The sequence below is a fragment of the Paenibacillus sepulcri genome (assembly GCF_042647105.1).
GTDB lineage: Bacteria > Bacillota > Bacilli > Paenibacillales > Paenibacillaceae > Paenibacillus_Z > Paenibacillus_Z sepulcri.
Map to the genome: position 1 here is coordinate 576713 of NZ_JBHRUP010000001.1, position 115343 is coordinate 692055.

The 115343-nt window shown below is 52.6% G+C and carries 103 protein-coding genes and 1 pseudogene (1 of these 104 cut by a window edge); 21 read left to right on the plus strand and 83 right to left on the minus strand.

Annotated features, from left to right (window positions below):
- A protein-coding gene (locus ACFOLF_RS02525) for an acetoin utilization protein AcuC (protein WP_210039969.1) crosses the window boundary here: on the plus strand, window positions 1-941 show its 3' portion. Its footprint begins 238 nt before the window's first position; 941 of the gene's 1179 nt are visible here — the last part of the coding sequence; its start codon lies beyond the left edge, outside the window; it ends in the stop codon at window positions 939-941.
- A gap of 183 nt (window positions 942-1124) precedes the next feature.
- Here the strand turns inward: ACFOLF_RS02525 and ACFOLF_RS02530 are convergent, their stop codons facing one another.
- From ACFOLF_RS02530 to ACFOLF_RS02550, 5 genes are all read right to left on the minus strand, one after another.
- Window positions 1125-1829 carry a 5'-methylthioadenosine/adenosylhomocysteine nucleosidase gene (locus ACFOLF_RS02530; RefSeq protein ID WP_210039968.1) on the minus strand — a complete coding sequence of 235 codons (705 nt, stop codon included), beginning with the start codon at window positions 1827-1829 and terminating at the stop codon, window positions 1125-1127.
- Window positions 1826-2833 (minus strand): catabolite control protein A, encoded by a 1008-nt coding sequence (ccpA, locus tag ACFOLF_RS02535; protein ID WP_210039967.1) that lies wholly within the window; start codon window positions 2831-2833, stop codon window positions 1826-1828. Before ccpA ends, ACFOLF_RS02530 begins: the two co-directional genes overlap by 4 nt.
- Window positions 2834-3042: 209 nt before the next feature.
- On the minus strand, window positions 3043-3441 hold the full coding sequence (gene ytxJ, locus ACFOLF_RS02540; RefSeq protein ID WP_379219610.1) for a bacillithiol system redox-active protein YtxJ: 399 nt from the start codon (window positions 3439-3441) through the stop codon (window positions 3043-3045).
- Window positions 3442-3458: 17 nt separating this feature from the next.
- Window positions 3459-3872, minus strand: a complete 414-nt coding sequence (locus ACFOLF_RS02545) for a hypothetical protein (protein WP_210039966.1) — start codon at window positions 3870-3872, stop codon at window positions 3459-3461.
- A 208-nt stretch (window positions 3873-4080) separates the two neighbouring features.
- Complete coding sequence (locus tag ACFOLF_RS02550; protein ID WP_379113344.1) at window positions 4081-4509, minus strand: VanZ family protein; 429 nt, start codon at window positions 4507-4509, stop codon at window positions 4081-4083.
- An 85-nt stretch (window positions 4510-4594) separates the two neighbouring features.
- On the opposite strand from ACFOLF_RS02550, the gene ACFOLF_RS02555 reads away from it, so the two are divergent.
- Window positions 4595-5116, plus strand: a complete 522-nt coding sequence (locus ACFOLF_RS02555) for a type 1 glutamine amidotransferase domain-containing protein (protein WP_210039964.1) — start codon at window positions 4595-4597, stop codon at window positions 5114-5116.
- Window positions 5117-5154: 38 nt separating this feature from the next.
- Here ACFOLF_RS02555 and ptsP read toward each other — a convergent pair whose 3' ends face one another.
- The 6 genes from ptsP to ACFOLF_RS02585 all read right to left on the minus strand — a co-directional run bounded on the left by ptsP (window position 5155) and on the right by ACFOLF_RS02585 (window position 12236).
- The gene (gene ptsP, locus ACFOLF_RS02560; protein WP_210039963.1) at window positions 5155-6912 is read right to left on the minus strand and encodes a phosphoenolpyruvate--protein phosphotransferase; all 1758 of its coding nucleotides are present in this window, start codon (window positions 6910-6912) and stop codon (window positions 5155-5157) included.
- On the minus strand, window positions 6909-8792 hold the full coding sequence (locus ACFOLF_RS02565; protein ID WP_210039962.1) for a glucose PTS transporter subunit IIA: 1884 nt from the start codon (window positions 8790-8792) through the stop codon (window positions 6909-6911). Before ACFOLF_RS02565 ends, ptsP begins: the two co-directional genes overlap by 4 nt.
- Before the next feature lie 135 nt (window positions 8793-8927).
- Entirely contained in the window at window positions 8928-9734 is an 807-nt protein-coding gene (locus ACFOLF_RS02570; protein WP_210039961.1) for a hypothetical protein, read from the minus strand.
- A gap of 163 nt (window positions 9735-9897) precedes the next feature.
- Window positions 9898-10332 (minus strand): CoA-binding protein, encoded by a 435-nt coding sequence (locus ACFOLF_RS02575; protein ID WP_210039960.1) that lies wholly within the window; start codon window positions 10330-10332, stop codon window positions 9898-9900.
- Window positions 10333-10382: 50 nt separating this feature from the next.
- On the minus strand, window positions 10383-11675 hold the full coding sequence (gene aroA, locus ACFOLF_RS02580; RefSeq protein ID WP_210039959.1) for a 3-phosphoshikimate 1-carboxyvinyltransferase: 1293 nt from the start codon (window positions 11673-11675) through the stop codon (window positions 10383-10385).
- Between the two features lie 42 nt (window positions 11676-11717).
- Window positions 11718-12236: a shikimate kinase gene (locus ACFOLF_RS02585; protein ID WP_210039958.1), complete on the minus strand. Its 519-nt coding sequence runs from the start codon at window positions 12234-12236 to the stop codon at window positions 11718-11720.
- A gap of 152 nt (window positions 12237-12388) precedes the next feature.
- Here ACFOLF_RS02585 and ACFOLF_RS02590 point away from each other — a divergent pair, with 152 nt between their 5' ends.
- Window positions 12389-12691, plus strand: coding sequence for a hypothetical protein (locus ACFOLF_RS02590; RefSeq protein ID WP_210039957.1), 303 nt, complete (start codon window positions 12389-12391; stop codon window positions 12689-12691).
- On the opposite strand, the gene gndA is transcribed toward ACFOLF_RS02590, so the two are convergent.
- The 10 genes from gndA to ACFOLF_RS02640 form a co-directional block, all read right to left on the minus strand.
- Window positions 12688-14106 (minus strand): NADP-dependent phosphogluconate dehydrogenase, encoded by a 1419-nt coding sequence (gndA, locus tag ACFOLF_RS02595; protein WP_210039956.1) that lies wholly within the window; start codon window positions 14104-14106, stop codon window positions 12688-12690. The two genes, ACFOLF_RS02590 and gndA, sit on opposite strands and share 4 nt — an antisense overlap.
- A gap of 296 nt (window positions 14107-14402) precedes the next feature.
- Window positions 14403-15995 (minus strand): gluconokinase, encoded by a 1593-nt coding sequence (locus ACFOLF_RS02600; protein WP_210039955.1) that lies wholly within the window; start codon window positions 15993-15995, stop codon window positions 14403-14405.
- A 166-nt stretch (window positions 15996-16161) separates the two neighbouring features.
- Entirely contained in the window at window positions 16162-16758 is a 597-nt protein-coding gene (locus tag ACFOLF_RS02605; RefSeq protein ID WP_210039954.1) for a hypothetical protein, read from the minus strand.
- Between the two features lie 237 nt (window positions 16759-16995).
- Window positions 16996-17757 carry a DeoR/GlpR family DNA-binding transcription regulator gene (locus ACFOLF_RS02610; protein ID WP_210040020.1) on the minus strand — a complete coding sequence of 254 codons (762 nt, stop codon included), beginning with the start codon at window positions 17755-17757 and terminating at the stop codon, window positions 16996-16998.
- 47 nt (window positions 17758-17804) lie between these two features.
- Window positions 17805-19280 carry a rhamnulokinase gene (locus ACFOLF_RS02615; RefSeq protein WP_210039953.1) on the minus strand — a complete coding sequence of 492 codons (1476 nt, stop codon included), beginning with the start codon at window positions 19278-19280 and terminating at the stop codon, window positions 17805-17807.
- Complete coding sequence (gene rhaI / locus ACFOLF_RS02620; protein ID WP_210039952.1) at window positions 19277-20497, minus strand: L-rhamnose isomerase; 1221 nt, start codon at window positions 20495-20497, stop codon at window positions 19277-19279. Before rhaI ends, ACFOLF_RS02615 begins: the two co-directional genes overlap by 4 nt.
- 27 nt (window positions 20498-20524) lie before the next feature.
- Window positions 20525-20905 carry a sensory rhodopsin transducer gene (locus ACFOLF_RS02625; RefSeq protein ID WP_379113342.1) on the minus strand — a complete coding sequence of 127 codons (381 nt, stop codon included), beginning with the start codon at window positions 20903-20905 and terminating at the stop codon, window positions 20525-20527.
- A gap of 37 nt (window positions 20906-20942) precedes the next feature.
- Window positions 20943-23012 (minus strand): bifunctional aldolase/short-chain dehydrogenase, encoded by a 2070-nt coding sequence (locus tag ACFOLF_RS02630; RefSeq protein WP_210039950.1) that lies wholly within the window; start codon window positions 23010-23012, stop codon window positions 20943-20945.
- Between the two features lie 150 nt (window positions 23013-23162).
- Window positions 23163-23363 (minus strand): hypothetical protein, encoded by a 201-nt coding sequence (locus ACFOLF_RS02635; protein ID WP_210039949.1) that lies wholly within the window; start codon window positions 23361-23363, stop codon window positions 23163-23165.
- Window positions 23364-23542: 179 nt separating this feature from the next.
- Window positions 23543-23968 carry an Hsp20/alpha crystallin family protein gene (locus ACFOLF_RS02640; protein WP_210039948.1) on the minus strand — a complete coding sequence of 142 codons (426 nt, stop codon included), beginning with the start codon at window positions 23966-23968 and terminating at the stop codon, window positions 23543-23545.
- A gap of 214 nt (window positions 23969-24182) precedes the next feature.
- On the opposite strand from ACFOLF_RS02640, the gene ACFOLF_RS02645 reads away from it, so the two are divergent.
- The 6 genes from ACFOLF_RS02645 (at window position 24183) to ACFOLF_RS02670 (ending at window position 26446) form a co-directional block, all read left to right on the plus strand.
- A complete protein-coding gene (locus ACFOLF_RS02645; RefSeq protein ID WP_210039947.1) occupies window positions 24183-24404 on the plus strand; it encodes a spore germination protein in 222 nt (73 codons plus the stop codon).
- 9 nt (window positions 24405-24413) lie between these two features.
- A complete protein-coding gene (locus ACFOLF_RS02650) occupies window positions 24414-24617 on the plus strand; it encodes a spore germination protein GerPB (RefSeq protein WP_210039946.1) in 204 nt (67 codons plus the stop codon).
- Window positions 24618-24645: 28 nt separating this feature from the next.
- Entirely contained in the window at window positions 24646-25437 is a 792-nt protein-coding gene (gerPC, locus tag ACFOLF_RS02655) for a spore germination protein GerPC (protein ID WP_210039945.1), read from the plus strand.
- 13 nt (window positions 25438-25450) lie between these two features.
- Window positions 25451-25693 (plus strand): spore gernimation protein GerPD, encoded by a 243-nt coding sequence (locus tag ACFOLF_RS02660; RefSeq protein ID WP_210039944.1) that lies wholly within the window; start codon window positions 25451-25453, stop codon window positions 25691-25693.
- Window positions 25690-26160 (plus strand): spore germination protein GerPE, encoded by a 471-nt coding sequence (locus ACFOLF_RS02665; RefSeq protein WP_210039943.1) that lies wholly within the window; start codon window positions 25690-25692, stop codon window positions 26158-26160. Before ACFOLF_RS02660 ends, ACFOLF_RS02665 begins: the two co-directional genes overlap by 4 nt.
- Window positions 26161-26317: 157 nt before the next feature.
- Window positions 26318-26446 carry a sporulation protein YjcZ gene (locus ACFOLF_RS02670; RefSeq protein WP_210039942.1) on the plus strand — a complete coding sequence of 43 codons (129 nt, stop codon included), beginning with the start codon at window positions 26318-26320 and terminating at the stop codon, window positions 26444-26446.
- A gap of 201 nt (window positions 26447-26647) precedes the next feature.
- On the opposite strand, the gene ACFOLF_RS02675 is transcribed toward ACFOLF_RS02670, so the two are convergent.
- The 6 genes from ACFOLF_RS02675 to ACFOLF_RS02700 all read right to left on the minus strand — a co-directional run bounded on the left by ACFOLF_RS02675 (window position 26648) and on the right by ACFOLF_RS02700 (window position 35927).
- Window positions 26648-28615: a glycoside hydrolase family 15 protein gene (locus ACFOLF_RS02675; RefSeq protein WP_210039941.1), complete on the minus strand. Its 1968-nt coding sequence runs from the start codon at window positions 28613-28615 to the stop codon at window positions 26648-26650.
- Window positions 28616-28617: 2 nt separating this feature from the next.
- Window positions 28618-30060, minus strand: a complete 1443-nt coding sequence (gene glgA / locus ACFOLF_RS02680; protein ID WP_210039940.1) for a glycogen synthase GlgA — start codon at window positions 30058-30060, stop codon at window positions 28618-28620.
- Window positions 30061-30115: 55 nt separating this feature from the next.
- Window positions 30116-31228 (minus strand): glucose-1-phosphate adenylyltransferase subunit GlgD, encoded by a 1113-nt coding sequence (glgD, locus tag ACFOLF_RS02685; RefSeq protein WP_210039939.1) that lies wholly within the window; start codon window positions 31226-31228, stop codon window positions 30116-30118.
- Window positions 31225-32391 carry a glucose-1-phosphate adenylyltransferase gene (locus ACFOLF_RS02690; RefSeq protein WP_210039938.1) on the minus strand — a complete coding sequence of 389 codons (1167 nt, stop codon included), beginning with the start codon at window positions 32389-32391 and terminating at the stop codon, window positions 31225-31227. The genes glgD and ACFOLF_RS02690 overlap by 4 nt, the downstream gene beginning before the upstream one ends.
- A 63-nt stretch (window positions 32392-32454) precedes the next feature.
- Window positions 32455-34389, minus strand: a complete 1935-nt coding sequence (glgB, locus tag ACFOLF_RS02695) for a 1,4-alpha-glucan branching protein GlgB (protein ID WP_210039937.1) — start codon at window positions 34387-34389, stop codon at window positions 32455-32457.
- Between the two features lie 644 nt (window positions 34390-35033).
- Window positions 35034-35927: a helix-turn-helix transcriptional regulator gene (locus ACFOLF_RS02700; RefSeq protein ID WP_210039936.1), complete on the minus strand. Its 894-nt coding sequence runs from the start codon at window positions 35925-35927 to the stop codon at window positions 35034-35036.
- A gap of 40 nt (window positions 35928-35967) precedes the next feature.
- Here ACFOLF_RS02700 and ACFOLF_RS02705 point away from each other — a divergent pair, with 40 nt between their 5' ends.
- Window positions 35968-36198, plus strand: a complete 231-nt coding sequence (locus ACFOLF_RS02705; RefSeq protein WP_210039935.1) for a hypothetical protein — start codon at window positions 35968-35970, stop codon at window positions 36196-36198.
- Window positions 36199-36260: 62 nt separating this feature from the next.
- Here the strand turns inward: ACFOLF_RS02705 and ACFOLF_RS02710 are convergent, their stop codons facing one another.
- The 15 genes from ACFOLF_RS02710 to ACFOLF_RS02780 form a co-directional block, all read right to left on the minus strand.
- Window positions 36261-37229: an ArsR/SmtB family transcription factor gene (locus ACFOLF_RS02710; RefSeq protein ID WP_210039934.1), complete on the minus strand. Its 969-nt coding sequence runs from the start codon at window positions 37227-37229 to the stop codon at window positions 36261-36263.
- Window positions 37230-37298: 69 nt separating this feature from the next.
- A complete protein-coding gene (locus ACFOLF_RS02715; RefSeq protein ID WP_379113337.1) occupies window positions 37299-38675 on the minus strand; it encodes a cytochrome P450 in 1377 nt (458 codons plus the stop codon).
- A 125-nt stretch (window positions 38676-38800) separates the two neighbouring features.
- Window positions 38801-39916: a sensor histidine kinase gene (locus ACFOLF_RS02720; RefSeq protein ID WP_210039933.1), complete on the minus strand. Its 1116-nt coding sequence runs from the start codon at window positions 39914-39916 to the stop codon at window positions 38801-38803.
- Window positions 39917-39953: 37 nt separating this feature from the next.
- Window positions 39954-40649: a response regulator transcription factor gene (locus tag ACFOLF_RS02725; protein WP_210039932.1), complete on the minus strand. Its 696-nt coding sequence runs from the start codon at window positions 40647-40649 to the stop codon at window positions 39954-39956.
- A 238-nt stretch (window positions 40650-40887) separates the two neighbouring features.
- Window positions 40888-41754: a hypothetical protein gene (locus ACFOLF_RS02730; protein ID WP_210039931.1), complete on the minus strand. Its 867-nt coding sequence runs from the start codon at window positions 41752-41754 to the stop codon at window positions 40888-40890.
- Between the two features lie 16 nt (window positions 41755-41770).
- The gene (locus ACFOLF_RS02735) at window positions 41771-44197 is read right to left on the minus strand and encodes a heavy metal translocating P-type ATPase (protein ID WP_210039930.1); all 2427 of its coding nucleotides are present in this window, start codon (window positions 44195-44197) and stop codon (window positions 41771-41773) included.
- An 89-nt stretch (window positions 44198-44286) separates the two neighbouring features.
- A complete protein-coding gene (locus tag ACFOLF_RS02740) occupies window positions 44287-44487 on the minus strand; it encodes a copper ion binding protein (protein WP_210039929.1) in 201 nt (66 codons plus the stop codon).
- 92 nt (window positions 44488-44579) lie between these two features.
- The gene (locus tag ACFOLF_RS02745) at window positions 44580-44909 is read right to left on the minus strand and encodes a metal-sensitive transcriptional regulator (RefSeq protein WP_210039928.1); all 330 of its coding nucleotides are present in this window, start codon (window positions 44907-44909) and stop codon (window positions 44580-44582) included.
- Between the two features lie 116 nt (window positions 44910-45025).
- Window positions 45026-45577 carry an MOSC domain-containing protein gene (locus ACFOLF_RS02750; protein WP_210039927.1) on the minus strand — a complete coding sequence of 184 codons (552 nt, stop codon included), beginning with the start codon at window positions 45575-45577 and terminating at the stop codon, window positions 45026-45028.
- A 231-nt stretch (window positions 45578-45808) separates the two neighbouring features.
- The gene (locus ACFOLF_RS02755) at window positions 45809-46546 is read right to left on the minus strand and encodes a DUF4247 domain-containing protein (protein WP_210039926.1); all 738 of its coding nucleotides are present in this window, start codon (window positions 46544-46546) and stop codon (window positions 45809-45811) included.
- Between the two features lie 12 nt (window positions 46547-46558).
- On the minus strand, window positions 46559-47065 hold the full coding sequence (locus tag ACFOLF_RS02760; protein WP_210039925.1) for a DUF4178 domain-containing protein: 507 nt from the start codon (window positions 47063-47065) through the stop codon (window positions 46559-46561).
- A gap of 36 nt (window positions 47066-47101) precedes the next feature.
- Complete coding sequence (locus ACFOLF_RS02765; protein ID WP_210039924.1) at window positions 47102-47506, minus strand: DUF350 domain-containing protein; 405 nt, start codon at window positions 47504-47506, stop codon at window positions 47102-47104.
- A gap of 124 nt (window positions 47507-47630) precedes the next feature.
- A complete protein-coding gene (locus ACFOLF_RS02770) occupies window positions 47631-48302 on the minus strand; it encodes a PspA/IM30 family protein (protein ID WP_210039923.1) in 672 nt (223 codons plus the stop codon).
- Window positions 48303-48444: 142 nt separating this feature from the next.
- Window positions 48445-49350, minus strand: coding sequence for a copper amine oxidase N-terminal domain-containing protein (locus ACFOLF_RS02775; protein ID WP_210039922.1), 906 nt, complete (start codon window positions 49348-49350; stop codon window positions 48445-48447).
- 149 nt (window positions 49351-49499) lie between these two features.
- Complete coding sequence (locus ACFOLF_RS02780; protein ID WP_210039921.1) at window positions 49500-50342, minus strand: phytanoyl-CoA dioxygenase family protein; 843 nt, start codon at window positions 50340-50342, stop codon at window positions 49500-49502.
- A gap of 182 nt (window positions 50343-50524) precedes the next feature.
- On the opposite strand from ACFOLF_RS02780, the gene ACFOLF_RS02785 reads away from it, so the two are divergent.
- Window positions 50525-51409, plus strand: a complete 885-nt coding sequence (locus ACFOLF_RS02785) for a helix-turn-helix domain-containing protein (protein ID WP_210039920.1) — start codon at window positions 50525-50527, stop codon at window positions 51407-51409.
- A 65-nt stretch (window positions 51410-51474) separates the two neighbouring features.
- Here ACFOLF_RS02785 and ACFOLF_RS02790 read toward each other — a convergent pair whose 3' ends face one another.
- Window positions 51475-52071, minus strand: coding sequence for a TetR/AcrR family transcriptional regulator (locus tag ACFOLF_RS02790; protein ID WP_210039919.1), 597 nt, complete (start codon window positions 52069-52071; stop codon window positions 51475-51477).
- A 250-nt stretch (window positions 52072-52321) separates the two neighbouring features.
- Between ACFOLF_RS02790 and ACFOLF_RS02795 the strand changes: the two genes are divergently transcribed.
- Window positions 52322-52948, plus strand: a complete 627-nt coding sequence (locus ACFOLF_RS02795; RefSeq protein ID WP_210039918.1) for an FMN-dependent NADH-azoreductase — start codon at window positions 52322-52324, stop codon at window positions 52946-52948.
- A gap of 70 nt (window positions 52949-53018) precedes the next feature.
- Here ACFOLF_RS02795 and ACFOLF_RS02800 read toward each other — a convergent pair whose 3' ends face one another.
- Window positions 53019-53375 carry a winged helix-turn-helix transcriptional regulator gene (locus ACFOLF_RS02800; RefSeq protein WP_210039917.1) on the minus strand — a complete coding sequence of 119 codons (357 nt, stop codon included), beginning with the start codon at window positions 53373-53375 and terminating at the stop codon, window positions 53019-53021.
- Window positions 53376-53643: 268 nt separating this feature from the next.
- A complete protein-coding gene (locus ACFOLF_RS02805) occupies window positions 53644-54519 on the minus strand; it encodes a helix-turn-helix domain-containing protein (RefSeq protein WP_210039916.1) in 876 nt (291 codons plus the stop codon).
- 211 nt (window positions 54520-54730) lie between these two features.
- Here ACFOLF_RS02805 and ACFOLF_RS02810 point away from each other — a divergent pair, with 211 nt between their 5' ends.
- Window positions 54731-55684 carry an NAD(P)-dependent alcohol dehydrogenase gene (locus ACFOLF_RS02810; RefSeq protein WP_379113335.1) on the plus strand — a complete coding sequence of 318 codons (954 nt, stop codon included), beginning with the start codon at window positions 54731-54733 and terminating at the stop codon, window positions 55682-55684.
- 285 nt (window positions 55685-55969) lie between these two features.
- Here the strand turns inward: ACFOLF_RS02810 and ACFOLF_RS02815 are convergent, their stop codons facing one another.
- From ACFOLF_RS02815 to ACFOLF_RS02840, 6 genes are all read right to left on the minus strand, one after another.
- Window positions 55970-56797, minus strand: a complete 828-nt coding sequence (locus ACFOLF_RS02815) for a sugar phosphate isomerase/epimerase family protein (RefSeq protein ID WP_210039915.1) — start codon at window positions 56795-56797, stop codon at window positions 55970-55972.
- Between the two features lie 186 nt (window positions 56798-56983).
- Complete coding sequence (locus ACFOLF_RS02820; protein WP_210039914.1) at window positions 56984-57583, minus strand: nitroreductase family protein; 600 nt, start codon at window positions 57581-57583, stop codon at window positions 56984-56986.
- A 108-nt stretch (window positions 57584-57691) separates the two neighbouring features.
- Complete coding sequence (locus ACFOLF_RS02825; RefSeq protein WP_210039913.1) at window positions 57692-60073, minus strand: EAL domain-containing protein; 2382 nt, start codon at window positions 60071-60073, stop codon at window positions 57692-57694.
- A 51-nt stretch (window positions 60074-60124) separates the two neighbouring features.
- A complete protein-coding gene (locus ACFOLF_RS02830; protein ID WP_210039912.1) occupies window positions 60125-61318 on the minus strand; it encodes a beta-ketoacyl-[acyl-carrier-protein] synthase family protein in 1194 nt (397 codons plus the stop codon).
- A gap of 267 nt (window positions 61319-61585) precedes the next feature.
- Window positions 61586-61750 carry a hypothetical protein gene (locus ACFOLF_RS02835; protein ID WP_210039911.1) on the minus strand — a complete coding sequence of 55 codons (165 nt, stop codon included), beginning with the start codon at window positions 61748-61750 and terminating at the stop codon, window positions 61586-61588.
- A gap of 60 nt (window positions 61751-61810) precedes the next feature.
- Window positions 61811-61969, minus strand: coding sequence for a hypothetical protein (locus ACFOLF_RS02840; RefSeq protein WP_210039910.1), 159 nt, complete (start codon window positions 61967-61969; stop codon window positions 61811-61813).
- A gap of 228 nt (window positions 61970-62197) precedes the next feature.
- On the opposite strand from ACFOLF_RS02840, the gene ACFOLF_RS02845 reads away from it, so the two are divergent.
- Entirely contained in the window at window positions 62198-63430 is a 1233-nt protein-coding gene (locus ACFOLF_RS02845) for an FAD-dependent monooxygenase (RefSeq protein WP_210039909.1), read from the plus strand.
- A gap of 202 nt (window positions 63431-63632) precedes the next feature.
- Here ACFOLF_RS02845 and ACFOLF_RS02850 read toward each other — a convergent pair whose 3' ends face one another.
- From ACFOLF_RS02850 to ACFOLF_RS02860, 3 genes and pseudogenes are all read right to left on the minus strand, one after another.
- Window positions 63633-64280 (minus strand): TetR/AcrR family transcriptional regulator, encoded by a 648-nt coding sequence (locus ACFOLF_RS02850; RefSeq protein WP_379113333.1) that lies wholly within the window; start codon window positions 64278-64280, stop codon window positions 63633-63635.
- A gap of 386 nt (window positions 64281-64666) precedes the next feature.
- A pseudogene (locus ACFOLF_RS02855) lies at window positions 64667-64750 on the minus strand (S-layer homology domain-containing protein); the annotation flags it as partial.
- A 51-nt stretch (window positions 64751-64801) separates the two neighbouring features.
- The gene (locus ACFOLF_RS02860; protein WP_379113331.1) at window positions 64802-66556 is read right to left on the minus strand and encodes a Rieske (2Fe-2S) protein; all 1755 of its coding nucleotides are present in this window, start codon (window positions 66554-66556) and stop codon (window positions 64802-64804) included.
- Window positions 66557-66806: 250 nt separating this feature from the next.
- On the opposite strand from ACFOLF_RS02860, the gene ACFOLF_RS02865 reads away from it, so the two are divergent.
- The 4 genes from ACFOLF_RS02865 (at window position 66807) to ACFOLF_RS02880 (ending at window position 67842) form a co-directional block, all read left to right on the plus strand.
- Entirely contained in the window at window positions 66807-66938 is a 132-nt protein-coding gene (locus ACFOLF_RS02865; protein WP_210039908.1) for a sporulation protein YjcZ, read from the plus strand.
- A gap of 195 nt (window positions 66939-67133) precedes the next feature.
- Window positions 67134-67289, plus strand: coding sequence for a hypothetical protein (locus tag ACFOLF_RS02870; protein ID WP_210040029.1), 156 nt, complete (start codon window positions 67134-67136; stop codon window positions 67287-67289).
- 1 nt (window position 67290) lies between these two features.
- Window positions 67291-67458, plus strand: a complete 168-nt coding sequence (locus tag ACFOLF_RS02875) for a hypothetical protein (RefSeq protein ID WP_210039907.1) — start codon at window positions 67291-67293, stop codon at window positions 67456-67458.
- A 162-nt stretch (window positions 67459-67620) separates the two neighbouring features.
- A complete protein-coding gene (locus tag ACFOLF_RS02880) occupies window positions 67621-67842 on the plus strand; it encodes a DUF2905 domain-containing protein (RefSeq protein WP_210039906.1) in 222 nt (73 codons plus the stop codon).
- Window positions 67843-68091: 249 nt separating this feature from the next.
- Here ACFOLF_RS02880 and ACFOLF_RS02885 read toward each other — a convergent pair whose 3' ends face one another.
- From ACFOLF_RS02885 to ACFOLF_RS02975, 19 genes are all read right to left on the minus strand, one after another.
- Complete coding sequence (locus tag ACFOLF_RS02885; RefSeq protein WP_210039905.1) at window positions 68092-68268, minus strand: hypothetical protein; 177 nt, start codon at window positions 68266-68268, stop codon at window positions 68092-68094.
- A 145-nt stretch (window positions 68269-68413) separates the two neighbouring features.
- Window positions 68414-69298, minus strand: a complete 885-nt coding sequence (locus ACFOLF_RS02890; RefSeq protein WP_210039904.1) for a carbohydrate ABC transporter permease — start codon at window positions 69296-69298, stop codon at window positions 68414-68416.
- A gap of 26 nt (window positions 69299-69324) precedes the next feature.
- Entirely contained in the window at window positions 69325-70290 is a 966-nt protein-coding gene (locus tag ACFOLF_RS02895; RefSeq protein ID WP_210040015.1) for an ABC transporter permease subunit, read from the minus strand.
- 330 nt (window positions 70291-70620) lie between these two features.
- On the minus strand, window positions 70621-71463 hold the full coding sequence (locus ACFOLF_RS02900; protein WP_379113327.1) for an NAD-dependent epimerase/dehydratase family protein: 843 nt from the start codon (window positions 71461-71463) through the stop codon (window positions 70621-70623).
- 24 nt (window positions 71464-71487) lie between these two features.
- A complete protein-coding gene (locus tag ACFOLF_RS02905; RefSeq protein WP_210039903.1) occupies window positions 71488-72711 on the minus strand; it encodes an enolase C-terminal domain-like protein in 1224 nt (407 codons plus the stop codon).
- A gap of 180 nt (window positions 72712-72891) precedes the next feature.
- Window positions 72892-78975: a glycosyl hydrolase family 28-related protein gene (locus ACFOLF_RS02910; protein ID WP_210039902.1), complete on the minus strand. Its 6084-nt coding sequence runs from the start codon at window positions 78973-78975 to the stop codon at window positions 72892-72894.
- A 1145-nt stretch (window positions 78976-80120) separates the two neighbouring features.
- A complete protein-coding gene (locus tag ACFOLF_RS02915; RefSeq protein ID WP_210039901.1) occupies window positions 80121-81644 on the minus strand; it encodes a HEAT repeat domain-containing protein in 1524 nt (507 codons plus the stop codon).
- 451 nt (window positions 81645-82095) lie between these two features.
- Window positions 82096-84894, minus strand: coding sequence for an alpha-mannosidase (locus ACFOLF_RS02920; RefSeq protein ID WP_379113325.1), 2799 nt, complete (start codon window positions 84892-84894; stop codon window positions 82096-82098).
- 130 nt (window positions 84895-85024) lie between these two features.
- A complete protein-coding gene (locus tag ACFOLF_RS02925; RefSeq protein ID WP_210039899.1) occupies window positions 85025-86053 on the minus strand; it encodes a family 20 glycosylhydrolase in 1029 nt (342 codons plus the stop codon).
- A 27-nt stretch (window positions 86054-86080) separates the two neighbouring features.
- Window positions 86081-87034: a carbohydrate ABC transporter permease gene (locus ACFOLF_RS02930; RefSeq protein ID WP_210039898.1), complete on the minus strand. Its 954-nt coding sequence runs from the start codon at window positions 87032-87034 to the stop codon at window positions 86081-86083.
- Window positions 87035-87306: 272 nt separating this feature from the next.
- Window positions 87307-88200, minus strand: coding sequence for a carbohydrate ABC transporter permease (locus tag ACFOLF_RS02935; RefSeq protein WP_210039897.1), 894 nt, complete (start codon window positions 88198-88200; stop codon window positions 87307-87309).
- A complete protein-coding gene (locus ACFOLF_RS02940; RefSeq protein WP_210039896.1) occupies window positions 88193-90901 on the minus strand; it encodes a DUF5696 domain-containing protein in 2709 nt (902 codons plus the stop codon). The genes ACFOLF_RS02935 and ACFOLF_RS02940 overlap by 8 nt, the downstream gene beginning before the upstream one ends.
- A 24-nt stretch (window positions 90902-90925) precedes the next feature.
- Complete coding sequence (locus ACFOLF_RS02945; RefSeq protein ID WP_210039895.1) at window positions 90926-92986, minus strand: YIP1 family protein; 2061 nt, start codon at window positions 92984-92986, stop codon at window positions 90926-90928.
- 17 nt (window positions 92987-93003) lie between these two features.
- Window positions 93004-93876 carry a carbohydrate ABC transporter permease gene (locus ACFOLF_RS02950; RefSeq protein ID WP_210039894.1) on the minus strand — a complete coding sequence of 291 codons (873 nt, stop codon included), beginning with the start codon at window positions 93874-93876 and terminating at the stop codon, window positions 93004-93006.
- 6 nt (window positions 93877-93882) lie between these two features.
- Window positions 93883-94785, minus strand: coding sequence for a carbohydrate ABC transporter permease (locus ACFOLF_RS02955; RefSeq protein WP_379113361.1), 903 nt, complete (start codon window positions 94783-94785; stop codon window positions 93883-93885).
- A gap of 140 nt (window positions 94786-94925) precedes the next feature.
- The gene (locus tag ACFOLF_RS02960; protein ID WP_379113323.1) at window positions 94926-97877 is read right to left on the minus strand and encodes an extracellular solute-binding protein; all 2952 of its coding nucleotides are present in this window, start codon (window positions 97875-97877) and stop codon (window positions 94926-94928) included.
- A gap of 95 nt (window positions 97878-97972) precedes the next feature.
- On the minus strand, window positions 97973-99412 hold the full coding sequence (locus tag ACFOLF_RS02965; protein WP_210039893.1) for an ABC transporter substrate-binding protein: 1440 nt from the start codon (window positions 99410-99412) through the stop codon (window positions 97973-97975).
- A 372-nt stretch (window positions 99413-99784) separates the two neighbouring features.
- Window positions 99785-100924, minus strand: coding sequence for a GntR family transcriptional regulator (locus ACFOLF_RS02970; protein ID WP_210040011.1), 1140 nt, complete (start codon window positions 100922-100924; stop codon window positions 99785-99787).
- A gap of 210 nt (window positions 100925-101134) precedes the next feature.
- The gene (locus ACFOLF_RS02975) at window positions 101135-101512 is read right to left on the minus strand and encodes an ArsR/SmtB family transcription factor (RefSeq protein ID WP_210039892.1); all 378 of its coding nucleotides are present in this window, start codon (window positions 101510-101512) and stop codon (window positions 101135-101137) included.
- Between the two features lie 276 nt (window positions 101513-101788).
- Between ACFOLF_RS02975 and ACFOLF_RS02980 the strand changes: the two genes are divergently transcribed.
- Window positions 101789-103951 carry a heavy metal translocating P-type ATPase gene (locus ACFOLF_RS02980; protein ID WP_210039891.1) on the plus strand — a complete coding sequence of 721 codons (2163 nt, stop codon included), beginning with the start codon at window positions 101789-101791 and terminating at the stop codon, window positions 103949-103951.
- Window positions 103952-104069: 118 nt separating this feature from the next.
- Here ACFOLF_RS02980 and ACFOLF_RS02985 read toward each other — a convergent pair whose 3' ends face one another.
- From ACFOLF_RS02985 to ACFOLF_RS03005, 5 genes are read right to left on the minus strand one after another with little or no spacing between them, the layout of a single operon-like run.
- A complete protein-coding gene (locus tag ACFOLF_RS02985; RefSeq protein ID WP_210039890.1) occupies window positions 104070-105047 on the minus strand; it encodes a Gfo/Idh/MocA family protein in 978 nt (325 codons plus the stop codon).
- Between the two features lie 60 nt (window positions 105048-105107).
- Window positions 105108-105986, minus strand: coding sequence for an L-serine ammonia-lyase, iron-sulfur-dependent, subunit alpha (sdaAA, locus tag ACFOLF_RS02990; protein ID WP_210039889.1), 879 nt, complete (start codon window positions 105984-105986; stop codon window positions 105108-105110).
- Window positions 105983-106669, minus strand: a complete 687-nt coding sequence (gene sdaAB, locus ACFOLF_RS02995; RefSeq protein WP_210039888.1) for an L-serine ammonia-lyase, iron-sulfur-dependent subunit beta — start codon at window positions 106667-106669, stop codon at window positions 105983-105985. Before sdaAB ends, sdaAA begins: the two co-directional genes overlap by 4 nt.
- Window positions 106670-106704: 35 nt before the next feature.
- Entirely contained in the window at window positions 106705-107781 is a 1077-nt protein-coding gene (locus ACFOLF_RS03000; RefSeq protein WP_210039887.1) for a dihydrodipicolinate synthase family protein, read from the minus strand.
- Window positions 107781-108797 (minus strand): NAD-dependent epimerase/dehydratase family protein, encoded by a 1017-nt coding sequence (locus ACFOLF_RS03005; protein ID WP_210039886.1) that lies wholly within the window; start codon window positions 108795-108797, stop codon window positions 107781-107783. Before ACFOLF_RS03005 ends, ACFOLF_RS03000 begins: the two co-directional genes overlap by 1 nt.
- A gap of 283 nt (window positions 108798-109080) precedes the next feature.
- On the opposite strand from ACFOLF_RS03005, the gene chrA reads away from it, so the two are divergent.
- The gene (gene chrA / locus ACFOLF_RS03010; protein ID WP_210039885.1) at window positions 109081-110292 is read left to right on the plus strand and encodes a chromate efflux transporter; all 1212 of its coding nucleotides are present in this window, start codon (window positions 109081-109083) and stop codon (window positions 110290-110292) included.
- Window positions 110293-110331: 39 nt separating this feature from the next.
- Here chrA and ACFOLF_RS03015 read toward each other — a convergent pair whose 3' ends face one another.
- The 4 genes from ACFOLF_RS03015 to ACFOLF_RS03030 form a co-directional block, all read right to left on the minus strand.
- The gene (locus ACFOLF_RS03015) at window positions 110332-111084 is read right to left on the minus strand and encodes a hypothetical protein (RefSeq protein WP_210039884.1); all 753 of its coding nucleotides are present in this window, start codon (window positions 111082-111084) and stop codon (window positions 110332-110334) included.
- Window positions 111085-111314: 230 nt separating this feature from the next.
- Window positions 111315-112193 carry a radical SAM/SPASM domain-containing protein gene (locus ACFOLF_RS03020; protein WP_210039883.1) on the minus strand — a complete coding sequence of 293 codons (879 nt, stop codon included), beginning with the start codon at window positions 112191-112193 and terminating at the stop codon, window positions 111315-111317.
- A 72-nt stretch (window positions 112194-112265) separates the two neighbouring features.
- Window positions 112266-112772 (minus strand): metallophosphoesterase family protein, encoded by a 507-nt coding sequence (locus tag ACFOLF_RS03025; RefSeq protein ID WP_210039882.1) that lies wholly within the window; start codon window positions 112770-112772, stop codon window positions 112266-112268.
- A gap of 84 nt (window positions 112773-112856) precedes the next feature.
- On the minus strand, window positions 112857-113717 hold the full coding sequence (locus ACFOLF_RS03030) for a 23S rRNA (adenine(2030)-N(6))-methyltransferase RlmJ (protein WP_210039881.1): 861 nt from the start codon (window positions 113715-113717) through the stop codon (window positions 112857-112859).
- A gap of 164 nt (window positions 113718-113881) precedes the next feature.
- On the opposite strand from ACFOLF_RS03030, the gene ACFOLF_RS03035 reads away from it, so the two are divergent.
- On the plus strand, window positions 113882-114010 hold the full coding sequence (locus tag ACFOLF_RS03035; RefSeq protein WP_379113321.1) for a hypothetical protein: 129 nt from the start codon (window positions 113882-113884) through the stop codon (window positions 114008-114010).
- A 219-nt stretch (window positions 114011-114229) separates the two neighbouring features.
- Here the strand turns inward: ACFOLF_RS03035 and ACFOLF_RS03040 are convergent, their stop codons facing one another.
- Window positions 114230-115213: an aldo/keto reductase gene (locus tag ACFOLF_RS03040; RefSeq protein ID WP_210040010.1), complete on the minus strand. Its 984-nt coding sequence runs from the start codon at window positions 115211-115213 to the stop codon at window positions 114230-114232.
- Window positions 115214-115343: the final 130 nt, after the last annotated feature.

The following is a 115343-nucleotide window of genomic DNA, read 5'->3' on the forward strand; positions in this document are numbered from 1 at the left end:
AGCAGTGGGTGCGGCAAGCGCAGCTTTACGGTCTGCAGACCGAGGACACCCCTTTTTTCCCCGGCATGCATGAAGCAGCCTCGGCCATTGTCGGCGGCTCCGTACTCGCAGCCGACCTCGTGATGTCCGGACAAACATTACATGCGTATCACATGGCCGGCGGACTGCATCATGCGTTTCCCGACCATGGGTCCGGATTTTGTGTATATAATGATGCTTCTATCGCGATAGCCCATATCAGAAAGCAGTATGGCGTACGGGTGCTCTACATTGATACTGATGTCCATCATGGCGATGGTGTTCAGTGGACCTTTTATAATGAATCCGAAGTGTGCACGTATTCTATTCACGAGACCGGCAAATTTCTTTTTCCCGGAACGGGTTTTGTCCATGAACGGGGTGCGGAGCATGGCTATGGCGCCAACTTCAATGTCCCGGTAGATCCGTATACGGAAGACGATTCCTGGCTGGAGAGCTTCACAGCCTCGATCCGCAAGGTGGCGGCCGCCTTCAAGCCTGATATTATTGTCAGCCAGCACGGCTGCGACGCACATGCCTTTGATCCGCTGTCGCATACCCACTGCAGCATGCGCATTTATCAGGAGATGCCTGCCATTATTCATGCGCTTGCCCATCAATATGCGGAAGGACGCTGGGTAGCTGTCGGAGGGGGCGGATATGATATTTGGCGCGTTGTACCGCGTGCCTGGGCGCTTGTATGGCTGGAGATGATTAATCACCCCATCTCTGCCGCTCTCGCTGAGAAGCACAGCGACGTGCCTCTCCCGGCCTCTTGGCTGAACCGTTATTTCAAGGAGAGTCCGGAGCCGCTGCCGACGCATTGGATGGATGATACAAGGAGCTGGCCGCCGATGCCGCGCCGTACCGAAATCGAATCCTCCAACCGCCGGACCAGTGAAATTGTCGTGCAGGACTTATAGCTGCGTGGGAACAATCCACCACCATAAACCAATAAAAGGCAATCCGGCAAGCTCCGCTTCTATAGGCGGGCTGCCGAATTGCCTTTTTGGAACTTATCGAGAATATCTGTTCATGCCTGAAAATTATAATTTGTTCTGTGGAGAAACCATGCTTCAGCCCCCACAGGACAGCGGAACTGCTTCTTACATATGCCGGAGCATCTCATCTATGATCCGGTGGGAGTTAACAGAAGCTTCCACAGTGAAGTCCGCAAAATTAACATGGGCCGATCCGTCAGCCTTGTCCGACATGGAACGAATCACAACGAATGGCACGCCATTCATCCCGCAGACCTGCGCAAGCGATGCCCCTTCCATCTCCGTGCATGCACCGCCAAGCTCCTCATGCAGCTCGCGAACGGCTTCACGGGATGCAATAAACTGGTCGCCTGAAAGCACTTTGCCTTTCATGCTGCGTCCCGGAAAGAGACTTTCGCAGGCGCTGGCAGCCAGCTCGACAAGTGAATCATCCGCCACCCACTCCGAAGTTTCCTGAAACGGGATTTGTCCGCGGGCGAAGCCAAGTGGTCTGCAGTCCATATCATGCTGGACGCATGAGGTCGAGACGACGATATCCCCGATATTCAGACCGGGATCCAGTGCGCCGGCTACGCCGGTAAATAAAACACAATCCACACCTGCGTCAATGAGCAGCTGGGTACAAACAGCGGCGTTTACCTTGCCGACTCCCGATTTGCAAAAAACAACATCATGTCCGTGAAGCTTCCCTTCAACATAGGTGATGCCCGCTTTGTCGAAGGAGCCGGTTCTCTCGACATGCTTATGCAGCAGTTCGATTTCCTCCACCATAGCCCCGATAATACCGATCTTCAAAGCCTTCTTGGTCATTTCCGGCTACCCACCGATTGACGCGTAATCACTTCATGCGGAAGAACGACGCGGGCTTGCTCCACCGATTCCTTCTTCATCAGCTTGGTCAACAGACGCATCGACACCGCGCCGATATCATACATAGGCTGGGCGACAGCCGTCAGCTGCGGACGAACCATGGAAGCCATGCGGCTGTTGTCCACACTGATGACGGATATATCATCAGGAACTTTAAGCCCCGAATCCTGGATGCAGTGGATAGCGCCGATAGCCATCTCGTCAGTTGCAGAGAATACGGCTGTTGGCAGCTCGGAGAGCTCCAGGAAGTATTTCATTGCTTCAACGCCGGATTCGTAACGGTAATTTCCGGTACGCACCAGATTCTCGTCATAGGAAATTCCCGCTGCCTCCAGCGCCCGCTTGTATCCTTGAAACCTTGCATAGCCATTGGATGGATCCTGCAAAGTCCCGCTGATCATCGCGATCCGTGTGTGCCCCTGTTTGATCAAAGTATCCACGGCGTCATAGGCCGCAGACTCATGATCGATATCAACAGAAGGAATGGAGCCATTCTCATCCGTTGTGGCGCAGAGCACGACAGGCACATTGGAGGTTTTGAAAGCCTGCAGATGCTCGTCCGTCACCGCGCCGCCCATAAACAGAAGACCGTCAACCTGCTTCTCCAGCAGCGTGTTGATAACGCGGATCTCCTTGTCCTTCTTCTTATCGGCGTTGCACAAAATAATATTATAGTGGTACATATTCGCAATATCCTCTATACCCCGGGCGACCTCTGCAAAAATTGCGTTGGAAATGTCAGGAATGACAACGCCGACTGTCGTCGTTTTTTTGCTGGCCAAACCACGGGCTACTGCGTTTGGACGATAGCCCAGACGCTCGATCGCTTCGAATACCTTTTTGCGTGTTTGAGGCTTCACATTGGGATTGTTGTTCACGACCCGTGAAACCGTGGCCATGGATACGCCTGCTTCTCGTGCTACATCATAAATGGTTACCGTCAAGGTCCTTCTCTCCATTAGTTCAAATTTTTGTAACGATAGTTTTCCTTACATCTTCTCTATCGTTCTAGGGAAGAAACCTGCTTTTGCCCGCAAAGAGGCGTCTGCCGCAACTGAACCCTTATCCGGCTCAAGGTTCTTGACCTTGGCAAATGCGGTTTCTTCTTCAAATATCGCGCCGTCTTACTTTATCGTAATGATACGACAAAATATTACTTTTCGCAATGATTCCCAAGATGATCATCTAATGTCGAATAGGTTATGCCCCAATGGGAAGCATGCCAGGAAACCATTCCGTTCTCAATAAGAAGCGCTTGTGGGGATTCATGCTTGATCCCTGCCTGCTCGGCAATCGCTCTGGAAAGCTCCTGGTGATCCACAACCTCAACCAGAAAACAAGGCGGGGAAAGCTCTCCTGCATCCTCCAGCCATGCGGTTAATTCGTCATAGGCACCCGTACTTACGGAGCAGCGGCTGCTGTGTTTGAAAACAAGCAGCGGCTTAACCCTGGAAGCAGACAGCACTTCATTCCATTGCTGAACGGTATTGAGAGATGTGATTCGCTCCAGCAGGCAGCCCCCCTTATATCTGTCCTTAAGATCATTATGAATATAAATAATACCTATGTTTAGAATGTGGGGGTTTTCCGGCTTAACTGGGTGAGCCGTTTATGTATATCCGCGATCCAGACTTCATCTTCAGCCGCTTTGGCGACGGCATACAAATCAAGAAGAGTATTGATCCGGTTCTCCGTACGCTGCCTGATCGCCTCGGAATCGGACAGCTTGCGGTCATGATAGGCTTCTACTAATAAATCTGCCCATTCGTTCCACTCGTTAAACAAGTAGGTTTGTTTATCCGGTTCAGTTCCCAATTTCCCGATCAGCCCGGTCAGGTCCGGTTTGACCTCAGGAAATACTTCGCTACGGCTGCATGCAGGGCATGAGTATATCGGTACATTGTCAATTTCCACTTTACCAGAGTAAATAACAGTGCGCAGCTTGATAAGCATGACGTCGCCGCAAGGACACCGTTTCTGCAAAATCGTCCACTCCTTCTCACGGCATTTGCCGTCGTTTAAGAAGAAACAGCCTGCCTTTGGGCGGCGCACATTTCTTCCCGTCGAAAATACCGGAATATGCCAGAACAGCAGGCATATGATTTTCCGCCATTTCGATAAGAGTATTCGACTACTTTTGCTGAAAGTCCTGCTTAAACGGCAGATGTAATTTTTGCATAACCGCCCTGCTTCAGGATGTGATCTTCCGCCATCTCCTGCGAACAGCGGGTATGGCAGTAACCGCCATTGCAATGGCGCCGCCGATACAATCATTGCGGATGTCCTGCAGATCGGGGGTGCGCCCGCCGACAAGAGACTGATGATATTCATCGGTCAATCCATACAAGCCGCAAAGAGCCACGATCAGGATCTTCATGCTCCAGCTGTCCGCACGTGTTCCGAATCCATAATCAAATGCAAGCGCGAGTACGAAATATGCCATGAAATGCCCCCAATCAAAGCTGGACATCGCCGGAAAAAGCTTTTGAAACCACGGCAGAAAATGATTGATCTCGTCACCGGTCCGGGAGGAAAGAAGAAATATAGCCGCCATGACCGCAAGCGCCGGAATCGCATACAGGAGACTGCGCCGCTTATTGGCATGAAGGGTTTGCTTCACGGGATCACCTTCGATACAATATTGCTGATAGACTGCAAGAAGCAAGCCTGACAGTTTCATAATGTTGACGTTAAGGAGGATTACAATGACGCTGCAAGGTAAAACTATTATTTGTTTATTGGACGATGAATTCGAAGATTTGGAGCTCTGGTATCCCGTTTATCGCGTACGCGAAGAAGGGGCAGCCGTTCTGTTCGCCGGGCCGGAGAAGAACCGCACTCATATTGGCAAATACGGCGTGCCGGCAAAAGCCGATCTGTCATTCGACGAAGTAGACAGCTCGCAGGTTGACGGCCTGCTCGTTCCCGGCGGATGGGCACCGGACAAGCTGAGACGCTATCCGCAGGTGCTTCAGCTGGTCAAGGATATGGATGCCGCGGCCAAACCGATCGGTCAGATCTGCCATGCCGGCTGGGTGCTTATTTCCGCAAAAATACTCAGCGGGCGCAAGGTCACATCCACGCCTGGAATACGCGATGATATGGAAAATGCCGGCGCTGTCTGGATCGACGAGCCAGTGGTCGTCGACGGCAATCTGATTTCCTCGCGGAGACCGCCAGATTTGCCTCCGTATGCCAAGGCTTTCGTGGATGCATTCAAGGGATAAGGTCATCTCCTCCAGCTAAGCAGCAGCTGTGATAACTGCTACCGGGTGGTCATCGAACCCTGATTCCCGCCGCTTTGCTGCATGCTCTGGAAAGATGCCAGCATTTCATGGATGCTCCGACTGGTCCGGCAGGTTAATATTTCACTGAACAATGAACGGCTGTCCTGCTGCGTCAGGGAAAGCAGCCGTTCTTTAATGGGCAGTATGGCATGCGGCGACATGCTGAGCTCATCCACATCCAGGGCGAGCCAAATCGGAAGTGCCTTCAAATCCCCCGCCATTTCTCCGCACACACCGATATGAATACCGGCTTGCTTGGCTGCCTCCACAGTGAATTTCAACATCCTCAGAACAGCTGGATGATACGGCTCATACAGATGCGAGATTTGATCGTTCATCCGGTCGACGGCCAGCGTAAACTGAACAAGATCGTTGGTTCCTATACTGAAGAAATCCACCTCTTTCGCAAGCAAATCGGCTATCATCACGGCAGCCGGAAGCTCGATCATGATCCCCACTTCAATGTCCCCGTCATAAGCATGTCCTTCTTCCACAAGCTCGCGCTTCGCATCCGAGAGCAGCGAATTCGCCGTCTGAACCTCTTCGACCGATGAAATCAGCGGATACATAATTTTCACTTTACCAAAGGCGCTTGCGCGCAAAATGGCCCTCAGCTGAGTTTTGAAAAGCTCCGGTTTGTCCAGGCATATCCGGATCGCCCGATAACCCAGAAACGGATTCTCCTCCTCCGGAAGCTCAAAATAATCAAGCTGCTTATCCCCGCCGATATCCAATGTGCGAATAATCAAAGGCCGCCCGGCCAGCTTTTCCGCGACGCTCCGGTAAACTTCAAACTGTTCTTCCTCCATAGGCAGCCGGCTCCTGTCCATGTAGAGAAATTCCGTTCGGAACAGCCCAACGCCGCTCGTACCGCTGGCAAGCGCAATATCCAGCTCCTTGAGCGAGCTGATGTTGGCGCCAAGCTCTATCTCCTTGCCATCCTGGGTAACCGGCTGAAAGCTGACGATGCCTTTGAGCCGCTGGCTGGCTTCCTGCTGCTGCTTCTGCTGCTGGGCATAACGGTCGATCAGATGAGCCTCGGGGTCCAGATGAACAACTCCGGTGTCACCATCAATGATAAGCATATCTCCGGTTTGAATGGCATCTTCAATCTTCGTATCCAGTCCGACAACCAGCGGGATACCGAGCGCTCTGGCCATAATGGAGGAATGGGAGGTCGTGCTGCCAACAAGCGTAGCGATACCGAGCACATGGTTGGGATTCAAATGAGCCAGCTGTGAAGGCGAAAGCTCTTTGGCCACGAGTATGAAGGGCTGCGTATCGGACGGCAGTGTAATCTCCGGAGCGCCAAGCAGATGCTTGAGCAGCCGGTTGCCGACATCCTTGATATCCAAAGCCCGCTCCTTCATATATTCATCATCAAGCAGATCGAACATTGTGACAAAGTGGTCAATCGCCTCTTTTACCGCAACTTCGGCCGCCTTGTACTGCCGCTGGATGATGCCCTGAATCTCGTTCATAAAAACCGGATCCTCCAGAATGGCCAGATGGGCGTCGAAAATATAGCTTTCCTCCGTACCCACAACTTCGCGAAGCTCATCCTTCATTTGCTCGATTTCCACTTTCGAGGTACGGATGCCCTCGTATAGCCGCTCGAATTCACGAGCCAGATCCGCCACGTCGATTTTTTGCTCCGGCAAATCCCACTCCCAGTTCGGCAGAACAAATGATTTGCCGATTGCAATGCCTGATGATGCGCCAATTCCTTGAATCATGTCGTATCCCCCCCACTGCTTCTCTCTTTCAGAACGACTGACATTACAGATGCTTGCCCCCGTTTAACGCTCTTGAACGGAGCAAAACTCCATGAACGAACACGATCGGAATTCGTGATCACCATCGGTGTCGCCAGAGATTTGCCTTCCTTGCGGATTTGCTGCAGATCAAACGTGATAAGCAGCTGGCCCGGCTTCACCTGGTCGCCTTCCTTGACGATCGCATGGAATCCTTTGCCTTTGAGCTGTGAGGTGTCAATGCCGATATGCAGCAGCACATCCAGCCCCTCTGGCGTTCGAATACCGATGGCGTGCATGGATGGGTAAACATGGATGACCTTGCCCTTCACCGGAGAAACAAGCTCGCCTTTGTCCGGTATAAAAGCCACCCCGTCACCGACAAGCTTGCCCGCAAATATCGGATCGGGCACCTCGGTCAGGGGAATCATCCTCCCCTGCAGAGGCGAGCTGAACAGCACTCGTGTAATGTCCCGGCGGATTACCTTGTCCATCTCTTCCCGGATAAGCTCGGAATAGGTGCCGAAGACGATTTGTACATTGCCTCCGCCCAGCCGGATCACGCCGGCAGCGCCCAAATGCTTCAGCGCGTTGTTGTCCACCAGCCGGTCGCTGGCGACCTTAAGTCGAAGTCGGGTAATGCAGGCTTCCATTTGCAGTATATTTTCTTTGCCCCCGATCGCTTGCAGAATAAGCGGCGCCCGATAAGGGATATCGCCTGCCCACTCATCGAGCTGGGAGCCTTCCTCGCGGCCGGGAGTCGGAATACGGAAGCGCCGTATCGCCCAGCGGAACAGAAAATAATAAAGAAGTCCAAAGACGATGCCGATTGGAATAAGCAGCCAGCCTCTCGTCGCAAGATGCTCATTAATCAGAAAATCAATGGCCCCTGCCGAGAAGGAGAATCCATGTAAAATGCCCAACTCGTAAGTGAACCACATCATCAAGCCCGAAAGCAGCGCATGCACCACAAATAAATACGGCGCGACGAACAGAAAGGCAAACTCGATCGGCTCGGTTACCCCGGTCAGAAAAGACGAAAGCGCCGCAATCATAAAGGTTTTGCGGATCTTCGGCTTCAAATCCTCCCGCGCCTCGTGAATGATCGCGAAGGCAATGGCAGGCAGCGCAAACATCATCGTGGGATACAGCCCCGCCATAAAAGCTCCTGCGGTCGGGTCACCGGCAAAAAAGCGCGGCAGATCGCCGAAAAGGACGGAGCCGTCGCTCTGCTGGTAGCCGCCTACCTGGAACCAGAATACATGACTGACCAGGTGATGGAGGCCAAAAACAACCGTAATCCGCAGTACAAAACCGAAAAGAAAAACGCCGAAGCCCCCGCCAGAGGATACGATATCGCCAAGTACCATTAACCCTTCGTGCACACTTGGCGCAAGACGCACCATGACGATGGCCAGTATCGCTGAGAAGAAGCTTACAGCCAGCGGCACAAAACGAGGTCCGCCAAAAAACTGGATGTATTCCGGAAATTTGATCGATTTGAACCGTTCGTTGAAGATGCTCGTAACCACGCCAATAATGACTCCGGTAAATACAGTTGGCTCCAGCTCGTAATGACTGGCATTTATGATGCCCGTATAAATAAACATGCCTGCCAATGCCGCAAGGCCTGCAGCACCCGCATTGCTGGTCATGCCCATCGCCACACCGAACGCAAATAAATAGGGCAGAAAAGTGAATAACGCTTCACCCGCCATATGTAAATGGGACTGCATGCCTGGAAGTCCCAACGCGTCCCAAGGCAATGCACTGAGGCTGAGGAATACAGCCGCTCCCGGGAGCACGATGGTCGGCAGCATTAAAGATCGTCCAAGCTGCTGCAGGTGCCCCATTATGTTCATCCGTGAAACCCTCCCCTTTTTGTCGCCTATGCCGTATAGAATTTTTCTCTATTGATCGTAAGCGTTTGGCTCTGCTTTGTCAAAAAAAAACAGCGGACCCGCTGGTCCGCCGCTTCTTTGGTATTGGCCTGCCGTTTAACGCTGAAAGCCGCCAAAGGTATTTTGTGCGCCCTGGAAGGAGCTTGCCTGCGAGCCAGACGAATAACCAAGCCTGGAGAGAACCGGACCCGAATTCGAGACCGCGTTGGTGGCTTGGTATACTGGGTTTTGAGAAGTGTGCGCATTCGCCTGCGAGAAGTTGTTTTGGCTTTGCAGGTTGGAGCGGAAACCAAATTGGTTTTGCGGTTGATTGAATTGATTCTGGTTGAATTGGTTTTGGTTCATTTGATTCGTTGCGGCCGTGTAGCCGACATGCGAGATCACTGGTTGCTGCTGCATTTGGTTCGATTGATTGAACTGGTTTTGGTTCGATTGATTCGATCCTGCCGTGTAACCGGCATGCGAGATCACCGGCTGCTGCTGCATTTGGTTCGATTGATTGAACTGGTTGGTTGAATTGGAGCGGAAATTTTGATTGGCACTGTAGCCCCCAGTATGGGAAATCACCGGTTGGGATTGGTTGGCTTGGTGTGAAGATCCCATTGAGGAAAACTCAGTGTTAAATTGGTTTTGCGGTTGGTAATCCTGGTTAGCCGTGTAGCCTACATGAGAGATCACAGGCTGGTTTTGATTTTGATTACGGCTTTGATTGATTCCAAAGCTGTTGATTTGGGAAAAGCCTGCGCTTGAAGACATCCCCTGGTTTTGCTGCTTTGGCTGTCCTTGATATTGGGATTGAACATACCCAAGTGGCTGGAAGCTGTTCCGGCTGCCTTGGTTGCTAAACTGCTGCTGTCTGAACTGACTGTTTTGAAACCCGCCTTGCTGCGACATCGAGTTCATGTGTTGTCCTCCTTGGAATAAAAAAATGTCGACCTCCGGATGCCTTGTAGGCTGCACCTTCCAAAAGCCTTTCTTATTGTGGGAGAGACTGGCGTGAATTATGAATATGCAGCCCGTATAAATAATGGGCGGGTTTCAGGAAATTACCAGAAGCAAAATCTGCTTACGCCTTTGTTTTTCCATGCGGCAACAATAAGGAATCCTCCACTTTGATGCAGCGGTCCATAATGACCTTCAGGCCAGCGCGTTCCGCGATTTCGGCAGTCTCGTCATGGTAAACGCCAAGCTGGAGCCAGATGACTGCTGCCCCGATTGCTGCAGCCTCAGCCGCAATGGGCGGAGTATGCTCGCTGCGCCGGAATACATTGACCAGATCCACTTTCTCCGGGATATCCCGCAAGGAAGGGTAGGATTTCTCGCCCAGAATGGTATCGGCATTGGGGTTGACCGGAATGATCCGGTAGCCTTTGGCCTGCATCGCCTGCGACACCAAATAGGATGTGCGCTCGGGATTATCGGATAAGCCAACCACTGCGATCGTATTCGTTTGTTCCAGAATTTCCTTGATTTCCTCGCGTGAAGGGTTTTCAAATGCCATAAGAGACACACATCCTTTGGTTATAATGGTTTATAAGTTTTTCATATGGTCTATTCGATCCATTCGACATTGGCTCCCAGAATTTTCAAATGGTCAAAATATTGCGGATACGATTTGGCCACATGATGGGCATCGCGAATGCGCAAGGGCTGCTTGGCGCGGAGTCCGACAACAGTGAGCGCCATAATAACCCGATGGTCATAATGAGCGTTGATTTCAACTCCGCCCTCGACGCCCTCGGGACGGCCATGCACGATAATCTCGCTTTGACGCTCCTCGACATTCGCCCCGGCCTTGCGCAGCTCGTTCAAATAATCCGTAATTCTGTCGCATTCCTTATAACGCAGATTCTCCACATCGTAGAAACGCGAGGTTCCTTCCGCGAATACAGCGGCCGCCACCATGGCGAGCACCGCGTCGGTGGCTTTATCCCCGTCAAACTCAACTGCCTTGAGCTTGCCGTTGCCCTGAACGCGGACAACCCCTCCCTCATGTGTCAATGGAACCTCCATAGCGCGGAGCACATCGACGATGGCGCGTTCTCCCTGCTTGCTGTGCTCCTCCAGCCGGTGCAGCGTAACATCGGACTGGGTGACAGCAGCAGCTGCAAGAATAGCCGCAGAGCCGGGATAATCACCCTGGACGACGTACTTCTTGGCTTCATAGCTTTGTCCTCCGGGAATGCGGTAATGCATCAGATCATCGCTCGCTTCAATGACGATGCCCGCCTGCTCAAGCACTTCCAGCGTCTGTCCCACGACGACCTTGGATTTCAGATCATTCAGCACCTCGATTTCGCTGTCTTCCGCAAGAAGCGGCGTCAGAAACAGCAGCGCGCTTAAATATTGCGAGCTTACACTGCCGGAAACACGGATTTTTCCGCCCTTGGCCGCTCCTCCGCGAATCGTGATGGGAAGACGTCCCTGATCATGCCGGACCTCTACGCCCAACTGCCCCAGAGCATCAATCAGATCGTCATGCGGACGCTTGCCGAGCGAATCCGGGTAACGGTTAATGAAGGTAACATCCGGGCATAAGGCGGCAACTGCCATCAGGAAGCGTAGAACAGCGCCCGCATTTCCCACATCCAGCTCTTTGACATCCTTCGGGCTGCGGCCGAAGCCCGTGATGATCATCTTCTCGTCGTCTTCTTCGATGACCGCGCCCAGATCCCGGATACAGCGGCGCATGGCATCGCTGTCCTCGCTGTGGGCCGGATAGTAAACCGTGCTCGTTCCTTCCGCCAGCGCCGCAACGAGCAGGTAGCGGGTGGTGTAGTTTTTGGATGAGAGCGCCTGGATTTCTCCATGCAGTTTAGGGGTTGGGGTTACGAGAACGTCCATCTTTGAAATCATGCTCCTTTATTTAAGTTGGGTGGTCTATTGCTATTGCTGCAGGAAGGCTACGATCTTGTCCACCACTTCATGCGCATTGAGCTTGGATGTATCAATGGTCAGATGGGCAAAATCGTAAGCATGCTTGCGATCCTCCATAAGCTGGTTGACCCGCTGTCTCAGATCTCCCTGCAGGAGAGGACGCGAAGCGTCCTGGCTGACACGGGAAATGATCTGTTCCGCGTCCGCCGTAAGCGCCACCACCAAAGCGGAATCAAGCATCAATTCACAGTTGCTGGGAGCCAGCACCGCGCCTCCGCCAGTGGCGATGACCTTCCTCTCCTCATGGCTGAGCACATCGGCCAGCGCAGCCGTTTCCGCCTTCCGGAATGACGCCTCGCCGCGATGCGCGAAGATTTCCGGAATGCTTCTTCCTTCGCGGCGCTCAATCTCTGCGTCCACATCGATGGTCTCACAGTCCAGACGTCTGGCCAGCAGCTGGCTGACCGTTGACTTGCCTGTCCCCATAAATCCGACCAGTACAATATGGACTTGCTGCTTGTCCGCCATTCGTTAGCACACCTTCTTTATTTGCTGCAGATTGATTTTACACATGTTTGCTTATCATATCATTATTAGCGCAGATCGGGTATAAAAAAGTTCATCCTGCCGTAGAGATGATAATACCGCTACTGTTACCAATTATGCAAAGGAGGACGCCTATGGCATACAACCGGGAGCCGCATCTTTCGCTTGGACCTATGGGGCACTTGTTCAATCCCGATTATCCGCTTTGCCGTGAGGATGTGGTATGGATTTTGGAATTTATGAAAAAGAAAGTGGCTGACGAAGCGCCTGAATTACTCAGCCTTCCCCAGCCACAGCTATTAAAAATATTTCAATCCTTCTCCGAAGCCTCCATGATTCTGATCAAGCAGCGCAGCGGCTGCGGCCCGGAAGGGGACAGACTGCGGAGCTGCCTGATTGAAGGCGTTCTTGGCCTCTATCCTGCAGGCGCCAATTAATCGTGCAGGTGAAGCCAGTCAAAGTGGAAGGAGCCTTCCTTGTCCACACGCTTGAAGGTGTGAGCGCCAAAGTAGTCGCGCTGCGCCTGCAGCAGGTTAGCCGGAAGACGGGCGGTACGGTAGCTGTCGTAATAGGCCAGCGCGCTGGAGAACGCCGGAACCGGAACGCCATACTGAACCGCGGCGGCAACGACATCGCGCCACGCGCCCTGATACGATTCCACAATTTCCTGAAAGTAGGAATCCAGCAGCAGGTTGCGGAGCCCCGGCTCCCGATCGTATGCATCCTTGATGTTCTGCAGGAAACGGGCACGGATAATGCAGCCGCCACGGAAAATCATGGCGATGTCGCCGTAGCGCAGATCCCAGCCGAACTCTTCGGAGGCGGCGCGCATTTGAGCGAAGCCTTGTGCGTAGGAGCAGATTTTGCTGGCAAACAGCGCCTTTCGGATCGCTTCGATGAACGCGGTTTTGTCGCCTTGGAACGGAGCGCTTTGCGGGCCCTTCAGCCGTTTGCTGGCAGCCACGCGCTCTTCCTTGAGGGCAGACAGGAAACGCGAGAATACGGATTGGGTGATGATCGACAGCGGGACGCCAAGATCAAGCGAGCTTTGGCTAGTCCATTTGCCAGTACCCTTCTGGCCGGCTTCGTCCAGAATGACATCCACCATCGGCTGCTTCGTTTCCGGATCGTATTTGGAGAAAATATCCGCTGTGATTTCAATCAGGTAGCTGTCAAGCTCGCCTTTATTCCATTCGGTAAAGATGCTTTGCAGCTCCTCCGTCGAAACGCCCAAAACATTTTTGAGCAGATCGTAGGCTTCGCAAATCAGCTGCATATCGCCGTATTCAATTCCGTTGTGAACCATTTTGACATAGTGTCCTGCGCCATCAGGTCCAATGTATGTACAGCAAGGGTCGCCATTGACATGCGCGGAAATTGCAGTAAGGATGGGTTCAACCAGTTTATAGGCAGATTCCTGGCCGCCCGGCATGATGGACGGTCCTTTCAGCGCGCCTTCTTCGCCTCCGGAAACGCCTGTGCCGATAAAACGAATGCCTTGTCCTTCCAGATCCTTGCTGCGGCGCTGGGTATCAGGGAAAAAGGCATTGCCTCCGTCGATGATAATATCGCCTTCGTCCAGATGAGGGACAAGCGCGTCAATGGTAGCGTCCGTACCTTTGCCGGCTTGAACCATGATCAGAATTTTGCGGGGGGTTTCCAGTGATTCGACAAACTCCTCGATTGTAAATGTACCCACAAGATTTTTTCCGGCAGCTTCCTTGAGAAGATCGTCCGTTTTTTCGCGTGAGCGGTTGAAGACCGAGACAGTAAATCCTTTGCTTTCAATGTTGAGCGCAAGGTTTTTGCCCATTACGGCCAAACCAACTACACCAATTTGTTGTTTAGACATTGTGGTTTCCCATCCCTTATCTCATTTATAGTTGAGCTTCTATGCGTCTGTTGCAGCCTGTCCCCGAAAGGATTGGATTGTAACGCTTACGCACACAGTACTTTTATTTTACTCTTTTTGCAAGGGAATGAAAACCGGCGCCAAAAAAAATCAGCTTTTTGGACCAGGCGGGCTCTATCAGGGCCCGACTTTACTGGCCGCGACTGCATGATGCAGTCCGATAGCCGGCATAGCCGCGCGAAGACGCACGCCGGAAGCGGCGTACGTCAAGAGAACGGCGGTCCGGCCGCGCCGGATTATTCGCCGCGCTGGTAGGCGGCGATTTCCGCAAAAGCGGGAGCGAGCGCGCTGTACAGCGAGCGGTAGACCGGAAACAGGCGGTCATAGACGGCCGCCGCCTGAGGGTCCGGATCGCGGCGGTCAACGACCTCGACCGCCGCTGCAAGCCCGCGCAGGCCGTGCGGAGCCTGTCCGAGCGCGAACTGCGCCAGCATTGCGGCGCCGATGGCCGAAGCGTCCTCGGTGTCCGTGAGGGTAACCGGACAGCCGAATATATCGGCCATCATCTGCCGCAGCGCGCCCGAGCGGGCGAAGCCGCCCGAGGCGCGGATTTCCCGGAGCGGTCCGCCGCCGGAGCTTGCGGCGACCAGCTCGGCCACGGCGCGCAGGCCGAAGAGGATACCCTCCAGCGTGGCGCGGATCATATGCCGCCTGTCATGGTGAAGGGACAGGCCGATGTAGACCCCGCGCGCATTCTCGTCCCAATGCGGCGCCCGTTCTCCCGCCAGGTGCGGAAGGCTGAGCAGCCCTTCCGCTCCTGGCGGCGTTTCCATTGCGAGCGCAATCAGCTGCTCGTATGGATCAATTCCCTGCCCGGCCGCCGCAGCCGTTTCGGCCGGGAACAGCTTGTCGCGCAGCCAGCGCAGCACCACGCCGCCGCTGTTTACAGGCCCGCCGGCGATCCACAGGGAATCCGCCAGCGGATAGCAAAACAGCCGTCCTTCGCGATCTGCAGCCGGCGTATCCAGCGCGATGCGCACGGCGCCGCTCGTGCCGATTGTGACAGCGGCAATCCCGCTCTCGACCGCTCCCGCCCCCAGATTCGCGAGCACGCCATCCGCGGCGCCCACGATGACCGGCACGTCTGCCGACAGCAGCATGGCATCCGCGGCGGCCTGACGCAGTCCCTGCAGCACATGCTCCGACGGAACAAGCTGCGGCAGCTTGTCGAGCCCTACGCCGGCAAGCTGCAGAGCCTGCTCATCCCACTTGCGGTCTTCCAGGTGATAAAGGCCCGTTCCCCCGGCTACGGACTCGTCCATCAGATAAGGACCTTCGAACCAGCGGTGCAGCACAAATTCCTTGATTCCGATGAAGCAGCGGGCAGAAGCGAATATTTCCGGTTCGTTGTCGCGGAGCCACAGCAGCTTGCAAAGCGGGGTCATCGCATGAACGGGGACGCCCGTCCGCATCGTCAGTTTTCCGGCTTCCCCGCTGTCTCTGAGCTTCTTCGCATAACCGGCCGCTCTTAAGTCAGCCCATGTCACACAGGGCGTCAAAGCCTCTCCAGCCCCATCAACTGCGATTAATCCATGCATGGCCGAGCTGAATGTAAGGCAAGCCACCTCGTCAGCCTGAATACCGCCCTTGCGCATAACCTCACGGATTGACCGTTCCACCGCCTCGGCGATCAGGCCGGGGTCCTGTTCGAAATGTCCCGGATGGGGCTCGAGCAGAGGGTAGCCTTCTTCCGCCCTGGCACGGATCGAGACGCCCTCCTTCGATGCCTGCGCGCCTTTATAGCGGTCCGCGTTCAACGCCAGTACCTTGGTGCTCGTCGTCCCGATATCGACGGCTATAATAATCTTACCGGTTGCATTCCTCACCATCCGTCTCTCCTCCCGCAGCAAACCAAACAGCACTTTTTGCTATCGTTACATTGTAAAACATGCGGGCAAGCCGTGTAAACAATGGAACGGGCGGCATGCAAAAATAAGCCTTTTGGCGCGTAAGCTCCAAAAGGCTTATTTGAATGGGAAAGCTCCAATCCTCTTTCTATAATTCAAGCTGTATCATCTCAATCCTCAGCGACTGCAGCCGCTCTTTGGAAAGCGCCGCATCTTCATCGCGTTCCTCTTTGATCGCCTCATGCAGGACCGAAAGCTCATAATCCAGCTCATACCTCAGCACAACCGCCCGTTCTTCCGCACGTTTAGACTGAAAAGCCTGAATCATTTCTTCTACAGTGACCAATGGTTTCTTCTGGTAAATAATCCGATGCTCCATCCCGGACACCTCCACAAGTCGAATGATTTCGCCGAACATGATGCTTTCAATCACGATTTGGCGGTCCTTAAAGCGCTTAACAACCGCATGACCACGGGAATCGTTAATCAGCTTCTCAAGCAGCTCCGACAGTTTCTCATCCTTAATGATATAATCGCCGATGATTTTGTAACGGTTGCGCACTCTCTGAAACCGGAGCTTCACAAGCTTGCGCCCGCTGCGTACCGATATGAGAAAGTAAACGTCCGACTCGCTCCAATACAGCGAATAACCCTCCTGTATCAAATCCCGAATCAAATTCTGGATTTGCCGCCGGTCAAAACGCAGCTCCAGGTTGCAGTACTCCACTTCATGACTCTTGTTCATCGGCAACTCCTCCCCCCAGTGTTGATCCGTTGACGAAATGTTCTGAATATTCTTTCTTAATAACTATCTTATACTCCATCTTATGTTATGGCAACTTGGTTTATTGACTATTTTTAAACTTGTACCGCAAATTTGAATAATAAATTTCGATACCCTGCATGATTTCCCCAATTTTAAAGACAGGCGCCCGGCCCCATTCGCATGAGGTTGCGGCCGCCCTGTTCAACTTGCGTCTTGCTAATGGCTGATCGTCACTTTAATGCCCTGCCCGGTTAAAATACGCAGTACCTCCGGATCGGCCCGGTCATCTGTAATCAGATGATCGATTTGTTCACAGTCAGCGATGTGGGAGAACGCTCGAACGCCGAATTTGCTGTAATCGACAAGCAGGTATACTTCATCAGCCAAACCGATCATCTTCCGTTTCACCGCCGCCTGAAGCTCGCTGGATTCGCTTATTCCCCGCTCGGGATGAATGCCCTTGCCGGAAATAAAAGCCTTATTCACGTGGTACTGCTCCAAGTTGCTCTCTGCGAGAGGCCCTTGATAGGACAAGGAGCGGGGTGAAAGGATTCCCCCGGTGGAGAAGACCTGAATCTTCTCCTTCCCGGCGAGCTCCAGCGCTACCTTGATCGAATTGGTCAGAACGGTCAACGGGATATTCGGAAGCTCAGCCGCCATATAGTAAGCCGTGGTGCTTGCATCAAGCGCAATTTTGCTGTAGGGCTCGATTTGACCGACCGCTTCGGCAGCAATCCGTTTCTTCTCCGCTGCGTTCATAACCTCACGTTCAAAGTAAGGAATCTCGGCCTGCGCATCCTTCACGCTCATGGCGCCGCCGTGACTGCGCTCAAGCTTGCCTGTTTGCTCGAGCCGGTCCAGATCGCGCCGGATCGTCTCTTCGGTAACGCCGCACAGCTCGCTGAGCTCGCTCACCCGGATACTGCCCCGCTCATTGACGAGGCGGATGATTTTTGCATATCTTTCGGCTACCAACATAAACTTCAGTCCAATCCGAATAGTAAAAGCCACGGGCTTTATTTCCATTATTGCAGACCTGTGAGCTCCCGCCAAGTTCCGTATTGTTCTTCCCAGATACCAGAGTCATCCGGTGCATACACGTTCACAGCAAAGGATTCTCCGATCAGCTTGCGCACCCCGGCAATATCGGCAGCTTCACCGGAAGCGATAAACTGGACGGCAAGATTGCCCAGCGCGCTGCCTTCCGCAGGTCCTGCCCATACGGGCTTACCCAGCGCTCCCGCCGTAAAGCGGCAGAGCATTTCATTCTGAATGCCGCCGCCAACCATATGCAGTCCATCATAGACCGTCTCGCTCAGTTCTTGCGTTTTCTCCAGCACATAACGGTATTTCAAGGCAAGGCTCTCCAATACACAGCGGACAATCTCTCCATCCGATGCCGGAACCGGTTGACCGGTCTCCCGGCAATACGCGGCAATTTCCGAAGGCATATGCGCCGGATTCAGAAACCGCATGTCATCCGGATCAATCAGAGAGCGGAAAGGCTCGGATGCAGCTGCACGTCCAAGCAGGTCAGAGTATGCCAGCTTGCTGCCGCCTTCTCTTTCCCATGCCCGCTTGCTCTCTTCCAGCAGCCATAGACCCATGATGTTCTTAAGCAGCCGGTACGTCCCGTAGACGCCTCCTTCATTGGTGAAATTCAGCGCACGCGCATGCTCGCTCAGCACCGGCTCAAGAACTTCGGTACCCATCAGCGACCAGGTTCCACAGCTCAGATAAGCGAAGGACGGCTCGAGTGCCGGCACCCCTGCGACAGCTGATGCTGTGTCGTGCTCGCCAACGGCAATCAAAGGGATTGCGGCGGTGCCAAGCTCCTGCGCAATGGATTCGCTTAAAGCTCCGACAGCCGTGCCCGGCTGAACCGGAGGCAGCATAATCGCCGGATCGATGCCGATCGCCGTCAACAGCCGTTCATCCCAAAGCCCTGTTGCGGGATTGAGCGCCTGCGTAGTCGAGGCATTCGTGAACTCGCTGTGCATTTCACCGGATAGGAAGTAGCGCAGCAGATCAGGGATCATAAGCAGATGCTTTGCCTGCGCAAGCGACGGATTCCCGTCCCGCTTCATGGCATGGAGCTGGTACAGCGTATTAAAAGGGAGAAACTGAATCCCGCTGCGCGCGAATATCTCCGCTTCCGGCACGATTTCCAGCACCTCTTCGATGGCTGTCGTCGTATGGCCGTCCCGGTAATGATAGGGATTTGCCAGCAGCTCGCCATTGCTGCCGATCAAGCCAAAATCGACGGCCCAGGAATCAATGCCGATGCTGCCGATTTGCCCGTCCGCAGCACGCCAGGCACTGCGGATACCCTGTTTGATTTCGTGATACAGCCTTAAGATGTCCCAATAGAGACGCCCGCCAACCTGTACCGGCTCATTCGTGAACCGGTGCACCTCCCGGATGACGATCCGGCCCTCCTCGATCCATCCCAGCACTGCGCGTCCGCTGCCTGCGCCAAGATCGAATGCGAGCGCCTTCACCAGCTCGCTCCGCCTTTGCCGCGATGGGCAACGGACTCATAATAACCGCTTTCCCGAAAAGCCTTCATCGGATCAAGGGGCAGATTCTGCTCCTCGCGCACCGCATGCAGGAGCGGTGTTACATCGAACTCGAACGCGCTGCGCACTGCATCCTCGGCAGCCATGACATCCTGTGCTTCCTGTGCCGCATGCACCTCATCCAGATTGATCAGCAGAGCTTTGGCATACTGGGTCTGGACGTTTAATACGGAACGGATCATCGCCTGGATTTTCGGTTCAATGTTGTGACATTGATCGATCATATAGGCAATATCGTCGGCACCGCCGCGAATGCCGCTGTTCACGTCATTCGCCGCTTCAAGAATCTGATAGAAAATAAGGAATAATTCATAAGGATTAATCGCACCGACAATCAGATCATCGTCCGCATATTTGCGGCTGTTGAAGTGGAAGCCGCCCAGTCTTTGCTCATCCAGCAGGTAAGCGACAATATGCTCCACATTGGTACCAGGCGCATGGTGACCGGTATCGACGAGAACAGAAGCCTGTGCGCCGAGCTTGCCCGCCAGATTGTATGCCATGCCCCAATCGGCAAGATCCGTATGATAGAAAGCCGGTTCAAAAAATTTATATTCGATCAGCATCCGCATATCCGGCGTCAACGCCTTGTACATCTCGGCCAGCGCTTCATGCATCCACGCTTTGCGCCTGCGGATATCTGCCTGACCCGGATAGTTCGTGCCGTCCGCAAACCAGAGGCTGAGATCGCGGGAGCCTGTGGCTTTGGCGATATCTACACACTCCAGAAGATGGTCGGTCGCTTTGCGGCGGATAGCGGCATCAGAGTTGGTTACGCTGCCCAGCATATAATCCTCATCCTGAAACAAATTGGGATTAACGGCTCCGATTTGAAGACCGAGACCCTCCGCATGGCTGCGGAGCTTGTCGTAATCGTCCACTTTATCCCAAGGAATATGGATAGCTACCGACGGGCAGAGGCCTGTCAGCTTTTGCACTACGGCAGCATCATCGAATTTCTCGAACGGATTGCGGGGAACGCCGACCTTCTGGAACACTTTGAAGCGGGTTCCTGAATCGCCGTAGCCCCAAGAAGGTGTTTCAATACGAAGGGATTTCAGCTTTTCCTTGGCCTTGTTTATGTCGATGCCGCGACTCTTCTGCTGCTCTTCGAATAAAGCATAGGCGCGATCATTCATGGTACGTATCATCCTCTCATTCCCGGACTATTGGTTATCTCTTACCGGATAAGCCATCACCGACATTAAGGCATTGGCCGGCTGTGTCGCATCAAGTCTGCTGTATTGGACATAAACGGGAATATCGCTCATGACTTCCATCGCATAGGGAACACCCTTCGGGATGCTCTCAGAGCCGCTTCTGAGCAGCGCAGTACGCTGATGAAGCGTTCGTTTGGCCGGAACCAGCACCGTAATGCCTTCCAGCGGTTCACGGTCTTCAAAATAAACGTTGACGATCAATTGCGCGTCCATATGATTGGTATTCAGAACACAGATGGATTCGTGGCTCTCAAGCTCCCCGCTGCTTTGCGGTGGAATGTAACCGTCCGGGATCACCCATAATGTTTCGCCTTTTTTTGCAGCCAATGCGATTTCCTCCTTGTAAGAAAAGCGGATAGTTAATTTAGCGTGTGAATGCCGCCGGCACTCCGCCATCGATCGTCAGCATGCAGCCTGTTGTTTTGGCTGATTTCGATGAGGCGAAGAAAGCTACGCCCTCAGCGATGTCGGAAGGATAGATGTTCACAAGCAGTGTTGTCCGGTTGCGGTAGTGTGCTTCCAGCTGATCCGGCTCGATGCCGTATGCCGCTGCGCGCTCATTGCGCCAATTGGAATTCCAGATTGCAGATCCCTGAAGAATGGCATCAGGAAGAATAGTGTTCACTCGGATGCCGTCCGCTCCGCCTTCCGCTGCGATGCAGCGTGCAAGATGCGCTTCAAGCGCTTTGGCCGAGCTGTACGCCGTAACGCTTTTGCCAGCAAAGATCGAGTTCTTGGAGCCGATAAATACCATGCTGCCGCCAATGCTTTGAGTTTTCATGATTTTGAAAGCTTCGCGCGCAACAAGGAAATAGCCGGTTCCCAGCACGTTCATGTTCAGATTCCATTCTTTCAGCGATGTTTCCTCGAACGGGCTGGAGGTGGCAAGCCCTGCGTTGTTCACCAGAATGTCCACCCCTCCGTAATACAAGGCGGATTCAGCGAAAGCGGCTATAACCTGCTCTTCGCTTGTCACATCCATCTTCACGGCGAGAGCGCGGCCTTCGCCATGCTTGGCGTTAATATCGTCCGCAACCTTCTGTGCGCCTTCAAGATTGAGGTCGGCAAGCACGACATGCGCGCCTTCCGATACCAGACGGCGGGCCGTTTCGCTGCCAATTCCGCCCGCTCCGCCGGTAATGAAGGCGATTTTGCGGGAGAATTCGGTTTCGGCCGGCGCAAGCGTCAGCTTGTACAGCTCAAGGGGCCAGTATTCTACATTATACGACTCATTTTCGCTGAGCGATACAAAGGAGCCAAGCGCTGTCGCGCCGCGCATAACCGCAATGGCACGATGATAAAGCGCACCGCTGACCTGAGCATTGGCGCGGGATTTGCCAGTGTTGAACATGCCGATGCCCGGGATCAGAATCACGCGTGGAGCCGCCTCGAACATGACGTCGCCTTCGTTCTTGTTGCGTTCAAAGTAAGCTGTATATTCTGCTTTGAATGCGGCAATACCTTCTTTTACGCTTTGAATCAGTGTTTCCCGGGTTCCTGATGCCGGATCCCATTCAATGTACAGCGGCGTCATTTTGGTATGAACCAGATGATCGGGGCAGGCTGCGCCAACCTGGGAGAGCTTTGCCGAATCGCGGCCATTGACGAACTCCAACACATCAGCCTCATCATCGAAGACGGCCAGCATAGGCTTCTCCGCGCTGACTGCGCCGCGGATCGTCGGCATGACGGCAGCAGCAAGCTCGCGTCTTTTGCCAGCTTCCAGAGAGCTGTAGCGCGCGCCTCCGAATACGGCGTTCTCATCGATGCGGCCTGCGATATATTCCTCCGCCTCGGTAATGATTTGCAGCGTTTTGTTGTAGGCTTCCTCAGAGGTTTCCCCCCATGTCACCAGACCATGCTTCTCCATCAGCACAAGCTCGGCTTTGGGGTTGGCAAGCACCCCTTCCGCGATCATTTTCGACAGGGTAAAGCCGGGACGGACATAGGGAACCCAGACGAAACGGTCGCCGAAGATTTCTACTGCCAGCTCGCGGCCATTGTCGGTACAGCACAGGCTGATGATAGAGTCCGGATGAGTATGATCCACATGCTTGAAAGGAAGGAAGGCGTGCAGCAGAGTTTCTATGGATGCGCGCGGGTGCTTGCTGTCGATCATGCAATTCGCCAGATAAGCGACCATGTCTTCATCGGACATGCTCTCAAGCTCGAATAATGGACGGATATCCTCCATGCGCAGAGCCGTGAAATTTTTCGCTTTCATAGAGGCCAGATCGGAGCCGCTTCCTTTGACATACATGACTTCGACATCGCGGCCGCGGAAATCCTTCACAACCGTCTTCATTGATGTATTGCCGCCGCCCCAGTTGCATACGGTCCGGTCAGTGCCGATCAGATTGGAACGATAAACAAGTTCTTCGACGCCGCTTTCAAGTGCAGATGCTTTTTGCGATTCCCATAATGATTTAGCCATGTTTTGTCATCACCTTTGTTTTTGATTGTTTTATTTTGTTTGTGTTTGTTTTTATGGTATCACAGCTTTGGTTTTCTGTATATACAAAAATAAGGCATATTCGCGATAAACGAATATGCCTTATTTTATAGAGGTACCGAAGTAAATCCGCTATACAAACCACTGGTTCAGAATCAACCCGAATGCAACAGCGCTGACCACCGCTCCGGCAAAGCTGAACCAGCCTGTGCGGATTTTATGCTGAAACATACGCAGAATCCCGAAGCTCAGCAGTGAAAAGATAAGCAGGATGAATATGGCTCCCGTGGCAAACAAACCACCGGATATGGCACTGATATCTCCAACTGTCAATTCGACCACTCCTTTTGCTTTTTCCGACCATTAGCATCTATTATAAGCGATTGATCCGGCTTTTTTCCACCTGCCGCCAACCTGAAGATGGGACAAATTATTGACATTTTACATGCTGCTTCGCCAAAGCTCCTGTCGCAACCCGGGCTTGTCCCTGTAAAAGGCAAACGCCTCCCCCTTCAGCTCCCATGGATTTTGGCTTCGAAAGATCGCTTATTGCGGGGACGTTTGCGCAGCCGGACCTTCAGCTGAGTGCCGTCATAGCTGGCTTGACAAGAGTCGGGAATCACCATCCTGGGCAGCTTGATGACTTCCGTTTCCCCCTCCCGGTGACCAGACAGCCTGATGCGGTCTTCCTGTGCAACCAGCCTGATCCGGCTCAAGTCAGCATTCCCGCCAAGCGGATATATAATGATTATATATTGTTTGGACTCTGTGATCTCCGCCCTGGATGCGTTTAGTACCGACGATGAAGCTGGAATCGCCTTGACCATCATGCTCCGGACATAATCGCCAATCCAGTCAGGCTGGCTAAGCATATCAAAGTCTTTGGGAAGCCGCTGCTTCTCCATCCATTTCTCCAGATCGTCAAACCCCTCTGCCATATCGATTGATACCTCCGCTCCAGAATCGCCTGTTTAATATATGCCGGCATCAAATGCGCTGCCACTCCATCACCCAAAAAAAGATCTGCAGTTGACACGCAAAAGGAACCACTGGGCGCTTGCCGCATAGGATGTAACATCAGCTTTGGATGCGAGGAAGCTGCCCTTAAGCAGCAATGGCAATTTCAGCCTATAAGAAAGGGAGTGGGAAACAATGCCTGCTGTCATCGGTTTTGTCAATTTCATCCGGGTGGGCTCAAGCCCATTCATCCCGTCAAGTGATTCCTTCCAGAGAAAGCCTTCGGGCATATCGATAACCTATGCCGGTCCAGGATCGTTCCTCACAGGCAGTCCGGCCAATGCCGATCATGCCGTCAGCGCGGCGGATACCTCTGAACCGGATATTGCAGACAGCATAAAATCCCAAGCGGGGTGAGTCATCTCCATGAATTGGACTGTTCATCAAAACATCACCATTCACCAGCTGCGGGTGGATAGCGTTACGAATTCATCTGTCCTTCAGATCGGCACAGCGGGATCTGTGCGCTCCCTGTCCCAGCTCTACAATACCGGGGGCTTTACCGGTCCTGCGCCGCAATTCGGCGAAGAAAATCCGCTTTCCTTTGTTCCTCTGCCCAATCCGGTTTAGCTATTAAGTCCTTCAGGAGGTGCGTATCATGCAATCCTATAACGAACCCGCCTATTCCCCCCAACAGGTGTGGATGGCATGGTCCCAAAGGGTTCAACAGCTGCACATCCGACTGGAAGCACAGCAAGCCGCAATCGATTCGCTCAGCAAACAGGTGGAAAGCTTAAACGAACGGTTGAAATCCGCAGAGACAAAGCCGCAGTATCATATCGACCGCATGGAATATCATTTTGACCAGTTGAAGGTGGAGAAGCTGGATGGAACGCTGAACATCGGCATGACCCCTCCCAGCGAGGAGAAAATGAAGGAGATCGGCCAGCTTGTCATTCCCGGCGCTCCTTCGCCTGCGGCCGTCCCCCCAGCCTCTGCCTTTACATCTGATAACGGTGCTTTACCCCTCGGGGATGTGAACGATCAGGCGCTTAGCGGCCCCAATCAGTTCCCATCCGCATTTGCCTCGGGCGCGCCGGATGCGACCATGCCTGGTCCACCATATCCCGAAATCCGCCGCGATATTGATTTTTATCTGAGTACGCGGGCGCCTGTCATTCTCTCGCAGCTTGAAGCAAGTTATGGCATCACGCTTGACCCCTTCCACCGCAAATTGATTGTGGAGGATATCCGCAAGCAAATGAGTCCCCGGATTCAATATTATATAAATGTCGCACTGCCCAAAGGAAAGACAAATGACCAAAACCCGCCCCAGATTACGGATGAGCTGAAGTCGGATATCATCCAGAAGACAACCCGCGATATCGATGCGGCGCTTCAGAGCTATGTAACCAGCCTTGCGTCCCAAGCAACCAACAAGAATGAATAGGAGAAAAGCTGCCATGAATTTGAATGTTGTGAATCATGCATTGTCAGTAGGCTGCATCCAGCTCACCGCTGTGGCCAGTGCTTCCATCCTGCAGGTCGGGGATACCGGGCAAATCAATCTCTATTCCATGTTCGATACGCCGCCGGAATCGGTTATTGTGGGTCCGCTCGTACCGCTATCCGCGCCTGCTGACTCACAAGAAGCGGAGGCTGAGGATTCCGCCAGTAATCCCGATACCGAGAGCAGTTCGTCATGAGCATGAGAACACCCCAGAATCCGGGTAACGATTCGAACCTCTGTTATCCCATCCGTGTATCGGAGCTTGGCTACCTTTATCTGATCAGTGCTGGCGACGCTTCCGTCGTGCAATTCGGAGACCGGGCGGAGGTGAATGCTTCTTTGAGGGCATTGGCTGTTCAAAGAGAAAGCGATCATGAGTCGAAAAATGATGTCTACTTTGAAGCCTATTCTATCTATAACCGGCCGAGGCAGGTTTTTCCCGAAAAGCCGGGTTCGGCTGAAGAGGACGATGATGTGCAGATGACAACTTGTCATAGACAGCCTGCCATCCGTGTTGGCTGCATCCAGATTATCGCCATAAGCGCTGCTGCGAACATTCTGATCGGCAACGGCCTGACTGAAACCGCTGAGTCCCGCATCAAGAATATTCGTCAATTCGCCGAGCCCCTCCCTTCCCCGGGACTGCCGGAAGCCCCGCCCTGATATCACCGCTCTGCCAAGCCCGCCTTTATATCAATTGCATATAGGATATATAACCAATTGCAAATGCATACGGTATAAAACGTCCAAACGATGCGGATTGGTCATACAAATATGTGATAACAAACATCACAAATCAAACACTCAGGAGGTATGCAATATGGGATACCCAGGTGGGGTTGGCGGCGTAGGCTGCGGACCAGTAGTCGGCGGCATATGGGGATGTACAGGCGTAGTCCTTGTGCTCTTCATTCTATTGGTCATTATTCTTCGTGCCGGCGTATATTAAGTTAAGCAGCCAATATGGAATCAACAATCCGCGATGTCTGGACCATGTGGAATGCTTCCGCATGAGCTCTCTGCTCTTGACCGGAAGGTGAGATTTCCTGCCAACAATATGATATAAACATGATCCAGACACTATAAATCAAAGAAGAGCCCCGCTTTCCGCGAGAGGCTCTTCTTTGATTTTTGTGAACTGTACGACCCACTATTTTACTACAGCCAGTTCAGCATATTTGGCGGCGTAGCGGCTGACGGTCTGCACATAAGTAGCATGCGACCAGGTAAGCGGCGCCACGGAAAGCGGCGTTCCGTCTCCCGGGTGAACCTGCTCCGGCAGCAGACCGCTGGACAAGGCATGCTCGATAGCCCATTCCAGCGCCTTGCGCGGACCTTCCAGGTCGGCCAGACCTTGTGCAGATTCAATATCAAAGTTGGCGATCCACAACGTACATATAATCCATGGATTGCCCGGCACATTATCGATATCTCCCGATTGCTGGAAGTAGTAGTCATTCGTGTATCTTGCAACCCCGCCTATCCCGTTGCGGATCGACAGGCCCTCCCGGATCGCATTCATCGTGCTGACTACTCTGCTGTCATCGACAGGCAGAACGCCGAAGTCCCAAATACCGAACAAGCTGCTTTCCAGCGTCATATCCTTCACCCAGAAATTATCTTTCTGGATCAGTCCGCGCGCAAAACGTCCGGTTTCCTCATCCCATAAATGCTTCAGCATTCCTTCCTTAATCATCCTGGCGGTATCGCGGAAATGATCGCTCCGCTCGTAATCGCCAAACAATTCCGTAAAAAATGCCCCTGCCATCAGACCGCCGTATACGGAAGCCACGGTATACGTCCATATCCCGTAACGTTCCTCCCATAAATCATAGCTGGGCTTGGGCAGAGACAAGGCCGGCTCAATATATTCGCTCAAAAATGCCGCACCCTTGCGGATCAGATTATTGTAGAGCGACTGCGGCAGCTCGATAACTTGATTGCGGATGTAATCCTTCCACAAGGCAAACAGAACCAGCGCCGTTTCATCCTCCTGGATCGGAAGTCTGCGGCTTCCCTGTACAATATAAGGATGCCAGCTGGAGCCAACAGTCCCATCGGGATTGTATTTATGGAACAAATAACCTTCGGGCGAGAGCGTCTGTGCGCAAAAGTGGAAGAACGGCGCAATGACACTCTGGAAGCCTGCCGCCGACATGGCATCGGCAATAAGCGCTCCGTCCCTTGGCCACATATAGCTGTAATGATCGCGGTTATACTGCAGAATATCGGTATCATTGGCAGCTACGATGGCTCCGCGCTCATCTGTCTGCGTGCGTACGATCAGCAGGCTAAGCCTGAACATTCTCGCAACCTCCGGCGGAAGATCTCCCAGATCGATCTCCGCCCGGTGGAGCCAATGCTTCCAGTAAATCACAATCCGGCTGAGCAGCTTCTCCGGATGGCTGTCCTGCACATATTGGTTGAGACTTTTAACTTCTTCGAGATCCTTGCCGATCGACATCCAGTAATACACGGTTTTCTCTCCGCCAGCCGGCACGACCGTACGGAAGCTCATCGTGCTGTCAACGGAGCCCTGCGAGATGGAATTGCCCATCAAGGTGCCGTCCTCCGCATCCCGCCATGTGCCTTCGGCCGAGTGGAACCGCTTGATGCCGGTCGTATACTGCACCATCCCGCCTTCGTCCGAGAAGCCGTTAAACATAAAGTATGAGGACCTTTTGTAATGAAACAGGGTATGATTATCCGGATAATACGCTGCCGTATCTCCTACCTCGGAGCCGTCAATCATCAAATCCTGATGGAAGAACAGGCGGAATTCCCGCTCATCGTCCGCTTTATTTCTTATGACGACCCGCTTCAGGTAAATAGATTCACGCTGATGGATGCCGTCATTAATATGCAGCTCCACAGCAAGGCGATCATTCCGCGCGATAATGTTCGTGACGAGCGAATCCTCAACATAGCCAAGCTCGAACGTCCAATCGGGCTCTTCCAGCCAGGAGAATTGCCCGGCCGCCCAAATGCCGAAGCGGCAGTATTGTCCCCCCACATGATTCAGCTGACCGACAAAGGGATAATAAATGTCGCGGATATAACAATTCTGATCCAGATTAACGAGGATTTTACCATTGCCAATCACAAGATGGCGAGCCATAGTCAGTTCTCCTTTCGATTCGACAGAATTTCATCGTACAGATTCATATAAGACTTCGCGGACTTCGTCCAGCTGCAGTCGTCCCTGGCTCCATTGGCGACAATTTTCTGCCACGCCACCTCGTCCCGATAGAACGAGAGCGCTCTGCGCACCGTGAAGAGCAAATCATGCGCATTATAATGCGTGAAGGTGAAGCCGTTTCCTTGTCCCGTAAACTCATTATACGAGATCACCGTGTCCTTGAGACCACCGGTCTCACGGGCTATCGGAACCGAGCGGTAGCGCAGCGCAATCAGCTGGCTGAGGCCGCAGGGCTCGAACTGCGAGGGCATCAGGTACATATCGCTTCCGGCATAGATCCGTCTTGCCAGGCCGTCATTAAAGCCCAGCCAGACGGCGAGCTTGCCGGGATGTCTCCGCGCTGCATCGTTGAACAGCTGCTCGTACCGCCAGTCCCCTGACCCCAGCACCGCAATCTGCACATCCTCCTGCAGAATCTCCTCCAGCACCGCCTCCACCAGATCAAAACCCTTCTGGTCCACAAGCCGGGAAACCACGCCAATCAGCGGCATGCTCTCGGATTCAGCAAGTCCCAGCTCACGCTGCAGGTTCAGCTTGTTTTTTCGTTTGCGCGGCAATGATCCTCTGTAAGGAACCTGAAGAGCCGCATCATTCATGGGATCGAAGGAAACCGTATCGATGCCGTTCACGATACCGGTCAGATCTCCCGAGCGCTGACGAAGCAGCCCATCCAGCAGCTCGCCGTAGGCTTCCGTCTGTATTTCCTGCGCATAGGTGGGACTGACGGTTGTCAGCTTGTCCGCATAGAGAAGACCGGCCTTCATGCAGCTCCCGCCGCCATAGAATTCAATGCCCTCCGAGCCAAACAGCTCATCTCCGCTGCCGAGCAGGTCCATCAATTGCTGCTGTCCGAACACACCCTGGTAACGCAAATTATGTATGGTGTATACAGTTGCTATATTCCGGGTGATCGTCTCATCCCGGTACCTCGTTTTGAGCAGGAACGGAACGAGCCCGGTTTGCCAGTCATGGCAGTGAACGAGATCAGGGCGATAATCCATATGAAACAACGATTCCGCCACCGCAGATGAGAAAAATACGAAGCGTTCGGCATCGTCGCCGTAGCCGTAAAGCCCGCCGCGCTTGAAGTAATACTCGTTGTCAATCAAATAATAAACGATTCCGTCGATTTCTCCCTTTAAAAGGCCGCAGTACTGATCGCGCCAGCCCAGCCGTACATGGAATTCAGCAATCCGTTCAAAACCGGCAAGCAGCGCTTCCGGCATCGCTTCATATTTGGGGAGAATGACACGGACTTCTGCGCCATTCTCCTTCAAAGCGGCAGGCAAAGACCCGGCAACATCGGCCAGGCCTCCGGTTTTGATCAGCGGCACCGCTTCAGAAGCGGCAAACAGGATATTCATCGTATGATTCCACCTCTATTTCTCTATCTGCCCTATCCAATCCATAGACAAGAAGCTAGATGACTTTGCGTTTCATCGCCAGGAACGGCGAGGACTCCGCGCCGCGCAGGTCGCGGCTTGGCTCGATCGTTACATCCTTATCCAGGATTACATGATTGACATTGCTATTCTCGCCAATGATTCCATTTTGCATAACAATGCTGTTGCGGACGACAGCGCCTTTATGAACATGAACGCCGCGGAACAGGATGCTGTTGATGACCGTCCCCTCGATAATGCAGCCGTTAGCAACCAGGGAATTGCTCATTTTCGCCCCTTCCGCATAACGCGCAGGCGGCTCATCCTTGACTTTTGTATAAACAACACCAGGTTCGAAGAACAAACTCTTCCACACTTCTGGACGCAGCAGCTGCATGCTGTTCTGATAGTAGCTGGAAACGGTATTGACAATTCCCAGGTATCCCTCGTACATATGACTCTGGATATGAAGCTTATCCACACGCGACATTATGGCGTGGCGCACGAGATGATCCTGTCCCTGGGCCAGTGAAGTCTCAACCAGCTCCATCAGCAGCTCCTTGCGCATGATGTACATTTCCATCGAGACAAGGTCGCTCTCCATGCGGCCGTAATGGTCCTGAATGCCCGTAATTCTGCCGCTCTCATCAATCAGCACTTTTCGCGCTTTCCCGTCCATCAGATCCATTTGCCGCTTGCAGACAACGGTGATATCCGCGCCGCTCGCTTTATGCTCGGCAACAATGGGCTCGAAGTTGATATTGCATATCATATGACTGCGTGTAATGACAACGAATTCGTGCTGGCTGCGCATAAAATAATCCCGGTGCTGGTAAAAGTGGAACAGATCGCCCCGCCGCACTTCGTTCACATCATCCGTAATCGGAGGAAGCATAAATAATCCGCTCTGCCGGTGATGCAAATCCCAATGCTTGCCCGATCCCAGATGATCCATCAGGGAGCGGTATTTGGTATGGGCGAATATCGCCACTTTGGAAATACCCGAATTGACCAGGCTGGACAATGTAAAATCAATCAGACGGTAACGCGCTCCGAAGGGCACGGTGGCCAGACAGCGGTCTGCCGTGAGCGACTCCATCTCATCCGATTCATGGATCAGATTGATCACACCAAGTATGTTGGAATTCATGGCTGCTCCACCTCCTGCAGAGTATTGCTAAGGGTCACATTCTCGTCGCTTGCAATGACCGTAACCGGTCCCTTGTCCGGATTGCCAATCGTCACGCCATCGGCAATAACCGCACCTTCCCCGACTATCGTGCGATAGATTCGCACATTCCGGCCAATCTTGACATTCGGCATGATTACCGATTCCTCTATAACACTATCAACACCGCATTGCACGCCATAGAACAGGACGGAACGGTGAACACGCCCTTCAACTATGCAGCCTTCGGTAATAAGCGAATGGGAGGCTTCACCGCCAGACGCGATGAAGTGGGCGGGCCTGTTGGGATTAACGGAATAGATTCTCCAATTGCGGTCGTTCAGGTCCAGAGCCGGCTCGTCGGAGAGAAGATCCATATTCGCTTCCCACAGGCTTTCCAGTGTACCAACATCTTTCCAGTAGCCGTCAAAGGTGTAGGAATTCAGCTTGACTCCGTCCTGGAGCATAGCCGGAATGATATCCTTGCCAAAATCATTGCCCGACAAGCGGTTAGCTTCGTCGCGGATCAGATACTGCTGCAGCACCGGCCAGGAGAAAATATAGACGCCCATGGAGGCCAGGTTGCTGGTCGGCACCTTCGGTTTCTCTTCGAAGGCGGTGATGCCGCCATCATCGTCGATGCTCATAATTCCGAAACGGCTCGCTTCCTTCCAGCCCACTTCAATACAAGCAATGGTAACATCCGCCCCGCGCTCTTCATGCTGCTGAAGCATCAGCTCATAGTCCATTTTATAAATATGATCGCCGGAAATAATCAACACATATTCAGGGTCAAAACGATCGATGAAGCCCATATTCTGATAAATTGCATTGGCCGTGCCTTTATACCACATGCCGCCTTTTTGTTTCATATAAGGAGGGAGTATAGCCATCCCGCCGTCCCGCCTGTCAAGTCCCCAGGGGCTGCCGATGCCCAGATAAGTATTGAGCACCAGCGGCTGATATTGCGTCAGCACGCCTACTGTGTCGATGCCCGAATGGGTGCAGTTGCTTAAAGTGAAATCAATAATCCGATATTTGCCGCCGAAGTGAACTGCCGGCTTCGCCAAATCTTTGGTCAGCACACCCAGCCTCTTGCCTTCTCCGCCTGCAAGCAGCATCGCTAACATTCTTTTTCTGCCCATGGACACTCTCTCCTTTTCTACTGCAGCTCGCCACCGCAGTAATTAAGTCCGCCTGCATAAACGCTAATGAAATTTCTGGAAAGATTGCGGCCCTTCCCCTTGAACATAAGTGAGTAATTGAAAGCTGAATGGAGCCACATCCACAGTCAGGCTGCACGCTCTTCCATGCCAGGCAGCAGCGCGGCTCTCAATGATATCCGGCACATGTTTCCAGGCACCGCCAAATGTGTTTGACTCACTATTTATAACGACCCGGTATTGACCCGGTTCGGGGACGCCAATAACGTAGGATTGAAGCTGTTGGTTGGAGAAATTGCATATGGAAACCGAGAATTCGTTGGCCGCATGGCCTCTGCGCATGAAGACGACGACACTTTGCGCGGCATTGTGCACATCGATCCACTCAAAGCCGCCGGGATCACAATCCCGCTCCCACAGCGAGGGCTCCATGGCGTATGTACGGTTCAGCGTCTTCACATAATGGTGCATACGATGATGGGATTGATACTCGAGCAGCTGCCAATCCAGCGATTCCGCATCCTTCCATTCATCGAACTGGCCCCATTCGCTCCCCATAAAGAGCAGTTTTTTGCCGGGATGCGTCATCCAGAAACCGTAAAATAGCCGAAGCTGGGCAAATTTCTGCTCATAGGTGCCGGGCATTTTGTTCAGCAGTGATTTTTTGCCGTGCACGACCTCATCATGGGAAAGCGGCAAAACGAAGTTTTCGGAAAATGCGTATACCAGTGAGAAGGTAATCAGATTATGGTGGTGAATTCGCTCTCCGGGGTCAAGCGCCATATAACGGAGCATGTCATTCATCCAGCCCATATTCCACTTGAAGTTGAATCCAAGACCGCCCATGTAGGTGGGTGATGTGACGGCCGGCCAGGAGGAGGAATCCTCCGCAATCATCAGCGCGTCGGGGAAATAATGAAATACCGTTTCATTAAGATGCTTCAGAAACTGGATGGCGTCCGTGTTCTCCGAGCCCCCGTGTTTATTATAAGTCCGCATCTCCGGCGGCTTATCCAGGTGAAGATCGATCATGCTGGCGACCGCGTCCACGCGCAGACCGTCCACATGGAAGACGTCCATCCAGAAGACCGCATTCGAAATGAGGAAGCTCTGCACCTCGGTCCGGCCAAAATCAAATGCGAGCGTCCCCCATAAGGGCTTCTCCGCCCGCAGAGGGTTCATTCCTTCATAGATCGGCGTTCCATCGAATAACCGGAGTCCATGGTCATCCTTGCAAAAATGGCCCGGAACCCAATCCAGAATAACACCGATCCCGCGCTCGTGGCAGCGGTCGATCAGAAGCATCAGCTGCTCCGGAGAACCGTAGCGGCTGGTGGCCGAATAGTAGCCCGTCACCTGATAGCCCCACGATTGGTCGAAAGGATGCTCGGTAATCGGAAGCAGCTCAATATGGGTATATCCCATTTCAACCACATAATCCACGAGCTCGCCGGCCATCTGCTCGTAAGTCCAAAACAATTCTCTGCCGTTGTTCTTCCATGAGCCCAAATGCAGTTCATAGATCAGCATAGGTTCATGATAAGGACTTTCTTCCTGTTTGCGGCGCTGCCATTTCTCATCGCGCCAACTGTATTTACCCAGATCCGCCACTATGGAAGCCGTCTTCGGTCTGAGCTCCGACTGGAAAGCGAAAGGATCGGATTTCAGCAGACGGTTCCCCTGAATCGTCTCGATTTCGTATTTGTACAGCGTTCCTGGACCGATCTGCGGAATAAACAGGCTCCAAATCCCGGTCTCTCCCACCTTCTGCATGGCATGACTCTCGCCGTTCCAGTCATTGAAGGAGCCGGTTACACGGACGTTGCGGGCATTCGGGGCCCACACTGCAAAACGGACGCCGCTTTCATCGCCAAGGCGAATGGGATGAGCGCCTAAGGTCCGGTAGCTGTGATATAAATTGCCTTTGTTAAACAAATATAAATCGCGCGTGGACAAACCGATTGATGCGGCATTTATCATGAGCGGCAGTGACCTCCCCAAGAAAAATGATTGTTAAATATTTGTCAAGTTTTCTGACATGAATGCGCGATTTTCTTTCATTATACACCGCCGTATTCAAGTTGGCACTCTATTTTCTGAAAATTGCGCCAGTCAGCTAAGCCTTATGGCTTATTCTAATTTATACAAATTGCCATCACAACATAACACAATAGTTTCCATTTATGTGGAGATTCACCTTAAATTTCTGCCGGAATCAGCGATTGCCTGCTTATAGTCCATATTAACCATTAAGGCATGCTTCGCAATCAGGCTCTATCCTCATCATAGCCGAGAGCCTGTCTATATTCAAAAGAAATCTTTCACGGTACAGCCGGAAAGTCTGACCGTGCCTTGAGGAGCCAGCTGATAGCGGATTGGCAGTCTGCCGGAACGTTCATAATCCCTATGCCTTTATGGCCCGACCAGCGAATACGCAGAATAAATTTGTTGGAGAATCCTTAAAACGGATAATAGCCGATGAATACAAAAGAAGTTGCATTGGAGGTGAATTTGCTTTCCATGTCAATGGGTCTCTAACATGGAAGAAAAAAAAGCAGCCCAGACCTGCTTCAAGTCCGGAGCTGCCTGTATGATCATCCTTGCGGGGAAACGCGGGGCTCCCTTTATTCAAAATCCTCCTGCTTCGTGATGTTCCGGGCAAGCGCAGCGCCTGTGAACCGTTTTCTGTAAAGCAGCGGCGTGATGCCGATATGGTCCGAGAAGGAACGCGAGAAGTGCGGGGTCTGCTTAAATCCGGTTTCATCCGCTATGCGGGATATGGGCCAATTCGTCTGCAGCAGCATCAGCTTCGCCTGATCCAGCCGGTAGGAGAGCAGATACTGCTGAGGCGTACAGTCGAACACCTCGCTCATGCATCTTGCAATATAGTTGGGATGCAGGCCCAGCGCCTCGCCAAGCTTGCTGTTGGTGACCGAGCCCCGAAAATGAAGCTTCAAATAAGCGGCTGCCTGCTCCGCAACAGAAATCGGCGCCTTGGCCGCATCCGTTCGCCAGCCCTCGTCAAAAAGCTGCAGCAAATGAAGAAACCATTGCTGGCGCTGCCAGAAGGCGCTGTGCGAGGTGCCGCGGGCCGCTTCATGCAGCTTGCCGAACAAGGAAATCGCTTCTTCCGGAAAGGGGAGCGTCATTGACTTGGGCAGCCGTATGGCATACGAATAATAATCGCCGCGAAGCGTGCCGCAGTTGTTCTCGTCGAGCTCCTCCCAGAGACCTGCCGTCTGAAAATGAACCCAGTCTATGACGGTATGCTCCGAGCAGGGCTTGACCGGATAATGCCAGCGGTCGGGGCGCAGAATCACCATTTGTCCCGGCCCCAGCTCCCATGTACGCGATTCTTCACCAATATATAGCATTCCGCTATGAACGAAGAGCAAATCGAAGACACCTATATTTCGTCGGTTTGGATGCTCGCCGCCGGGCGGATAGGTATTGCGGTTGGATTCGATAAAATAAGGCAGCGGTGGAGATAAAAAAGTAAGCAGTGGATCGGACGACAAAAGAAGGCCTCCCTGTTGAAGTAAGCTTAAACGGAATGTTATGTTTTTTCCGCCCGTTTATTCTATCAAACATTTGCAGCCGAATGAAACAGCATTTGACCCTAAACTGCAAAAAAACTTCAATTCGGGTGCCGCTTCCGGAAATAAAGCAGCGTTAGACCCGGAATTGCACGGTGATGATCAACGGCTGGTTCTGATCTTCAATCTGGACCAGCTTGGCTTTGCCCTGGATCCCGGCTGCGAGGCGTCGGATCTTGCCGCTGAGTTGTAATAAACAAAAAAGACATCGCCAATAGCGATGTCCCGGGTCTTTTTGACATTTTCAGTTTATCTTCATTTATCGTCCTGGATCAGGCTTCTTCCTTGCTCCCCCGATTCATGGATCTGTACGAAAGACAATATCAGATCCTGCGGATAATCTCCGAAAGAGGCGCCAAATAAATTAAGCCCGTTCCGGTTGATAGCATCCCCGGACACCTCGATCCGGACGCGAATGGGCTTGTTGAAGGTCAAATTCAAGTCACGCAGCGTTGTCCCGGACTTCCGGTCCTCATGAATGTAGCTGCCTTCTTCCGATACTCTCCACTGGATCAGCTTCCCGTATTGTGTGCCGCCGTTCCACTTTGCAGAGGTCAGCTTGCCCATGCGGTCCCCGTAATCCGCTTCAATGGTTATCATCCCGACGGGACAATCATTGATAAACAGCGAAATATCCGAAGGCCAATTCATATCGAAGCCAGGGGCTTCCGCGCATAATTCCGCCTGAAAGCGGAGCTCGCTGAAGCTGACGCCAGGAGGAACCGGGTTGGCAAAATAATATTCCACATAGCCTGAGCCCCCAAACCACAGCAGTGAGGCTTCCACCCGCTCCGGCATATAGAAAGCTCTTGGGTCATCGACACAGCCGATGTAGACCCCCTCTTTGTTCACCATCCCGCAGTACGGTTCAATGGAGCACTGGGAGTACATGCCGATCGGCATATGAATTTCCTCCAGCTTGTGAAGTCCTTCCCCCCGTTTGGAAGGCAGCTCAAGCAGAATGGAGCTGCAGGTGACCGTGCAAATCTTCTCCCTGTTGGCGCCAAGCGTCGAGCTGACCAGTTGGGCATGCTCCAGCATCTGAATATTAATCGTAATGGTCGGCTGCGCAACGCCCAGCGTACCCGCAAGCTGGGAAATACTCATGGGGCGCTCACCCAGCGTTTCCAATATGCGCAGCCTCAAATCACCGGACAGCGCTTTGGCAACATCGACAATGCGGTTAGCCGGGTAGCGCTGCACGAAATCTTTTATCTCGCTCATCTACTCGTTCCTCTCGACAGGCGTATCTCTTAAACGCATAATAAATGCCCAACTTGTTTCTACTATGTGTCAAACGCGGCGATGCGGGATCATCCAGCGTCCGTTCTTGATGCGCAGCGACACGAGCGGCTCCGGCTCCGCCTCGCCCTGGCCGGGAGCGGATGTAAAGCGGAATCTGCGCGCCAGCACCGCCAGAATCAAACCGGCCTCCATCAGCGCGAACTGCGACCCGATACAGCCGCGGGCGCCGCCGCCGAATGGAAAATAAGCAAACCTCGGCCACTGCGAGATGCCGGCGTCGAACCGCTCCGGCCTGAATGCGGCAGCATCTCCGAATACCCGGTCATTCCGGTGGATGGCATACGGACTGATCAGGAAGCTGCTGTTTGCCGGAAAATGATCCCCCAGCATCTCGACCGGCTGCTCCGCTTCACGGAGAATCGCCCATGCAGGCGGATATAAGCGCAGCGTTTCCTGTATAACCTGCCTGGTGTAAGCCAGCCCGCGGTAAAGGTCAAAAGCCGATTGTCCCTCACGCATTTGTCTGACGGTCAGCGGTCTGTCCTGAATCTCTTCATAAAGCCGTTCATCTACTGAACGCTCGCGGTCAAGCGCATAAAGCGCCCATACAATGGCATTGGCTGTGGTCTCATGTCCTGCCAGCAGCATGGTCATCATTTGATCGCGAATTTCCACATCGGGAATAGGATCGCCCTGGTCATCCCTGGTATCCAGCAGCAGCCCCAGCAGGCTGTCGGCATATTGCTCCGGGTTCCTGCGGGCTTCGGCAATGGTATCGTAGATCATATCCTCCAGAGACCGGATCGCTTTGAGGTGCTTGCGATTTTTCGGAGTCGGCACGGCAAGCGGGAGGATGATTGGCGAGAAAATGGTTTTGGCGCTTAGCCTGATCGTATCGTCCACCGCTTGCGCAAGCTCGGTCTTGGCCTCATGAAGCTCTGTCTTGAACATGCTTCTGGAAATAATGCCGAGCGTCAGCTGCATCATCACATCATGCATCGGAACCATGACGCCTTCCTGAAGCGTATCGGCAAGCCGCTCTGTTTCTTCCATAACGACCTCGGCGTATGCTTGAATGCGTTCCTTATAGAAAACAGGCGTCAGGTATTTCTTCTGCTGCCTGTGGCGCTCATGCTCGGCGGTCAGCAGACCGTCGCCGATGGTTCTGCGCAGTACGTTGGAGCTGCGGCCTTTGCGGAAGCGTTCTTCCTGATGCACGAGAATTTCCTGTACGAAGGCAGGCGAGTTTACGATAAAGGTAGGGCGGAACGAGCTTGTCCGCAGGGATACCATCTCCCCTAAGGGCAGCGCATTGATAAGGAATTGGAGCGGATCCCGCTGAAAGCTCAGAAAATTGGCAACTCGGGATGAAGGAATTCCGACCACTCGGGTCAAGCTGATCTCCCCTTTACGATTGCGGTTCATGCTCCTCCATCATACCGCCCTTTTGTCCAATGCTCAAATTAGAGCGAATACCGGCAGTCCCAGTCCAAATGCAAACGAAAAAGGCGCATTTGCCTGAAGCCGCCTCCCGCTCACTAAATCCCGGATTACCGCAATGCCGCTTGCATGCTGGTCAGCAGAATTTTGAATTCGGTTTTGCGCTTGTCGCTGCTCGCCGTAATCGTGCCGCCATGCAGCTCCACGATGCTTTTGGCAATGGCCAGGCCCAGCCCGCTTCCGCCGGTTTTTTTGGAACGGGAAGCCTCCACACGGTAAAAGCGTTCAAAAAGATGCGGCAGATGGCTCACCGGTATGGGTTCGCCATAATTGCGGAAAATGACCGACGTCAGTCCCCGCTCCTCTGTCAGTTCAATGTCCAGGTACCGTCCATCCCGGCCATACCGGATCGCATTGGTCATCAGATTCTCGAACAGACGCAGCATTAATTCGCCATCTCCCTCCACGATAATCGTTGCAGAGGGCGCATGAACCCGGCAGATCATGCCTGCCGCCTCCAGCGCGGGCACCGATTCATCCGCCAGCTGCTGGAGGAAAGGAACCAGATCGATTTGCTCCAATTTTAGCGGAATATCGCTGCTGGTCACACGTGTATAGTCGAATAGATCATCAATCAGCTTCTCCAGAACAAGCGATTTCTCATAGGCAATGCTCACATACTGGCGAAGCTCCAGCTCGTCCCTGTATCGATCCTGCTCGATATACCCCAGAAAGCCGAGTACGGAAGTAAGCGGTGTCCGCAAATCATGGGAGACGCCGGTGATCAGATCATTCCGCGCCTGGACGGCGGCACGTTCCTCTGCCTGCGCCTGACTCAGCCGCGCCGTCATCTCATTGACCGTCCGGGCAACCTGTCCCAGCTCGTCGGAGGAAGTGACCGGAATGCGATGAGACAAATCGCCTCCGGCAATCTGCTGCAATCCGGAGGTAATCAGCTCGAGGTACCGGATTATGTTTCGTGAAAAGATAAAGAAGAAAAGAAGAAACAAGACACATCCCGTCACCGACATGACTGTGACCGATCCGACCGTGTTAATGATCCAGCGCAGCAGCGAGGTAAGCGGAAAGGAGGAGGAAGGATTGAAGCGGATGAGCTGGGCAGCCAGAAAATAACCGAGCGTCAGCACCAAGCCCAAGGCCAGCAGGCTGGCCAGAAAGGCAAGCAGAAACTTCCACAGAAATGTTCGGAATAATCGGGGTTTCATCAGAAACAGATTCCTTTCGGCTTAACGGACTCGCAAACTATTGATTATCGATCTTATAGCCCACTCCCCATATGGTCTTGATGTAACGGGGCTTGCGGGGATCGGTTTCGATTTTCTCGCGGATTTTGCGGATATGGACCATAACGGTATTATTCGCTTCAAAAAAAGCATCCTTCCACACCTTCTCATAAATATTCTCGATGCTGAAGACGATTCCGCGATTGCGGGCAAGCAGCTCAACAATCGCAAACTCCCGTGGAGTCAGCTTGACGGGAATTCCCTCCACCGTTATTTCATGCGCGGCCGAATGGATCACAAGACCATCAATGACCATGGTATCGCCGCTTGTCTGGGGGGAAGTATATTTATTGTACCGGCGCAGCTGGCTTTTGATTCTTGCGATCAGCTCCAGCGGACTGAAGGGCTTGGTGACATAATCGTCCGCTCCTACGCTGAGTCCGGTAATTTTATCCATTTCCTGACCTTTGGCCGACAGAAAAATAATGGGCATTTCGCCCAGCTCGCGAATTTTCAGGCAGGTGTCGATTCCATTCATTCCCGGCATCATGATATCCAGCACAATCAGATCCACGGGCTCCCGCCTTATGATTGCCAGCGCTTCCTCACCGCTTGCGGCAATAAGAAGACGATAGCTTTCCTGCTGCAGATAAATCTGCATCAGCTTGATGATTTCGGGTTCATCGTCGACCAGAAGCAGCGTTTTAAGATTCACTTTATATGACGTCCTTTCATAAGTACGTTTCATTATACCAACTCTGGAAAGGCTTTTCACATTCTGAAGTTCTTATCTTTTTCTTAAAATTCGGGCAGCACGCCAGTAAAGGGCGCCGTGAGTGACGCCGCTTGCGAACAATCAGCAAAAAAGCGCCGCATGAACGGCGCCTCCTGCTGCATCACTATTTATTGTGCCTCCGACTGCTGATTAATTTGTGGCTTCTCAATCTGACACGTCAAGGAACATCGATGACGAAAGGCACCACAAACGTTTTTCCTTCCCGCTGGAACTGGCCCCATACCTTGTAAATTCCGCTTTCCGGAAAACGGGTCATGAAGGCGGCATCCGGTCCCTTGGCTTTCTCTTCGGTCGGGTGCACATGGAGATATTGCTCCGCATCTGCGCTTAAGATTACGACATGACCTACAGCGCCCAGATAAGGCTCAAGATCGGTAACCGGTTCATGCGTATTGGCATCGGTCATGTGAAAATTAAGCTCCAAATCCATGCCAGCCATCAGATGGCCGTAAGACAGTGTCACTTCTACGCCGTTAAATGTCTTGACCAGGCTTTTATCGGGTTCGATCGGTTTGGCTTCACCCGCCGACCCAAGCACGGAAATCCAGGTGCTGTTGTTCACTGCAGAACCGCCAGTCGGCACGTAATCCGCAATCAGCTTGTAGTCGCCCCCCGCAGGAAAATCCGTCTCTACTTGAAATTGTCCATTCCCGTTATATATCGGATGGATATGATCGAAATACGCGAGATCCCTGCTGACGATGATCAGATGCATCTGCTTCTCGTGATTAAAATCAAATTCCGCGACAGGCTTGCCCTTCCCATCGTTAATTTGTACAGTTATCGCAGTGGTCTTCCCTGCCTGAGGCTTCTCGTCCGACAGCTTCCAGACCGCCTCCGTCTGAATATGGGATGTACCGGAAGCTGCATGCCCTGAAGCATCATGACCATCATGATTCATTTGATTCATTTCGGCACTATCCTGATTCTCTGCCGCAAGAGGCGCCTCATCATGCTTGGATCTGGAGCATGCAGTCGCAAGACTTAACACAGCAATCAGCGCTACTATTAATAATCGTCTCATCGTTAACCTCCGTGAATTACAACTTGACCCGCTGCAGACGGAGTGCGTTCAGCACGACGGATACCGAGCTGAGCGCCATCGCAGCGCCTGCCAGCCATGGGGCGAGGAACCCGCTTGCCGCAATTGGAATGCCGATGACATTATAAGCCAGCGCCCAGAACAGGTTCTGCCTGATATTGCGCATTGTCTTCCTGCTCATTTCAATGGCATCCGGGATACTGTTCAAATCTCCCCGCATAAGCGTCACGTCTGCTGCTTCCATGGCCACATCCGTACCTGTCCCGATTGCCATGCCGATATCCGCTTCCGCCAGAGCCGGGGCGTCATTAATGCCATCGCCCACCATCGCGACCTTTCGACCCGCCGCCTGCAGCTTCTTCACCTCAGCCGCTTTTCCCTCAGGCAGTATTTCCGAGAGCACCTGGCTGATTCCAGCTTCCTTGGCAATAGCTCGGGCAGTACGCTCGTTGTCTCCGGTTATCATTATCACATCAAGACCAGCCTGCCGGAGACGGCTGACTGCCTGACTGGATGTTTCCTTGATGGTATCCGCAACGGCGAGCATACCTGCATATTGACCGTCAACAGCAGCCAGAATGGCGGTTTTCCCCTGTTCTTCTAGCCTGTTCATCTCCGTCTGCACGGTATCCGCCGTCACGTTGTTCGCCTTCATCAGCTTGCGTGTCCCGATCAGCAGCTCGCGGCCTTCTACTTTGGCCCGGATTCCAAACCCCGGCAAAGCTTCGAACGATTCCGCGCTGACAAGCGTAATTCCCTGCTGCTGAATTCCCTGGACAACGGCTGCAGCAAGCGGATGCTCCGAGCCCTGCTCAGCCGATCCTATCCAGCCTAGCAGTTGTTGTTCGTCCCATGGCGCTTCCAGTTGAATGTCTGTCAGCTCAGGCTGCCCTTTGGTCACAGTGCCCGTTTTGTCCAGCACAACCGTATCGATCCTGTGCGCAGCTTCCAGGTGCTCGCCGCCCTTGAATAGAATGCCAAGCTCAGCCGAGCGTCCTGATCCCGCCATGATGGAGGTCGGTGTCGCAAGACCAAGGGCGCACGGGCAGGCAATGACCAGAACGGCAATCGCCTTCTCCAGCGCTCCGGCAAAATTGCCCGGCTCGATTCCGAAGTACCAGATCAATAGAGTCGCGGCGGCTATGCCAACGACAATCGGGACGAAAATACCGGAGATTACATCGGCAACGCGCTGGATCGGAGCTTTCGAGCCCTGCGCCTCCTCTACTACCTTGATAATCCGGGCAAGCGCGGTGTCCTTGCCGATTTTCGTCGCCTTAATTTTCAGCAGCCCGTTCCTGTTGATCGTGGCGCCGAACACAGACTCTCCGGCATGTTTATCGACAGGCAGACTCTCCCCGGTCAGCATGGACTCGTCAACAGCGGAGATTCCCTCAAGCACTTCACCGTCAACCGGTACCTTCTCCCCCGGTTTCACAATCACGACATCTCCGATGAGGACCTCTTCAATCGGGATATGCAGCTCTCTCCCGTCACGAATGACCAAAGCGGTCTTCGCCTGCAGGCCCATCAGCGTCTTGATCGCTTCCGAGGAGCGCCCTTTGGCCAGGGACTCGAACAGCTTGCCCAGCAGGATCAGGGTAATGAGGATCGAGCTTGTCTCATAGTACATGTCTACCTGGTGATGGCTGCCGATCGACTGAAAAGTCAGATAAAGACTGTAGAAAAAGGCCGCCGATGTGCCCAGTGCGACAAGCACATCCATATTCGCGCTGCCATTGCGCAGCGCTTTATAAGCCCCTATATAGAAAGGTCCGCCGATAATAAACTGGACCGGAGCCGCCAGCACAAGCTGGAACCAGGGGTTCATCAACAATTCCGGAAGCCAGATCCAGGAGGTAAAGGAGAAATGCGCAACCATCGCCCAGAGCAGCGGCAGTGACAATACAGCTGACACCAGCAGCCTGCTCTTCTGTCTGCGTATCTCCTGGCGGCGGCGTTCTCCGGCATCCATGACTTCTGACTTCAGTCTGGCTTTATAGCCCAGCTTCTCCACGCGGCTGACCATATCGGAAACAGACACATCCGCGGAGGAATACTCCACTCTTGCGGTTTCCAGCGTAAGGTTGACAGCAGCCCGCTGCACACCCTCAAGCTTATTCAAGCCTTTCTCGATCCGGGCTGCGCAAGCCGCGCAAGTCATGCCTTCGATCGCCAGATCGACGGTCTCATGAACCGTGCCATAGCCAAGCGCCTGGATCTTATTCTCCAGCTGCTCTCTGTCCACCTGCTCCGGATCATAGTGGACGGAAGCCTGTTCCAGAGCAAAATTAACGGAGGCTTGCGATACACCCGTGAGCCTGCTCAATCCCTTCTCGATCCGGTTTGCGCATGCGGCGCAGGTCATACCGGAAATTTGCAGGGTCGTTTGCTGTTCATATTCCTTCTCTGGCACCGGACTCATATGCATCACCCATTCTCTCTATATGGTACCCCAGTAGGGTATAATTATACGTATAAAAAAGGAGCCGTCCATCCGGCGGCTCCGGATCCTTACACTACGTCATACCCTTGATCTTCTATCGCTTCCTTGATTGCAGCCAGCGAGATCTTCGATGCATCGTAATCAATGCTGACCGATTGTTTGGCGAGATCCACTTTGGCGGCAGCGCCTAATGTTTTGACGGCCCCTTCAACAGAATTCACACAGTGACCACAGGACATTCCTTTTACATTCAACAGAACATGCTCCATGATGATTCCTCCTATAGGCGGCCTTAGTCCGCCGGATATTATAATGGGAAGAGAAACGCAGCACCGCAAGCAGGATGAAACGCAGCTTCTTCTTATTTCATCAGTTTCTTGACTGTAATCAGCAGCTCATCAATGACTTCATGCTCGCCAGCCTGAATGCGCTCCACAACACAGGATCTCATATGCCCTTCCAGAAGAAGCTTGCCTACACCGTTGAGCGCGGATTGAATGGCGGCGATTTGATTCAGAACATCGTCGCAATAGGTGTCCTTCTCAATAAGTCCCTTAACACCGCGAATCTGGCCTTCAATCCGGTTGAGCCGGGTTATTAAATTGGTCTTCATGGCGTTTGAGTGATGACTCTTGCGCTCTCCTTCACTTGCACAGCTTTCCTTATCATGCAGTTCGACTGACTCATCCATGAGCGGATCACCTCTTCTTCTACAATATACAATACCCCCCATGGGTATGTCAAGCGGGCAGCGGCATTAAATTTTCCGTTCAATCTTCCCTATGTATATTCCATAATTGTCCATTATCATGACTGGGGCCTGATAATGGTTACGACATCATTCTTCCGAATGGCCCCTTCCCGTTCGACAGAGCAGACGATGCCCCGGAGCTTCTTCGCCGCAGGCACGAATTTTTTGGCCGCCGCTGATGGATATATTTCCGATTCAATAACCTCTCCAGGATCCTTGCACGGCATATTTTCACCTTCGCAAATCAACCCCGCCCCGGAGGCGAATACCAGTCTGGCACCCAAGGGCAGCGTGGTCAAGGGATCCAGTCCCTTAAGCAGCAAATTGGCGCCCAGCCATTCCGGTCTGATCTCCGCCAAACCCATGTTGCGGGCGATCTGCCGGCACTCCTCGACAGAAACGATACTGATTTGACGGCGGTTGGCAATAAGCTGTCCCCGCGGATAAATTTTCTGCCGCGAATCAGCCTTGCGCAGCAGCCCGAAATGGCGGTCGCCCGGTATGCCGCCAAGCTCAACCTGGATTTCCCCGATCCTTCTGGTAACGAACGAGGATGGTGCATCCGCAATCAGGACGGCTTCCACAACTGCTATGCTTTTCTCTGCCATTCTTCTCACGCCCCCAGTTTCATCGCGTCATTGCTTTATTATGGCTGGCTGCTGCGGCGGCATCCCATCCGGCCGACCCGCCATAATTTCCATCTTTCTTCTAACTATATAACAATGAGGATCGAATCCGGATGTTCTTTTCATGTGAAAATTAAAGCTATACACGAAATAAAAAGGACAATGGAGCCCATATTCGGGCTCCAACTGTCCTTTTGCCATTTCGATTAACCATTACCTTCGCCTGGAAATCCTCCCCATGCCTACGCGGGTTTTGGGCTTGGTTGATTTGCGTGGGGTGAGCCAGCTTGATTTCTTGCCGCCGCTGCCCGAATCCCTCGTAATCGTGCCGGATTTGGGCGGCGATTTATTGAAAATGCTGTTGCCGCTGCCGGCTTTGCTGGAGTCGGCGTCCTTGGCCCTTTTGAAAATAGAGCCCTTGCGGTCCACCGTCATCGGCGGAATCGCTTTTTTCTCGTTTGCGGTAGGCGCATGGTAGCTGCCTGTCTTCGGTTTATAAGTATCCGCATCCGTATATCCGCGATAAGAGCCCCCGCGGCTGCCTCCGAACAGATCGCCAAGCAGGCTGGCCACAATATAGCCCTGAAGGAAGCTGGAGCTGTAATTGTTGCGGACATATTCTTTGGAATCGACTTCAATCAACGTATCTTCGGGCTTTTTCACATCCTGCTGCAGGTGAATGATTTTATCGGAATAGACCAGAAACATATGGTCAGTCTTCTCGTCTGAGACCTGCTGCGGTTTATTCTCATCCGCCAGAGCCTTGGCCACTTCCGGAACGCTGAGACCTTCCGACCGATAGATGTACGATGTCGCGGATCCGCTGCCGTTCACTGATTCCAGCGGGTATTGGTCTTCAATCGTGCTCGTTACGCCGCATGCCGCAAGAAGCGGAACAATCAGACTGATAGCGAGCAGATTCTTAAGGTAGAATGACAACCTTCGTCTCATTGCTTGAACCCCCTAACTTCCGCGGAGGACGCGGACGTCGGCCGGAAGCACATCTTCACCCTCATACATCATGAACCGCCCATCCTGCCATTCGATCCGGAGCAGCTTCATATCGTCGGATTGATACTGCCATACATACTGCTCGCCGCCCTGCACAAAAGGAGCCTTGCCCGTGACCGTAATCAGCCCGGAATACTGCTCCTCCAGATGATAGGTCCTCTCGTCCAGCTCGATGACGGTAGGGACCTCATCCACCGAATCCAGCCTGCCGTCAATTGGCGTATAAATGGCATATACCGTTTGCTCGCGTTCTTCAATCGTCAGATAGGAAACGGCAGCCCCATCCTGCAGGGTCAGCACAATCAATCTGCGCTGTCTGTTCTGGGTACGGCCAATGACCTGATAGGTGACCAGCGATATTTCACAAATATCACCGGGTCCAATGGTAAGGATAGTCTTCTCCGGTTTTGGCGGCTCCGGCTTTGCCATTATATTCTTGATACGTTTAAACAGGCCCATCGCCATCGCTCCTTATTATGTGGATTGGCCCTGTTGTTACAGGCACGCCCCGATAATCAATGCACCGGCAACATGGAAGGAGCCGGCAAGCAGCGCGTGGGCGATTTTGCCTTCCTTCGTGCCTTTGTCCAGGTGCAGGCTAAACATGGAGCGGAAGACTAGCTCCAGCAGGGTTTCAAGTACAAGCAGAATCACAAAGGAGATCACGGAAACCAGCAGCGCTTCGCCCAAATGGTTGGAGGTTGCAATGGACTGGGACAGAATGTAAGCTTGCGCCAGCAGCTTCATGACGAATCTGGTGGTAACCGCTACATTGCCTTTCTTGATCTCTTCCATATCCTTGTATCGCGTGAACATTGAATCCACTGTCATCAGTACAATCAGGAGCACTGCTCCCGCTCCGGTCCACACCAACATGCCCACTACTTCTTGTAAGGTCATCGGACATCCTCCATCATCAATTTTGCCGCATCCATTCGTGCAAAGAAAAAACGTCTGGGGGACGTCAGATCAGCGGGTGAGCGCGATCATCGTCGGCGGACGTTCTTCTTAGGTACGTTTTTGTTTAGTTCTTGTTCTCGTACTGCTTCATCAGAGCTGCCAGCTCATCTTCGACCGCTTTATCCTTGCCAAGCGCCTCGATCTCGTCGTCAAGCGACTTTTCCTTGCTGTTCATTTCGTTGCTTGCTTCCGCCTGCGCTTCCATCTGGAGCATTTTCTCCTCCATCCGCTTCATTCCCGCAGTTGCCGTATCGGCGCTGAAGCCAGCAATCGATTTGTTGATGTCCGTTTGTGCCTTCGCTGCGTTGTAACGGGCAACCAGCGTTTCGCGTTTGTTCTTCATATCCGTCAGCTGCTTGCGCATCTCTGCAAGCTTATCGCGCAGATTGTCGGCTGATGCTTTATTCTGGTCATAATTGGTTTTATATTCGTTCATTTTCTGCTCGGCCGCTTTCTTCTCTTCGAGAGCGCGGCGGGCAAGATCGAGATTCTGCGCCTGAGCTGCCGTATGAGCCTGCTCCTGCCGTTTCTTCACGAGCGCTTCCTGCTCTTCATACAGCTGCTTGAATCTCTTCTCGATCGCAATCTGAGCGGCGACGGCTTTCTCAGCATCCTCCAGGTCTTCCTGCATATCGCGAATATATTGGTCAGTCAGTTTAACCGGATCCTCGGCTTTCTCAATCATGGCATACACATTGGATAAAGTTAAATCTCTCAGACGTTTAAAAATCGACATTTTTTGTAGTCCTCCCTTAATATGTTCTGCGTTGATGTTACCTATTACGCAATCAGAGCAAGATACGTTTCAATTATGTATCCGAAGCGGAACTAAAATCAACTGAAGATTTTATTTCATTTGGAAAAAAATGATAATGGCGCTACCGTTTATCCGTCCGCTGCTCGCCTTCAACCGGATTAAAAATTTCTCTGCTCTTCCCGCGCTGCTCCGAAATCGCATACGGAGGCAGATCGCTCACCTTGCCATCGCTTCCGATCGTACCGTATTTTATGAATGCCGGGGTTGAAAAATTATACATAAAATAAGTAGACTCGCCAAATGCCGGCGGTTTTGATCCGGATTCCCGATACTTGCCGCTCGCCGACCAGGTATCCTTCTGCCACTTCACCTCGGCCAGTCCCTGTTCGTTAATCTCAATATAGCTGATTAAGCCTTTGTATTCCTTCGTAAATCGAAGGGCTTCTCCCTGGGGAAAGACATAATCCTCAGAGAATCCTTCCCCTAAGGGAGTTAGCCCTTTCTCCAGCGGGATTGGACTGAGATTGGCGGCAATATTGCGGGCATCCGGGAGGCTGCCCGTCATAAGCTTCCGGTAGTCGGCTTCTCCGGATGGTGTGCGGACGATCGCCTGTCTGGTGGCCGTGATGTAATCCACTGTACCGCCCAGAGTCTCGGAGAGAAAACGAAGCGGAACATAGGTACGGCCGAAAATAATCTGAACCGGCGCATCCAGCTTCACGCGGGTTCCATTGACATTGGCTTCCGTCACCCCCTCCTGCAGCATGACCGTCATGTTCTGGCTCGGATTGGTGATGACAACTGTCCTCGCGGGCGCATCGTACGAATAGCTCACCCATTCGGGGTCGTTAAAGGCAATCAATTGAACGAGCGTGTAGCCTTGCAGGAGAATGGGCTGTTCCTGCAGCTTGCCGTCAATAAATACCTGTGGCTGTACGGGAGCTGCGCCATATGCGGACATGCTTGCTGTCATTGTGCCTGCCAACAGCAAGGAGACAGCGGCGGCCGTTTTAAACCATTTGATCATTTGATTGTTTCCTCCTTGCTTGTTGGTTCGCAGGCAAGATTCTATTATCGTCATGGTTATAGATTATCATATCATCGGCAAACTGGAAACGACCCCCATCGCAGAAAGAGCCGCGATGGAGGTTTCTTTAAGAGAAATTTAGACTGGATTCAGTTGCTGCTGCGGCTGTACAGCAGCGGGTTGAGCGGACTCGCTGCGAGATCGCCCGGTCCAAGACCGGGGAACCAGGCAGCCATGTCGTTTCGGTGGGCGCTGCTTTCCGGCTCGGCTATCCGCAGCCCGTCCGCAATATAGATAATTGTCATAACCTTGCGCATATGATCCGTTGGATTGCCCGGTGCGCTGTGCACCGTCCAGCCGGAGTGGAATGTGGCATCTCCCGGGGCCATTGCTCCGTACGTCCACTGTTCAAAGCCTTTGCCATCGATATACTGTGCAAGCGTCTTATGGGATTCGTCGGAAATCACCATCCGGTTGATGTACCCTTGGCTGTGCGATCCGGACGCGAAAGTCATGGAGCCTACCTCCTCCGAAATCGGCACAAGCGGCATCCAGAGCGTGATTGTCTTGTCCGTATCCAGCGGCCAGTAGATCTGATCCTGATGCCAGGGGGTATGGCCGCCGTATGGTTCTTTGAACAAGGCCTGATCATGATACATCCGGACGCCATCCACGCCCATCAGATCGGCAGCGATCTTGGCGAAACGCCGGGCCAACGAAAATTTGGCCACTGCCTCGCTTTTTTCCCACAGGTTGCCGATCTGGATAAAAGCCTTTCCATATGTGTCCCGCTCTTCAAGCGGCTTGTTCTGCTTGTTCAACCGCTGGACGCACTGGCTGATTATCGGTTCATAAGCCGCAACCTCGCTGGCCGAAGCGACGCCGCGCAGCAGGACATGCCCTTTCTCCTGATAGTTCTTGATCTGTGTTTCTGTTATTTCATACGGCTCATCCAAAGCAGGCAGCAGGGTGATCTGTTCATCGGCTGACATTGTTTATTCCTCCTTCATGGAATACGGAATCATCATCTCGTTATATGACGATTATATTCATTTGCATGAGGATGGTCATTGTCAATCCTTATTGGATGTTTGTCAAAAACAACTGAAAATCTGAGTTTCATTATGATATACTTCTAGATAATGAACACCGTCAGAGTAAAGGGGCCCGCAGTATGGATATCCGTGAAGTTCAGCGCAGCTCTCCCCCGTTCGTACCTTATATCCGGAATAGTGAATATGCCATTCGGCGGCCGTGGGATTACCCCGAGAGAAGGCTGCTTGATTATCTTCTTATTTATATCCAGGAAGGGATATGCCAAATAACGGTCGACCGGCGGGTCTACCGTTTTGAAGCCGGACAATTTTGCCTCGTTCAGCCTGGGAGTCTTGTCGTGCTGGAGGGGCTTACGGATACCATCACTCCCTATGCCCATCTGGATGTGTTTTATAATCCGGAGCGTGAACGAAGCTTCGCCACCCGGCCGGGGCAGCTCGACCTGAGCGCATACCAGGAGTTGATGCAGCCCGACCTGGAGCAGGTATACGGGGTTCATATTCCGGTGAGGCTTACGGTGGGCAATCCGAAAAAATTCAGTGAAACCATCATTCGGTTGACCGAGCTATGGCAGCAGCATAATCCCCTGATGCAGCTGAAGGCGCATCTGCTTGCCTCCGAGCTGATGATTGCCGTATTGGAAGCCTACGACCGGGAAAACAGCTTCAGCATGCGCAGCGCCAAGGATCCCTTCGGCTGGATCGTTTCGTATTTCTCGGTGCATCTGAACGAACCTCTTTCCATCCAGGACATGGCCGGCAGAGCCAATCTCTCCCCGTCCCGGTTCAGCGCGCTGTTCAAGCAGCGCTATGGGGTTTCCCCGCACCAGTACCTGCTGGAGATGCGCATTACGCATTCCCGTGAGCTGCTGCAAAGCTCACTGTTAACCCAGGAGGAAATAGCCTCCTACTGCGGTTTTGCCAATATTCACCATTTCTCCAAAACGTTTAAAAAACGCACGGGGTTCTCTCCCGGGCAGTGGCGGGATCAGGGTAGAGGATAGCGCTGGAATTTTTGTCATGCTAAAATTTTTCATTCCAACCAAAGATATTCGGTGCAGCCGAACCCTTACTCATCCTTCCCGCAAATGCCATAGAAAAACAAAATATTCATTTCTTCTATAAATTGTTCCATATTTCCATACTGCCGGGCGTAATCCAGCAATTGTTCGGATTGCCGAAAAAACATATCGATATAAAACAGTATCGTTGGAATCGAAACCTTGCTTGAGATTTCTCCCCGTTCCTTCCCCTCATTGATTAAACGAACAATAAGCGGCAGGACTTTTTCTTTATATTCCGTTTCAAAATATTGATTCATCTCATGGTCCTCAATCATGATTTCCTTGATCACCGCAGCGGGCAGCATCTTATACGATTCTTTGCCGCGGATAATGCTGTACTGTACGATCTCTTTCAAGGAATGCTTCTCCGTGATATAGGCTTCAAATTCCGCCGTGTACTTGTTGATATAATCCATGAACACTTCCCGCAGCAGCAAGTCTTTACTTCCAAAATGATTATAAATCGTAACCTGCGACACATTCGCCTTCTTTGCGATATCCGCTATCCGTATCCGCTTGGGCTCCCATGTTTTCAGCATTTCAAAGGTACTCATCATAATCTTCTCTTTAATACGCTCGGCTCTCTTCTCAAATCCGTTCATGTCGTTTTCCCCTTTTTGAAAAAGACCTTCGGCGTATTATAACATATGTAATATATACAATAAAATATTTCACCATTTCACAAATAGGATTGGTCCTTGCTGACCCGCAGGGCACATTTAAGTAACCCGATTACATTAATGTGCCTTCTTCTCAAAAATAATCTTTATCATCATAATGACAGGGAGCGGATTCGCCTTACGTTAAGACGCATGAAGCATAACTATATATACTTGGGAGGAATATGCAGTAATGGAAAACATATTGTTCGTAAAAGCGAACGACCGTCCGTCGGATCAAGCAGTCAGCAGCAGAATGTACGATACTTTCTTGAATAACTACCGCAAGAGCCACCCGAATGACAGTATAACGGAGGTTAATCTGTTTAACGTCGAGCTTCCCTATTTCGGAAATACGACGCTGAGCGGTCTTTATAAACTCAGCCAAGGGCTTGAGACTTCGCCGGAAGAGAAGAAAGCTGCTGATATTGCCAATTTTTATTTGGAGCAATTTATGGCAGCCGACAAGATTATATTCGCTTTCCCTCTCTGGAATTACACAGTGCCAGGTCCTCTGGTCACCTATATTTCCTATATTATGCAAGCAGGGAAAACGTTCAAATATACGTCAGAAGGTCCAATCGGTCTGGCGGCCGACAAAAAAGTCGCGCTTCTCACCGCAAGGGGTGGAGATTATTCCCTTGAATTCATGGCATCTATGGAAATGGCTTTAAATTATATAAAAACCGCCATCCGCCTTATGGGCATTCATAATCCCGATTCCGTAGTCATCGAAGGACATGCGCAGTATCAGGACCGCACTCAGGATATCATTGACAGTGGATTAAAAGAAACTGCGGATTTGGCAGCAAGGTTCTAAATTCTCACAGCTTTGTTGTGATCCGCTATTTACAAATAAATCAGCCACAGCAGCTTGCTGTGGCTGATTGCTATTCCGGAACCGTCTGTAATTCCATTTGTTTATTTCTCATTCTGATATCATGAGCGGTTCCCCATTCATTCATTAATCTCAATATGGGACCCAATGTATAACCGTATTCTGTAAGCGAATATTCGACTTTGGGAGGCACGACGGGATAGACGACACGCCTGACAACATCCTGGTCCTCCAATTCCCGCAGCTGGGAGGTCAGCATTTTCTTGGTTATATCCGGAATGGCCTTTTGCAGCTCGTTGAACCGTTTGGTCCCTTCAAAATAAAGATGGAGTAAAATGGTGCTTTTCCACTTTCCAACCAATACTTCCAGCACCGGATTGATCCGGCACATGTCTGGAAGAGATTTCATAGATCTTCCACTCCTTTTTAAGCTTGAAGGTTGTTTTTTCAATACTATAGTATTTGAATATACCTAGTGTTCTTATTGAACCATAAGTTACATAATAACACATATAGTCAATAAAATCTGATTTGCATTTCAAATCAAGTGATGAACTTAATTTAAAACAAACAAGGGGTTGAACAGAGTATGATCTCTGCTCATCCACTTGTTTGTTTTTGGTCAACAACCGCATATTTGAGCAAAATGGCGATCAGGGGAAAACGGGATGAACGTCCTACTTGCTCTTCCGCCCGGCCTCACGGAAGGCTGCCGGAGGAATCGCCTTGGCTTTGGTAAACACACGGGTAAAATAGTGGACAGATGAAAAACCGGTCCGCTCGGCAATTTCTTTGATCGGCATATCCGTGTGAGTGAGAAGATGCTCAATGGCATGTATCCGTTCGATCCGAACAAAGGAGGAGAATGATTCATGAATGCTGCCTGCGAACAATCTCGACAGCTGCCGCTGAGAGATGTTCAAATAATCTGCGACATCGGGCAGCGACAATGGCTCACCTAAATTATCCCGAATATACAGCTTCGCCCGCTTGACAAGCACTGCACCATTAGACGAAGCCGGCGGCGCGTCCAGGCTCCGTTTTGTTCCGATCAGCTCCCCAAATGATTCGAGAAGCGCGTGGGCGAGCGGAGAAAGGAGCGATACGGACAGCGGTCTGTCCCATTCTTCCGGCACCAGCAGCGACCTCCAGAGGTGAGCGGTTGGCGATTGCCCCGCAGAATCTGTCCAGACGGCTCCTTGAAGCAGCGATTTCGTATAGCTCTCATACGCTTCGGCTTCGGATTGGTTCTTGTCGGGCTCGAATGCCACGAACAACAGGTCCAAGCCGTCCACCTCGCTGATCTGATGAAGGACCTCCGGGCGCGAGTTGATAACCACGCCCTCGTATAACGGAAAGCTTCGTCCTTCTTCCTCATACACTCCGCTCCCGCCGTTTACATAACAAATCTCGTAAAAGGAATGCTTATGTACGGCATTGGCCGCCAGTTCATGGATGACTCCCCAATAATGGATCAAATACGTCATGGCCGGTCCCTTCAGCAGCCCCGCATAACGGTTCAGCCGGTCATTGCTTTTTGTCCATTGAAACATAATAATCCAAACTCTCCTTGGCGTAAAATTACAAAAGGATGGCCGCGGGCTGCAAATACGCGGCTTCTTACCCTCTCTATAATTAAAATGTATTTGCGGCAAAATGACCATAAGGAGAAGGACCCGAAAGAAGGAGTGAGAGTACCGCAAATACAGGACAAGTTAAATAGACAGAAGCCATTTATATTCGGAGTGAAGGAGCCATTTTACCATGAAAATTACAGCAGCGATGACGGCAGAAAAAGGCAGTCCATTTGAATTGCACGAGCTCGAGCTCGCCGATCCAAAACCAAACGAGGTACTGATTCGCATTGTGGCGTCCGGTGTATGCCATACGGATGCCGCTTCCAGAGATGGCGAAATTCCTGTTCAATACCCCGTCGTGCTGGGTCATGAAGGATCAGGCATCGTCGAGAAAGCAGGAAGCAATGTCACTTCCGTCGTCCCTGGCGATCATGTTGTCATATCCTTTGCCTCATGCGGCAATTGTGAATATTGTTTGTCCGGCAAGCCTGCTTACTGCAGCAGCTTCCTGATGCTTAATTTCGGCGGCGTAATGGCCGACGGAACAACTCCGCTTCATCATCACGAGCATGGCGTCAAAAATTTCTTCGGCCAATCTTCCTTTGCCACCTATGCGATCGCGAATGAACGGAGTGTCGTGAAAGTGGATAAAGAGATCGATCTTGCACTGCTTGGTCCGCTTGGCTGCGGCATTCAAACCGGGGCCGGGACAGTATTCAATTCCCTGCAGCCTAAATTTGGCGAGAGCATTGCCATATTCGGTGCCGGCAGCGTCGGACTCAGTGCGGTCATGGCAGCGAAGATTATCGGCTGCTCCAGGATTATTGCTGTCGATATTATACCGAGCCGTCTTGAACTGGCCAAAGAACTCGGCGCCACTCATGTCATTAACGGAAACGAAGCTGACGCTGTAGCAGAAATTCGCCGCATAACCAACGGAGGCGCCAACTACAGCATCGATACGACGGGTGTGACGGAAATCGGCATCCAGACGGCAGAAGCGATCCGAGTAAAGGGAACCGCAGCCTTTGTCGTTAAAGTGCCTGCTGGCGCAAGCTCCCACCGCTATTTTCGGCAAGTCTTTTGTTACGCTTTGGGAAGGGGATTCCATTCCACAATTATTTATCCCCCAACTCATTGAATATTATAAAGAAGGAAGATTTCCTTTTGATAAGCTTATAAAATTCTATGAGTTCAAAGATATCAACCAGGCCTTTAAGGATACAAAAACAGGGGTAACGGTTAAACCGGTATTGAAGATGGTTTAACCCGACAAACAGCAAGGGCGCTATCGAAAGCATTCGGCTTTCGATAGCGCCCTTTTTTTAAAAATCACGGATCAAGGCTGCATGATCCAGGAAAAGGCAAGTGCCTTCCCCTCATCCTGTAGGCTCGCTAGAAGCCACCACAAGAATCTAAGTGCTTTTTACAAATACGGCTGAACGATCCGCTTGACCCTCTCCAGCCCTTCCCACATATCGCCTGGCCCATCATAGATCAGCACCATCGCGCCGTCGAAGCCGGAAGCACTTACACGGTCAAGACAGAGACGGAACTCCTCTTCATCCGGCAAACCTTGCTCGTCATAATCCGCTTTGGCGTGTACGGACACACTTGCCGGCAGAATAAGCTCAAACTCTTCATATTTGTAAGGGGCCTTGAAGTTGCCGAAATCCGTAATAAATCCGATTGCGTCCTCCGTCAGCTCCAGAAGCTTCCTGCAGCTGCCACCTGTCGAGGTCAGCGCCTTGAAATTTTCACTGACCACACGCACACCTTTCGATGAACCGTATGCAGCCAGCTCCTTGAGGGCGGATGCCGACTGCCGCAGTGCCTTCTCGTTATCAGGATCGGCTTCACCGGCAATAATCCGGATCTGCTTCGCCCCTGCCAGCGCCGCAATATCAATCCATTTGCGGGACAGACCCATATCCGCAGCCAGCCGCTTTCCGTCTTCCGTTGTCAAATTGCCATAATCCAGCAGAAGCGTATCGAAGGATACGCCTGCGGACAGAAAAGACTGCTTCAGCTGCTCCAAATAAGCAGGCTCTGTCGATGGAAAATGAAAGTGGCAAACTTCGATGGCCTGATAACCGCGTCTTGCGGCTTCTGCAGGCAGCTCCAGAAGGGTGTGAATCTCATCCTGCGTCTGTTCATTTGTCGTATGCTCGCCCGTCTCTTCGTTCCACCCGGTCCAGCGGAGCGGACCAAGAAGCCGATGCAGACTCCAGGTACTCACTGATAAATAGGACATGAATAATAACCTCCTCAAATACAACGCTTTCATCCTGACTTACCCAGCTTAGCAGAACCATCGGGAATTTCAATATGTAATTTACACGCGGATGGAAATTGACAACGCCCACCCATGGATAGGAGGGCGCTGTTATTCCCTGCTTCAGAAGCATCTTCCCGGCAGGCTTGAAAGCCATGAGCAAGCTTATTTGAAAACCTTCAAGCGCTCTTCAATCGGTTGGAATTCCTTCTGTCCAGGCTCCGCCAACGGCTTGCCGAAAGGCATCTGGGCAATCATCAGCCAGCTTGACGGGATATTCCACGCTTGCTTGACCTCATCGTTGATGATCGGATTGTAATGCTGCAGAGATGCGCCCAGCCCTTCCAGCTCCAGTGCGGTCCAGACCACAAACTGCAGCATCCCCGAGGAATGATTGGACCATTCCGGGAACTTGTCCTTATACGTCGCAAACTGCTGCTGCAGATTTCCTACGACGGTCTGGTCCTCGTAGAACAGTACGGAGCCGTAGCCGCTGCGGAAGCCGTTGATTCTCTTTTCTGTCTGCGGGAAGCTCTCGGCAGGGACCATTTTGCGCAGGGTCTCTTTCGTTATATCCCATAGCCGTTCATGCTGCGCGCCAAACAGCAGAACCACTCTGGCGCTCTGCGAGTTGAACGCTGAAGGAGTATGCAGGATAGCATCACTCACAATTTCCTGGATCCTCCCATCGGAAACGATTCTGTCGCTGCCGATGGCGTAATAGGTTCTGCGTTTTTTCAAGGCCGTTAAGAAATCCTGACTCATAGTTAATCACTCCTCTGAAGAATTACTACTTGATTATGATATCCCGACTGATATTTCATTAACCAGCAAAAAAGGCTGATCCGGCAATGCGCGCCTAACAGCCTGCTGTCATCTTTTTGGCTGGAGCATCTTCCTGATCTCCTGTTCGGGAACCGGACGACTGAACAGAAATCCCTGCGCTTCATGACAATCCTGGTCGGCAAGAAACTGAAGCTGCTCCTCATGCTCGACCCCCTCTGCAACGACCCGCAGACCGAGGTTCTTGGCCATTGCGATAATCGTCGTTACGATTGCGGCATTATCCCTGTCGCTGATCACATCCACGAGAAAAGAGCGGTCGATCTTCAGCTTGTCAATCGGCAGCTTCTTCAAATAACTGAGCGAGGAATAGCCTGTTCCGAAATCATCCATGGACACCGACAAGCCCAAATTCTTCAGTTGATTCAGCTTTTCTATCACAAGATCCGTATCGTGCATGGCGACACTTTCGGTAATCTCCAGATCCAGACAGCGCGGAGTGATGCCTGTATCATTCAGAATGACGGCGATGGATTCCACCAGGTTGGATTCATAAAATTGACGCAAGGAAATATTGACTGCCACGCGGACCGGTCTAAAGCCGCTGAACTCCCATTCCTTGAGCTGCCGGCAGGCTTTTCGGAGCACCCACTCGCCCAGCGAAACAATCAGCCCGGTTTCTTCCGCCAGAGGAATGAATTCGACAGGGGATATCTCCCCCAGCTCGGAATGATGCCAGCGCAGCAGCGCTTCGACACCTACCAGCTGGCGGGTGGGCAGGTCGATCTGAGGCTGATAGTAGAGGAGCAGCTCCTCATTATGAACAGCTCTGCGCAGTTCCTTTTCCAACACCATTTTCCGCAAATAGGACCGGTCCATCTCGCTGTTATAGAACCGGTACTTGTTCCTGCCCTGCTCCTTGGCCCGGTGCATCGCCGTATCTGCCTGCTTCATCAAAGTCTCGGCATCCGAATTGCCCTCAGCGGACAGGCTCATCCCGATACTCGGGGTTGAATGCACCTCCTGCCCTTTCAACGAGAATGGGATCCTGAAAGCAACCAGGATTTTCTCCGCAGCCAGAACCGCCTCGGGATGCGAGCTGCCTGTGAGCATCACAACAAACTCGTCGCCGCCGATGCGGAACACATCGCCCTTCCCGTTCAATACCTCCTGCAGCCGCCGGGCAACCAATGTCAGAAATTGATCTCCAGCCGAGTGGCCGAGCGTATCGTTGATGATTTTAAACCGGTCCAAATCGATAAACATCAGGACGATTCCATGAGGAATTACGTTCAGGGCATCATTCAGCATCTGATTGAAGGATCTTCTGTTCGGCAGCCCTGTCAGCGTATCGTGATAGGCCAGCTCCATAATCCGCTGCTCATATTCTTTTCTCTCGGTAATATCGGTGGATACGCACAGCAGCTGGCGGGAATCCGATAGGTCAATTGGAATTTTCGCCGTTTGCACCCATCTGCGGCTGCCCTTGTGATCGACGATGAGCTGCTCCAGATTGTAGACGCCCTCTCCCGCTGCCAGCAGTTCGAGCTCATCGTCATCCCCGTGGCGGTCATCATCCTCGTATTTAATGAAATCCGTTTCTTTCCTGCCGACAATATTGTCAATCGTCTCTCCATACATATTGGCCAGCGAAAGATTGGCGAGCGTCAGCGCTCCCTCTTCGTTCTTGGTATAGATAAAGCTTGGATTGGTATCAATGACGGTCCGCAGAAATTCCTTCTGGTTCATCAGCGCGCGGTTCATTTCCTTGACGACATTGGCATGCATAAAGCAAAAGCCGATAAAGACGGCAATGGCAAAAATCAGGACCGCAATGCTGCTCGGGTATAAGCCGCTTTGCTGTGACATATTAAGCGTACCGATGGAATAAGCCACGATCGAAGTTGTGCTGAACAGCACCAGAAAGGATCTTCGATGGGAATTCGAGACCTTCAGACTAAGGAAAAAGCAGAAGCCGATAACGATGAAGAACAGCGGAACGTTCAGATTAAAGATCCAGCTGTATGATCCATAGACGGGAAACAGGAAGCTTGCGTAATGCTGCGATTCAACCAGGAGCAAGGATTGGATGCCTTGCTGCGTCCACCCGGCGGCATAGACAATCATGCTCCATACGGATAGGGCGATGATCAGTTTCCTGTTGATAACCCAGGCCCATTTGCCGGACAGCTCCTCTCTGTGGGCCAAACTCCGGTAAATGGCATAAGTCACATAGAGCAAAGATGGCGGAAGCATGATCGATCCAAAACGAAACAGGCGAAACAGAAAATCAATCCAGCCGAGGGGAAAATAATTATGCGCGAACAATATGGCCACATCCAGCTGCCAGACGCCGATAAATACCATAAAAATAAACAAGCTCTTGGACAGGATGCTTCTTCCGAACAAGGTTTGTATGGCGAGGCCAAGGCCCAAGGGCACGATTGAAAAAACTAGCATTAGAAAGAACATAGATCATACCCTCGCGATAGATGAATTTATATGAATTCCGTTAAATAAAAGTCAATTATCGTATTTGGACAGCAGCAGACAGGTATTGTTCCCGCCATAACCATGGGAAGTAACCGCGATCTGGTTAATCTCCTGATAACGGGTCTCGGCAACGATCGGCAAATCTGCGAAGCCCTGCCGCGACGATTTGATCGTTGGCGGAATAAATTGATGCTCAATAGAGATAAGCGACGCAATAGCCTGCATAATACCGCTTGCTCCAAAAGCATGTCCAAACATGCTTTTAATCGTCGTAACCGGAACATCGCCGTCAAAGGTATTGTTATAGGCCAGGTATTCCACCCTGTCGTTGGCGTTCAGGCCAAGCGCCTGACTGTTCACATATGTAGGCACATGGCTGCCAAGCACACCCTGCAGCGCCTTGGTCATCATTTGTCCGGTAAGGTCGGACGCGAATATGGATTGTCCATCATTATTAGTATATAGATTGTCTATCACCCCGTATAGATATGCATCCCGCCGCAAAGCGTCGTTCTCCCTTTCCAGTACGAGGACACCCGCACCCTCTGCCAGAACAAACCCCTCTCTATCCAGGGAAAAAGGAGTTCCCGCCTGTTCCTTGTCCAGCTCCATGGCCAACGCGCCCATCTTCGAAAAGCTGTAAACGCACCCTCTTGTAACCGGAGCATCTGACCCGCCGATTATACATACATCCGTCTGGTTGGCTTCCAGCAGCAGCTTCGCCATCAGAATCGCATCAAGCCCGGCCGTGCAGCCCGTGCTCAACGTAAAAACCAGACCGTTTGCCCCAATGTGGCTCGCTACAGCCGATGATAGACTGTGAGGATTGCCGGCCCCGGCGCTTGAAAGCGGAAATCTCTCATATTGGCTGTTGTTGCTCAATACCGCATACTGCTCAATTTCTGACAAGCCGCCAACCGAAGTCCCCATAATAACCGAAACTCGCAAACCCTCTTTATTCTTATGTATGCCTGACATGAGCATGGCATCCTCGGCAGCAGCAACCGCAAGGCGGGCTGTCCGGGGATAATTCTTATAGTTGAAGCCATTGATCTGTTTGAAATCGCCTTGTACAATACCGCAAACGAGATCTGTCCCATGCGGCCCTATCCCCTTGACCACCTCATGTGTGCATATGCCTGATTCCAGTATCCCCTTGAATTGCTGCACATCCAACGCACCGGGAGCTTTAATCCCGTACCCTGTCACCACTATTTTCTCCACGGTCTCCCAACACTCTCTCTATATCATCATTTATTTCTACAATGAATCTTGTAATTCGACATTGTTCGAGTCCATTATAGCTGAATCCGGCGTTTTCAACACGCTAATTTTATCCGCTTGGCTCTTTTTGCGCTTACCCGGGAAATAAACGGATTATTTCTTGCGGAATGACTGCTTTCGTCCCTTCTGGAAACAGCGGCTGATGCAGTCGATTTTACGCCGAGTCAGGCAGAGGCATCGCTGCACTCCGCCTGACTGACGTGCTGTTTACTGGCCCGGACGGATCCGGATAATGCCTAATTCATTGGCATTGATAGCAAATGCGTTGCCTCCTTGAGCGACAGTGGCATTAGCCAATTGGCTGGCCTTGAATTTCGTCTTGCTGTTTTCGAAGCTGACATTATTGGTTTGTTTGCTTTTCTTTTTCTTCATGAGATCACCTCCCTCCCCTGCTGACTGTTGGACAGCATTTGGCAATCGGGTGTAGGAGAACTATTTGCGGTTTTTCTTTAAAATCTGCACATTGACGGCATTGCTGGCCAGAGCATTGCCTATTGTTGATTCAGCCGAAGCCGTTTGAAAAATGTTTATCACGATATATTGGTTTTTACCCGTCCGGTACCGGTACGTTTTTACTCGGGATCTGATCATCTGCTGTCCTCCCATCCTGAGATTCTATTTACTATATGTAATAGATTCCCTCACGGTATCCGCGATTATAAGACTCGTAATTTAAAAGAGGCGATTGCCGATTAGAGATTGCGAGGACGGGAATTGAGGTTTTATGAATTTTTTATTGCATTTCGGATGAATATATATTAGCATGTTCATATTAGGTACTTATCGTACCTTATTGAGATTTATGGGAGGAGAATTTATATGGCTGAAAGAAATAGGACTGTATTGATTTCAGGTGCAAGCATCGCCGGCCCGACCCTGGCCTACTGGCTTTCCAAATATGGATTTGATGTAACCGTGGTCGAACGCGCGGAGACGATCCGGGGCGGCGGTTATCCCATCGATGTCCGGGGGACGGCGGTCGACGTGGTCGAGCGGATGGGGATACTCCGGCAGCTCCAGGCGGCTCATATCCATTCGCAGAAGATTACTTTTTACGATCCCGATGGCGGCATTGCCGGCGTGATCAGGCCAGAGGAGCTTACTGGCGGCGAGGAAGGACGGGACATTGAACTGCCCCGGGGCAGGCTGACGGAATCGCTGTTTGATCTGACTAAGCGCCAGTCGGTCCGATACTGGTTCAAGGACTCAATCGCCACCCTGAATGACGACGGCTCCGGTGTGGATGTCAGCTTCAAGAGCGGCCGTCGCAGCAGATTTGACATCGTCATTGGGGCTGATGGCTTGCACTCGAACACGCGTCGTCTTGTGTTCGGCCAGGAGGGGCCGTTCAACCGATATCTCGGTTATTGCTTCAATGGCTTTTCCATTCCGAATGATCTCGGCTTGTCCCACGAGTCCGTCACCTACGCCACTCCGGGGAGGATTGCCGTGTTATCGGCCTCTGGAGACAGCGATACGCTGCATGCCTTCCTGACGTTCGCATCTGAGCGGCCGCCATTTTCAGAGAACCACGATGCCGACAAGCAGCGCAAGCTGACCGCGGAGATATTTGCCGGCGGCGGCTGGGAAATCCCCCGTCTGGTGAAGGCGATGATGGAATCCGACGACTTGTATTACGACGTCGTCAGCCAGATTCACATGCCTCGTTGGTCGGCGGGGCGGGTAGCGTTGGTGGGCGATTCAGCCTTCGCGCCCTCTTTCTTGTCGGGACAGGGCTCAAGTCTGGCGCTCGTAGGCGCGTATATTCTTGCCGGAGAGCTGGCTTCCCATGAAGAGCACGGAGAGGCTTTCACAGCTTATGAGCAAATCATGCGGCCGTTTGCTGAAGCGAATCAGGCCCTGGCCGGCCGCGGCGCGACCTTCCTCTTGCCGCGCACCAGTGAGGAGCTTGAAGCCCGCAACCAAGCGCTGGCTTCATTGCAATCATCAGATCAGGAAAACATGCCCGGTGATGAGTCCAGAGACGTGCACAGCTCGCTTCGCCTGCCTGATTACGCTGCTGCGCTCGAGGCTGCAGCAAAGAGGATCTAGAACCCGTGAGAACGAAAGACGGGCAGGGAAACGCCGGGTGGTCTTCCCCCTTTCTCTTGCCGAGAAGACATTAGAAAAGAGCTGAACGCAAACAGCCCGCTGCCGTTATTTCATCCGGTGCGCGCTGTTTGCGTTCAGCATAATATCGTGGTTCGATGCAAAAAATAAGGTAATCCCGCAGCGCCCATTTTGAGAAAATGAGTTATGCAAGAACAAGCGGTAAAAAAATATCGTCAATAATTTCTGTGATAGCTTGGTCGGATAATGCCTCATGGGTTGTAAGCAATTCGTATCGGAGCAAATCTGCGGGGAGGGCTATAACCCTTGCATTGATTCTTTTCGGGTTAACCTCTCCCCGATCCTCAGCGTTTTTCAAAATTGTCTTCATGGCTAATGTCAGTTTGTCTTCGGTTCTCGGTTGCATAAGCTGCGGCAATGAAGAAATTAAATCCTTGCCATGATACTCGACCATTATGCCGTGTATGGTTTCAGCACCGATCATTTGCAGAGGCTTGACTATTCTCTGGAGCAGGATAAGCACATCCTTACGCAAATCGCCTGTGTCCGGCGCGTCGATGGAAGGCTTGGGCACATGCTTGATTATGGCTGCAACGACAAGCTTAGCTTTATTGGGCCAACGACGGTATACCGCATTTTTATTTGTTTTTGCCCGCACGGCGACTCCCTCCATGGACAATCGGGCATAGCCAACCTCGTTAAGTTCTTCCCAAGCGGCCTGCAGAATGGCATTCTCGAGGATATCGCCACGTCGCCGTGTGCCTTTATTCTGATTCTCTTTTTGAATGGATCCGTGGGAATCGGAAGACCTCTCATCCATTTTTTCATCCATACTTGCTTTCCTTCTTTCAACATTTTTATCATTTTCTATTTTTCGCTGCAAATATTCGCTATTTCTTTCCGGCGTGGTAATGACGGGGCTTTGCTCCTTCTCCCATTATACTACCAGGAGATGCGTGGTGAGAGGGTTTTGTTTACCGGCTTTTATTGATTCACAAGGAATTGGCATATTGCTAACTAAAGCTGGATTGTATCAAAAAAATGGAGCTTATGACAACTACAGCAGTTGAACATAAGCTCCGTATGATTATAGCTTCGTGTGGCGAGGGAACTTGTCGGTAAACGGCATGAGTTAACTGCCAACCTTGTAATTCCGTTCCGGCGTCAACATTGGTGATACAGGTTGACTTTTTTAACCTTGGCAAGCTCCATCTTACATTACAGCGGGAGACGTGCAATGATCTGCGCAGCTTCCGCCCTTGTCGCAAAGCCTTGGGGATTAAACATTCCGCTGCCTTGGCCATTATCCTACATGCTGCCGCAAAAAACTTCCGACGCCAGAAGGGGCATGCCCTATTCCTCGAAAAGCTTCTCTCCCCTATGCAGCCGCCAGGCTATCCGCGCCGTATGCGGCGTTTCCCTCGCAGTCGGCGCGTGGGCGGCCAAGTAACGCACAGCTGCGAGCAGCAGCGTTTCCTTCGCGCGCTCGGCAAAAAGATCATTACGTCCGCTCCATTTGCCGTAGGCGGTCATAGCCGCTTCATACAGCTGAAAAGAGTGAAATTCCGCATCCTCTCTCAATAGCCCATGACCAAGCGTGTTCATCAGCGCGGCGGGATCGCCTCCGGCCCGCAAATAACGGATCACCCATCCGGCGGCCTCGTTCACCTGCTGCCTCTGGTCCATGAGCTGCAGCAGCTCATCCAGTTCCGGGAGCTTGCCGCCGGGTGCGGGCTTCGGCCTTGCAGCAGCGGGAACATTGAGAAAGCGGTCCAGGTAAACGCTGATTGCTCCATAAAAGACCGCCCTCAGGAGCAGCGGCTGACGGCTGCGGGAGATCATTTCATACACCGCATGCGCATGTGTGAAGGTATGCAATACCGCAATCCAATCGCCAAAATCATTTTGCGTATGAAAGCGCACAATCCGCTCCGCCGCTGCAAGCTCGACCAGCTGCGCCAGGTGAAGAGGGTCTTTCCCCTCTTTGATGAATTGAAGCATCATATTAATGGTATGAAGCGGCTGATCGCCGAGCAGTGCGGCAACCAGAATTTCTTCCTCTTCCATTCTAAACGGCTGATAGGTTTTCTCGCCTCCGGTATGGACACTCAGCTGGCTGAACGCTTCCCGAAGCGGCTCAACCAGATTGACCGGCGCCTGCCATTGATGCAGCTCTTCGCTTCGCGTGGGGCTGCCCATGAGAGGGACCAGCGAAGCCAGCACCTGCATTCTCGTCTCGGGATTGACCAGACTTAGCGATTCGAATGCTTTATTATGAAAATCCAGGGTATGGCCGCCATCGAGATAAAAGTGGTCAGTGACCGCTGTGAGCATCATGTCCGCAAGCTCTTCATCCGAAGCCCCTCTGCCGACGGCAGTCAGCAAAATCCGCTCAGCTCCCTGCGTATCCCTTACTTCCATGCAGCTGCGGTACCATGCGGTCAGCCTCTCATGGGGAACCTCATCGCCCGGCAGCCTGCCCAGAAGATGATGCTCCGCTCTGCCGCTGCTGCTTCGGGCCACATGATGCAGCCCCTGGTACAACGCCAGCAGCTTGCCCATCCCATCCAGCTTTGGCAGGATGCGCGTCATCGCAGTCAGAATCGTAAGTCCCGAATTCCAGCCGCCGCTAAGACGGGTACCGTATTCAATGCCCGTCCGGGCGATTTCATCCGCCGGCACGCCTGATTCCAGCAGGCCGACAATCGCTTTGGCGATGACAATGCCGATATTTTGCTCCAGCCCGCTCTTCAACCGCTCCAGCTGCTTTTCCTTATCCCGGACGCCCCGCGAGCGCGAATGCACCCAAACGCCGTCCTCCCCTACTTTCACTTCATGCGAGGGAACATCATCCGCCCATGGATCAAACGTCCCTCCACTGCACACATCAAATCTGGCATGATGCCAGTGGCAGGTCAGGATACCGTCGCACAGGCTTCCCACATGCAAGGGAAATCCCAGATGGGGACAGCGGTTATCCACTGCGTATACCTGATCTTCATGATAAAATACGGCGATGCCGCCTTTAATGACTTTAGCTTTTTCCTGTTGAAGCGCTTCCAGTGTTCCGGCGAATAGCCAATCTTCCGTCACGTTTGCCATACTCATTAGGAACAAACCCCTTTCGGCCCGTATAATAAGCTTGCATCTTATTATAGCAGTGATGAACGGTTCACAGCCATGAAAAAGACGCGGCTCCCCGCCAAATGAGTACAGAACATCTCAGACGGAACCACTTTGAACACTTGCCGGACCAAGGATACATGGGCCAACGCCATTCCGTAACAAACACCCAGTCACGGCGGAGCGGTTCAGCATACACTTACAAAGTACCCCAAACATAAGGAGGTGCTTTGGAATGGGTTGTGAAGGCGAAGTCGGCGGAGTTGGCTACGGCGGTGCAGGCAGAGGAATCGGAATTATCCTCGTACTCTTTATCTTGCTGGTCATTATCGCTTGCAGTTGCGGATTTGGCGGATTCGGTTACTAATTAATCCCTATGGGACGTAATTCACTGAACACGTTCCGTACTTGTTAACCTCCCTAATAGACCCGCTCTGCGGGTCTTTTGCCGTTTCCCCGGCAAATCATTTTGCTTCCCGGCCGCACACTGCTGATTTGAATTTGGATAATGTTCCATAAAGTTTTCCATACTAGCTTTAATCCCGCGAATGGAGTGATCATTTTGCCTAAAGAAAAAAAAGAAGAACATGAACCGACTGTCGCGCCTGAGATGGATACTCATAACTCCCTTGAAGAGGAACCGACCGAAGAAGAACGGGAGCGAGGCGACTATACAGAAGTGACACGCCTCTATCTCGATCGGACTCCAGAGGATTGATATGAACAATTCCGTCCTCTTCTTTGTCGGGTTGTTCCTCGTCATTGTCGCAGGAATTCTTTGGACAACAGATACAAACCGGGCTGTCGTGTCGATCCTCGCGATCGTCGGCATCATCGCTACCGTTGCCGGCGCTGTATTGCATCTAAAGTACCGAACAAAAACTTAAAGCATATAACCTTCGTTTGTCAGGTCGTTTGCAATTACCAAGGAGGAGCAGTACATAAACGAACCTGTTTGGAATTAGAGCTGCTGCCGGTTTGATCCAGAGGATTTGAGTCCGGGATAGACCGGCTTCATGCGCAAGATTTTCAGGATAGGAGACTTCTTCATGAACAGCGTTTCCAAGTTTCTCATCGTTGCCGGTGTTGTCATAATCGGGATTGGCTTGATATGGGCTTTTCTAGGCAGGTTTATTAACCTGGGCCGATTGCCGGGTGACATCGCTGTCGAGAAAGGAAATTTCAAATTTTACTTCCCGATTGTTACCTGCATCGTGATCAGCGTCGCTCTCACTTTAATTTCATACCTCGTTCGCTGGTTCACGAAGTAGATCATCTCCTTCTCGGGTCAACCGTCCGCATTCATTCTTTATACTCCGCTCCTCGGTATTCCTATTATAGTTAGTGCAGAGGAAGAGCACTATTGTCGCGAAGGAAGTTGGGAACGTCAAAAGCCTTCGGAACTATTCAAAAATTGCAAAGCAACGAGGCATATAAATAAAGAAGGCTGCCACTCGGCAGCCTCCAGGCATTAAATTAACCTGCTTCACATGAGCTTAACAGGTACATTCTCTCCGTGTTTACTTATCGATGATCTCATCCAGTGATGATTGTGTATCACGCCTCAATATCTCGGCAATTTCACGATCACTTTCATTTTCACCTTGAATGGCTTTCGCCGCATCTGCCTGCTGCTTCAATTGCTCTTCAATTTGCCCGATACCATGAGCCTCTTGATGATTACGGCTTGATGTCATAGTTGTCACCTCCCTCAACATTCCAGGGAATTCCCCAACCATTATTATGCGTTAATTGACAGGGAATTATGACTTTGGCTAGATTTCCATACAGTCTCGTTTGTTTATATTAAAGTTAGTCAGTGGATGCTTTTCAACCTGACTGTCAGCCTTTGACCGCTCCGACCATCAAGCCCTTCACGAAATATCTTTGCAGGAATGGATAAAGGAATATGATTGGTCCAATCGTAACAACGGTAAGCGCCATCTTGATGGACTCCGAAGGAATCTGAGCGGAAATCCGCTGCATATCCATCGCATTGCTGGAGCTTTTGAGGAACTCCACATTCGAGACCAGCGTCCGCAGGAGCAGCTGCAGGGGCTGCAATTCCTGCTTGTCGACAAACATGAGACCGAGAAACCAGTCATTCCAGTAGCTCAGGGCCATGAATAATCCGACCGTCGCCAGAACCGGTTTGGCAAGCGGCGCAATCAGCCGGAAGAAGATCCGGAATTCGCCGGCTCCGTCCATTTTGGCCGATTCATAGATATCCTCCGGAATGGAGAGCAGAAAATTGCGGATCAGAAACATATTGAACGCATTGGCGAGCGGCGGAAGTATCATCGCCCACAGCGTATCCTTCAGATGCAAATAGTTGACACAGATAATGTACCAGGGTACGAGCCCGCCATTGAAGAGCATCGTGATAATGACATAGACGGATAAAATATTGCGGTATTTGAACGATCGCCTTGCCATCACATAACCGCCCATACTGGTCACAAGCAGGGACAGCAGTGTTCCGGCCGCGGTTACGAGCAGGCTGATTCCGTATGCGTCCACGATCCGGTTGGAGCCGAGAAGCAGGATCTTGTAGGAGTCAAATGTGATATGCCGGGGTATCAGCGCGTAGCCGTAATTGACTATATCATTCTCCGTGCTGAGCGAGCCGCTGATCACCATGATGAACGGCAGCAGGCAGGAAAGGCTGAATAACGAGATAACGAGAATAATAAAAGCCTGACTGAAGGAAAAGCTTTTGCTGTGCACGGCTTGTTGCCTCCTCTATCGTTCATTTAGAAAATGGCTGAATCCTTATCTACTCTTCGCGCCGCATAGTTGCTTCCGATTACGAGTACAAAAGCCACCACCGATTGAACGAAGCCTGCCGCGGACGCCATGCCGATATCTCCGGATTTTCTCAGGCTGCGGTAAACCAGTGTATCTATGACATCCGTTGTCGGAAAGAGCAGCGACGCATCGCCAATCATGGCATAGAACATCCCGAAATCGGCGTTCATGATCCGCCCGACAGCAAGCAGGGTCAGGATAATCACCGTCGGCTTCAGCATCGGAATGCTGATGTAGCGGGTCTGCTGCCAGCGCGATGCGCCATCGATGGATGCGGCTTCGTAATAGGAATTGTCGATGCCCGACAGCGCTGCCAAATAAATAATCGTTCCATAGCCGGTCACCTTCCAGCGCAGCGTCATGGTTAGAATAAAGGGCCATAATCCCGCTTCGCTGTAAAAATCAATAGGAGTGAATCCCAGCGATTCAATAATCCGGTTGACGGCCCCGCTCTCATAGTTGAGCAGATTGTATACGAACACCCCGACCACGATCCACGAAATGAAGAAAGGCAGGAAGGTGAGCGATTGCGTAACCCGCTTAAAATATTTGTTGCGCACTTCATTCAGCAGCAGCGCAAGTCCGATCTCGAACACGAGGCCGACCGCAATAAACAGCGCGTTGAGCAAAATCGTATTGCGGATCGCCCGGTAGGCCGCCGAGGAAGAAAACAGATAATCGAAGTTATTAAACAAGGGGCTCGCCCAGTCGCTCCCGAATATCCCCTTGCTGAAATCAAAATTTTTGAAGGCGATGACAAGCCCAGCCAGCGGCAAATAGTTAAACAGGAACAGCAGGACGGCAACGGGCAGGAACATGAGCAGCAGAGCGCGGTTGTTTATCAAATCCCTGATCAGCCCCGCGCTTTTTTTTCTGAGCGGGCTGCCTGCCTGCTTGGTTAGGGGGTTCATCATTTCTTCATCTCCTGTCTCTTGTTACTTTAATGATAACGAATCGGGAAAAAGGGGACCATGAGTCAGAATTAAACTTTGTGGTTCAGATTTGGCTTGTTCCGAAAGGCGGGGAAAAGAAGAGCGGCTGCGCATTCAGAACCTTCTTTCGATATTCGCAGGTGCTGCAAGCGCGTCTACCGCTTGTCACTGTTTGTCGCCGTCCTTTGGCGGCCGATAGGAGTGAAACTTATAAAATCTGCAGGGCAAACAAAAAAACTGCCCCACCACAAGGATGGGACAGCTACAAGCGTTGTTTATATCGCTAAACACTTACAGGGTTAAAACCCGTTATTCCTCAATTTCCGTCCAGGAATGCTCGGCACGCCAGTTCAACATGCGGCATGCCTGCTCGTTGCTGACCAGTGCTTCCCTTGCCTCGAACCGCTTGCCCCGGATTTCAACCCCGGGATAAAACTCGGCTAACAGTCGCGCTGTTTCCCAGTCACTCAGCGTATCCGGGGCGGTAATATTGAGCGATGCCGAGCCGCAGTTTTCTGCCTGGAGGGAGGCCAGGCATGCCGCGGCGGCGTCGCGGATGTCGATATAGCTCCACAGAGTCCGTTTATGCCGCTCGGGAGTGCGGATACTCGCTTCCATCGCCCTGTATTCCTCCGGTCTTATGATCGTCGAGAACCGGAGCGACAGTACCTGCATTCCGTTCCTGCGATTAAACATGTCTCCGGTCTGTTCATTCACAACCTTGGACAAACCGTAGCATTCCTGCGGAAGCTGGGGGTGGCTCTCGTCCACCGGCACGTAGCGCGGATCAAAGGGCGATGGTGCCCAAGCAAAACCATAGGAGGATTCACTGGAGCCAATAACCGCTTTTCTGATCCCAAGCACGGATGCCGCCTCCAGCACGTTATAGGTTGAAATAACGTTATTGGAAAAAATATACTCATGCGTATAACTGACCGGAGCAGGAATGGCTGCCAGATGGATAAGCGCATCCGTGCCGGACATCCCTCCGATCACCTGCCCCAAATCCTTCAAATCCACTCTGATCTGCTTGCAGCGCAGCTTGTCGGAACGACGCTCATCCAGTGCGGTCACCTGATGACCTTCTCTGAGCAGATGTTCCACAACCGCGTGCCCCAGTTTTCCGCTTGCTCCCGTTACAGCAACATTCATTATTCCGATCACTCCTATGCTGAATTATGGGCGTACCAGTGTACCATCTGCTTTTCGGTCCAGCTTGTAAGGCTTATGATAGGCCGTCCTGCTCCAATCATCCTGAAGCAGGCGGGCCGCCTTCTCTTCATCGATATCAATGCCCAGTCCGGGCTTGCCCGATTGATAGAGGAACCCGCCTCTTCTTTCAATCAGCCCGGGGAAGGCTTCGCGCTCCGCTTCTTTAAAATGATTGATTTCCTGTATGCCAAAGTTCCATACCGCCATATCCAGATGGACGGCTGCGGCCTGATTGACCGGATCGTTCTCTCCGCCTTCCTGCCAGGCTGTCCGGACGCCGAAGGTCTCGCATAATGCAGCGATCTTCCGGCAGGCGCTGATTCCCCCGGCCTTGGATACCCGCACGCGGATAAAATCAATCAGGCGCTCCTTGACGAGCTCCGTCCATTCCTGCGGATTGCTGAACAGCTCTCCGACTGCCTGCGGCGTCGAGCTTTGCTGCCTGAGCTGGCGGTACCAGCCGATCTGCTCGGGCGGCAGCACATCCTCAAGGAAGAACAACTGATAAGGCTCCAGGCGCTTGGACAGCTGTATCGCTGCGATCGGATGCAGATGCTCGTGCACATCATGTGTAAATTGAACGCCCATACCGAAGGTGAGACGCAGCTGCTCGAACATTTGCGGAATCGCATTCAGGTAAGCGGCTTCGTCAAAAACAGGGCCGCTGCTCCAGGGCTGCTCCGGACGACGCACCCCCTCCCCATCCACGAATCCTCCGCCCCCATAGGAGCCAAGCTGGCATCGGACAACCGAATAGCCTTCCTCCAGATAGCGGTGAACCTCATCCTTCAGCTGCTGCAGATCGGATCCGCCTGCGTGGCCATAACACGGGACGGCAGCCCTGCAGGCGCCGCCGAGCAGTTGATAGACCGGGAGTCCGGCTTCTTTCCCTTTAATGTCCCACAGCGCCATATCGATGCCGCCAATCGCAGTTTGCAGGGTGCTGCCGTTTCTCCAGTACCCGCTTGTATACATGGTCTGCCAGATATCCTCGATCCGGGAAGCATCCCGGCCGACGAGCAATGGCCCGAGCAGCTGCTCGACGATCTGTACAACAGCCTCGGGATTGTACATGTCGCTTGCCGATCCAATCCCGTATAACCCTTCCTGATCGGTCAATACCTTGACAATCGTCCAGCTTCCGTCATGCCGGGTGCGGATACATTTCACTTGTGTGATTTTTGCCACTTGCGCTTCCTCCGTTTCCAGACTTTTTAAACTTATAAAATTCGTATATTCGTATTGGCTCACATCTGCAGAATTCTATAAGTTCTGAAGAGAGAAGCAGCTCCCGCCGCCTGAAGACGGCGGAAGCTGTTCTTCTTATACTGTCTTCTTTTCGTTGTGCCTGCTTCTTTCCGTGATGCTTTACGGATTGATCAAAGAATAGATCCGGTAGAAAAGCACAGCCGCTTCGGCGCGGTTCAGATTGGCCTTCGGATGAAGGAGGCCGCCGCTGCCTTCCACGATGCCCGCCTTCACTAAGGCGGATATGCTTTCCCGTGAATACGCTGCTGCTGCGCCTGCATCCTTATAACCGGTCAAATCCGCTGCCTTGCCGGCCGCCAGCTTCAACTCGCTAAAGGCCAGCGCCCGGTTCAACAGAACCATCGCGTCTTCCCGGGTAATCGGCTTCAGCGGCTCGAAGCGGCCGCTGCCGGAACCAAGCGTAATCCCCAGCGCTTTGCCAATGCCCACTGCCTCATAATAATAGGCATCCGGCTTCACATCGGCGAAGCTGCCAGGCTCCGCAGCGGTAAGCTCAAGTGATTGGGTCAGAAGAACGAGGAAATCTGCTCTCGTGATGGAGAGACCCGGGGAATAACGATCAGCCGATATCCCTTCCACTATCCCCTTCGCTGCAAGCGCTTCAATCTCCTGCTTCGCCCATGGATAACGGGACAGATCCTTAAAGCTTTTCTGAACGTACGCGACGGCATAAGTACTGAAATGTCCGGTTTTGAATACCATCTGACTATTCTTGCTGTCAAAATGACCATTCTGGACCGGCTCGGCTTCACCCTGCCCATTGATATACCATATAACAAGCTTGTCGGTATCATTCCTTTCTTCCGAAGTCGGCTCATAAGGAATTGACACGGTTACAGCCGTATCCGCACTGCTCCAGGCTAGCGGCTTACCGTCAACCTCCAGATGAATGCTCAGCAGCGGATGGGACCCGATGCGGGCTTGAAGATCGCTGCTTAACGCGGTCACATCCGCCTTCTCCAGATAAATCACAATGGTACGGTCTGCGGCATCGAGCAGGGCGCCATCAAGCATGGTGCCGGGAAGCTCCAAGGTTCCCAGGGCAGTCGAGATAATCAGGTGTATGCTTAAGGCGTCTGCCCGCAGCAGATCAACCGGCAGCTCCACAGCATAGCCCTTGACATCCGCTTCATCCGTCAGCTTCAATTGAAGCCGCTTGATGCCGTCCTGATCCGCTGTCGCAAGCTCCAAAGCCTTGTCGAATACCTCCTGCGTTAGCGCTGCCTTGGCGATGCCCCCTGCCAAGTCCATCACCGTATCCGCCGTGATGATGACTGCTCCCTGATCATCGAGCTCAACGACAGGCTGGGCTGCACTCGCCGGATATTGGGGCGATGATGGATACGGGTTGGTATCCGGATCCGTTCCTGGATCGGTTCCCGGATCTGTTCCTGGATCGGTTCCCGGATCTGTACCTGGATCGGTTCCTGGATCAGTCCCTGGGTCTGTTCCCGGATCTGTGCCCGGGTCTGTCCCCGGATCTGTCCCCGGGTCTGGATTTATCCCCGCGCCAAGCTCCTCAAGCACCGATTTCAATCGGGTTTTAACCTCTCCTTCGGGCAGCGGGTTCACAAAGTTCGCCGCGGCATCCAGATGGGTAACATCCGGGTACTGGCGGACTTCTTCCACCGCAGCTTCCGCAGCTGCTTCTGCGATAGCCCAATAGCTGCCGCTCAACAGATACAAGTCGCCGAACAGCGTCGCATCCTTGCTTGAGCCTATTCCCTGGTTGTATTCCATAAAGGCGTTTCTGCCCTCGCCGTCATTCTCGTTCATCAGCAGCGAGATTCCGATAGGAGCGCCCGGGGTAAATACATAATCAGGCGAATGCAGCGCTGCAAACGGAATCTTGATGTCATAAACGGTTGTTCCGTCCTCGCGTGTAATGGCCGCTTCGGCATCGTCCAAATCTCCCGTGTCCACACCGGATGGGGCTCTCCAGCGCCATTTCGTTACGGTTCCATCATTGTGGAGCGCAAAACCCAGTTCGTTCACGTTTTGGCTTGCTGTACCATCCTGTCTGGACAGGTCGATCCCCACCTGGATACTGTCGCCCTGCCAGATATCAACACCCGTCCAGTTCTGATACTGACTGTCGTCACGGACACGTATTTTCATATACAGGTTGGATTCATCCCATTGCAGCTCGGCATGCGCGCTGAGATCATCCACCCCGTTCCAGCTGCCGCCCAAGCTGATATATTGATTGGCTCTGTCGATATCGACAGCCGGAAGCGTTCCCGCATCCCCGCCGCCGTCAGCAAGCGGGTAGGCAAGCGATTGACCCACTCCGGCTGTCACGACGTAGGACATGCCATCATCTAGGGTTATTTTGAATTTGGCGTTATCACTGGCGAGGAAGGGAAGCTTGAAAGTCAGGCTCTCGCCATATCCAACGCCTTCGAAACGGACCGGAACCCACTTACTTGCAATTTGCACGGGCTCCATCAGCTCAATCCTGCCTTTCATCGGCTCCAGCTGGGAGACATTGCGGAGGGTAAGCGTGTGGTTCCACTCTTCCGGATGAGCCGGGTCAACCGCCTTTTTGGATAATTCCAGCGCCACAGGCGTCAGATCCGTTCCGCTGACCTTTCCGCCTGAATGATCCTCCAGCTTGATTCCGCCCTGGAACAGGTTCGCGCCTTCACGGAGCGCCACAATGTCAGGACCGGCATAGATATGCGTCGATCCCGCCTGTTGAAAGTACGAATCGTATAATGTGATTTCTCCGCCCAGGGCATTGACGCCCCTTGCGCCGGAAACGGTGAAATTGCTCTGCTGCAGATTCACTTTTCCCGAGAGCGCGTCGACGGAGCGGGTCGTGTCGCCCCACATCGATGTATTGAAGAAAGTGGCCTCGGAGTCAAATCCTTCATCAACCGTGATATAGACCTTATCCGATGTGCTCATGGACACCAGCTCGGTATTGATGAATGTCAAGCCGCTGTCTCCCGCCGCCTCCACAAATACACCCTTCTTGCTTCCATCGGTGCCATGACCAAGAACAACAGCCTCGGGGCCGACCCCATCCTGCGCCACAAAATGAATGCCGTACTGGGAGCCGTAAACGAAGGTATTGAAAATCGTCTCCCCCTCTGTATGACCGATACGGAAAGCATCCAGATTCTCCTTCTGGTAATTCCAGACCACGTCCTGCTGCTCTCCCGGCACATGGTTGGGATAGGTGCTTCTGGAGTAATAATGGGGATTAAACTGCACATTCCGCATGATTCCGCCGCTCGCCCCGCCGCCTAGGTAAATGCCTTCCTTCAGCGGCGAACCGGCAACGTAATCGATATAATGTCCGCTTGTGTCGTAGCTGCCGAAATCAATGCCCTGATAAGGATTCACAAGCGTTGTGTTGATCGCATATACGTCGTGGCCTTTGCCCCGAATCGTCCAGGCGTAAGGCTTGACGCTGCTCCAGTCCTGCTCGTCGTAATAGACCGAGATTCCTCTGATACCGCTGCTGCTCTCAAGAGTAATGAAAGCATCCCCGTCCGGGGCGTTTTCGCCATAATTGGTGAAAATAACGCTGCCTCCACCGATCGTATGATGAGGTACATCCCAGGATCCGCGAAGCTCAACGCCGCTTGGAACAGTAAGGGCTTCATTAATCCGGTAAGTTCCGGCCGGAAAATAAACCGTTCCACCCGTGCCCGCCGCATCGGCTAACGCCTGCTTCACCGCTGCGGATACATCGGCCATCCCCTGCTTGTCGGCATTATAGGGCGCAGCGGTCACGTCGAAGAGCGCGCTTGCCGCCGGTTTCGGCTGTACTGCAATATCCGTCTGAATATCAGCCGGCATGGTTTTCAGCTGAATGTTCCCATTCTGATGCACATTCAAATCGGCTGCATCGCTGTCATCCTTAATATCCAGCTCGCCTTCGTAACCGGAATTAAGGGTATTCACCTTTTCCACGCTTTTGCCTAAGGACAGATGGTGATCAGGCAGGCCAAATCCGGTTTGACCCAATATGACCGATCCAGCATCCGCTTTAATCGCATACGCGCCTCCTGCATGATCCCAGTTCGCAATGGTACTGTTCTCGAAGGAAATCACGCCTGTTCCTTCATTAACTACAGCATTGCGGGGATTGCCGCCCACCGTCACCGTATTGAACTGGACGATGGAATGGAAGCCCGATGTGGCGTAAATGGACATGGGGTTGTCGCCGGCATCGGCCAGAAACTCGCTGTTTGAGATCAGCAGCCCGTAATCGTTGACGCCTTCAATCTTGAGCGCCACGTTGCAGGAATCGATATGAATGCCGTACAGCTGTGCATTTGCCGTCTCCAGGGAGCCGGTTCGGGTCGTAATCCGCATGCCGGTCTGATAACCGGAAATATGAACATCGGACATATACTCCCAATCCGATCTGCCCATCACGATGCCTTCGGCATGCGTTGTCATGTAGGCAAGCAGCTCCGGTCTCGCAGGAGCGCCGGCCAGCCCGGAATTGGACCAGTAATCAGGCGACAGCCTGATCCCCTCCAGACGGCCGATATCGGTCGTGTAATCCAGGAAAATACCGGTTTTCAGTGTCGTTCCGTACAGATTATGGATATAATGCAGCTCATTCCAGACCGGACCGATTTTGATCCCGTTATAGGAATTGACCAGCGTAACATTCTCCACCGTCGCATTATCGCCGGTCAACTGCTCAATGGTCCACGGGTAAGGCGTGATCTCGCCCGCCGCCTGCTCCGGATACCAGATGGACAGGTTCGTAACCCCGCTGGACTGCTCAAGCTGGATGAAGCTTCTTCCATTCTCTTCGCCTCGCCCGCTGTATGCGTCCAGAACGGTTCCTTCCACTCCATCGGAAGAATCGGGATTAGCCCAATCCCCGCGCAGAGTAACCCCTGTCGGCACAAGCAGATTTCCCGTGATTTTGTAATGGCCGGCCGGGACAAAAACAACTCCGCCTCCGTCATTGCGGGCCGCGTCAAGCGCGCTTTCGAAGGCTGCCGTGTCATCGGTCACGCCGTCACCCTTTGCTCCGTAGTCCGTCACCTCATAATTCGCGATTACAATATCCTTCGTATCGTATTGGGTATCGATGACCTTGGTCTGGCTTCCCACGCTCACCCGCGGCTCCTTGGTTACCTTTACCGAAGCAATGGACAGATCCGGATTGCCGGGCACGGTTCCCGCACCCTCCACGCCGATGCGGAAATCGGCGCCGTTTGCCCGATTGGCGAATTTGGCATCGCTTAATTTGACCGTATAGCTCTTCCATTGATTGGTATCCGTGTACGTGAACAGCGGCGCGTCCTTGAAAGCCGCCGAAAGCGCATCATACTGCAGCACGATGCTGCCGTTGCCTTTATCCAAATATTCAATCGTCACAAAAACATTCTGATCCTGATTGTCAAAGAGATACTCATCCGAGACATTCATGTAGAAAAACAGAGTGCCGGGACTAGGCGCGGCCTTATTCGTTTTCCAGTAGCCTTTTCCCGCTAATTCTCCCGTTTGCAGCCCTTCCGGGTAATCGCCCGCATTTGCCGTTATGCCGTTTGTTACAGGCACCTCGCCAAGCGTTATCCCAACGCTATTGTCTGGCTCAGGCGGGTTTTTGGGAGTCTTGGTCACATTGACGGAGGCTACCTTCAGATCCGCATTGGTGCTGGCGGAGGCTCCGCCTCCCTCAATGCCCAGCCGGAAATCGGCACCGTTGGTCCGGTTGGCGAACCTGGCGTCCGTCAGATCAAACGTATGCGTCTTCCATGTCTTGGTATCCGTGTACGTAAACAGCGGCGCATCCTTGAAGGCTGCGGATTCCGCATCGTATTGCAGAACCATCTTGCCGCTGCCTTCGTCAAAATATTCCACCGTTACCTGGACGTTTTGATCGTTAGTATCATGCAAATATGTATCGTCCACATCCATGTAAAAATAATGAGTGCCCGGCGCTGCTGCCAGCTTGTCGGTCTGCCAATAGGTGATTCCGGTGACGGTACCTGTCCGCAGGCCATCCGGATTGTCGCCGGCCCAGGCATGAATTCCGCTCTCCGTCACTGTTTCCCCGAGCGTTATACCCGCATGGTCAGGCGGAGCATCCGCATGCACTGCTGACTGGACGGGGATTCCGCCCGCTATCATCAGCAGAATAAGAATTCGCGCCAGCATCGTCTTCGCAGACAGCCGGGCCATGCGTCTGAAGCTGTTTGTCATCTCATCTTCCTCCTTCGTTTTCAACTCCCTTCCATTATAAGGATTGTCTGAAAGCGTAAACATAAGACGTTCCTAAACTATGCAGTCCGTTCTTGGCTTTGTTACGTTATGGAGCGGATATCTGGAGTAAAAAAGAACGATAGGGCCTCTCCTGTACCTGCATTACATAATCGACCTGCCAAGGATTCCGGGTTCTTGCAGCTTCCACCCGTCCATAATGAGCGGATACACAGTAACACTTGGTTACATTCATGCCGCGTGATACCATGTATAACACCCTGTCTGATTGGTATGTGAGATGAAGCAGACTATATTCGAAAGGAGAACATGTGCGAAGCAGACGATCCGGCATTTAGCCTGGTTAACAAAGAGGAATCAGTGAAGGGCCAGTAGTGCAGCAAGGTTTTTACTGTTTACAGGGCCGTAGCCCACGGCTGCATCGTGCGTACGAAGGTTTTTCCTTGCTGGAGCCGCTTTTGGGCCTCGGCACGAGCCGAAGTTATAGTGCAGCAAGGTTTTTACTGTTTACAGCACCGGAACCCCCGGCTGCATCGTGCGTACGAAGGTTTTTCCTTGCTGGAGCCAACGGTTGTAGCGTATGGGCGCATCCACTAATCAAAAGCAGCTTGATAACAAAGCGCTTGGGAAAGAAGCGGCCCTAAACCGCCATTTCTATTGCTGGATGAAAGCTGTCATTGAGAGCCAACATAAAAATCTTAAAGTGTATACTGCCTTTCACAAGCAATCGCAACCGATACACAGCAGGCAAATAATTGATAAGTTTGTTCATCGTTTGGTCTCGTTTGGTCTTCGTTTGGTCTTCGTTTGGTCTTCGTTTGGTCTTCGTTTGGTCTTCGTTTGGTCTTCGTTTGGTCTTCACTTGGTCTTCGTTCGGTCTTCGTTTTCCGGAACCAGGAGAAGATCAAACTCTAATCGTTTGAAGTAGCGGCCTCAAAATTTCAACACAGCATACAGGTGGAATTTTCATATGGAAGGAACATATCGCAAGATACAAGGAAAAGGCTGCCAAGAACATCGCTCTTGACAGCCTTTCCGAAAACCGGTTATTCATATCAGTGGTATACCGGCCATTTGTCGCGTGTGCGCGATCTATGGCGTACGACAGCGGACAGTCATGATTGTTGTTACGGGTACCACTCGTTTTGCGGGGAAGAGATGGCGCACCAGCGAGTGGCGAGCAAATAATCGAGCAGGACATCCGTCGCTTCCGGCGTTCCGATGCGCCGCAGCGCTTCTGCCGCATGGCCGCGCACATACCGGCTGTCGTCGTCAAGGGCATGAACCAGCTGCGGAATAGCCGGCTCCGCCTGCGGCCCTTTCTTGGCGAGCGATAATCCGGCCCAGAACCGGACCTGGTGATCCTCGTCGCCAAGCGCCTCAATCAATGCGGCGGTAACCGCCCCGCTCTTCTCTGTCACTGACAGATTGCCCAGTACCTCAACGGCTGTGCGGCGGATAACGGCAGAGTCATTTTTCGTCAAGCCGATGACCCCTTCCGCTGCCTGATCTCCGGAGACGCCCAGCTCACCCAGCGCAAAAGCCGCAAGATTCACGGTCAGCTCCTTCCCGTCGTCCAGCAGACCAATCAAACCTTCCGCTGCCGACGGCCCCGATGCGCTCAGCGCATAAGCAGCCGCTTCGGCAATCTTCTTGTCCTCGTTCCTAATAGCATCAAGCAGAATCGCTGTTCCGGCTGTGCCATCTGCAGCAAGACCGTAAGCAGCATTCAGGCGGACAGGTTCATAGCTGTCCTGCAGAGCGGCTTCCAGCAGCCGGCGAACGCGGCCGGCATCCTCATCCGCATGTAGACCCAGCTGGTTTGCGGCTTCCGCTCTGACGCGCCGGTCCTCATTCCCAAGCTGCTTCTCAAGCTCATTCAGATCCGCACTCGAGCTGTCGCTCTTGCGCCCTGACAGGTAACCGCCTTTACCGGCCAGCCAGTTCCAGTTGTTTTCCCACAGCAGATCATGCCGGTCCATTGGAATATCAAATTCAGCAGGCGCATGCCACTCCGTATCCGCACAATCCCAGGTAGGAGCAGTGGGAGCCTCCGTGCGCATAAACTCGAACTTCAGCATATAACGCTGTTGTCCCATCATATTGGCGTTGGAGCGATGCCAGATATCGTAATGAATCAGGGCAAAGGTGCCGGCGCTACCGCTTGCTTTGCCTTCCCACTCGTTATCGTCATTCTCAAAAATCCGGCTCTCGTGATACTGCGTGCCCGGCATGACGCCTGTCGGCCCCAGCTCAAGCGGCGTATCCTGCGGGAAATACATAATCATGGCCCACCAAGGCTTGTGATTGCGCAGTCTTTTATAACCCCAATAGCTGTCTTTATGCCAGTTGCCGGGAACCGGATTTTTGTTCAAATGGCCGTAACGGTGCGTGTGCATCATATAGTTCGCTCCCAGAACACTGGTCAATGCGCCTTTGATCACCGGACTGTCAAAAACAACCTGCAGCTCTCTGATGCGCGGAAGCAAATTATTGCCGGGATTGCCTTCCTTCTCGTAAACATAATCCAGCTGGCCCAACAAACGCGAATGAAATTCGTCGGAGAAATCGGTTTTGAGGATCAAGAAGCCCTGTGAGATAAATGTTTTCATCTGCTCGTCGTTTAATAGTTGAAGCGCTTTCTGTTCCATTGGTCACCCTCGCTTATCATTAAAGTTGGTTCCCTTCTCGCCTTGCCGGGAACGATGTCCTCATTATACAGCGGAGACAAATAACATAATATGAACGTTACTATGATGCATTTGCACAATACTTAGATTAGAGAGGCTGCCCGCTTCCTTTTGAATATAAGATTTCCCCGCTGCATTCACCAACCCATTGTCTTGCCAATGCCATCAAGGAACAAGCGAGATACTGTTCCATAAGGGCATCAGCGAGAGAAGCTAACCCCCTCATCCATGCAGCCAGGCCGGAATTGATTGCGGCTCTGTGATTGTGCGGAGATAGCTCATATACGGAAAGACGCCTCCAGCACCACTTTGCAGGTGGAGGCGGAGACGTCTTATTATAAGAAAACTCCTATCATGTGCGTCAGAAAGCCAGAAAATAGCTTTGAGCCATCTCCTTCTGCTTGATCATCTGCTATTCGTGAAGCCTCAGACTGAGGGTAACAATCTCCGCCCCCCGGACCGGGATATGATTCAAATCCGCCCGCTCCATACGCTCTTCCATGATGCCGCTCCGCCAGCAGTCCGGGATTGGCGCTTCATTGGCAGCGTTGTCCGTCTTGCCTCCGAATGAAGGAGCAGCAGTCAAAACCTGCGGCCGCTTCGAAAGATTGTACCAGCGCGCAATTACATCGCCGGTCTGCTCCGATACCTTCAGAGTGGAAAAAGACAGCATATCCCCCTGCCACGGCAGAAAGGAATGCTCCGCCGGCAGCTTCCCGGCATGAATGCCCGTCTGCTTCACCAGCAAGGGCACCTGGAATTGATAGGCTTCCTTCATAGAGGCGGCTGAGCCGTGACACAGCAGGTCATCCTCCCTGGAGGATGCTTCCATGACCGGGAATGGAATGATTTCCAGGCTCGTTTTATGCCCGCCAAGGCACTGGGCTTCCGGCGTCGGGAAATAACCCCAATCCCCAAGCTCGCCCACGGCACGCAGCAGCGTGACGGCAATGGTGCCTTTTTCATCCTGCAGGATTTCATATTCGTTCAGACCCAGATTGGCTATGGTCAAGCCCTCGGAGTCCCCCTTCAGCGTAACGAAAGCCTGCTGATGCTGGCAGTTGCTGGGGTTGGACCACTGGGCAGAAGGCGCATTATTGCGCTCCGCCACCTCGAAGATGGAATCCGCCATATGCCTTTCGGCACGGAACCCGGTCTCGAACAACACCCGCAGACGGTGGTCATGCGCCTGATTATTGAACGAGCTGTCTACCTTCACTCCGCAGGCGCTGCGGTCAAGCGATACACGGGTAGTAATCTCAAAAGGAATCAGCGCAGGCGATCGGCCGGACCTCCTGCCCGTGAACCAGACAAGCTCCCGCCGCTCCTGCTCCAGTAGAGAATCCGCCGATCTGGGAATCATCATCAGGTGCCTGATCTCGAAGGCCGCATGATACGGCGTATCTTCAAGTACCCGGATATCCGCATGCGTTCCTCGGGTGGTAATCGGCTGGTCATGGTTTGGCTGGCGGTACATGTATTCATTGCCGATATCTCCGGTATTCTCATAAACGCACAATCCCGGCAGCCGAACTCCCGTCCGTTTGTCGGTGATTGTTAAGGAGCCATCTGCTTCAATGGTCACCGCAAGGTTGTTATTCTCCATCGTGGTGCCGCCGGTGATCATGGAGCCGAGAGCTTCCTGCGTTTCAACCGGCCGGTGATCGCGCAGCAGCGCATACGTCGCGTGCCCAAGTGCCGGAACGTTCTCCAACTCGAACCGGACCTGTACGGATCTCGCAAAATAAGGCTGACGGAACCGGTCCTCCGGCAGTTCGTAACCGAAACGCAAGCCAAGATCCGTAATATCGCCGCTGATCTCGCCGCCCAGTGAATCAATCATCCGCAGCCCCGGCATGTCGATTGCCTTCAAGGCTTGCTTCATATCACGAAAGCCCATTCCTTCACTGAAATAGATGCGCTGCAGTTCAATATCGGCTGTAATCACGCCGCTGCGCTTCCAACCGGAAGTATTGACGATGACAAGCGGATACACCTCCTCCGCTTCAACCGCGGCGAAGCCGCTGGTATCGATGCTGCCGGTCAGCGAGGCAAGGCTATCTTCAATAATCGCTTCCACCAGATGCCTGCTTCGGGCAAAGCGGGCGACCATCTCCGCATGCACCTCATCCACGCTGCAGCCGCAAATACTGTCATGGGGATGGTTCTGCATCAAGGTTTTCCAGGCATGTGTAAACAGATGATGCGGATAGGCTGCCCCGGCGATGTGGGCGAAGACCGCCAACGGCTCGGCGGCTTTCTCCAGCAGCGCCTGGCCCTGCTGATTCAACTGCTTCAGGTAGATCCGGGAGGACGCGGTATTGACCAGCGTGGACCAGCCGTCCGTATGCTGGCTACGCAGCTCTCCCTTGACGACGGATAACCGCTCAGGCAGCGATGCCTGCAAAGCCTTGATGTAATCGTCGAAATTCGAATGGACGAAGTTCAGCTGCGGATACAGCTCCGAGGCTGTCTTGATGGCCTCTGCAGCATCGCGCTGGACGGGCTGGTGGTCGCAGCCGTTCATCATCAGCCAATGCGGCGTTGAGGCATATTTGGCTACTTCCTCAAGCTTGCGGCTCCAATAGTCCCGGGCTGCCTCGCGGTCCTTCGGGATTTCATTCCCGTTGCTGTACCAGTTGGCGAACAGGATGCCGAGCACCCGCGAGCCGTCCGGCGCTTCCCAGATCATTTCCGAGAATGGGGATTCATACTCCTGCGAATCAGACACCTGATTATTGAAGCCTGTCGGCTTGACGCCGCGGCCGAAAACCGCATTCGTGATTCCGGCCTGCTGCAGCAGCTGCGGAGCCTGCCCCATATTGCCGAACGAATCCGGAAAATAGCCGACTTTGGAAATAGCGCCATATAGACGCGCATCCTGATGGCCGTAGAGCAAATTGCGCACATTGGCTTCGCTGCTTGTCAGAAACTCGTCCTGCAGAATGTACCAGGGACCGATATGTATCCGCCCTTCACGGATCATCCGCTCCAGAAGCGGCCTTTTCTCCGGGCGGATCTGCAAATAATCCTCCAGGATGATCGTTTGGCCATCGAGATGGAAGCTCCTGAAGCCGGGATCCTGCTCCAGAGTTTCCAGAAGCGTATCCATCAGCTTGATAAGCCGGACGTGATGCTTCTCATATGGCAAATACCATTCGCGGTCCCAGTGGGTATGTGAAATAATATGCACCGTTGTGGATGAGGTCAATAGCTTCTTCTCCATTCTCGGATGTAGGTTCGATGTATAGTACAGATAGTAAACACGCTGACAGCGGCCGACTCCACGGTTTAGTACATGACTGCAGCAGACAATGCCGCCCCGCCGTGGGCTCCGCCTGTCACTGCGGATCTTCCTGCAGACGGTTCATCACCGTCCTCAACGTGGCAGCAATGCCGGCAATATCCCCTTTATCCTCCCCCAGATCGCCTTCGCCGAAGAGAGCCGATACCAGCTTGGCTCCGGTGGCGTTCCAGCCGGTCACGAGCATGCCCGGCATCCGGTCCAGCGCGCCGCGCTCCTGGGCCTGCTGCACGGACTGGCGGAAAAATTCAAGCGCCGCTTCCGGCGTTTTCCAGCAGGAGGGCCATACCGTAAAGCCTTTATCCAATAGATGACCCACCGACGGGTAAGCATCCAGCTTGTCGTAATGCCAGTCGCACAGCACGATATCCTTGGGGATACAGTCCACTGCCGGCCATATACCGTGAATATCCCCCTCCCACTGGTCATATCCCAGACCATGCGCGTCGATCAGGCGATCGGCCCACATCAGCATCTGCACCTGGCGTTTGCCGACCACATGGCCGTAATAATCATTCGCAGCTTTCGCGAACAGCTCCGCTTTGTTCCTGCCGCGGCAGCGTGGACATCCTTCGTCGGCAATGGTGAACACCTCATCCATGCCCACATGAAGCGCATCCGCCTCGAACGCATCAATCAGTTCATCCATCAGGTCGAAAACGAGCGCGTTCACGTCGGGATGCGACGGACACCAGCTCGGACAATAAAATTCCGGCCATTTGGCGTCGGCTGGAACATGCGGCGTTTCGTCAAATTCGGGATAAGCGCGCAGCAGCGAATTCCTTCCGCCGCCCCATCCCTGGTGGCCCAGACAATCCAGCAGGGGAATCAGGCGGATTCCCCAGCTTTTGCACAGCGCCGATAATTCCCGCGCATCCTGTCGGGTCAGCGTACCGCCGGATACCTCCGGATGAGTGCTGAATTGAAAATTTGTATTCACTTCCAGAATCAGCACATTGACGCCCATGGGCGCCAGCGCTTCCTCAATGACTCTTTTTAAATTGTCCACATCCTCATGCGATCCGAAACGCATATGAAAACCGCGCAGACTCCATTCATTATTCATGGTTGTTACCCTCCTCGAAGCTGATTGCTAACCGACAAGCCCTGTACGCTCCACACCCTCGACGAAGTACCTTTGAACGAAGAAATACATAATAATCAGGGGCGCTGTCAATAGAAGAACGCCGGTATTGAGCAGCATCGACTGATAGACCAGATCCGGTTCCCTGCCCAGCACCGAGCCCATATCCATGAGCTGGGTCGACAGCACCTTCACTTTGCTGAAGAACAAGGAGACATAATAGCTGTCATTCCACTGCCACACGAAGGAGAACAGCAGCACCGTCACTATCGCGGGCAGGGCGTTCGGGAGCATGATGCGGTAGAAGGTCTTGAAGATCCCCGCTCCGTCGACCAGCGCCGCTTCTTCAATCTCCTTGGGAATCCCCCGGAAAAATTGCCGGAAAATAAATATATACAGTCCGTTCTTCAATCCCATTCCGGTCGCGGAGGAAATCAGAAACGGCCAGAACGTATCGATCAGGTTCAGACTCTCCCTGCCGGAGAACAGTCCGACCAGACCGAATAAATCAAAATAACGATAGGTCAGATATAGCGGAATCATGATCGTTTGCGGCGGAACGACAATGGTGAACACGACCAGTCCGAAGAGCAGTCCGCTGCCTTTGAATTTCAGCCTGGCAAACGCGTAAGCCGCCAGCGCGCAGGTCGCCAGCTGAATCAGCGTCGTACCCGAGGAAATCAGAAACGTGTTCAGGAGCGTAGAGAAATAGTTGGTCGCTTCCATGGCAATCTTGATATTATCCAGAGTGAAGTTCCGGGGAATCCACAGCACCGTGGGGTCATAAATGTCCACCTTGCTGCGGAAGGCGACCGAGAGACGAAGGAACAGCGGGAACAGGATAATAAAGCAAAACCCGACAACCAGCACGGTCCGGACGATGATCCACAGCCATTGCTTGATCTTCTCCAGCGGATTAAATTTGGTACTCAGCAGCTCCGCATAAGCGGCAGGCGATTTCATTGACGTTTCCTCCCTTCGGTAATCATGCCGGTTTAAGAAAATTTCAGAGCGGGCGGAATGCCCTTTTGATGCAAAATATAAGAAAGTATAAAATTTCTCCATACTTTGCTTATATTTTTGAGGGAAGAAACCAACTTGCCCGCCAGAGGTCGGTAAAGCCGTTTCTTCTTAACCTTATAGAATGTATAAGTTTCACCTTTATCCATTTCTATAAGGCCTGATTGAAGAAACTTGCTTCGCCGCCAAAGGACGGCAACAGCCGTTTCTTCTTGCTAGTCATAATAAAACACTTTCCTCGATATGATGCTTGTGGACACGCCCAGAATCACGGCAACCACCAGGAAGTACACCCATGACATGGCCGCGCTTTGGCCGAATTCGAATGACTTGAAGGCCGTCTCCGAAATCAGCGAGTTGATGGTATTGTGATTGAACGAATCAATGATGGAATACACCAAATTGGTCAAAATCAGCGGCGTCATCATCGGAAACGTAATTTTCCAGAATATTTCGTAGCCTGTCGCCCCTTCGATCCTGGAGGATTCATACAGGGATGGCGAAATCGACTGCAGACCCGCCAGAAAAATCAGAATCTGCACGCCGGATGAGCTGATAATTTCATATATCCGGTCCACCGCACCGGTAATGTAGTTGACGAACACGGGAGCAAGGCCCGATTCGATCAGCATTTTTTTTAGCTCGAAGCTCTGCATCAGGCTGCCTTCGCTCTCTCCGCCGCCAGCGGGAGCCGAGCCGCCGACAAAGCTGCTGATATCCAGGTTGGCGATTGCGGCAGAGGCCAGGATCACAGGCAGGAAGAAGATCGCCCTGGCAACGGCGCGGCCTCTGAATTTCTGGTTGAGCAGCACAGCGGCAAACAAACTGAAGATAATGATAATCGGCACATTGACGACCATATTCGTAATGGATTCCGTCAGCCTCCGGGGAAACTCCGGATTGGTCGTAAACAGATTGCCGTAATTCGAGAAGCCTTCGTAATCGACCGCAAAGCCGCCTTCAACCAGACGAATGGAGCTTAAGCTGAAACGGAAGGATTCGATCAAGGGCAAAATAAACAGCAGCACCATTCCCAGCATGAGCGGGGATGCGAACAGAACCCCGTACCAGGCTTTTTTCTGCGTTAAGGTCAATGGCTTCCTAAACATTCTGCTCACCGCCTACCCGGTAGCTTAAGGCCCCGATTTGCAAGCCGTTCACCGCTGCCGCCGTATTATTGTAGTTGATTGTGATGGTTATTCCGTTCCCGAACGTTGTCCGAACGACGCCCGGCGCCGGTTTGCTGTGCTTCACAATCGGTTGATTGCGCACTTTGGCAAGCACCGGATTGACTTCGTCATACAGCCCGACCGCTTCTTCAAACCAGCTTTCGTAGCTCAGCGCATACAAGCTGTTGAAATCCGTATCCTTTACCTTGGCTGAATCGCTGTACGTCCACTGATAGAAGACATTGGAGCCGGTCTCCAGCGCTTTAAGCATCGACAAACGGGGATTCTGCAGCTCATCCATATTGTAAGGAGAGCCTGCCAAATCAAAATAGCCATGCAGGGCTATCTGATAGAACGGAATATCCTCATCGGTAATATTCATGCGGCTGCTCCGGACCGGCGCGTTCACAATGATATCGGCATAAGGCAGGCTGTAGGCGCTGCCGCCGCTTATCATCAGCGGGCCTGCCTGTTTCTTCAGCTTATCCGTCTGACCGGCAATGACCGCGAGCGCGTCCTGACGGTTAACGGACCTGCCTGGATCAAAGTCCGAATTGACTTCATTGCCCATATCCCGCAGGGACAAGCCCCTGTTCCCGATATCCGCAAAGTCACGCAGAAAACCGTCCACCTGCTTCGGCAGCGCCGCCGGCGACAGGATGTAGTGGGAGAACCTCGCCGTATTCTTGACATACATAACCGGATCGTATTGATAAATAGCCGCTTTGCTCCGGTCCAGGAAGGTTGCCGAGCCTGATGCACCCTTGTATTTCTCCATGAAAGCCACATCCGGATAAAAGCCGATTCCATTCTGCTTCACATAATTGGCCAAATCCCGGAATCCGCCTCTGCCGCCCAATGCTCCGGCAATGCTGATCCTGGACGGGGAAGAATGGTTGATGCCGCCGTTAAACCAGCCGACATAACGCAGATCGATCTGCTTGACCCCGGCAGCCCTCAGCTTCTCGAGCAGGGTCCGCGCCTCGCTGAAGCTGGTCAAGGATTCCGCAGCTTGATAGGGAATGCCGAGGAATGATTTGCTTTTGCGGAACGCTCCGGCAAGCTCCAGGATAAATGGCGCATCTGCAGCTTCCGCCAGCGGCTTCAATTGATATTTCTCCGCCAGATATGCCCGGTACTGTCCGGCCATTCCGACATAATCGGCGGATGCTCCGGATAGAAAGGAGTACCGGAGCTGCAGGCTGCCCCCATAGATTTTGTTCTGGAACATGGGGACGGAGCTTGTTTTGGTGCCCGAGGTCAAGGTGTAGAAATCCATCGCCACGACTTGAAACTTGCCGCTGACCGCGTTATAGGAATCATTGCGCCCGCTCACGTCCGCCGTCACGCTGGCCAGTGCATCGCCGTCCTCAATAATGCCAAGGAGCGCATGATCATTTTGTTTCATACCGAATACCGGAAGGCGGGTGATTTCATTGGATTGAATCCTCTCCCGCACATCGTAGGTGCCGTCATTGCCGTATACGGGCAGGCTGTAGGGCTCCGCGTTCTGCTTGCCGCTGTTCAGATGGATCAAGGCTCCCGAGCCGTCAGGTACAAACAGATAACCGGATTTGTCCGTACCCGCAGCGCCGAAGTATTTAAGCACCTGCACCGTTGCCAGGGGATAGGCTTTATTGTAGACCAGCTCCCGGGCCGGCACGCTAACGATCAGATTCCCGCCGTCAAGCGTATATTCAACCGGCACGGTGAACTCCGCATTTGCGGCGGCGGCCGCTTCACCGGCTCCATTGGCCTTATTGTCTTCAGCGGCGTCATCGGCTGTGTAGCCTGCCGCCTCAAGCAAAGCGGAGAGCTCTTCCGCGACATAATCCTGAAGCTTGCGGACCGTGTAGATCTGCTTTTGCTCATCCAGACTGAATTTGAACGCGACATCCTTGCGTGTTTCCTCATCGGCAATCTGATCGAGGATCTGCGTCTGAAACCGCTCCTTGCCGATGACTTTGGGAATGTTGGCATAGCTTTTGGCAATATTGCCGATCCGGTATACCACCTTGAGCCCATTGTCCATGGCCGAAATTTCAAATTGCCCCTTCGCTACGCTGTCATCATAGCTGTTGAACGCATTGACCTGCCCTTTCTCGTTGTAGTAGGTAACCAGCACCTGTGCGGACAGCTCGGATTTATACAAGGGCGAAGCCTTGGGATCGTCTGCTCTGCCCTGTGGATTAGAGAACCAGATATAACCGTCCCGCAAATCCTTCACGGCGGTTTCCGCCGTTTCGCGGTTTACGTAGAGCTGGAGCGACTCATTTTCCGCAACCTTCTCCATCGCACCGAGCGCCTGGATTTCCTGCGGCGTGTTGGCGGTGAGCGTGCGAGCTTCCTGGGATGTGTTCGCGGAAAGCGCTGCGGTTTGTCCTTTTGTATCAAGCTGCCTCTTGTTATCCGTCTGACCTTGAAATTCAGGCTGTCCCGTCGTATCGGTCAGCTCCATCACTCCGGTATGCGCACCTGCCCCGGTTTGCTGCTGCTCCGTCCCTTCGCCCTTCCCCGAAGAGAGCCCGGTTCCGGAGCTGCCCACTTGAGCTCCCTGTTCGCTGTAGCTCAAGGAGCCCATGCCGCTTATCAGAAGCGCCGCACACAGGAAAACGGCGATCTTTTTCTTCTTGACAGCCAAGGGCCATCCCTCCTTCCCAGCTGATTACAATCTGAATGAGATTTCCTTGTAGACGGAAGCGGCAAAGCTGATCATTTGCTGAAGCATGCTGAAGAACAGAACGCCCAGGAAAATAATGATCCCGATCACGACAAGCGTGAGCAGCATCGTTACGACCGTTTTGCCGGCGGAATATTGATGAACCGTCATTGTGCCGGTAAAGAGCAGCCAGATGAACCATATGATCGCCAGCGCATCCAGCAGATAATAAAACGCGCTTTCACCGCTGGTAATCATATTGCTGTACAGTGTTTGCGGAGTATAGATGATGACAAGAGGAAGCAGGGAATAAGCGGTCGCCATGACGATTTCCTTGAATTTGCCTTCCCCGTCCATCAGCGTGGTCAGAGACCAGTTGGCCACGCACCACAGCAGGAACGGCAGCACGATAAATTTCAATTCATCCAGGCTGCTCAGCTGCTCCGGGTTGTTGAAGTTGACGACAAAGCCGCTGTACTGCCTTCTGACAATCGTGGCAATGACCAGCAGGACCACAATGCCAAGCGCAACCTTGATTCTTCCCTTATGCTCGTATTTCATCTCCCAAAATCCGTTAAAGGGATGAATCATCGTATAGAACGGATTCTGGATGATCCCGAATTCCCGCTCGTATTGACCGGCGGATTTCCTGCGGCCTCCTAGCTTCACAGCCGTGACCAGGCCTGCAGCCAGCAGCGCGATAACGAGCACGATGGTACCGAAATGGGCGAACACGACATCCTTGCGGTACCGCTTGAAGCTTTCCGAATAATACTCCCGGTTGTTGCCCAGCTTGAAATAATCCATCGCCGCCCGGTTATCGCCCTGCTTGAGCAGGGACTTGCCAATGCCGATATAAGCGACATCGAAATTGCCGTTAAGCTGCAGCACCTTCTTCCATGCTGCGGTCGATTGATCCGTCCTGCCGTTATAGAGCGAGACGACAGCATCGCGGATCCAGCTGCCATAGGGGGTCGGCTCGAAGACGGACAGCCGGTTATTGTCCTTGTCCAGCACCAGCATGCTGCCTCCCAGCATTTCAATCGCGGCAGGGGTGCGGAATTTGCTCTGCTGGCTGCCGAGCCCGCCGAATTGGTACAGCAGATTGCCGTCCTTGTCGTAGGTGAAGATCCGGCCCCGCTTGGAATCCAGCGCGCTGTACATGCCGCCTTCATCCGAGATGATATCGACGAAGATCGAGCTGCCCGGTGAACTGCCTGTCTCAAGCGTCCCGATATCCCCCTTCGGCGGAAAATAGCCCTTGCTGCGCAAAATATCCACGCCTGACGGATTCAGCCGTTTGATCGGCTGATCGGAATTTTCCTCCGAGGTCGAGGTATAGATAAACCCATCCCCGTCGATATCCAGATTGTTGAACTCCAGCGGAATAAACTGCTCCATCTGCTGGCGCTGGGCTTTGGTGGAAATCCGCTTCCAGAACAGATCGGCAGGACTGAATTTCACCCGGTTGGTGCCAATGAATCCATTGAAGAGGCCGTCCGCGTCGAATTCCATGATGCCTTCATAGGAGCCGCGGCTGACGACATAAATCCGCAGCGCTTTATCCATGGCCACTTTAATCGGGATATACTGGAAGCCTTCGCGCAGAAGCGTTGATTTGGGTTCGTCCACGATACGGACCAAGCGGCCTTCGCTCGTGAGCTCAACCAATCGGCGGTTCTGGGTATCCGCCACATAAATATGGCCCTCTTCATCGCTGAAAACACCTTCCGGCTGGTTGAACCCGTCCTTGCTGCCGTTATTATCGAATTCCCGGAACACCGCAGAGATCTGCAGCTGTTCATCCAGCACAACAATCCGGTTGTTCCCCGTATCGGCTATGTATACTTGATTGCCCGGTCCGACGAACAGGTCCTGCGGCGAGGACAGCGGTCCGATATTCCAATCGTCTCCGCCCATCACCCTGCCGAGCGTATAGGGATTCGGCGAAGGGACGGGATCGCCCCAATAGGAATAATTATAGGTATCGCTTGCGGAGGCCGTAACAGGAGCGGTCACACCGATCAAGAGCGTCATGATAAATAATGCGGCGATGATTCGTTTCATCTTTAGCTCCCCCCCTGCTATTCCTTCAGCCCCGATGTGGACATCGTCTGAATGATGTTGCTCTGCGTCACGATGAATACGGTGATCGGCACGAGCATCATGAGCAGCGTTACAGCTGCCACGGGTCCCGTCCTTGCAAGGCCGCCGCTTGCGATTTGTCCGAATACGTAGTCAACCGTCTTGAGCTGCTCGCTGTAAATATATTTGTGACTGGTCACCGAGCCGTTCGTCCATAAATTCTGCAGGGAAAAAATAATGAGCGTCAGCCATGCAGGCCTGACGATCGGCATGACAATCTGCCAGTAGATCCGGTACTCGCTGGCCCCGTCGATCTTGGCCGCTTCCAGCAGCGCGTCGGGAATTTGCTCCATAAACTGCTTCATCAGGTACAGGCCCAGGGTCATCCCGAAGGCCGGCAGCAGAATGGCCCAGAAGGTGTTGATCAGACCCAGCATGGAGATGATCATATAGTTCGGCACCTGGGTAACATAAGCCGTGAACATCAGGGAAAGCACCACGGCCCCGAACAAAATCCGTTTACCCGGAAAATGGAGCTTGGCAAGCGGATAAGCCGCAGCCGAGGCCAGAATGACATGGCCTACGGTACCCACGATGGCAATAAAAAACGTGTTGAACACATATCTGGAGAACGGAACCCAGGAATCGCTGAAGATGCCGACCAGATCCGTAAAGTTCTTGAAGGTCGGATTGCGTACGAACAGCTTCGGAGGAAACGAGAAAATTTCATCCAGCGGCTTGAACGCGTTGCTTACCGTGAACACCAGCGGCAGCGCCATGAAGCAGGCAACCCCTGCAAGCAGCAGAAACAGCAGAATATCCCCCGTCCACGATCGGTTCAGTCTTTTGGGCAGCTTGAATGTCAGTCTCATTTTCTTCTATTCACCCACTTTGGCCAGCAGCTTCTGAGTCAGAAGATTCGCGCCGAGCATAATGCTAAACAATACGGTGGCAATGGCCGAGGCATAACCCATTTCAAACCGGATGGAGCCGTAATCCACCAGATGCGTGACAATCGTGTGGGCGGAATAGTCGACGCTCGGGAAGCCGATCAGGTAGATCGAAATTTCGGCGACGGAGAAGGCCAGCGAAATCTGGATGACCGCCCCGAACATCAGCTGCGGCCGCATGGCCGGCAGGGTAATAAACCACAGCTCCTGCCAGCGGTTGCGGATGCCGTCGATGCTTCCCGCTTCATATAAAGTACGGTCCACATTCTGCAGCCCGGCGATAAAAGCGAGGAATGCCGTTCCCAGACTGAGCCACAGCTGCACCATGATCAGAATCCCCAGCACGTAGCGGGGGTCCTGCAGCCATTGAATCGGCTCCAGGATGATTCCCCACTTCATCAGGAAGGAATTCGCGTAACCGTACGAATCGCTGGCAAACAGCAGCTGCCAGATCAGGTAGGTGTTTCCCGCAATCGACGGGGCATACAGAATCAGCGTCAGAAGGGCGCGCAGCTTCGGACGCAGCTCATTGATCAGCCATGCGAACAGGAAGCAGGCCAGATAGCTGATCGGTCCGGTTATGGCGGCGAACAGGAACGTATTCTTGACCGCGATCAGGAAGATGTCATCCTGAACGAACAGACGCGCATAGTTCTGCCAGCCGATCCACTTCGGCGCCTCCAGCAGATTGTAGTTCGTAAAGCTCAGCACCAGCGACAGCAGGACCGGGACGATCGTAAATGTGCCGAAAATAATAAAATATGGCGCCATGAGCACATAAGCATGCTTGTTTTTTTTCATTTCGATAAACAGGCGCGTCCACCTGGACATCAACAAATTGCCCGGCTTTTGCCTGCCTGGAATACCCGTTCTCCCCATGAGGGAGCGTTCTGCCGCCTGCGGTTTCATTTCGAGTCCCTCATTTCTCAATAGTTCGTTTAGAAAGCTCGGCATCCGCGCGTTTTTATGAACTACTCCTCATAGGGAAGATTGAATTCTTTGCGCTTCAGGGTGATCTCGTCGTTCATCGTGCGCACATAGTTTTCCATCGTCTCGCGCGGATCGTCCCCTTGAACAACCACTCTGCGGAACGCATTATCGATATTGCGACCGGTCAAATAGCCGCCGGGCACTTCAGGAATCCCCTGCACCCACTGCATTTGTTCCTTCAGCTTCTGAAAATCCCTGGTCGGCCACGGCAGCCTGCCAAGCGCCTCCATATTGGCTGTCGGATATCTGGCCGCCGCGCCCATGCGGATTTCCATCTGGCGTCCGAAGGCAACTTGCGTGTCTGTGCCCGTCCACCATTTCATGAACGCCCAGGCCGCCTCCTTGTTCTTCGTACCCTTGAACATGACGGCTGACGATCCGCCGCTGCCCACCTCGCGGTGAATCGTGCCATCTCCGGCAGCGGTTCCCGGCACAGGGGCAAAGGACCACAGACCCTTGATCTCCGGCGCAAATACGCTCAGCTTGTTATACATCGTGTAATCGACAATACCGATCGGCATTTCGCCTGTCCGGAACCGGTTTGCGAAATCCGCGGCAATCGGAATTTTATAATTCACATAGAAGTCCGTCCACTGCTTGAACTGCTGGATGGCCGTTTCCGAATCCAGACCGCTCGCCATCCCGCCATCCTTGTAGAATTCTCCCCCATGCTGGAACAGGAACATCGCCATGGCCGGGTTAGGCGGCAGTGTGATGATGTTGGTTGTGACCAGATCATTCCCCAGTGAATCGAGCGGCTTCTGCGGGAGACCGAACTGCAGATTATGCTTCTGCAGCGTCGGCAGCATGCCGTACACATCCTCCCAGGTCTGCGGCACCGCAAGATGCAGCTCATTTTCCAGAATATCCGTTCTGTAGAACAGCATCGGGAAGGTCTGCTGCTCCGGCAGGGCGTAATAGCTTCCGTTGTACTCGTACGGTACCATGGCGCTTTCGTCAAACTGCTCCCGCACCTGCTCAAAATCGGAGAAGCCGGACAAATCCTCAAGCGCGCTGCGGCTGGCATAGTTCACCGGCAAATCATTGCCGACCTGCAGAGCGATATCCGGCCCTTTGCCCGCAACCGTCGATGGAAGCAGAACGTCGGCGCTTACCAGCTTCAAATTCACATGAATGCCGGTATTGGCGGTGAAATTGTCATCCACCAGACGTTTAATGACCTGCGCCTGGTCGCGCGCCGAGGTGACCCAGACCGATACGCTTTCGCCGCCCTGGTCCTCGCCTGAGAAATCATCATAATTCTCATAAAAGGAAGCCAGAAAAGCCTTCGTTCCTGACATCAGCTTCGTCCAAGCGCCGGCATCGGGATCGGGAAGCTCTGCACCCGGCGTGCTGACCATCAAATAATCCAGAGACAGCGGCTGTTCGTTAACGGTGAGCATCCACGAGCCCAGCGCGCCGACATTGGTCTTGAAGGCATCGATCCGCGAAGGAACCGATTCCGGGTTGCCGGCCATATCCTCCAATTGATAGGCGATCGTATTAATAATGGCTGTACGCTCATTGCCTTCTCCCGACGACCCTTCCATCCGTTTTGCAATGGCCGCAAGCTGCGCGCTCTGCTTGCGGAACACTTCCGCCATCGCCGGAATTCTCTGCTCGAGATTATAGTCGCGATATGTATCCGGAACGGTACCGGTATAGCTGATAATTTGGCGGTACATAGCATTCAGCTCAAGAATGCTGGACTCCACCGACCTCAGAATCGGCGCCAGCTCGCCCAAAGTGACCTCCATGCGGATCCGGTGCTTGCCTTTGGTCAGATGGAACAAGTACGGCTCATCCTTGCCGGAGCCGATCACCTTCATCTGCCAGGACGGGCTATATGGAAAGGCGATATACCGCAGCTCTTCAAATGGCAGCTCGCCGTCGATATAGAGGGTGCGCAGCGCGGACATTCCGCGCAGCGTATTTTGCCTGTTTTTGAGCGCAATCTGATACAGCGCATCCTCCGGCACATCGATTTCCCATTCGATCCATTGTCCCGGCAGTCTCCAGGCCCAGCCGCCCATCGCGTTATTGCGCTGCTTGGAGACATGGAAAGGCTCCAGAGCGGGACTGGACCGGTCATTGTAAGGAAGGAGATTCGGCGTTGATTTGTACAAGGCCTGTTCGGCCTGCAGCTTGATGGACACTGCCTTGGCCGGTCCATAGCCTTCTGCTTTATACCTGCTCGCCACTTCCTGATAGGAAGGCGTTGTTTGCGGTTTGGACAGCTTCAGCTGATCGATGACGAGAGGTTCCTTCACGGAGGTCAACGACAGGGTATGCTTGCCTTTGGAGAAATAAAATAAAAATGGCTCCTCGTAAAAGCCGGTACCATCTTTGATTACGGTATCCTGCCACATCGGCATTTCCACTTGATTGGGAGCAAGATCATTCCCGCGGTCGTCACGTTCGAAGGACTGCTGCTCATTGGTCCATATCCGGTTGAACGTTATGCTTCTCGCTTCGTTAAAAGGAAGGTTCCCGTCAATCCGCAGCTCCCGTTCAATGTCCGATTCCTTGCCAGGTTCCGTATACATATTCATCTTTACGTTATATAGGCCGTCCTGACTGACCTCGAATGCCCAGGAGATCGTACCCGCATCTCCGGTTTTTACGGCTTTGCCCTGCCTGCCCTCGTAATTCTCAAGTACGGCAGCGTCCATCCCTTTCGTCTCGCTGTAATTCTCTCCTTCAATGACAACTTCCTCAGCGGATGCGCCTGTGCTGCTTTGTTTGGACAGATACTCGTCATATCCGCCTTTTTTGAACGAACCGGTCAAGGCTGTCAGGTCCAGATCGGCCGCAGCCGCGGCAGCCGCGGTCTCCGTTTGCCGGGATGCCCCGCCCCGCATGGAGAAGGAGGCATATACCGCCACGGACAGAAGCAGCAGTAAAGCAGTCACTTTCACGATTGGTCGCCGCACTTGGTTTCCCCCTCCTCTTGAGCAGTACCCCTAATCCGCAAGCTCCCCTTTTGACAGTAAACTTTGGATCAGGGGCTCAGCTCAAGAGCTATGCTTTATTTGCTGTCCTGCAGCAGCTTGTTGATATTGGCCTCGAACTGCGGTTTCACTTTATCCACTGCGGTTGCCGGCGATACTTTGCCTGTCGTGATATCCGTTACAACGCCTTCGAACAGCTTCTCGCCGTCCGGCACGCCGTAGTAAGAGATATACTCAATGCTGTCGGCCATCTGAGTCCGCGTATCGAGCGACTCTTTGCTCGGATAGGAGGATTCCCATGACTGCTTAGCCAATTGTCTGCCCTCGTCATGAAGGCTGATCTCATCCATAATCCTGGCAGCAGCTTCCGCATTCTTCGAATACTTCGATACCATAAACATGTTGCCAAAAGGCGTGTACGAAACGTATTTATCGGCTTTCGGGCCTTTCGGAAAGAACACATAACCGATCTCCTGGTCCTTCATGCTGTCCAGCAGCGTTCCAAGCTCCCAGCTGAATCCTGCATAGATGAGGCCTTTGCCTGCGATAAATTCCTTGCTGGCGTCTTCTGGAACAGGCTGCATAATCGACTTATCCGTGTTGTAGAGATCGGAGACAAACTGCAGCGCCTGTATCGTATTCTCGCTGTTCATGGAGAACTTGATTTCGCCGGCTGCGTCTTTATCCAGGGCGCCTTTGTTCGTGTACACCAGCTGCTCGGCCAAAGCTTTGGTTTTGCCGTACGCGCCGGCAAGGCCGAATACATCCGTTTTACCGTCGCCATTGGTGTCTTTGGTTCCCGATTTGGCGAATTCGCGGAATTTATCCCACGTCCATTCCCCTTTTTGCTGCAGCTCGTACGGATCTTCCAGACCCAGCTTCTGCACCAGCGTTTTGTTATAGTACATGCCGTAAGGGGAAGGAGCGGAATCCGTCATTCCGTACTGCTTGCCCTTGTAGCTGCCGCCGTTTTTCATCCAGCTGATGTATTTGGCATCGCTCAGATCCAGATACTCGTCTACGGGCTGGATAAATTCCTTGTTGACCAGCTGCGGGAACGCCCAGAACAGCTCAAGCAGGACGATATCCGCGAAAGGCGTTCCGGAAAGCGAAGTTGTAGTGAAGTTTTCCACATATTTGCCATAGTCGGCGAATTTTACGAATTCAATTTTTGTGTTATATTTTTTCTCGGCCGCTTCGATCAATTTGATCTGCGCTTCTTCCGCAGGGCCTTTCTCCGCGATCGTACGTGGATCGGCATCGTCATACCATACGCCGATTTTCACGGGAGCTCCCTGGAGATCAAAGGTCTTTTCCGCCGGCGCTGCCGGTTCCTCGGGAGCCGCTGCTTCCTCAGGCGCTGCCGCTTCATTGGCCGGAGCCGCGTTATTCGCTGCCGCCGGTTCCTCCGCGCCCGTATTGCCGCCGCTACCTGCATTATTGCTGGAACAGCCTGCTGCCGTAACCATAACGATCAATACGATGAGCAGCGAAGAGAGCCAATTGAACTTTTTCATTTAAAATCCCCCATCATCCGTTTAGGATCGAAATTTTAAAAACCTTAAGCATGAGCAGACGAACCCGAAAGCATGGAAACTTAAGCTTCTCCCTCCTTGTCACACCCGGATGAAAAGTAGAATGCGCTTACAAGCCAAGAACATAATGAGCATAAGCGATAAGACCCTCGTGGAAACTGACTTATGTAATTAGATATACTCTAATCATCGCTTACAGAAGTTATTATAATCGGGTATTTATTTTTTGTAAATATAGAATATACTTTATTTTATATTTTATCTATTTTGTTATACTCAATGAAAAAACCGCCGACCATCGCGGTCGGCGGTTTCTTACTTTCGCACCTATAAAACTTCAGCTTCCACTCGTTTTCAAGAGTGGCCCTGCACGGTCAAAATATCGGAAGGGCGGCCGCTTGAGTCCCTTTCCACCCAGCGGACAGGCACTTTGACGCTGTGATGCCCGGTATCTGTCCGTTCGATCAGCTGGACGATCAATTCCGCCGCCTTGCGGCCAATTTCATTATAATTCTGGGCAATTGTCGTTAACGGCACTTCAACATGCTGGGCAATCAAATGGTCATCGAAGCCTACAATAGACAGCTGCTCAGGAACCTGGACGCCCATCTCCAGCACATTTTTGAGAAGATCCACAGCCAGATGGTCATGCTCGGTCTGAACAGCCGTCACGCCGGACTGAATAAGCTTCGCCATCATTTCTTTATAGAACGTTTTGCTGTTCGCGGCGGTTACGTCCCGGTAAAAATCCGTCACCACAATCTCCGGATCGATTGTTATTTTATGATCCTTGAGCGCCTTGCAGTACCCTTGATAGCGGTCCCTGACAGAGCTGCGGAATTCAATGCTGATGCTGGATACAAAGGCAATCCGGTCATGACCCAGCTCAATGAGCCTCTTCGCCGTCATATAACCGCCCTCAAAATTATCCGAGACGACGCTTGTGATCGGCAGACTCTCAAAATATTGGTCAATGGTCACGATCGGATAGTCGTTCCAGTGAATCGCATGGATCAGGTCAACGTTGCTGATCGTGCTGATGGGATACAAAATAATGCCGCTCGGGCCATTCTTCGGCACTCTCAGCAGCAGCTCCTTCTCCTTGTCCTTGCTCCAGTTGCTGTCATGAATGCTTAAGTAATAGCCCTTGGCATCCAGATAATCCGAAGCCCCTTTTATCGTATCAAGCTCGCTTGTCGCCATATATGGCAATATCATGGAAATAATCCGGTTCGAATGAACAGCCCCCTGGTCGGGTGGTATGAATCCCTCTTGTTTCTTGACATAGCTTCCGCTTCCCCTGATGCGGTATATAAGCCCTTCGCGCTCCAGCTCGATCAATGCGCGCTTGGATGTAATACGGCTGACGCCTGACTGCTCCGCCAGCTCCACTTCCGTCGGAAGCTGCTGGTCAGGCGCATATTCCCCCGATTTGATTTTCTCCTTAAGCCGCTCCATAATAACCATGTACAACGGCTTATTCTCGCCTTGCATAGCACTCACTTCCAGTCCGTTCCTAAATTCATATTCACCATTGATTATATCAAATCCCAAGATTATAATGCAAATTAAATATATCAAATTAGTTTAGGGGACCATCTGTTTCTTCACTTTGTGCTGCCTTACCGTGTCAATAATGGTAATATCGGGGAAAGCAAGAAAAAGCATCGCCTGGTGACAAGGCGATGCTTTTTTTTCAACTATTTAATGATGCTTCAAATGCTCCAGCGTCTGCACGAAAATTTGCTCCACATGACTGTCATCAAGGGAATAGAATACAGTCTTGCCGACCTTGCGGCGCTTCACGATCCGATTATTCCGCAGGAACCGCAGCTGATGCGATACGGCCGATTGTCCCATGTCCAGCACCTGCGTCAGGTCGTGAACGCACAGCTCGCTCTGGGACAAGGCATGAATCATTTTGACACGGGTCGGATCTCCCAGCGTCTTGAACAAATCCGCGATTTCCGATGCATCCGAATCGTCGACCAGCTTCGCTTTAACGGAGCTTATATCCGCTGCCGTTCCGCTGCATGCTTCGTCACAGGCATCCTGAATCAATTTCTCCGTCACGTTATCCACCAACCACTTTTAGATTTGTTCCTTATTATAGCATCCGGGTTTCCATTGGGGAAGAATGGGTGTCCAACTATATCTTTAGCTTGTATGAACCGGAGATGGCTCCATTGAATAAATAAGAAGAAATAGCCGCATTGTCCTCTTGACGGCGTTCTCGTTATTTTACGTTATCATTCAAAAAAATAGGCATAATATTCATGGAATTGGGTTTGACAGGAAACTGCATCCGGAGTATCATATGAACATGTATTCATATATTTATGAAAGAGGGAATCCTCCATGAAGGAATATCGCGTGAAAGGTCTTTCCTGCGGCAACTGTGCGCTCGCAATCGAGAATCAGCTCAAACGTCTTGAATATGGCGAAACGGCCGAGCTTCATTACAATACAGGTAAACTGAAGCTTGATCCGCGCATATCCTTCGCTGCAGTGGAGAGCATTCTGAAAGCCGATCACGCCTATATTGAACGCGGGCAGGAGAGTCATCACGGGCATGAGGATCATGCGCACAGCCATGGCGAACACGATCACCAGCATGAGCATGGCGACGGGCATTCCCACAGCCACTCACACAGTCATGGGCATGGCTTGTTAGGTCCGATCAGGCTGCTTATCCTGTCCGCTGTCCTGTTTGCCGCAGCAATCATCATCGACGGTTCCGCTCATGAAGCCGTTCCGGTCAGCTTGTATCTGCTTGCTACCGTCCTGAGCGGGTACTCGACCTTTCTTCGCGGACTTCGCCATTTATGGTCCCTGCGGTTTACGATCGACACGCTGATGACCATTGCGCTCATTGGCGCCATCGCAATCGGAGAATGGAAGGAGGCAACGCTTGTCGCCATTCTGTTTGGCCTCAATGAAATTCTTGAAGGCCTCGGCATGGAGAAAGCGCGGCGTTCCATGGCCTCCCTTCTCAAGGTCGCTCCCAAGGAAGCTGTGAGACTCGAGGATGGCGTTGAGAAAACCGTTCCGATTGCCTCTCTCGCCGTTAACGATATCGTCATTGTTAAGCCAGGCGGAAAAATCCCTTCAGACGGCAAAGTCGTGGACGGCAAAAGCTCCGTCAATGAAGCGGCCATTACCGGTGAATCGCTGCCTGTGGAGAAATTCTCAGGCGAGCCTGTGTATGCCGGGAGCATTAATAATGAGGGTGTGCTGCGGGTCCAGATTGACAAAGCTTATGAGGACTCGTCGCTTGCCACGATTTTGCATTTGGTGGAGGAAGCCCAGGAAACCAAAACGCCTACAGAGCTCTTTATCAATAAATTCGCCAAATATTATACGCCCGCCATCATGGCTGCGGCTGTGCTGGTTATGATCGTTCCTCCCTTGATCCACGGAGGGGATTGGATCAAATGGCTGTATCAGGGGTTAGCTGTGCTTATTGTGGGATGCCCCTGCGCACTCATTTTATCTTCGCCTATTGCTATCGTATCGGGGATCACACGGAATGCGCGCAACGGCATACTCATTAAAGGCGGCGTCTTCCTGGAACAGCTGGGCCGAATCGATACGCTTGCCTTCGACAAGACCGGAACCTTAACCAAAGGGGAGCCGCATGTCGAGAAAGCGGTCGTGTATGATGAAGCCCGCTTCTACCAGGTGGCAGGATCCATCGAGAAGTCCTCCTCCCATCCACTTGCCAAGGCCATTATGAAGGACATTGCACAAAGAAACATCGAGCTGCCGGAAGCCGATGAAATCAGGACCGTCCCGGGAAGCGGCATCGTAGCCGAGATCCGGGGCGAGACCTATTGGCTGGGCAACGAGCAGAGCATCGGCCATATCAGCCTTCCCGACGACATTCTTGCGCAAATCATCAGCCTCAAGGAGCAGGGCCTGACTCTTGTGCTGGCTGCGGATAAGGACCGGGTGCTCGGCATGTTCGGCATTGCAGATGAGATCAGGGAAGAAAGCGCGGCCGTCATCCGCAAGCTGCACCGCGCCGGGATTCGCCAAACCGTCATGCTCACAGGCGATCATCAAAAAACGGCCGAGAAGGTCGCTGACATGGTCGGCGTCACCTCCTGTTTCAGCGGTCTGCTGCCAGAGGATAAGGTCAAGATTGTCAAGGATCTGGCAGCCCGCGGCCGCGTCGCGATGATCGGAGACGGCATCAACGATGCGCCCGCTCTTGCTTCCGCCCAGCTTGGCATCGCCATGGGCAAGGGAACCGACAGCGCCATCGAAACGGCGGATATCGTGCTTATGCAGGATCATCTGGGCAAGCTGCCGGAAGCCATCGGAATCGCCAAGCAGGTCAATGCGGTCATCCGTTTTAATATTGCCGTTGCTCTCGGACTGAAGCTGATTGCTTTGCTGCTGACGATCCCCGGCTGGCTGACGCTTTGGATCGCTATATTATCGGATATGGGCGCCACGATATTCGTTACTTTGGTGAGCTTGACGGTATTGATCAGCCGCCGGGATAAAGCAGGCTGATCAGCCATTGTGCAGTACCGGTGCACGATTCGAGACTTGAGATAAAGGTTTAATGATTCAACAAACAGCCATTCAGCAGCAATTAACTGCCAGGTGGCTGTTTTTTGATAGCAGTCTACTATTTATCCGGATGAATTTCTTCTGCCGCACGGTCCGATTCATATAAGGCCTGAACAATCCTGATTACGCTGCGCGCATATTCCCCCGAACACGCAGGCTCTATATCGTGTTGAATGCTTTCCAGCAGCTCGCGGTACTGAAGGACAAACGGGAGTACAGTCTGAGGGGCTTCAACGAGGCGGTATTTCCCTCCCTCGCTGATCCATAGACCGACTCCCGTTGCCAGCTTGATCATGCCGCGAGTGCCGATGATTTCCGTCTCGTTGCGGTTCACTCCGCCGTAGCCGCTTTGGCTGATCGTACAAGGAATGCCGCTTGCGGTACGGAGAAAAGCGACCCCGCTTCCCTCGATATCCCCTTTGGTGCCATGAAAACTGAGAGCTGCGTTCACCTGCGTGAAACAGCTGTCCGTCAGCCATTGGATCTTGTCTACCGAGTGGGAGCCCAGATTCATGAATATCCCGCCGCCGGACTTGGAGCGGTCGAAGAACCAGTCGGGACGATTGGGCAAATAATAATTGACGTGACGCGTATCATTAATCATGACAAGCTCGCCAATCCCGCCGCTTGCAATAATCTCTTTGGCCTTGATGTTCTCGGCAAAATAATGCTGGGTATGGCCTACCATCAGCTTGACCCTATGCATCCTTGCCGACTCTATCATTTGATCGCATTCTTCAACATCAAGCCCCATCGGCTTCTCCAGCATGATATGGCAGCCCTGCTCCGCACAGGCGACAGCCGCTTCCTTATGCAAATAATGGGGCAGCGTTATAACTGCTACATCCGGCTGTTCCTCTCTGAGCATCTCATTGTAATCCGTATACGCGCGGATATGATAATCGCCGGCAGCCTGCGCCGCACCCGCTTCACGGATATCCGCGATGGCGACGGCCTCAAGCTCATCCAGTTGCGAAATCGCCTTCAGATGGTCGCCGGATATCCCCCCGGCTCCGATAATCGCTGCTTTTAACATTTGCTGCTCCCGCCTCCCCTTCCCCAGAAAAAAGATTCCACGACTGTAACTGCTCCGGATTTATTCCCGGCCATACAATTCCTTCATGATCCGTTTCCCCGTCGGAGTCTGCGCAAGACCGCCCTTGGCCGTCTCCCTGTGCTTCACCGGCATTGCCGTTCCCACCTCGCGCATCACATCGATCACCTCATCCGAAGGAATGACACTGCGCACGCCGGCCAGTGCCATATCAGCCGCCGCAAGAGCGGTGACCGCTCCAAATCCGTTGCGCACAATGCAGGGAATCTCTACCAGTCCCCCCACCGGGTCGCAGATCAGGCCAAGCGAGTTCTTCAGCGCTAGACCGACGGCATGGACGGCTTGAGCGGGCGTTCCTCCCCTCATCTCGGTGAGCGCGCCGGCCGCCATGCCGATGGCAGAGCCAATCTCCGCCTGGCAGCCGCCTTCCGCGCCCGAGATAAAGGAATTGTTCGCAATCACATAGCCAATCGCCCCGGCTGCGAATAATCCTTCTACAAGCAGGCTGTCATCCCACCCGAAACGTTCCTGGGATTGAACGAAAACGCCGGGAATGATCCCGCATGAGCCTGCTGTCGGCGTCGCGACGATGCGCCCCATAGAAGCGTTCACTTCCGATACGGCGAGCGCATACGTCATCGCTGCGGCAGCATTGCCGCCCAGCGAGGGTTCTCCGTTCCCGGCGTAATCATGAAGACGTTTGGCGTCACCGCCCGTCAGACCGCTGCGGGAAAGCGTATCGGTTGTCAGACCTTTGTGGACGGCTTCTTTCATAATTTTGTAATAGGCGGCCATCTGGCTGAAGACAGCATCTTCATTCTTGTCCGTCTCCAGCGCCTGCTGCTGCAGCATCAAGCGTCCCATTGTAAGGCCGTCGGCTTCACAGCGCTCCTGCAGCTGCTGCAAGGATGCAAAATTCACAGCGCTGCCTCCTTCCCTTGCGCCAGATCCACAAGGCTGACCCGGTGAACATGGGTCAGCTCAAGAATTTGTCCCGCCACTTGCGGGGGAACCGGTTCATCCGTTTCGATCACCGTCAATGCATCTCCGCTTCTGCTTTTTCGGTCCAGATCCATATTGCCAATATTCAATTGCCTTGCTTTCATGATGGTTGTGATATCTGCCAGCATGCCGGGATAATCATCGTGGAAGATCAATAATGTCGGGTAATGGGCGGAAAATCGGACATCAAAGCCATTTACGGCGATGATCTCGATATTCCCGCCTCCGATCGAAGTGCCGGTCAACCGGTCCTCGTGCTGTTCGTCTCTGAGAATAATAAGGGCCGTGTTCGGATGCTCGGCCTGCTGTGTGCCTATGCGGAATACAACCTGCATGCCTGCCGACTCCGCCAGCTCCAGAGAATGGCGGATCCGCGAATCATCCGTACTGAAATCGAGCAGTCCGCCGACTATGGCAAGATCCGTCCCGTGACCGCGATAGGTCTCGGCAAATGAACCGTACAGGACAATTTCGGCATGCACGGGCATCGCCCCGAACAACCGGCGGGCTGCGCGTCCAAGCCGTGCGGCACCCGCTGTATGAGAGCTCGATGGTCCGATCATTCCAGGCCCGATGATGCTGAAAACATCCTTGAAGCGCATCCCTATCCCTCATTTCCACCAATCAATAAGCATTATTACGCTTGGGAAAGCCAGCTGCCCAGGTTTTCTTTGACAAATTCATCATCATTTAAATGCGGATAGTCCTGATAGATCCGGTCGATTTCTTCCGCTTGTCCCGGAGATAGAACCTCATGAGGATTGAGACACCAAGTGCCTTGAAGCAGTCCCTGTCTGCGCAGCACCTCATGAATGCCCGGAATGCATCCGGCAAATTGGTGGGCGGAATCAAAGAATGCCGCATTGGAATCCGTCACCTGAACGTTCCGTGTCAGCCATTCCAGGGGAATTTCCGGCAGCCTGCGCACCTTTTTGATTTCCTCCAGCAGCTTCACCGCTTCCCGCGTCCAGACCGACCAATGGCCCAGCAGCCCGCCGACAATCTGCTTCTCCACCGGCTTCCCGTCCACCATGAACTGATAGCGGCTGAGCAAATCATTAATGATATTGTCATCATTCCCCGTATACAGGGCGATATCATCCCGGCGGCTCGAATAGCAGACCGCCCTGACGACATCAATGGTCTGATAACGGTTGAAGGGAGCCATCTTGATGGCAATGACATTCGGAATCTCGGCAAATTCGCGCCAGAAGCCGAAGCTGAACACCTTGCCGCCCACAGACGGCTGCAAGTAGAAGCCGATGACCGGGATGATCTCCGCCACTTGTCTGGTCCGCGTCAGAATCTCCTGCTCGCTCCAGCCCTCAAGTCCGCCCATGCTGAGAAGACCCGCATCGTAGCCATGCTTCAATGCGGTTCCCGCTTCTTCCAGCGCCTGCCCGGCCGGTCCGCATAAGCCGGCTATCTTGATGAAGGGCCGGCTGATTCCGGCCAGATCAACCTCCTCAGCCGCCAGCCTCAGGACCGGCTCATACAGATTAAACGCCTTGTCGCGGATCTCGAACTGCGTCGAGTGAACCCCCACGGCAATGCCGCCGGAGCCCGACGCCATATAATACCGGGTCAGTGCCCGCTGCCGCCGCTCGTCAAGCTTCCGGTTCTCGTCTAATGCGAGTGGATGCGCCGGTATAACCATGCCCTCATGAACCGCCTTCAGCAGCTCCGGAGTCAATGCTCTCGCTGAACCTGTCATTAGAAGTCTCCCCTTCTTTCCTGAAAGTGAGTCGGCTTGTTCCAGGTCTGCCCGCCGGCCTGAATCCATTCAGCCGTCCAATCGATCAGCTGCAGCAGGGATACCCGCGGATATCCGAAATGCTGATGGGACCTGGATGCATTGCTGAGAAGAGCGGTATCCGCCTCGACGCCGGCAAACACGGCCTCGCTGCCGAGACGGCCTGCAAGCTCTTGTGCCGCCCAGCGGATGGACATGGTCTCCGGACCGGTAATATTCAGAATCGAAGGAGGATTTGAGCATTTGGTCAGGGAGCGCAGAGCCATCGCGTTCGCATCTCCCTGCCAGATGACATTGGCATAGCCCATCGTGAGGTCGATCGGTTTTCCCGCTTGAATAGACTTGGCCAGCTCAAGCAGAACGCCATAACGCATATCAATCGCATAGTTCAGCCGATAGATAAGCATCGGAGTGCCGTTCAATTGAGAGAAGTATTCGAATACGCGCTCCCTGCCAAGACAAGACTGCGCATACTCGCCAATCGGTCCCGGCGGAACGGACTCATTGACGCCGCCGCTCCCGACAGGAGAGAATGGATACACATTCCCGGAGGAAAACACGACGATACGGGAATCTTTATATTTGTCCGCTACTCTGCCCGGCAAATAGGCATTCATCGCCCATGTGAAATATTCTCTGCCTTTTGTGCCGAATTTATTGCCGGCCATATAGATGATATTCGCCGCATCCGGGAGCTTGCCAAGCTCGCCATCCTGGAGCAAATCGCAAGCGATTGTCTCTACTCCCGCTTCTTCCAGCTCGACTCTTGCTGCCTCGTCAGAGAAACGGGAAACGGCGATTACCCGCTTCGCGAGTCCTCCATCCCGGATTGCATTCATTGCCAGTCTTGCAAGGCTGGGTCCCATCTTGCCGCCTGCACCCAGAATCATAATGTCCCCGTCAACCGATGCCAGGTCGCGCACAAGGCTCTCGGATGGCTCAGCCAGTCTGGATTCCAATTCAACTACGGTTCTCATGGATTTGATAGCTCCTCTCCAATGGTTGTTAGGCTTATTATAATGAAGCTCCTTCATTTAAGACAAATCTTTAAATTGTCTTTTAATAGCTGTTGATGAATGAACAAAAAGACGCCTTGGCAGGCGCCTTTAATCATTCCGTTCCATTCGTTTTTTTCGCTTCTGGTTTCACTCGCAGCAGTTGTCCTGTTCAAATCTGCAGAAATTTTCCCGTGATTTTAAACCATCATTACAATTGGGTTGTATACTTGTTAGGAAAACAGGAGGAGGAAGAAACATACATATGGCAACGGTTGAAGCAAATTCCCCGAATAAGAGCAAAATAAAGGTGCTTATTGAATTATTGCAGGTTTCCACAAGGCTTGGCCTGACTTCCTTCGGGGGACCTGTCGCCCATCTTGGCTATTTTCATGAAGAATACGTACGCAGGCGTAAATGGATGGATGAACGCAGTTACGGGGATTTGGTGGCTTTGTGCCAATTCCTTCCCGGACCGGCAAGCAGTCAGGTAGGAATGGGAATCGGGATCATCCGGGGAGGACTGATCGGGGGAATCGTATCCTGGATCGGTTTTACACTGCCCTCTGTTATTGCCCTTGTGCTGTTCGCTTTTCTGCTGAAAGGCATGGATATCAGCGGCGCCGGGTGGCTGCACGGGCTCGAAATCGTCGCTGTCGCCGTTGTGGCCCAGGCCATCTTCGGCATGGGTCAGAAGCTTGCGCCCGATCGGAGCCGCATTACCCTGGCGATCGCCGCAGCGGCAGTCACATTGCTGTGGCAGACGGCATTCAGCCAGGTGGCGGTTATCATTGCCGCTGGCTTGCTCGGCGTTGTGATGTACCGGAATAGCGATGTCCCCGCTATTCACCCGATGGCTGTACCGGTAAGCCGCAGCATCGGCAACCTGTGTTTGCTGTTATTCCCCGTTCTTCTGGTTGCGCTGCCCTTCCTGCGCCAGCTTGGAATCAATGGCATGCTGCCGCTGTTTGACAGCTTTTACCGGGCAGGAGCTCTTGTATTCGGCGGGGGCCACGTCGTACTCCCGCTGCTGGAGAAGGAAGTGGTGCCGGCGGGCTGGGTCAGCAGGGAAAGCTTCATGGCTGGTTACGGCGCAGCCCAGGCGGTTCCCGGTCCACTGTTCACCTTTGCCGGATATTTAGGGGCTATGGCCAAAGGCATATCCGGAGCTGTCATAGCAACCGTTGCCATCTTCCTGCCCGCTTATTTGCTTATTGTCGGAGCGCTGCCATATTGGAGCATACTCCGCCAAAAGCCGGCCGTTCAAGGCGCGTTAACCGGCGTCAACGCGGCTGTTGTAGGTCTTCTCCTCGCTGCGCTTTATGATCCGTTGTGGACCACTGCCATTTTGAACCCGGTCGATTTTGTCCTGGCCGCGGTATTGTTTATTATGCTGTCTTTCTGGAAGCTGCCCCCATGGATCGTTGCCGCCGCCGGTGCGGCAGGCGGCACTTTTATCGGTTATTTGAGCATGTAATCATGCAGGCCATGAGCCGGTCGGGATGGCACGGTTGTTTTACGTGTTCAGTTCAACGGCTTCCATCGCGACCCTTTCCCAGATACGGTCAAGCGTCAAGGACAGGTTGGAGCCTCTTTGCGGATGCAGATACGGCTCCTTGCTGCGGAAATAATGCGGATGTCCGCCGAGTACCGTAATCGTCCCCAAGTGGCCGGGTGCATGCTTGAGCCGGTTCCAAAACGGCACGCCGAGCTTATTCCGGCTCCAGCCGCCCCAGCTCCCCAATCTGGTGATGGGATCCTTCAATATTCCGTCCTCATCGACCGCCTGAAAATAGCTTACCTTTTCACGCAAATCCCTTCGGATCGGCGTCTTGGGCGAACCAACCTGAATGATCCGGCAATCCGGAAGGATTCCCTCTCTGTTTAACAGCAGGGCAGCCCGATAAGCTGCGACGCCTCCTCCGCTGTGGCCGATAAACAGCACAGGATGACCTGCCGAGAGTTCACGTACCTGCGCAGCCACCGCCCTGCCTCCAGGACGATGCGAAATCCAAAAACGCGTCAGGTCCACGCCAACCTGAATAATTTGGCGAACCATGCTCTGCGTATGATCGCCATAAGGCAGCAGCTCGCGGATCACCGGATCCCGCCCTGCTTCGTGGAAACGGTGCTTCAGCTCCCGTTTGCATTCATCAAAAATAGTCGGTGTCGATGCAACCCCCGCAACCAAATAAATATGCCATTTTGGAGCTTCATCCAACATCATCATTTTCCTCACCGCCTGTTCGCTTCCGGCTGGGCCATACATGCCGCGGCCTCCTGCTGTTAGTATGGGACGGACAGCCCTTAATTCATTCCTTCATTTTTTACGATTGCCCGGCTGAAGTTCTTCAAAGTCATTTCGATGGAATATTATATTATGGTAAATTGAAAAGGGCCGCGTTTCCGCGGCACTTTGCTGACAAATTTTTCATTGGTTCGGGCTCCAAGCCGCCGCCGCTCCCGCAGATTGCGCAAATTTTCGTCTTTTCCTTGCTATTACATGCTGAACCGCTTGCGATAATCGCATTTCCTGCATAATTCCTCGACAACTTCTCTTCGCGAGAAGCCGTCGTACAGCTTATTGGCCCGCTCGCCCTCGATAATCTCGGAGAAAGGAGTGCGGTTGATGTTTCCCAGATTGATTGCGCCTTCGCCATCAAGACAGCAGGGAATCACGGTTCCGTCGACCAGTATCCCGGCCTGATTCCGCAGTCCGTGGCAGAAGCCCTTGCCTTCGTCCTCCTGCTCCTTGTAATCAGGCCATACGAATTCATGCTCCTGATTCAGGTAGATCCTGTCGGCTATTTTGATTCCGCTGCCGCGGACAAATTTATCCTCAATCTTATAATCAAGCCGGAATTCCTCTTCGATGATCTCCAGAATTTCCCGATTGCGGTTGCGCTCCAGATTGGTGGCATTATCCTGCGTCAGATTCCACAGCCGGAATGAAATCAGAATGTTCGAGGCCGCTACCGCTTCCTTGGCAAAAGCCAGCACACTCTTGATGTAACCTTGCTTGTCGGTTGAGCCTTCATGGCCGTCAAAGCTGTGCAGGGAGAAGTTGATTTGCCTGAGCGCCGGCTTTCCCATAATCTTGGGACCCGCTTTATGAAGAAGAGTGCCGTTGGAGGTCAAATTCACCTTGAAGCCCCGCTCATGGCTGAGATCCAGCAGTTGATCCAGCTTGGGATGGAGCATCGGCTCCCCCTTGACGTGAAAATAAATATGCTCCGTATGGGGCTTGATCTCATCGAGAATTTTCGTAAAGGCATCTATCTTAATGAAATTCGCCTGCCGCTTTGTCGGGGGACAGAAGGTGCAGGACAGATTGCAAACGCTCGTAATCTCGATATAAAATTTTTTGAACTTTTTCAATGCTTATGCTCCGTTCGGCGAAATGAGTGAATAATTATGTCATTATTATATCATAGGAATGCGAGAATACGGCTACGATTTCTTGTCAAAAAAGATATGTTTGGCTTTCACCGCCCCATTATTCAGCTCCAGCACACCGAAGGAATACAAGGACTGTCTTCTCTTGTCCGTTGGCGATCCCGGATTCATAATCAGCACCTCTTTATTCCGTTTCAATACGGGAATATGGGAATGTCCGTATATGATCACGTCCAGATCCCCGTTCTGGAAGCTTCCGAGCGCGCATGCCTCCGTATCGATTCGTTTGCCTGCTCCATGCCCGTGAACGATGCCGATGCGGCACCCTTCCATGGTCAGCAGCTTGATCAAACCAAACCTTGCGATAATCTCCGGACCGTCATTATTGCCCGCCACCCCGTCGGTAGGCGCATAGCCCGCCAGTTCCTCATATACGGATATCTGCGTCCAGTCTCCTGCATGCAAAATATGGTCCGCAGTACGAAGCTCACGCACCAGGCGCGCAGGCAGCCTCTTGTTCATCCTTGGCATATGAGTGTCCGAAACAACAATAATCCTCATTTGCTGCCGCACCTCGCCTTTCACAATTTCTCCCTCAGAATCAAGGTATGATATGCAGCCGCATCCTGGTTCCGCATAATTTGGTCATAATGAGACCCTCAGCTTGATCAGTTTCTCAGGCTTGTTCATGAAGCTTGCATTCCGGTAAACCCGCTCCAACTCCTCGGCATACCGGTCGAACTGCTGAAGGGAAGCAGCAGATAAATTTGCAACCAGAATACCGCAGCCCGGCACTCCGGGATTAACCTCTGTGGAGGTGCTGCCTATACTTCCAATATAGAAGTCAATACCGGATAAATTAGCATCCACATCCTTCAACAAGGCTTGAAGCCGGTTATGCAGCTCCTTCTGCTGCTCCAATGTTTCATAACCGTACCACAGCATCGTTCTGACGCCGCGCCCTGCGGCTTTCACGAACAAATCGGCATAAGACCTCCCGTTGTCATTCTCTTCAAGAATCCGGTAAGGGTCGATGTGGAGAAATGTTTCATAGCCCATCTGTTCCACCTCAGACCAGAGAAGATCAATGGAATCGCCCGATAGAGTCTGAACAAGGCTTTGCAAATTTTGTTCATCCGCATATATTCTGATATCGGCCAAAGGCTCCTCCTCGATATCGCAAAACAAATACCTGCCTCTGTCCTTCAGCAGCTCCATGGCAAGGCCTGGTGAGCCCAGATAAGCGGAAATACCATTTTGGGCTCCCTGCATAAGATTCACAAGCTCAATATAAGGGGAATGCCCGATAAACGGATAGTCGTTCCGCTCAAGCTCATGAAGCAGATGAAAGATGCCATATTCTCTCCGGCTTGTCTGGTCCAGAAGATACTTTGGAAATGCGGAATTGGATTCAACGTAACGATTCGGGCACTCTTCTTTCAGAAAAAAGCATAAGGGCAGATGCTTCCAAACATCGCCGATTTCGCCATAATGCGTATAAGGCATGGTGCATCCCCTTTCAGTTTTAGAAAAGCAGCAGCTTGTGAAGCCGGTCCTGTTCGGGCAGGACATCAAAGTATGCCATCTTTCGTCAATTCCGCTCATGCGTACAATCGGCCCAATCGGGGTATAATTTCATGAAGACATTTTCTCGCGAGGAGGGATTGATCATGAAAAAAGTACTCATGACTGCAGCCGGACTGGGAATCGTTTATTTAATGAGAAACAAAGAGGCCCGCGAAAAACTCATGCACAGAGTGCAGTCCTTTGCGGACAGAGCCAAGCATCCGCATATATAATTTGGAAAGCGGAATTTGAATGTTTCTAACCTTATAGAAAATTATAGGCGAGAAACATCTACATTCTATAAAGTTGAAACAAACCGCCCGGCTAATGGTAGCCGGGCGGTTTGTTTCAGGCTCAGAAGTAATGGCTGCTCTTGCCCGGAATGCTTAATTATATAATCAATATGGATCTGAAGCATATGCGACAGGAACTGTCAGAAAATCAGGAAGGCCTCAGTTCAAGCCGCCCAATACCGGATGCGGCAAATACGGCTCTTCCAGACTCGAAACTTCTTCGGCAGTCAGCTGCAGAGACAAGGCAGCAACCGCATCATCCAAATGATGGGATTTGGTAGCGCCTACGATCGGAGCGGTAACAGGCGACTTTTGCAGTACCCAGGCAAGCGCTACCTGCGCCCGCGGGACTCCACGTTTCTCGGCCAGCTCAGCAACACGCTGAGCGACCTTGCGGTCGGCGTCGGCTGTTTCGGAGAAGAGCTTTTTGCCGAATTCGTCGGTCTGCGAACGTTCGCTCGTTTCATTCCAATCGCGCGTCAGGCGTCCCCGTGCAAGCGGACTCCATGGAATAACGCCGATCCCTTCCGCCTCGCACAATGGCAGCATCTCACGCTCTTCCTCCCGGTACAGAAGGTTCAGGTAGTTCTGCATGCTGACAAAGCGTGTCCAGCCGTTGCGCTCGGAAACAAACAGCGATTTCTGAAACTGCCACGCATACATGGAGGAAGCGCCGATATAGCGGGCTTTGCCGGATTTCACGACATCATGCAGCGCCTCCATCGTCTCTTCAATGGGGGTATTGGCATCCCAGCGGTGAATCTGGTACAGATCAACATAGTCTGTTCCGAGCCGCTTCAAGCTGTTGTCGATCTCGCTCAGGATCGCTTTGCGCGACAATCCCGCACCGTTAGCACCGGGATGCATACGGCCGTGAACCTTGGTAGCAATGACGATCTCATCGCGATTGGCATAATCGCCGAGCGCCCGTCCGACAATTTCCTCGCTGGTGCCATCGGAGTAAACATTAGCCGTATCAAAAAAGTTGATGCCAAGCTCAAGCGCCTTCTTGATGAAAGGACGGCTGTCCTCCTCATTCAGCGACCATGGATGCGGACCACGCTCCGGAACGCCATAGCTCATACAGCCAAGACATATACGGGAGACATCAAGACCTGTTTTGCCAAGCTTTACATAATTCATGGAATCATCCCTTCTTTCCATTGCTATTATTCTCCTCTTTTATCCTATCAGAAAAATACGCTTACAGCCAAACATAAACGGCGGGAAGCCATCTCAAGAAACGAAAGAAACACGCCCTTCAATGAAGAAG

Excerpts from the sequence above, each read along its gene's own strand:
- ACFOLF_RS02790 (WP_210039919.1), bottom strand. The coding sequence starts at position 52,071 with ATGAACGGATTTGAGAAGAGAGCCGAGCGTATTAAAGAGAAGATTATG.
- ACFOLF_RS03005 (WP_210039886.1), bottom strand. The coding sequence starts at position 108,797 with ATGAGAACCGTAGTTGAATTGGAATCCAGACTGGCTGAGCCATCCGAG.
- ACFOLF_RS02740 (WP_210039929.1), bottom strand. The coding sequence starts at position 44,487 with ATGGAGCATGTTCTGTTGAATGTAAAAGGAATGTCCTGTGGTCACTGT.
- ACFOLF_RS02805 (WP_210039916.1), bottom strand. The coding sequence starts at position 54,519 with ATGTTTCAATGGACAAAAAGCAATGACCGGCTGAACCGTTATGCGGGG.
- ACFOLF_RS02895 (WP_210040015.1), bottom strand. The coding sequence starts at position 70,290 with ATGAACCCCCTAACCAAGCAGGCAGGCAGCCCGCTCAGAAAAAAAAGC.
- ACFOLF_RS02645 (WP_210039947.1), top strand. The coding sequence starts at position 24,183 with ATGCCTGCTGTCATCGGTTTTGTCAATTTCATCCGGGTGGGCTCAAGC.
- gerPC (WP_210039945.1), top strand. The coding sequence starts at position 24,646 with ATGCAATCCTATAACGAACCCGCCTATTCCCCCCAACAGGTGTGGATG.
- ACFOLF_RS02605 (WP_210039954.1), bottom strand. The coding sequence starts at position 16,758 with ATGAACAAGAGTCATGAAGTGGAGTACTGCAACCTGGAGCTGCGTTTT.
- ACFOLF_RS02930 (WP_210039898.1), bottom strand. The coding sequence starts at position 87,034 with ATGAAATCGCCTGCCGCTTATGCGGAGCTGCTGAGTACCAAATTTAAT.
- rhaI (WP_210039952.1), bottom strand. The coding sequence starts at position 20,497 with ATGAATGATCGCGCCTATGCTTTATTCGAAGAGCAGCAGAAGAGTCGC.
- ACFOLF_RS02730 (WP_210039931.1), bottom strand. The coding sequence starts at position 41,754 with ATGAGACGATTATTAATAGTAGCGCTGATTGCTGTGTTAAGTCTTGCG.
- ACFOLF_RS02835 (WP_210039911.1), bottom strand. The coding sequence starts at position 61,750 with ATGAAGAAAAAGAAAAGCAAACAAACCAATAATGTCAGCTTCGAAAAC.
- ACFOLF_RS03025 (WP_210039882.1), bottom strand. The coding sequence starts at position 112,772 with ATGAGGATTATTGTTGTTTCGGACACTCATATGCCAAGGATGAACAAG.
- glgB (WP_210039937.1), bottom strand. The coding sequence starts at position 34,389 with ATGATAAATGCCGCATCAATCGGTTTGTCCACGCGCGATTTATATTTG.
- glgD (WP_210039939.1), bottom strand. The coding sequence starts at position 31,228 with ATGAATTCCAACATACTTGGTGTGATCAATCTGATCCATGAATCGGAT.
- ACFOLF_RS02755 (WP_210039926.1), bottom strand. The coding sequence starts at position 46,546 with ATGAGACGAAGGTTGTCATTCTACCTTAAGAATCTGCTCGCTATCAGT.
- ACFOLF_RS02650 (WP_210039946.1), top strand. The coding sequence starts at position 24,414 with ATGAATTGGACTGTTCATCAAAACATCACCATTCACCAGCTGCGGGTG.
- glgA (WP_210039940.1), bottom strand. The coding sequence starts at position 30,060 with ATGAATATCCTGTTTGCCGCTTCTGAAGCGGTGCCGCTGATCAAAACC.
- ACFOLF_RS02780 (WP_210039921.1), bottom strand. The coding sequence starts at position 50,342 with ATGTCAGCCGATGAACAGATCACCCTGCTGCCTGCTTTGGATGAGCCG.
- ACFOLF_RS03030 (WP_210039881.1), bottom strand. The coding sequence starts at position 113,717 with ATGCCTTATACGCATTATGGCGAAATCGGCGATGTTTGGAAGCATCTG.
- ACFOLF_RS02875 (WP_210039907.1), top strand. The coding sequence starts at position 67,291 with ATGAACAATTCCGTCCTCTTCTTTGTCGGGTTGTTCCTCGTCATTGTC.
- ACFOLF_RS02590 (WP_210039957.1), top strand. The coding sequence starts at position 12,389 with ATGGCATACAACCGGGAGCCGCATCTTTCGCTTGGACCTATGGGGCAC.
- ACFOLF_RS02845 (WP_210039909.1), top strand. The coding sequence starts at position 62,198 with ATGGCTGAAAGAAATAGGACTGTATTGATTTCAGGTGCAAGCATCGCC.
- ACFOLF_RS02745 (WP_210039928.1), bottom strand. The coding sequence starts at position 44,909 with ATGGATGAGTCAGTCGAACTGCATGATAAGGAAAGCTGTGCAAGTGAA.
- ACFOLF_RS03040 (WP_210040010.1), bottom strand. The coding sequence starts at position 115,213 with ATGAATTATGTAAAGCTTGGCAAAACAGGTCTTGATGTCTCCCGTATA.
- ACFOLF_RS02945 (WP_210039895.1), bottom strand. The coding sequence starts at position 92,986 with ATGAAACGAATCATCGCCGCATTATTTATCATGACGCTCTTGATCGGT.
- ACFOLF_RS02585 (WP_210039958.1), bottom strand. The coding sequence starts at position 12,236 with ATGGCGGACAAGCAGCAAGTCCATATTGTACTGGTCGGATTTATGGGG.
- ACFOLF_RS02840 (WP_210039910.1), bottom strand. The coding sequence starts at position 61,969 with ATGATCAGATCCCGAGTAAAAACGTACCGGTACCGGACGGGTAAAAAC.
- ACFOLF_RS02865 (WP_210039908.1), top strand. The coding sequence starts at position 66,807 with ATGGGTTGTGAAGGCGAAGTCGGCGGAGTTGGCTACGGCGGTGCAGGC.
- sdaAB (WP_210039888.1), bottom strand. The coding sequence starts at position 106,669 with ATGCGCTTCAAGGATGTTTTCAGCATCATCGGGCCTGGAATGATCGGA.
- ACFOLF_RS02750 (WP_210039927.1), bottom strand. The coding sequence starts at position 45,577 with ATGGCAGAGAAAAGCATAGCAGTTGTGGAAGCCGTCCTGATTGCGGAT.
- ACFOLF_RS02690 (WP_210039938.1), bottom strand. The coding sequence starts at position 32,391 with ATGGGCAGAAAAAGAATGTTAGCGATGCTGCTTGCAGGCGGAGAAGGC.
- ACFOLF_RS02925 (WP_210039899.1), bottom strand. The coding sequence starts at position 86,053 with ATGAATAATGAATGGAGTCTGCGCGGTTTTCATATGCGTTTCGGATCG.
- ACFOLF_RS02765 (WP_210039924.1), bottom strand. The coding sequence starts at position 47,506 with ATGACCTTACAAGAAGTAGTGGGCATGTTGGTGTGGACCGGAGCGGGA.
- ACFOLF_RS02980 (WP_210039891.1), top strand. The coding sequence starts at position 101,789 with ATGAAGGAATATCGCGTGAAAGGTCTTTCCTGCGGCAACTGTGCGCTC.
- ACFOLF_RS02575 (WP_210039960.1), bottom strand. The coding sequence starts at position 10,332 with ATGGCATTTGAAAACCCTTCACGCGAGGAAATCAAGGAAATTCTGGAA.
- ACFOLF_RS02610 (WP_210040020.1), bottom strand. The coding sequence starts at position 17,757 with ATGTTGGTAGCCGAAAGATATGCAAAAATCATCCGCCTCGTCAATGAG.
- ACFOLF_RS02915 (WP_210039901.1), bottom strand. The coding sequence starts at position 81,644 with ATGGAACAGAAAGCGCTTCAACTATTAAACGACGAGCAGATGAAAACA.
- ACFOLF_RS02720 (WP_210039933.1), bottom strand. The coding sequence starts at position 39,916 with ATGAAACCCCGATTATTCCGAACATTTCTGTGGAAGTTTCTGCTTGCC.
- ACFOLF_RS02760 (WP_210039925.1), bottom strand. The coding sequence starts at position 47,065 with ATGGGCCTGTTTAAACGTATCAAGAATATAATGGCAAAGCCGGAGCCG.
- ACFOLF_RS02935 (WP_210039897.1), bottom strand. The coding sequence starts at position 88,200 with ATGTTTAGGAAGCCATTGACCTTAACGCAGAAAAAAGCCTGGTACGGG.
- ACFOLF_RS02860 (WP_379113331.1), bottom strand. The coding sequence starts at position 66,556 with ATGAGTATGGCAAACGTGACGGAAGATTGGCTATTCGCCGGAACACTG.
- ACFOLF_RS02630 (WP_210039950.1), bottom strand. The coding sequence starts at position 23,012 with ATGGCTAAATCATTATGGGAATCGCAAAAAGCATCTGCACTTGAAAGC.
- ACFOLF_RS02555 (WP_210039964.1), top strand. The coding sequence starts at position 4,595 with ATGACGCTGCAAGGTAAAACTATTATTTGTTTATTGGACGATGAATTC.
- ACFOLF_RS02900 (WP_379113327.1), bottom strand. The coding sequence starts at position 71,463 with ATGAATGTTGCTGTAACGGGAGCAAGCGGAAAACTGGGGCACGCGGTT.
- ACFOLF_RS02670 (WP_210039942.1), top strand. The coding sequence starts at position 26,318 with ATGGGATACCCAGGTGGGGTTGGCGGCGTAGGCTGCGGACCAGTAGTC.
- ACFOLF_RS02640 (WP_210039948.1), bottom strand. The coding sequence starts at position 23,968 with ATGGCAGAGGGGTTTGACGATCTGGAGAAATGGATGGAGAAGCAGCGG.
- ACFOLF_RS02565 (WP_210039962.1), bottom strand. The coding sequence starts at position 8,792 with ATGAACATAATGGGGCACCTGCAGCAGCTTGGACGATCTTTAATGCTG.
- ACFOLF_RS02660 (WP_210039944.1), top strand. The coding sequence starts at position 25,451 with ATGAATTTGAATGTTGTGAATCATGCATTGTCAGTAGGCTGCATCCAG.
- ACFOLF_RS02825 (WP_210039913.1), bottom strand. The coding sequence starts at position 60,073 with ATGTTCTTTCTAATGCTAGTTTTTTCAATCGTGCCCTTGGGCCTTGGC.
- ACFOLF_RS02820 (WP_210039914.1), bottom strand. The coding sequence starts at position 57,583 with ATGAGTCAGGATTTCTTAACGGCCTTGAAAAAACGCAGAACCTATTAC.
- ACFOLF_RS02775 (WP_210039922.1), bottom strand. The coding sequence starts at position 49,350 with ATGATCAAATGGTTTAAAACGGCCGCCGCTGTCTCCTTGCTGTTGGCA.
- ACFOLF_RS02710 (WP_210039934.1), bottom strand. The coding sequence starts at position 37,229 with ATGAGCGAGATAAAAGATTTCGTGCAGCGCTACCCGGCTAACCGCATT.
- ACFOLF_RS02955 (WP_379113361.1), bottom strand. The coding sequence starts at position 94,785 with ATGTCCAGGTGGACGCGCCTGTTTATCGAAATGAAAAAAAACAAGCAT.
- ACFOLF_RS02705 (WP_210039935.1), top strand. The coding sequence starts at position 35,968 with ATGTTTTTTCCGCCCGTTTATTCTATCAAACATTTGCAGCCGAATGAA.
- ACFOLF_RS02950 (WP_210039894.1), bottom strand. The coding sequence starts at position 93,876 with ATGAGACTGACATTCAAGCTGCCCAAAAGACTGAACCGATCGTGGACG.
- ACFOLF_RS02885 (WP_210039905.1), bottom strand. The coding sequence starts at position 68,268 with ATGACATCAAGCCGTAATCATCAAGAGGCTCATGGTATCGGGCAAATT.
- gndA (WP_210039956.1), bottom strand. The coding sequence starts at position 14,106 with ATGTCTAAACAACAAATTGGTGTAGTTGGTTTGGCCGTAATGGGCAAA.
- ACFOLF_RS02530 (WP_210039968.1), bottom strand. The coding sequence starts at position 1,829 with ATGACCAAGAAGGCTTTGAAGATCGGTATTATCGGGGCTATGGTGGAG.
- ACFOLF_RS02985 (WP_210039890.1), bottom strand. The coding sequence starts at position 105,047 with ATGTTAAAAGCAGCGATTATCGGAGCCGGGGGGATATCCGGCGACCAT.
- ACFOLF_RS02785 (WP_210039920.1), top strand. The coding sequence starts at position 50,525 with ATGGATATCCGTGAAGTTCAGCGCAGCTCTCCCCCGTTCGTACCTTAT.
- ACFOLF_RS02880 (WP_210039906.1), top strand. The coding sequence starts at position 67,621 with ATGAACAGCGTTTCCAAGTTTCTCATCGTTGCCGGTGTTGTCATAATC.
- ACFOLF_RS02970 (WP_210040011.1), bottom strand. The coding sequence starts at position 100,924 with ATGCAAGGCGAGAATAAGCCGTTGTACATGGTTATTATGGAGCGGCTT.
- ACFOLF_RS02665 (WP_210039943.1), top strand. The coding sequence starts at position 25,690 with ATGAGCATGAGAACACCCCAGAATCCGGGTAACGATTCGAACCTCTGT.
- ACFOLF_RS02675 (WP_210039941.1), bottom strand. The coding sequence starts at position 28,615 with ATGGCTCGCCATCTTGTGATTGGCAATGGTAAAATCCTCGTTAATCTG.
- ptsP (WP_210039963.1), bottom strand. The coding sequence starts at position 6,912 with ATGATTCAAGGAATTGGCGCATCATCAGGCATTGCAATCGGCAAATCA.
- ACFOLF_RS03035 (WP_379113321.1), top strand. The coding sequence starts at position 113,882 with ATGAAAAAAGTACTCATGACTGCAGCCGGACTGGGAATCGTTTATTTA.
- ACFOLF_RS02800 (WP_210039917.1), bottom strand. The coding sequence starts at position 53,375 with ATGAAATCTCTTCCAGACATGTGCCGGATCAATCCGGTGCTGGAAGTA.
- aroA (WP_210039959.1), bottom strand. The coding sequence starts at position 11,675 with ATGGACGTTCTCGTAACCCCAACCCCTAAACTGCATGGAGAAATCCAG.
- ACFOLF_RS02965 (WP_210039893.1), bottom strand. The coding sequence starts at position 99,412 with ATGAAAAAGTTCAATTGGCTCTCTTCGCTGCTCATCGTATTGATCGTT.
- ACFOLF_RS02600 (WP_210039955.1), bottom strand. The coding sequence starts at position 15,995 with ATGGTGAGGAATGCAACCGGTAAGATTATTATAGCCGTCGATATCGGG.
- ACFOLF_RS02735 (WP_210039930.1), bottom strand. The coding sequence starts at position 44,197 with ATGAGTCCGGTGCCAGAGAAGGAATATGAACAGCAAACGACCCTGCAA.
- ACFOLF_RS02850 (WP_379113333.1), bottom strand. The coding sequence starts at position 64,280 with ATGGATGAAAAAATGGATGAGAGGTCTTCCGATTCCCACGGATCCATT.
- ACFOLF_RS02715 (WP_379113337.1), bottom strand. The coding sequence starts at position 38,675 with ATGAACCGCAATCGTAAAGGGGAGATCAGCTTGACCCGAGTGGTCGGA.
- ACFOLF_RS02910 (WP_210039902.1), bottom strand. The coding sequence starts at position 78,975 with ATGACAAACAGCTTCAGACGCATGGCCCGGCTGTCTGCGAAGACGATG.
- ACFOLF_RS03000 (WP_210039887.1), bottom strand. The coding sequence starts at position 107,781 with ATGACAGGTTCAGCGAGAGCATTGACTCCGGAGCTGCTGAAGGCGGTT.
- ACFOLF_RS02795 (WP_210039918.1), top strand. The coding sequence starts at position 52,322 with ATGGAAAACATATTGTTCGTAAAAGCGAACGACCGTCCGTCGGATCAA.
- ACFOLF_RS02815 (WP_210039915.1), bottom strand. The coding sequence starts at position 56,797 with ATGTCCTATTTATCAGTGAGTACCTGGAGTCTGCATCGGCTTCTTGGT.
- ACFOLF_RS03015 (WP_210039884.1), bottom strand. The coding sequence starts at position 111,084 with ATGTATGGCCCAGCCGGAAGCGAACAGGCGGTGAGGAAAATGATGATG.
- ACFOLF_RS02810 (WP_379113335.1), top strand. The coding sequence starts at position 54,731 with ATGAAAATTACAGCAGCGATGACGGCAGAAAAAGGCAGTCCATTTGAA.
- ACFOLF_RS02570 (WP_210039961.1), bottom strand. The coding sequence starts at position 9,734 with ATGAACTCGATGTCGCAGCAAGGCGGGTTTCAAAACAGTCAGTTCAGA.
- ACFOLF_RS02770 (WP_210039923.1), bottom strand. The coding sequence starts at position 48,302 with ATGTCGATTTTTAAACGTCTGAGAGATTTAACTTTATCCAATGTGTAT.
- chrA (WP_210039885.1), top strand. The coding sequence starts at position 109,081 with ATGGCAACGGTTGAAGCAAATTCCCCGAATAAGAGCAAAATAAAGGTG.